The sequence below is a fragment of the Leisingera sp. ANG-M6 genome, assembly GCF_000813905.1.
Lineage (GTDB): Bacteria > Pseudomonadota > Alphaproteobacteria > Rhodobacterales > Rhodobacteraceae > Leisingera.
The window spans coordinates 1-113,112 of the sequence record NZ_JWLG01000017.1 but is presented as its reverse complement, the minus strand read 5'-3'; the positions used below and the strand labels follow the sequence as shown (position 1 = coordinate 113,112).

Genomic DNA, 113,112 nt, shown 5'->3' with positions numbered 1-113,112 from the left:
GCCACGACGATCTCCGCGCCGCGTTCAGCGTCTGCCTTGTCCAGTTCACCGGGCTGCACTTTGGTCGGCACACCCGCAGCCATCAGAAGCCCCGGCGCCACCTCATGAGCCGCGCGGACGGCAAAGCCTGCCTGTTCGAAAATCCCGATAATCGCGCGCAAGGCCCCATCGTCACCAGCCGCAAGCGCCGCTTGCAGCACCGGCACCAGCGGCATCGTGGCCGCATCAATAGAAGAGGGATCAATATGCGGGCGGCGCACAGCGCCAGCCAGGCAAATCTCGGTCACTTCCGCCGCCTTCAGCCGCTCCAGAAAACTGCCGAGCTGTTCAAAGCGGAAGGTGATTTCCGGATCGACCATGTCCGGTTTAGCCCCTGCCATTGCACAGATCAGCGGGCGGCCCGGCGCATGCGCGGCCACTTCTGCCGGCAGCGCGCCGGTGCCTGCAATCACTGCCAGCATCGCATCAGCCCCCCGGAGTCAGGAAGGAGCGGTCGCTTCCGCCGGTGATGAAGGCAACAATACGCTGCACATATTCACTGTCGGTCTCATCCCCCAGCCGCTTGGCGCGCTCTTGGAAGGTTCCTTCGCCCTGGGCCAGCATCTGAAACGCTGCGCGCAAGGCGGTGATGTCGCTGCGGGCGACGCCGCGGCGCTTCAGGCCGACCAGGTTCAAGCCGTCCAGCTCGCCGCGCTGCGCCTGCACCAGGCCATAGGGAATCACGTCGTTGGTCACCATGGTAACCGCGCCGATGATCGCGCCCTTGCCGATCCGCACCCATTGATGGATGCCGGACAACCCGCCGATGATTACATCGTCCTCCAGCACGCAGTGCCCCGCCACAGCGGCAGAGTTCACCACGATCACCCGGTCGCCGACCTGGGCGTCATGGGCGATATGGCAGCCGGCCATGAAAAGACCGTCATCGCCAATACGCGTCACGCCGCCGCCGCCCTCGGTGCCGGCATTCACCGTCACATGCTCGCGGATGCGGTTGCGCTTGCCGATCACGGTCTTGCACTTCTCGCCTTTGAACTTCAGGTCCTGCGGGATCTCCCCCAGCACCGCAAAGGGGAACACCACGGTCTCGTCACCGATTTCGGTATCGCCGGTGACAACTACATGGGATTTCAGAACAACCCTGTCCCCCAGAACCGCCTCGGGGCCAACCACGCAGAACGGGCCGATCTCGCAGTCCTTTCCAAGCTTGGCACCCTCTTCAATCACGGCACTGGGGTGGATCTTGCTCATTTCAGCTTTCCTCGGCCTGGCGGTCGACCATTGCGGTAAATTCAGCCTCTGCAGCCACTTCGCCCTCAACCGTCGCACGGCCCAGGAACTTGAAGATCTTGCCGCCCGGCTTGCCGCGCAGGGTTTCCACATGCATCTCCAGCACGTCGCCCGGCACCACCTTGCGGCGGAACTTGCACTTGTCGATGTTCATGAAATAGATCAGCAGGTCGGTGTCGACCATATCCATGCCGACCCCCAGCATCACGCCGGCGGTCTGCGCCATCGCCTCGACGATGGTCACGCCCGGCATAATCGGCGTGCCCGGAAAATGACCCTGGAAATGCGGCTCGTTCATGGTGACATTCTTGATGCCGCGCGCCGATTTATAGCTGTCGATGTCGACCACCTTGTCGACCAGCAGGAACGGATAACGGTGCGGCAGGATCCGCTGGATCAGTTGAATGTCAGCGCTTTGCAGCTCGGTGGTCATGCTTGGTTTCCCATTTACGTCAAGAATACTGCGCTGTCCCTAGCAAGCGGACAGGCTTTGGGCAAGTTCGCGCACTCAGCGGTCGCCGTCCTCATCTGCGGCGCCGTCACCCAGAACGGCATCGATCCGGGCGATTGCCAAGGCCGTGATGTCGGCCGCGTCGGCACTCAGAAACACCGAGGAATGATCAAGGATCGCCCCAGCCCCGGCTTCCCGCATGATTTGCTGCAGCACCGGCAGAGACGCCTTAATGAACTCCCGCCGGGCATCCTCGCCCATCTGGGTTATCTCGCGCAGCTTCTGGTCCTGGCGGCGGCGGGTTTCCTGGACTTTCTCATCAAAGGCATCCGCCAGAGCGCGGAAAGCTTCCGGCTCCATCTCGCTGCGCCGTTCGGTCAGGTCCAGCTCCTCCTTACGCAGTTCCGCCTCGATACGGCGGTTCTCCGCGGTCAGAACCGCGCCTTCGGCCTCGATCTCGCGTTCCACCCGCTTGCCAAAGGCGCTTTCCGAGAACAGCCGGTCCGGCTGAATCGTGAGGATGCCGCTTTGCGGCAGCCCCAGCTGAAATTCGGCCCCGCTGCTGCCCGCAGCCTCCTGTGCGCGGACGGGTGCAGTGCCGGCGCAGATCAGCGCTAGGGCAAGCCCCAGCGCTGCCCTGGCTCCGGGCTTCGGCTGCCGCACCAGATCAGAACCTCGCCTGCAAGGTCAGGTCAAAGCTCTGCTCCTCGTCAAAGTCCTCTTTCTTGAGGGCTTTGGAGAAGTTGAACCGCAGCGGGCCGAACCCGGTGGTCCAAAGAAGCGAGACACCAACAACATGGCGGAAAGACTTTTCGTGGCCGACAATGCTGTTGCTTGCAATTGTGTCAACATTCTCCAGGCCCCAGAGGCCACCGACGTCATAGAACAGGCCGCCGCGCATGCCCAGTTCTTCCGGCAGGCCAAGCGGGAATTCCGCATCGAACCGCGCAACCGCATAGTAGTTGCCGCCCAGGAAGTCGTTGTAAGGGCCATTGGGACCGCCAGAGGACCGATCCCGCGGCCCGATACCACCCGGCTCAAACCCGCGCATGACGGAAGGTGTCAGAACAAAGCGGTCGATCGTCCGGCTGTTTCCGCTACCTTCCCATTGGAAAGCACCAGCCTCCAGCGTGGCGCGGATGGTGACTTCTTCGTTCCAAATCTGTTTCTGAGCAACGAGTTTTGTGGTTGCCTTGACGTATTCGGAATCCCCGCCCAGACCTGCATAGTCAGCGCCGATTTCAACCAGGAAACCAGCAGTCGGATCGAGCCCGGTCAGGCGGCTGTCATACCGGTAGGTAAAGCCAATTGCGCTGGCATTCCGTTCACCCTGCCCAATCTCGCTGCGGATAATCGGGCCAGCCAGATTCTGGTTGGTGTCATCGTCGTCAAACTGCATCTCGTCCGCGTCCCAAGTGTAACGGACCTGCAGCGAGGTATCCTCGCCGGTATCGAACGTTAGCGCAGGCTGGAAGAAGACGCGCTTGGTCTTGTATTCGGAGAAACTGGAGTCGGTTTCATTGAGGCCCAGGTCCAGATCAAACCGCAGTTTCCGGCCCAGCAGGTAAGGTTCGGTGAAGCCCAGCACGTAGGAGTCGGATTCCGTCGCGGTTGCGATATTCAGCGACAGCCGCTGGCCGCGGCCAAGGAAGTTGTTTTCCGTCAGGCCGATGCTCAGACCAAAGCCGTCGGTGACCGAGTAGGCACCGCCGAGGTTCAGCGAGCCGGTCGGCTGTTCTTCGACATCCACATCGACAATCACCTGATCGGCGGAGCTGCCTTCGCGGGTTTCGACGTCCGCATTGGCAAAGAAACCCAGCGCGCGGATCCGCTCCGCGCTGTTGCGGATGGAGCGCGGGTTGAAGGGGTCGCCTTCAACAGAGGCAAACTGCTGGCGGACAACCCGGTCCAGGGTGGTGGTGTTGCCTTCGATGTCGATCCGTTCGACAAAAACGCGCGGGCCGCGCGTCAGCACGAATTCAATGTCCAGGGTCAGGTCACGGTCATTGCGGGTGACCCGCGGCTCAACCCGCAGGAAATCGATCTCATTGCGGACGGCCAGGCCTTCCATCCGGTCGATCGCATTTTCGACCAGGGACGGTGTGTAAGTCACGCCCGGCTTGATTTTCAGCGTGGAGGCAAATTCATCCGCGTCCGCTTCCGGCATTTCGCTGGTGACGGTGATATTGCCGAACTTGAACTGCTGGCCTTCGGTCACGTCAACAACCAGGAACACAGCGTCGCGTTCCTCGGTCACTTCTGCGTTGGCGCTGTTCACCCGGAAGTCGACATAGCCGCGCGACAGGTAGAAGTCGCGCAGCACCTGCTTGTCGAATTCCAGCCGGTCCTCGATCAGGGTGTCGGAACGGATGAAGCCGCGCAGCAGGCCGGCCTGCTTGGTTTCCAGCACCCGGCGCAGACGGCGGTCCGAATAGACCCGGTTGCCGGTGAACGACACGCGCTCCACCTCGATGGTGTCGCCTTCGGAAATCTCGAACACCAGATCAACGCGGTTGTTGCTGCGGCGGATGATCCGCGGGGTCACGCGCGAGGCCAAACGCCCCTGCACGCTGTAGGCTTCGGCAATTGCGGCGGCGTCACGCTCTGCCTGCGTAGGGTTGAACACCCGGCGCGGCGCAGATTCGATGATTTGGTCCAGCGCGTCGTCCTTGAGGCGCTTGTTGCCTTCGAAACTGATCTGATTGATGGTCGGGAACTCAGTGACCTTGATCACCAGCGTGCTGCCGCGCGGCACGATTTCCACTGTTTCAAATACGCCACTGTCAAGAATGCGCTGGTAGGCGTCGTTCAGCTCGCCTGCGCTGACCGTCTGGCCGCGCTCGATGCCGGTATAAGCGACAACGGTCGACGTCTGAATGCGTTGATTGCCCTCTACCTGCACCGAATTGAAGCGGTAGCTTTGCGCTTCTGCCGGCAGCGGTGCCAGCGCGTAACCCAGCGCAACTGCCAGAGAAATAGCAGAAACTTTGCGGTACAAGATATTGATGCCCGACTTGCGCTCGACACAGGACTTGCCTGCGATTTTCCCCCAAACCATTTTTCAGAACCCGATTTTTATAGCAGCTTTGCGACGTGCGTACCGGGTTTGAAAGCGCTTGTCAAAACCAACTAAGGCGCAACTTGAGGGCAACCGGCGCGGCGGGCTGGCGCGCCGGGTGCGGGAATCACAAAGTGGCGAGCCAGGTGCCTGCGGTCAGCGCGCCGGCAATGGCGAAACCAGTCAGTGCCCGGTCCCAGTTCAGGCGCACCAAGAGGCCAAGGCCGCGATAGGATTGCGAGAGTGTGTGCATCGGATATCCCCCAGTTCTTCACCCGCCCGCAAGCACGGCGCTCAGCGCGCGGGCTGCAGGTTGAGGAAAAGTTAACGGGGGAATGTGGCAGCACTTGGGCGGCACTATGGCCGCCCTTTGTTAGTGCTTCAGCTGTCGTTGATCAGCAAAACAGGTCGTTGCCCAAGGCAAACACCATCAGCGACAGCACCACAGCTATGCCAAAGGTCATCAGCACCCGCACCGCCCGGTCGCTGGGCGGACGCCCTGCAACGGCCTCATAGGCATAGAACACCAGGTGGCCGCCATCCAATGCGGGAATGGGAAACAGGTTCAGCAGGCCCACTGCCGTCGAAAGAACCGCAATGAAGCGGATAAAGCTTTCCGCCCCCTGGCTGGCCATCGCGCCGGAGGTTTCGGCAATGCCGATCGGGCCCGACAGGTTGCAGGTGCTGATCGCCCCGGTGATCATGTGCTTCAGGCCAGACAGCGAGGTCTCCACCACCGCCCAAACCTGATAGCTGCCTGCCGCAAGAGCTTCACCAAATCCCGCGGCTTCGGTTGCCGGCGAAAAGGCCAGCCCGCCGACGATACCGATCCGCCAGCGGGTGGCAAAGCCGCCATCCGGCTGCGGCTCATCGGTGCGCCGCGGTGCCAGCGCCATTTCGACGGTTTCGCCGCCGCGCCAGACATCCAGCACCAGCACCTTGCCGTCAGCCGCTTCAACCAGTTCCTTCAGCTGCTCAAAAGACACCAGCGGGGTGCCGTCCACTGCAACAATCACGTCATCCGGCTGCAGCCCTGCATCAGCCGCCGCGCTGCGCGGCACTACGCCGTGCACGTAAGGCGGATACAGAAAGGGCCCGTCGACCACGATCTCGTCACCGCCCCGGCGCACGGCGTACTCCAGCGGCTGCTGCTGCGGCAGCGCCTGCCGGAATGCCTCCCACGCATCGCTGTCCTGGTAGTTCGGAACAGGGACTCCCCCTGCGCTGATCAGCTCATCCCCCTGCTGCAAACCGTTCTCGAGCCCGGGCAGCGGCGCCAGGGCTCCAATGGTCAAAGGTTCGCGCATATTGCCCTGCGACAGCGCTACAGCGGTAAAGATGATGGCGGACATCACGAAGTTGAACACTGGGCCTGCCGCAACCGTCGCCGCCCGCGCCCACAAGGGCGCACCGTGCATGGTCCGGCGCAGGGCGGCGGGATCCGCGGCGGCGGCCTCCATCGCCTGCGCATCCTTGCCGGAGGCCGCATCGGAATCGCCCAGGAATTTCACGTAACCGCCAAAGGGCAGCGCCGCCACTTGCCAGCGGGTGCCGCGCTTGTCCATCCGGCTCCACAGCACCGGGCCGAACCCGATGGAGAACACCTCAGCATGAATGCCCGACCAGCGGCCGACGATATAGTGGCCGTATTCATGCACCGCCACGATCACCGACAAAGCGACGACAAAGCTGGCGATTGTATAGAGAAAACCGCCAAACTGCGGGACAAAAGAAAGTACGTCCAAAATTCTACCCTATGCGTTCTTCTGCGGCGCGCGCCGCCTGTTTCCTGGCGACATGGTCAACCCGGGTCACGTTATCAAGTGTCATTGCGGCATCTATGAGGCCGCCATCCGCCTCGATCCGCTCCAGCACTGCAGCGGTCACGGCGGCCATATCGGTGAACCGGATGCGCCCGGCAATGAACTCATCCAGCGCCTGTTCCTTGGCCGCGTTAAACGCCGCGCCCATCAGCCCGCCCCGCTCCATCACCTCATAGGCCTGGCGCAGCGCCGGATAGCGGGCCGGGTCCGGGGCGCGGAAATTCAGCTGGCCGATGCGGGCCAGGTCCAGCCGCTCCACCGGCAGGTTCTGGCGCGCGGGCCAGTGCAGCGCATAGCCGATGGCATGGCGCATATCGGCAGCACCCAGATGCGCCATCAGCGCGCCGTCATTGAAACCGACCAGCGCGTGCACCAGGGACTCGGGATGCACCAGCACCTCGATCTGTTCGGGCCGGACACCGAAGTACTCCCTGGTTTCAATGACTTCCAGCGCCTTATTGAACATGGACGCGCTGTCGATGGTGATCCGCTGCCCCATGTCCCAATTGGGATGCGAGGACGCCTGCGCCAGGCTTGCCTTCGCCAGATCCTCCAGCGGCCAATCCCGGAAGGCACCGCCCGATGCGGTGATGACAATCCGCTCAACCGCTTCAATGTCTTCCCCCACCAGCCCCTGAAACACCGCCGAATGCTCGCTGTCGACCGGCAGCAGCCGGGCGCCGTGTTGTTCCGCGGTTTCCAGCAGCAGCCTGCCTGCGCAGACCAGCGATTCCTTGTTGGCAAGCGCCAGCGTGGTGCCGTGTTTCAGCGCCTCCAGCCCCGGGGCCAGCCCCGCAGCGCCGACAATCGCCGACATGATCCAGTCTGCCGGGCGCGCCGCCGCCTCAACCAGCGCCGCCTGCCCCGCTGCCGCTTCGACATCAGAGCCCGCCAGCGCGGCCCGCAAATCCGGCAGGCGGTCTTCAAAGGCGGTAACGGCAACATCCGCACGCAAGGCTATGGCGTCTTCGGCCAGCCTGGCGATATTCGCTCCGCCGGTGAGCGCCACCACGTCATAGGCGTCAGGCGCGCGGCGGATCAGGTCGATGGTGTTCTGTCCAATCGACCCGGTGGCGCCGAAGATCGAGATTTTCCGCATGGTCTTTCCTGACTGGTTATCCCCAGAAGGCAGCGACGGCCAGGAACATGGCCGCTGCGCCCAGCATCCCGTCAAAGCGGTCAAACAGCCCGCCGTGGCCGGGAATCAGCGCGCTGGAATCCTTGACGCCCATCTTGCGCTTCAGGGCGCTTTCCGCCACATCGCCGGCCTGGCTGGCCATCGACAGAAGAACCGACAGCACGACAAGGCCAAAGCCCTGCCCCAACTGCGCGGCGAAGACAGCCCCGACAATGGCAGCCGCAATCCAGCCCGACGCGGTGCCGCTCCAGGTTTTCTTGGGGCTGACACGGGGCCAGAACTTGGGTCCGCCAAGGGCCTTGCCCGCAAAATACCCGGCCACATCTGTCGCAACCACGATGCAGATCAGCCACAGCATCCAAGCCATGCCCATCTGGCCGCGCAGCCAGATAAAACCGAACCCTGCCAGCAGCACCCACAGCGCGAATCCGGTGAAGTACTGCCGCCGTTCACGGATCTGACTGAAACCGGCGGCCACAGGTGCGGCCAGCACCGGCAGCACCCACAGGGCGGGCAGCAGCGACGCCAGCAGTACCGCAACGGCTGAGATCGCGCCAAGCTGCAGCGCCGTGCCGCTGCGTGACGGCATCAGCATCCGTACCAGCTCCCACACCATGCCGCCGCAGCACAGCGCGATCAGAGCATTGAAAATGAACCCGCCAGCCCAGACCGCAAAACCGCCTGCGGCAATCATCACGATGGCAGATACAGCCCGCGGCAGCAGGTCCGCCCAGCGGTCCTTGGCAGCACTCATGTCTTGACCGCCCCGAACCGGCGGTCGCGGCGGCCATAGCTGTTGCACAGCCGCTCCAGCTCCTCGCCCGAGAAATCAGGCCACAGCGTGTCGATGAACTCATATTCCGCATAAGCCGACTGCCACAGCAGGAAGTTCGAGATCCGCGCCTCGCCGCTGGTGCGGATCACCAGGTCCGGATCCGGCAACACATGGGTGTCCAGATAGCGCGGCAGGGTTTCCTCATCGACGTGATCAGGGTCCAGCCGGCCTTCGGCCACATCCCGCGCCAGCCGCTTGGTTGCGCGTGCGACCTCATCCCGGCCGCCATAGTTCAGCGCAATGGTCAGTTGGGTGCCGCTGTTGCCTTCGGTCTTACGCTCCAGCTTGTCCATCAGATCAATCAGCTTGGCATCCAGCCGCACCCGGTCGCCGATAAAGCGCACACGGACGTTCTGTTCAGCCAAGGCGTTCATTTCCTTGGAGATGTAGCGGCGGAACAGGCTCATCAGACCGGCAACTTCGGCCTGCGTCCGTTTCCAGTTCTCAGTCGAGAAGGCAAAGATGGTCAGGTATTCCACGCCCAGACTTGGGCAGCACTCGACAACTTCACGGACCCGGCGCGCACCTGCATGGTGGCCAAACAGCCGCGGCCTGCCCCGGGCCTGCGCCCAGCGGCCGTTGCCGTCCATGATTATGGCCACATGGCGCGGGCCGGAGCGGGCCGCCGGAACTTCTCCGGCAGCACTCGCGTGCGGGTTGGTGTCTCCTGGCATACTGCCCGTCAGACCTGCATGATCTCGGCTTGCTTGGTCTCAAGCGCCTCGTCCACATGCTTGATCATCTTGTCGGTCAGATCCTGCACCTCGGCTTCCCAGAACTTCTGATCGTCTTCCGACATGCCGTCGGCCTTGGCCTTCTTGATCTGGTCCATGCCATCGCGGCGGACGTTGCGGATCGACACCCGGGCGTGTTCGGCATACTGGCCGGCCACCTTGCCCAGTTCGCGGCGGCGCTCCTCGTTCAGCTCCGGGATCGGCAGCATGATGATGGTGCCGTTGAGCTGCGGGTTGATGCCCAGGCCGGATTCGCGGATCGCCTTCTCCACCTTGCCGACCAGGCCCTTGTCCCAGACGTTAATGGTCACCATGCGCGGCTCCGGCACGTTGACGGTGCCCACCTGGTTGATCGGCGTCGGCGAGCCGTAGGCATCCACCATCACCGGCTCCAGCATCGAGGCCGAAGCCCGGCCGGTGCGCAGCGACGCAAATTCGGTGCGCAGGTTGGCCATGGCGCCATCCATGCGGCGTTTCAGATCGTCGGTATCCAGTTCAAAATCATCAGACATGCTGCTCTCTCCCCTTATCTGAGGCGGTCTTCCATTGGCTCATAAGCCATTGGAAGGCTGATGTATAGCGATCAAGCGGAGGATTTGGTGCCGCCGGGGCGGCATCTCCGCGCTTTGGCCGCGCCCTCCGTGATGCACGATCTAGCCTGCCTGCCGCGGAATTCACGGGATCAGCCCCGCACAGGCACTCAGGTCAGATCACAAAAAACCGCGGGCGATCACGGCCCGCGGTTTCAGCCGGCTGCTCGGCAGCTCAGCCGTGAACCTTGGTATAGGTCCCCTTGCCCGCCAGAATGCCGCGGAAACCGCCCGGCTCATCCAGCGGGAACACGATCAGAGGCAGGTTGTTGTCGCGGGCAAGCGCGATGGCGGAGGCATCCATCACCTTCAGCCGCTTGGCAAATACGTCGTCATAACTGATTTCGTCATAACGGACCGCATCATCGTGCTGCGCCGGGTCCTTGTCGTAGACGCCATCAACCCCGTTCTTGCCCATGAAGATCGCCTCGCAGGCCATCTCGTTGGCGCGCAGCGTCGCAGCAGTGTCGGTGGTGAAATAGGGGTTGCCGGTGCCGGCCGCAAAGATGCAGACCCGTTTCTTTTCCAGGTGGCGCACAGCGCGGCGGCGGATGTAGGGTTCAGCGACCTCATCCATGCGGATCGCGGAGATCACCCGGGTGAACACCCCCAGGCCTTCCAGCGCCGACTGCATTGCCAGCGCGTTCATCACGGTGGCCATCATCCCCATGTAATCGGCAGTGGTGCGCTCCATCCCCTGGGCCGAACCGGACAGCCCGCGGAAGATGTTGCCGCCGCCGATCACCATGCAGATTTCCACCCCCATGTCGTGCACGGTTTTCACCTCGCGGGCGATGCGCTGCACGGTCGGCGGATGCAGGCCGAACCCCTGGTCGCCCATCAGCGCCTCGCCCGAAATTTTCAGCATGACGCGTTTATAGGCGGCGGCCGGATCCAGTTCCGGCTTTTCGTGCGGTTGAGGCATGTTGCGCTCCAGAAGATGTGAGGGTTAATTTGCGCGGCAAAATGAAGTAATTCGCTGCCGGTTTCAATCCGCGCAGCGCAGTTTCCGCGCATATTTGCGGAACTGACCTTAGAGACGGACCGCACCTGGATGAACCTGCCCGAAATCGACCCCGGCAAACCTGTGCTGATCGCAGGCCCCACTGCCTCTGGAAAGTCCGCGCTGGCACTGGAAATTGCGGCCCGTCAGGGCGGAATCATTGTCAACGCAGACGCCAGCCAGGTCTATGATTGCTGGCGGGTGATCACCGCCCGCCCCTCGGCAGAGGAAGAGGCGCAGGCGCCGCACGCGCTTTATGGCCATGTGCCTTACGACGCTGAGTATTCCGCCGGCCACTGGCTGCGCGAGGTGCTTCCGCTTCTGGACGGGCCGGAACGGTTGATCATCGTCGGCGGCACCGGTCTCTATTTCACCGCCCTGACAGAGGGCATGGCCGAAATCCCCGCCACCCCGCCCGCGGTGCGCGCCGAAGGCGACAGCCTGCCGCTGGATGCGCTGCGTGCAGAACTGGATGCGGAGACCGCGGGCCGCATCGACCTGATGAACCGCGCCCGGGTACAGCGCGCCTGGGAAGTGCTGAAAGCCACCGGACGACCCCTGGCCAGCTGGCAGGACGAAACCCCTGCCCCGGCGCTGCCGCTGCAGAACTGCACGGCAATGGTTCTGAACTCGGACAAGCAATGGCTGGAGGAACGCATCCGCAAACGCTTCGAACTGATGCTGGATCAGGGAGCGATGGCCGAGATCGACGCCATGCGCAGCCGGTATGACCCCGCGCTGCCATCTTGCAAAGCCATAGGCGTGCCGGAACTGATGGGCTACGCCGACGGCCGCCTGACGCTTGAGGAAGCGGAAGAGCGTGCCGCCGTCGCCACCCGGCAGTTCGCCAAACGGCAGCGCAGCTGGTTCCGCGCCCGGATGAAGGATTGGCACCAGATCTCGCTCGATTGAGCCCGCACCGTCTCGCGCCAGCCCCTAAAACTTTCATCATTTCAGCCTTCAGCAAGCGGAAACTTGCCAGAATCAGCGATCCGTGACCTGCTGCGGCCACCAAAACCGGTTCTGCTGCTTAAGATTGCTGATGCCCTTTGATTCAGATCTTCCCAGAGAGTTCCATGCCGCGCCGCTGGTCCGGCTGGCACCGGAGGGCGGCTGGCAGACCGCATTGGCCCACAGCCGAAACGAACACCTGCTGATCTGGATCACGCGCGGGCAAGGCCGCTTCTTCCTGAATGGGGAGCAGCGCGGCTTCGGCCTGCATAGTGTCATTTTTGTGCCGGCCGGGGCACTTTGGTCGGCCGAATTCTCCCGCCAGTGCCTGGGCCAGGTGCTATCGATGACAGGCCCCTTGCTGCCGCCCTTTCCTGAAGCCCCTGTGCACAAGCGCTTCACCAGCCTGCAGGAGCAAACCGGCCTGGGCGGGCACTTCGAGGCGATCAGCCGCGAGCAGGCTGCGCAAGGACAGCATTGGCACCGCGCCGTGCAAGCCCATAGCGAGCTTGCAGCCGTCGCTCTGCAACGTCAGCCGGACACGGCACCTCGGCAATCTGCGGCGCTGCGCCTGTGCCGGGCCTACTGCCAGCGCATTTCCGGGGTGCAGGGCTGCCAGACCACAATGGCTGCGCATGCCGAGGCCCTGAACGTGACCCCGACACATCTGACGCGGGTCTGCAAAGCTGCCGCTGGCAAGACCGCAGCGTCCCTTCTGACAGAGCGCCAGCTGCACGCCGCACGGACACTGTTGATCACTTCAGATATACCCATTCGCGACATTGCCGCCCGGCTGGGCTTTGGCAGCGCCGCCTATTTCACACGCTTCATCACGCAGCATACCGGCCAGCCCCCCAGCGGATTGCGCGATTCCGCCCGCAAAAAACTGCAATAGCCTGATCCGTCAGCAGAATCCTGCCGCATGGCCCGCCACACCGGAAATCCCTTCAAATGCTGGCCCTATTACTGGGCAGTTTTGAACAGTATGCGGATGTATGCCGCCCCGAATAATAAAACCGACGCCGGAAATGTCGTATTTTTACACGGAAACGACGAAACTGTGCATTGACGAAACGCCGTATCTCTGCCGGAATGCAGGCATGGGGAAACTTTAATCCAAAACCTGAACCAAAATCGCCTGGCACACCGCCGGGCCAATATCCGTTTCGCACAAAAATGACCGAACGGTACGACAGGGAGACTTAAATGACCAAAGACACCATCAACGGAGCCCCGATCCATTGGGCCGCCAAGATGCACGCCAAGGAAGTGCTGGACGGCAAGCTGGACCGCCGGGAATTCCTGACCCGCGCCACCTCGCTGGGCGTCACTGCAGCTGCTGCCTATGGCATGATCGGCCTGGCCGCCCCGGTTAAGGCGGCAGAAGAGAAAAAGCAGGGCGGCACACTGCGGGTGCAAACCGAAGTCCGCCCGCTGAAGGACCCGCGCACCTTTGACTGGTCGCAGATGGCCAACAAGACCCGCGGCACCATCGAATACCTGGTGGAATACAACAACGACGGCTCCTTCACCGGCATGCTGCTGGAAAGCTGGGAGATCAACGAGGACGCAACCGTCTACACCTTGAACGTCCGCCAGGGCGTAAAGTGGAACAACGGCGACGACTTCACCGCCGAAGATGTTGCCCGCAACATCGCCGGCTGGTGCGACAAGGGCCTGGAAGGCAACTCCATGGCCGGCCGTTTCGCAACCCTGATCGACACTGAAACCGGCCAGGCAGCCGAAGGCGCAATCGAAGTGGTCGACAGCCACACCGTCAAGCTGAACCTGCCGGCCTCCGACATTTCGCTGATCGCGGGCATGGCCGACTATCCGGCGGCCATCGTGCATTCCTCCTTCCAGACCAACGACTTCACTCAGAACGTCGGCACCGGCCCGTTCCTGCTGACCGAACTGGAAGTCGGCGTGCGTTCGGTTCTGGAGCGCAACGACGACCACACTTGGTGGGGCGAGGCGATCTACGGCAAGCCTGCACTGGACCGCATCGAATACGTCGATTTCGGCACCGACCCGTCCTCCTGGCTGGCGGCGCTGGAATCCGACGAAGTCGACATGCTCTATGAATCGGTGGGTGAATTCATCGACGTGATGGACGGCCTCGGCTACAAGAAGTCCGAAGTTGTGACCATGTCCTCGATCGTGGTCCGCACCAACCAGCTGGCGGAAATCGACGGCAAGAAACCCTATGCCGACAAGCGCGTCCGCAAGGCGATTCAGATGGCGGTCGACAACTCCGTCTGCCTGGAACTGGGGTATGGCGGCCGCGGCGAGACTGCGGAAAACCACCATGTCGGCCCGATCCACCCGGAATACGCCGAACTGCCGCCACAGAAGGTTGACCCCGCTGGCGCCAAGGCGCTGATGGAAGAAGCCGGCATGATGGATTTCGAGCATGAGATCCTGTCGATCGACGACGACTGGCGCCGGAACACCACCGATGCGGTGGCGGCACAGCTGCGCGATGCGGGCTTCAAGGTGAAACGGACCGTTCTGCCCGGCTCGACCTTCTGGAACGACTGGGCGAAATACCCGTTCTCCTCGACCAACTGGAACCACCGCCCGCTGGGCGTGCAGATCTGGGCGCTGGCCTATAAATCCGGCGAAGCCTGGAACGAATTCGGCTGGGAAAACCCGGAGTTCGACGCCCTGCTGGCAGAAGCCCTGTCCATTGCTGACGCTGACAAGCGCCGCGAAATCTCTGCCAAGGGCCAGGCCCTGATCCAAGAAGAGGGCGTGACCATCCAGCCCTACTGGCGCTCGCTCTACCGCCACATGCGCGAAGGTGTTGTCGGTGCCGACATGCACATCTCCTTCGAGCATCACCACTACAAGTGGGGCTGGGCAGCCTAAGCCCCGCCGGCTCCTGACTCCTGCACCGCCCCCTTTCGGGGCGGTGCTTTCCAGCTCAAAAGATAAGAGACCCGCCCTTTGAGCCGGGTCCGATCCGCCAGACTGACAGGGGACCCAAATGGGACTTTTCATTCTCCGCCGTTCGGGCGTGATGCTGCTGACGGCCCTGTGCCTGACGTTCATCGTGTTCTTCCTCACGAACCTCTACCCCAACCTCGAAAAACTCGCCAAAACTCAGGGCAACTTCCGCATGTCGGATGAGGCCGTGGCCAGCTGGCTGGACGCCAACGGTTATGGCGGCTCCATGGTTTCGAAATACGGGCAATGGCTGGGCGTTCTGCCGGGCTGGACCCGCGAGACCGAGAAAGGGTTCACCGGCCGCTGCATGACCGGCGCCGTCAGCGCTGAGGAAGCCGCCGAAGCGCCGACCTTCTGCGGCATTCTGCAAGGCGACTGGGGCTATTCGACCCGGTTCAAGGATGAAGTCTCCACCATCATCGCCGAACGTCTCGGCAACACCGGCCGCCTGATGTTCTGGGTGCTGGTGCTGATGGTTCCCTCTGCCCTGATCATCGGGGTGCTGGCGGGCATGCGCGAAGGCTCTGTCACCGACCGGAGCCTTTCAACCGCCTCGATCCTGACCACGGCAACACCTGAATATGTTTCCGGCGTGATCTTTATCGCCGTCTTCACCTCCTCCACCGTGGGCCTCAAGTGGTTCAAGGGCACCGCCACCTCGGCGATGGACAACCCGAACTTCGAGAACTTCTTCCTGCCGGTGTTGACCATCGCGCTTTACGGCATGGGCTATATCGCCCGGATGACCCGCGCCTCGATGACTGAGGTGATGACCGCGCAATACATCCGCACCGCCCGCCTAAAAGGCGTGAGCTTCCACAACATCGTTCTGAAGCACGCGCTGCGGAACGCACTGATTGCCCCCTTCACCGTCATCATGCTGCAGTTCCCTTGGCTCTTGAACGGCGTGGTGATTGTCGAGACCCTGTTCAACTACAAGGGCTTCGGCTGGATCCTGGTGGAAGCCGCGGGCAACAACGACATTGAACTGCTGCTGGCCGTTTCCGTGGTCTCAGTCTTCGTGGTGCTGATCACCCAGCTGATTTCCGACATCGGCTATGTGTATCTGAACCCGCGTATCCGGATCTCTTAAGGAAGGCAGCAGAGCATGGAACCTCTTAGCACATTCGAAATTGCTGGGCGTATCATATACCAGCTGTCCCCGGTCTGGTTTTCGCTGGTAATCCTCTACGCAGCTTCCATCGGCTTCAAACGGCGGCTTGGCCTTTATGGCAAGCTGTTTGACAGCCCCATCGGCATGATCGGCTTTGGCCTGGTGATGTTCTGGGTGTTCACCGGCATCTACGGCGCCATGGACATGATCATTACCCATGACCCGCTGGTGCAGGTCTCGGGCATGAAGAACAAGGTCCCCGGCACACCGATGAACGGCGCCACTGAAGCGGACTACCCCTATTACCTGCTTGGCGGCGACAACCTGGCGCGCGACGTGTTCAGCCGTCTGGTCAAAGGCGCCTGGGAAGTCATCAAGATCGCCCCGATGGCCGCCGTCTTTGCCTTCATGGTGGGGATCACCCTGGGCCTGCCTGCGGGCTACTACGGCGGACGCCTGGACACCACGCTGTCCTTTGCCGCCAACCTGATCCTGGCCTTCCCGGTGATCCTGCTGTTCTACCTGCTGGTCACGCCTGAAATCGTCGCCACCGGTGTTCCGAACTATATGGCGATCGTTCTGTTCATCTTCCCGATCGTCTTTGTCGGGGTGCTGCTGAACTCGCGCTATTACACCCGGCCCAAGGTGCGCAACCTGGTGCTGCCGCTGGTTCTGGGGATCATCATCTGGTTCTACCTGCAGCTGGTTTCCAACGGCGGCTACCTGATCAACACCCCGGCCTATTCGATCCCGGGCCTGCCCCGCGTGATGGATATGTTCGACATTCCCGGCGGTATCCTGGTGGTGTTCGTCTCGGTGGTCTTCGTCAACTCGCCCACGGTGTTCCGTATCGTGCGCGGCCTGACGCTGGACATCAAAACCCGCGACTATGTGGCGGCTGCCCAGACCCGCGGCGAAGGCCCCTGGTACATCATGCTGTGGGAGATCCTGCCGAACGCCCGCGGGCCGCTGATTGTCGATTTCTGCCTGCGCATCGGCTACACCACCATCCTCTTGGGTACCCTCGGCTTCTTCGGCCTTGGCCTGCCGCCGGAAAGCCCGGACTGGGGTTCCACGATCAATGATGGCCGCAAGCTGTTGTCGATCTACCTGCACCCGGCGCTGCCGCCTGCCTTTGCGCTGCTGACGCTGGTTCTGGGTCTGAACCTGCTGGCCGACGGCCTGCGCGAAGAAAGCCTCAAGGATTGATCCGGCCGGGGGACCGGCCCGTCCGGTCCCCCGGTAAATTGGAGCCAGATGAAGGGGATCCTTTCCCCGCCCGCTCCAACAGGGAGAATAGAATATGAACAAACTGGCAGACTACGACGGCCCGATCCTCGAGATTAACAAGCTGTCGATCTCCTTCTTCACCCGCCTGCGGGAAATTCCCGCGGTGATGGATTTCTCGGTCACCGTGCAGCCCGGCGAGGCCGTGGGCCTGGTCGGCGAATCCGGCTGCGGCAAATCCACCGTGGCGCTTGGCGTCATGCAGGATCTGGGCAAGAACGGCCGTGTCGTCGGCGGCACCATCAAGTTCAAGGGCCGCGACCTAGCCGAGATGAGCGCAGAAGAACTGCGCGACATCCGCGGCAATGAGATAGCAATGATCTATCAGGAGCCGATGGCCTCGCTCAATCCGGCAATGAAAATCGGCAAGCAGCTGATGGAAGTGCCGATGATCCACGAGGGCGTCAGCGAAAAAGAAGCCTATGCCCGCGCGCTGGAAGTGGTCACCGACGTGCGCCTGCCCGACCCGGAGCGGATGCTCAACTCCTTCCCGCACCAGCTGTCGGGCGGCCAGCAGCAGCGCATCGTGATTGCGATGGCGCTGATGTCGAAACCCTCGCTGCTGATCCTCGATGAACCCACCACCGCGCTGGACGTGACGGTGGAGGCCGCGGTGGTTGAGCTGGTCAAGGACCTGGGCAAGAAATACGGCACCTCGATGCTGTTTATCTCGCACAACCTCGGCCTGGTACTGGAAACCTGCGACCGGCTCTGCGTGATGTATTCCGGCGAGGCGGTGGAGCGCGGCTCGATCCACGATGTGTTCGACGAAATGCAGCACCCCTACACTCAGGCGCTGTTCCGCTCGATCCCGCTGCCCGGCGCCGACAAGAACTCCCGCCCGCTGGTGGCCATTCCCGGGAACTTCCCCCTGCCCCACGAACGCCCGCCCGGCTGCAACTTCGGCCCGCGCTGCGATTACTTCGAAGAGGGCCGCTGCGATCAGGACATGGTGATCCCGATGTCCCCTGTGCACGGCAACGACCGGCACGAAACCCGCTGCCTGAAGTTCCAGGAAATCGACTGGAACGCCCCGATCACGGTGGGCGAGCAGAAGGAAAAGACCGCACCGGGCAAGGTTGTCCTGAAGATGGACAACCTCAAGAAATACTACGAGGTGGCTGCCAACGCCCTGTTCGGCGGCGGCGACACCAAGGTGGTGAAAGCCAACGAAACCCTCAGCTTCGAGGCCCGCGAGTCCGAAACCCTCGCCATCGTCGGCGAGTCCGGCTGCGGCAAGTCAACATTCGCCAAGGTGCTGATGGGACTTGAGACCGCCACCGAGGGACAGATCCTGCTCGACAACCGCAATATCGAGCAGATTCCGATCGAGGAACGCGACACCAAAACTGTTTCCGACGTGCAGATGGTGTTCCAGAACCCCTTCGACACGCTGAACCCCTCGATGACCGTGGGCCGCCAGATCATGCGGGCGCTTGAAATCTTCGGCATTGGCAATTCCGAGGCCGAACGCCGCAAGCGGATGCTGGAGCTTCTGGACCTGGTGAAACTGCCCCGCGCCTTTGCCGACCGCATGCCGCGGCAGCTATCGGGCGGCCAGAAACAGCGTGTGGGCATCGCCCGCGCCTTTGCCGGCGGTGCACGGATTGTGGTTGCGGACGAACCTGTCTCGGCGCTCGACGTGTCGGTGCAGGCCGCGGTCACTGACCTCCTGATGGAGATCCAGAGGAACGAGAAGACCACGCTCTTGTTCATCTCCCACGACCTGTCGATCGTGCGCTATCTCAGCGACCGTGTGATGGTGATGTACCTCGGCCATGTGGTGGAACTGGGCGACACCGATCAGGTGTTTGCGCCGCCCTACCACCCCTACACCGAGGCACTGCTGAGCGCGGTGCCGATTGCCGACACCTCCGTGGAGAAAGAGCACATCGTTCTGGAAGGTGACATTCCGTCAGCCATGAGCCCGCCGCCGGGCTGCCCGTTCCAGACCCGCTGCCGCTGGAAGTCCGAGGTGCCGGGCGGATTGTGCGAGAAGGAGGTTCCGCCGGTGCGCACACTGGACGGCGGCCACCAGATCAAATGCCACCTCAGCGACGACGTGCTGGAGCGCATGAAGCCGGTGATCAAGGTCGCAGCAGAGTAAGGCGCCAGATCAAAACGTGACAACAAAGCCGGGGTTTCAGCACCCCGGCTTTTTTGCGCTGGCATCGCCGCAAAGCAAAACCCCATGCGGTGCCAGGCGGCAGCACATGGGGTTCCACATCACTCCCCCACTCCCACGGGGGAAACCTGGTTCAGCTCAGCAGCAGAACTGCAATCATCAGCAGGTTGATCGAGGCGAACTGCATCAGCCGCGGCGCCTTGCTGCCCTTGGCGGCGGCCAGCAAAGCCGCAGCCACGGACGCCGCAAGCCCAACCTGCGCAAGCCCGCCGCCAATTGTTCCGGCCAGCCCGGTTTCCGGCCCCCAGGCCGAACCCGCGATGCCCATGCCCTTCACGCCAACGCCGATCAGAATGCCTGTCACTGCGCCTGCCAGGCTCAGCACCGCACTGCGCGGCTGCAGCGGCAGGCGGCTTGCCAGAACGCTGTCGATCATCTGGCGGGTCGGCACCGCGCTTGGCTGCCAGTCAATGCGCTCAAGGCGTTCGTCGAAGCTGTTGATATACAAGGCATTCCCTCCAGAACCTGCGCACAGATTTACGAAAAATTAAGGCAAATGCTTGACGCTCAGGCGGAGTTAACGGGGCATTAAGGAAAGTTATCCACACGTTAACAGCTGCGCGGCATCAACTGCCCCAGATCTTCCGCACGTAGTTCTGGGTTTCCTTGTAAGGCGGCACCCCGCCATATTTTTGCACCGCTTCCGGACCGGCGTTATAGGCCGCTAGCGCCAGCCGCCAGGACCCGAACTTGCGGAACTGGCGCGCCAGGTAGCGGGCGCCGCCCTCCAGGTTCTGCTTCGGCACCGCCGGGTTCACCCCCAGCGCCCGCGCCGTGGCCGGCATCAGCTGCGCCAGCCCCAGCGCCCCCTTGTGCGACTTGGCATTGGGGTTCCAGTTGCTCTCCTGCTGGACCAGACGCAGGAACAGATCCTCCGGCACCCCATGCTGGCGCGCCGCATCACGCGCCAGTTCCAGGTACTGGCCCCGGTACTTGCCGCTGTAGGGCAGCGTGCCGCCGGCGGACGGAATACTGTAGGTCTTGGGCTGCAGCCGGGAGGAGTTCTTGTACTGGGACGCCGCCCGCCCATCCAGCACCCTGGTATGGGCCGCGAACAGATCACGGCGGTTCTTGGTGCTGAGGATATCGGAGGCCGCAGGCTGCCCTGCACCAACCATGGCTATAACCAAACCCGCAATGGCTTTGCGCATTTATGCTGTCCCGCACTGTCCCTTTTGCGCAAATATAGCGGATGCGGAGCAAATTTAAAGCAACACAGGCGTGAACCGCCGCTCCGCCAGCGCAAAATCGGCCGAAACCATCCACAGATGCCTGCTTTTCACAGTTGGCACAGAACTATACTGTGCCTGAAACGCGGCGCGGCCGGATTCGCCCCAGCCCGCTGCAGGATAAGAAATTCAGGACGGAAGGACGGAACTTCATGGCCGGCTCACTCAACAAAGTCATGCTCATCGGCAACCTGGGCCGCGACCCCGAGGTGCGCAGCTTCCAGAACGGCGGCAAGGTGTGCAACCTGCGCATTGCCACCTCGGAAACCTGGAAGGACCGCAACACCGGCGAGCGCCGCGAGAAGACTGAATGGCACTCCGTCGCCGTCTTCAGCGAGGGCCTGGTGCGTGTTTGCGAGCAATACCTGCGCAAGGGCTCCAAGGTCTATATCGAAGGCCAGCTGCAGACCCGCAAGTGGCAGGACCAGAGCGGCCAGGACCGGTACTCAACTGAAGTCGTGCTGCAGGGCTTCGGCTCCACCCTGACCATGCTGGACGGCCGCGGTGAAGGCGGCGGTGGCGGCGGCCAGAGCGGTGGCGGCTATGGCGGCGGCAATCAGGGCGGCGGCTACGGCGGCGGTTATGACAGCGGCTCGCAAGGCGGCGGCGGTGGCGGCAGCTATGGCGGCGGCGCGTCCCACAACATCGACGACGACGAAATCCCGTTCTAAGCCGGCCAGGGCGAATCATAATTTTACGACAGCTTTGCGCTGCAGCCCTCCGCCCCGACCAGGGTGGAGGGCTTTCCTGTTAACGCAGCATTTTCGCGGGCTTTACGAAGGTTCCGCCACCGGAGCGAAACGGCGCTACGTCAGCGCCGTTTCTGTTCTTCCTGACTGCTCAGCAGCATCTTCCGCTTACGCTGGAACATGAATTTCCGATTATATTTCAATAGATTACCCATCACATACGTAAGGGCGCCCCGTTTGGCGATGCTGCGTGCCTGCTGCAAATCCTCAACGGTCCCTTAACACAGCGCACCGCACGGCTAGGCAAAAATTAAGACATATCACGGATGATGAATGGATCGGTCGTAAAAAGGTACATCAAGGATTCGGAATATGGGTATGCGTTTTCTGCAGCATCTCTCGATCAGCACCAAGATCGGAATGCTCCTGGCGGCTCCGCTGCTTCTCAGCCTTTGGTTCATCGGGCAAACTCTGCTCGACCTGCAACGGAAAGCCCAGGTGGACACTACCGAAGCAGGCGAGGTGCTGGAACATATGAGCAGCCTGGTTCACAATCTGCAGCTGGAACGCGGGCTGAGCGCAAGCTACCTTGAAAGTGCCGCCAGCTCCCCGCCGGAGAAGCTGGTCAAGGTGCGCCAGGCGAATGATGCCAAGATGGCCGCCTATCTGGAGGAGATCAGCCGGGTCGACATGGAGCTTCTGCCACCGGAATCCATTGAGGCGATCGCGTTTGCGAAATCCGAGCTGGCCCGCAAGAAGGACATCCGCCAGAAGATCGACACCCATTCGCTGAAGCTGAAGGCACTGATTTCCTATTATACGGACCTGAACGCAGCGCTGATCCAGACTGGCCTGGCGATGGCCAAGGGCATTGATAATCCCAAGATCTCGCAGGAAGCCGTGGCACTGTCCTTCTTCATGCAGGCCATTGATGCGGCGGGACTGGAACGTGCAGCGGGCGCCGTGGGGTTCAAACACGGCTGGAAACCTCAGGACCGCGAAGAATTCTTTGCCGACCACGAATTGTTCAAGGAACGCCTGCGCGCTTTCAAGAACTTTGCAACCGCAGAGGACAGGGACGCGGTCAAGACTCTGTTCAGCGATCCTGCCATGAAGAAATTCGACGAAATGCGCGAATCCATCCTGCGTGGCAACGGCGGCGAGGGCGTCACGGCTGAGGACTGGTTTGCCGCAGCCACCAAGGCGATTGAGGTACTGCAGAAAAAGGAAATGCTGCTGATCGAGCACCTGGAACGCGACATGGCGGCCTTTGATGCGCACAACAAGCTGATGCTGATCGAGATGGCCATTTTTGCGGCCGTCATGCTGGCGGGCGTTCTGCTGCTCAGCCTGGTCATCGCCCGCAACATGACCAAGGGGCTGGCCGTCCTGAACGTGGCGCTGCAAAAGCTAGGCTCCGGCGAGACGGAGGTCGAGGTCCCCGGTGCAGACCGGCGCGACGAAATCGGCGAGGTCGCCCGCAACGTTGTGGACCTGCGCACCGTCACCCAGCGCAAGCAGGAAGAACGCGTGCAGGAAGAGAAGGAGCGCCGCGAGGAGATTCTGACCGTCACCCGCAGCATCGGCGAAGCTCTTGCCGACCTGCAGCACAAGCGGCTGGACAACCCGATCGAGGCGCATTTCCCGGTCGAATTCAAATCTATCCGGATGGATTTCAACGACTCGCTGAATGCGCTGAGCGCTGCGGTCTCCACGATTGCGGAACTCACCAGCAGCGTCGACGAAAGCACCAAGTCGATTGCCGAGGCCTCGATGGACCTGGCCCACCGCACCGAGGCGGAATCGGCCACGCTGGAAAAAACCACCCACGCCATGGGCGAGCTGACCGGCAACGTGCAGCGCTCCGCCGAAAACGCCGGCCGCGCCGAAGAACTTGCAGACAGCGCCCAGAACGGCGTCAAATCCTGCGACGCGGTGGTAAAGGACACCATTACCGCCATGGACAAGCTGCAGGAATCCTCGCAGGAGATTTCCCAGATCACCAAGGTGATCCAGGACATCGCCTTCCAGACCAACCTGCTGGCGCTGAATGCCGGGGTCGAGGCCGCCCGCGCCGGCGAAGCAGGCCGCGGCTTTGCGGTTGTCGCCTCCGAGGTCCGGATGCTGGCACAGCGCTGTGCAGATGCGGTGCAGCAGATCGATGAGCTGACTGCGCGCAGCTCCGAACAGGTCAAGAACGGTGCGGAACTGGTGGATCAGGCCGGTCAGGCGATGGCCACCGTGAACCAGCAGGTTGGCGAGATTTCCTCCCTGGTGGTGGAGATCGCCGGCAACATGAAGGAGCAGTCGGCGCAGATGGGCGACGTCAACACCGCCGTGGGCGAGCTGGAGATGATGGCGCAGCAAAACGCTGCCATGGCCGAACAGACCACTGCGGCGACGACCTCCTTGTCCGAACAGGCACAGGAACTGCGGGAGCAGGTGACTCAGTTCACTGTCGGAAACGCCACAGCCGCCCTGCCCGCGCCCGCTGCGCATCCGCCCCTCGCCATCGACTTCGATGCGGAGGACGACGGCTGGGACCAGGACATCATCGAAAGCAGCACCGCCGCCTGAGCAGGCATTTGCAGCCATCAAAAAAGGGCAGCCTCAGCGGCTGCCCTTTGACTTTTGCACTCTGTGCCCCGGTTCAGGCACCTGCGCTGCGCAGCACCTCCAGCACCGCGTCCGGCGGCACGTCGCCGGTCACAAACGCCTCGCCAATGCCGCGCGCCAGGATGAACCGCAGCTGGCCCGCAACCACCTTCTTGTCCTGCCCCATCAAATCCAGCAGCGCCTCTGCCCCGGGCAAGTCGCCCGGAATGTCGGCCAGGTCGGTCTTCATGCCCATCGCCTTCAGATGTGCCCGCACCCGGCTGGGATCCTCCTGCGAGCACAGGCCCAGCTTCGACGACAGCTCAAACGCCAGCGCGCAGCCAATCGCAACGCCCTCGCCATGCAGCAGCCGGTCCGAGTAGCCCGTCGCTGCTTCCAGCGCGTGGCAAAAGGTATGACCCAGATTGAGCAGCGCCCGGTCGCCCTGCTCGGTCTCGTCGCGCACTACGATGTCCGCCTTCATCTGAACCGAACGCGCCACCGCCTCAACCCGTGCAGCCACATCGCCTTCGGCGAGCGCCGGGCCGTTCTGTTCCAGCCAGACAAAGAATTCCGCGTCCCCCAGCAACCCGTATTTCACCACTTCGCCATAGCCGGACAGGAAATCGCGCGCGGTCAGGGTTTCCAGCACCGAGGTATCCGCCAGCACCAGCGACGGCTGATGGAAGGCACCGATCAGGTTCTTGCCCTGCGGCGCGTTGATGCCGGTCTTGCCGCCCACCGAACTGTCGACCTGCGCCAGCAGCGACGTCGGGATCTGCACGAACCGCACCCCCCGGCGCAGTACTGCCGCGGCAAAACCCGCCAGGTCGCCGATCACTCCGCCGCCGAAGGCCACAACCACGTCGCCGCGCTCCACCTTCTGTTCCAGCAGCCACTCGACCGCGCGGGTGAACTGCGGCCAGCCCTTGGTCGCCTCTCCCGGCGGCAGCGCCAGCGCGGTCATCTCCACACCCGCAGCGGCCAGCCCGGCACGCAAGGCTTCCAGGTGTTTCTCCGCCACGGTTTCATCCGTCAGCACCGCCACCTGCGGCCGCTTCAGCAGCGGCTTGATCCGCTCCCCCGCCTGCGCCAGCAGGCCGGGACCGATCACCACATCATAGGCCCGTTCGCCCAGCGGCACATGAACCGTGCGCTCCATCAGTTCCACTCCAATACATCAGGGCGTGCCTTCAAGGCGTCCAGCACGCGGTCCACCATGGTCTCGATCGAGGCCTGCCCGTCCGAGACCACCGACACATCGGCCTTGGAATACAGCGGCACCCGCTGGTGATACAGGTTGCTGAGTGTCGCACGCGGGTCGGCAGTGCGCAGCAGCGGCCGGGTATCGCGGTGGCGCACCCGGTTCCACAGGACCTCCAGGTCGGCATTCAGCCAGACCGAGACACCCTTGGAAGTGATCACCTGCCGGTTTTCCTCTGCCAGAAAGGCGCCGCCGCCGGTGGACAGCACGCCGCGCTCCTCCTCCAGCAGACGCGCGATCACCTGGCGCTCTTTCTGGCGGAAAAACGGCTCGCCGTCGCGGGCAAAAATCTCTGGGATGGTCATGTTGGCGGCAGCTTCGATCTCGTGATCGCTGTCCAGGAAAGGGGCGTTCAGCCGCGCCGCCAGCGCCCGGCCCACGGCGGTCTTGCCCGCCCCCATCATGCCCACCATAACGATGGTCTTCTTCAGTTTCCCCGGCACCGGCGCTGCTGCCTTCTGGCCGCTGATTTGCTCTTTTTCGCTCATTCTTCAGTGAATGACGTGATCTTGCCGAAAAGGGAATATATAACTTGGGCAAAAGAGCAGGAAACAGGCATTGGATGCACTATGGGGCGATTGATTAAGTATTTGGTCTACTTGCTGGTTCTGGCTGCTATCGGGCTGGTGGGCTATGCCTATGTCGGTCCTTGGTTCGGCGCCGATTTCAGCGCGCCCGCCACCGAGGTGCGCAAGCCGGTGGTGCTGAATGCGGATTAAGGCGGCTGCCGCCGGGGTGATGCTGGCAGGCAGCGCGCTTGCCAATGAGCCGCTGGCGGCAATTGACTGGCTGAACCAGCCGCAGCCCAGGGACGCCCTGCCCGGCACCGTGCTGCTGGAGCCGCCTGTTGCGGGCACTGCTGCACTGCCGCGGGTGTCCGTCACCCCGCTGGAAGCTTTGCTGCCGCCGATCGGGCTGGTGCCGGCCGCGGCCACCGGCCTGCCGGCAGACCTGTGGCGCGGCAGCGCGGCCGATGACATCACTCATCTGATCGAAACCGTGCCGGTGCGCGGCAGCCCGGCGATGCAAGCGCTGCTGTTCACCCTGCTGCTGTCCGAGACCCGCCCGCCCGCGGCCACGGGCGACCAGATCCTGCTGGCCCGGCTCGACCGGCTGCTGGCGCTGGGGGCGACGGACCCGTCGCAGGCGCTGGTGGAACACGCAGGCCCCACGGACAGCAAGGACCGTTTCGCCCGCTGGTTCGATGCAACCCTTCTGACCGGCAGCGAGGATGCCTCCTGCGCGGCCCTCACCGCCTCACCGCATCTGTCGGACAGCTATGCCGCCCGGATCTTCTGCGCGGCACGCCGCAGCGACTGGCCCACGGCGGCGCTGATGCTGGAAACCGCCCACGCGCTGGACCTGCTGCCCAAGGAGCAGATGGACCTGCTGGACCGGTACCTGAACCCGGATCTGTTTGAACTGGCACCGCCGCTGCGCCGCCCTGCTGATCCGGACCCGCTGACCTTCCGGCTGTTTGAAACCATTGGCGAGACCATGCCCACGGCACCGCTGCCGCCTGCCTTTGCCGCTGCTGATCTGCGCGACATTGCAGGCTGGAAGGCCCAGCTGGAAGCCGCAGAGCGGCTGGCCCGCGCCGGTGCGCTCAACCCGAACCAGTACCTCGGCCTGTTCAGCGCCCGAAAACCCGCCGCCTCCGGCGGCATCTGGGACCGGGTCTCAGCGGTGCAGCAGCTGGAGAACGACCTGAACGCCGGGAATACGGAAGCTATCGCAAAATCCCTGCCCCGTGCCTGGGACGCGATGCAGGAGGCCGGAACCGAAACCGTCTTTGCCGACATCTTTGCCGAGCAACTGGCACGGGCGAAACTCACAGGCCCGGCTGAGGAGCTGGCCTGGCGCATCCGCCTGCTCTCGCCCGCATATGAGCTTGCCGCCCACGACGCGAAAGCCTCCGGTGCGGCAGACCATTTCCTGGCCGCCCTGGCTCAGGGCCGTCCCGGAGATGCCGCCGCGCCGTCGCCGCTGGCAGAAGCAATCGCGCTGGGGTTTGCCGCGGGCTCATCCGCGCCGCCATCTATCCGCCAACTGCTGGACAACGGCCAGCTGGGCGAGGCGATCCTGCGCAGCATGGTGCTGTTTGCCCAGGGCGCCGACGGCAACCTTGGCGATCTGACCACTGCACTGGCCGCCTTCCGCGCCGTCGGGCTGGAGGACACCGCCCGCCGCGCCGCCCTGCAACTGATGCTGCTGGAGCGCGGCTGACATGGCCGCACCGCACGACAATTTCCAGTGGATCTCCACCTTCCTCGACGCCCAGGCGGCAGAAACCGGCGCCTCGCAGAACACGCTTTTGGCCTATGGCCGGGACCTCAAGGACCTGACCGCCTGGTTGGAGCACCGCAAGCTCTGTTTCCTAAGCGCCTGCCAGGATGACATTGAGGCCTATCTGATCAACTGCGACGCGCAAGGTTTGGCTCGCTCCACCCGCGCCCGGCGGCTGTCTGCGGTCAAACAGATCTACCGTTTCGCGTTTGAAGAAGGCTGGCGCGAGGACAACCCTGCCATCCAAATACGCGGCCCGGGGCGGGAAAAGCGCCTGCCCAAAACGCTGGAAGTGATCGAGGTCGACCGCCTGCTGGACGCCGCCCGCCAAACGGGCCGGACTGAGGCCGACCGGCTGCGCAACACCTGCCTGATGGAGCTGCTCTATGCCACCGGCATGCGGGTCACGGAACTGGTCTCGCTGCCGGTATCCGCCGCCCGCGGCGACCCGCGGATGCTGCTGATCCTGGGCAAGGGCGGCAAGGAACGCATGGTGCCGCTGTCCCCGCCTGCGCGCGAAGCACTGGCGCAATGGCTGCTGGTGCGCGACGAGACCGATGCTGAGCGTGAAACCAAGGGCCATCCGCCCTCGCGATTCCTGTTCCCCTCCCGCGGCAAATCCGGCCACCTGACCCGTCACCGTTTCTACCTGCTGATCAAGGAACTGGCGGTGACCGGCGGCATCTCCCCGGACAAGGTGACGCCGCACACTCTGCGCCACGCCTTTGCCACACACCTCTTGGCAAACGGCGCCGACCTGCGCGCGATCCAGGCGCTCTTGGGCCACGCCGACATCGCCACAACCGAGATTTACACCCATGTGCTGGACGCCCGGCTGCAGGAACTGGTGCTGGAACACCACCCGCTGGCCAAACGCAGCTGACCGCAACGCTTGAAGCGGCGGGGCTAAGACCCCATAAATACGGCAAACCTTCAACAGACTGGACATCTGAACCCCTCATGGACACTGCCTCCACCGTTCTCGACAGCGCCTTCTGGACCACTGCCGGGGCCATCGTGCTGCTCCTTGTCTTTTCAGGCTTCTTTTCAGGCTCGGAAACGGCGCTGACCGCCGCGTCGCGCGGCAAGCTGCGCGCCCAGGCCGACAAGGGCTCCCGCGGGGCTCAGCGCGCGCTGGTCATCACCGAAGACAATGAGCGCCTGATCGGTTCGGTCCTGCTGGGCAACAACGTTGTCAACATCCTCGCGGCCTCGCTCGCCACCGCGCTTTTTACCCGGATCTTCGGCGAAGGCGGTGTCGCAATGGCAACGCTGGTAATGACCCTGCTGGTGCTGGTCTTTGCCGAGGTCCTGCCCAAGACCTACGCCATTTCCAACGCCGAGAAGGCCGCCTCGGCGGTGTCGGCGCCGATCAGCCTCCTGGTCATGATCCTTTCGCCCGTCGTGGGCGCGGTGCGGCTGTTCGTGCGCGGCGTGCTGAGCGTCTTCGGCGTGCAGATCGACCCGGACAGCCACATCATGGCTGTGCGCGAGGAAATCGCGGGCGCCCTGCAGCTGGGACATTCCGAAGGCGTGGTCGAAAAGGAAGACCGCGACCGTATCCTGGGCGCGCTCGATCTTTCCGACCGCTTTGTCGAGGAGATCATGCTGCACCGTTCCAATATCGAGATGATCGACGCAGATGCTGAGCCCGAAACCATCCTGGAACAATGCCTGCACAGCCAGCACACCCGTCTGCCGGTGTTCCGCGGCGAGCAGGAGAACATTATCGGTGTGGTTCACGCAAAGGACCTGTTCCGGGCCATGTATGAGCAGGCCGGCGGCGCAGGCGGAGATTCCGACCAGCTGAAATCCTTCGACGTCGCCCAGGTCGCCAAGGCCCCGTATTTCATTCCCGAAACCACCACCCTCGACGAGCAGATGCGCCAGTTCCTGCGCATGCGCTCCCACTTCGCGCTGGTGGTGGATGAATACGGTGCCCTGCAGGGGCTGATCACGCTGGAGGACATCCTGGAGGAGATCGTCGGCGAGATCACAGACGAATTCGACCCGGCCGAGGAAAGCGTCGCCAGGAAGACCGCCGACGGCTCCTATCTGGTCGAAGGCGCCACCACCATCCGCGACCTGAACCGGGCCATCGAATGGAGCTTGCCGGATGACGAGGCCAATACCGTTGCGGGCCTGGTGATCCACGAGGCGCAGATGATCCCGGTCAAGGGCCAGGTGTTCTCCTTCCACGGCTTCCGGTTCGAAGTCACCGCGCGCGAAGGCAACCGCGTGACCGAGCTGAAGATCCGGCCGCTCTCTTGACGGGAGAACACCGATGACTCGCGCGGCAGTGCTGGCCTGGGGCTGGTTCGACAGCATCGTGCTGGAACTGTTCCGCCAGCTGCGCTGGTCCTTCCTGCCGCCGCTCTTGATCTATTTCGCCTATGGCGCACAGGGTATCAGCACCGTCGCCGCCTCGTTCTACGTCAAGGAATACCTCGACCTTTCCGCCGCCTTTCTGGCCGGGCTGGCGTTCTGGGTCGGGCTGCCCTGGGCGCTGAAAATGCCGCTCGGCCATCTGGTCGACCTGATCTGGCGCTGGAAGTACCTCTTGATCCTTGCAGGCGCTGCGCTGATGGGTGCCAGCTACGCCATTCTGGCTGCAATGGTACTGCACCCGGACATGATGGGCACACTGATGCCGCTCAATGCCTGGTACGTCACCGCCGCCCTGCTGGCCCCTTGCGGTTTCGTGCTGCAGGACGTGGTGGCAGACGCCATGTCCGTAGAGGCCGTGCCGCATGTTGACGCACAAGGCAATCCCCTGCCCGAGGCGGAGACCAAATCCCTGCACACCACCATGCAGACCTTCGGCCGCATCGCGCTGATCGGCGGCTCTAGCGCCGCTGCCGCGCTGAACGTCGCCCTGTTCGACGGTGCCGATGCCCTGCCCCAGGCCGACAAGGGCGCGCTTTACGGCTTTGTCTTCACCCTCGCCCTTTTGATCCCGGTCATTTCGCTGTCCGGCGTGGCGCTGGCGATCTGGCAGAAATGGCGCAAGGCCGCCGCTCTGCGCCGCGAAGGCCTGGCCGAAGCAGAAATCCGCAGCCGCATCGAACTCCCGCGAGAGCCGGTCAGCCCGAACCACTGGTACTTTATCGGCGGCGGCGCATTTGTCGCGCTGTCGCTCACCGTGGGCCTCGGTGATGTGCCCTACTCGCAGGAAATCGTCTTTGGTGGATCCATGGCCATCGTGCTGTTCCTGATGCGCCAGCTGGTCGCAGTTCTGCCCACCGACCACGCCCGTGCCCTGATCGGCACCGCCATCATCATCTTTGTCTACCGCGCCACGCCCTTGCGCGGCCCCGGCGCCACCTGGTTTGAGATTGACGTGCTGGGCTTTGACCAGCAGTTTCTGTCGGTCCTGTCCCTGATCACCTCGCTGCTGACACTGGCCGGCATGCTGATCTTCCGCCCGCTGATGGCCAGCCGCCCCATCGCCTGGATCGTCGCCTTTCTGGCAATCACCGAAGCCGTCCTCAGCCTGCCCAACATCGCGCTCTACTACGGCGCCCACCACTGGACCGCAGCGATGACCGGAGGCGTGGTCGACGCCCGTTTCATCGCCATTGTCGACACCGCAGTGGAATCGCCGCTGGGCCAGGTCGCGATGATCCCGATGCTCGCCTGGATCGCCCGCAACGCGCCTTCGGGGCTCAAGGCCACCTTCTTTGCGGTTATGGCCTCCTTCACCAACCTGGCGCTTTCGGCCTCCAGCCTCGGCACCAAATACCTGAACGAGATCTTTGTGGTGACCCGCGAAGTCACAGATTCGGCAGGTGCTGTCACAACCCCTGCCGACTATTCACAGCTCGGCATGCTGCTGATCACGGTTGGCATCATTCTCCTCACCGCCCCGCTGACGGCAATTTTCCTCATCCAAAACAGCCGCTTCCGCACGTCTGAATAACCCTGGGCGGCGCAGACGGTCTGGAAGCGGCATACCGTGCCGTTTTTCTTCTGGACTACTGTTCACTTCTGTACAGAATGCGGGAAACACCTACTCAGGGAGGCCCACATGAAAACCACCACCCGCGTGGCAGTGATCGGCGGCGGCGTCGTCGGCTGCTCTGTCCTCTACCACCTGACCAAGCTCGGCTGGTCCGACGTCATGCTGATCGAACGCTCGGAGCTGACCAGCGGCTCCACCTGGCACGCCGCGGGCGGTTTCCACACCCTCAACGGCGACACCAACATGGCGGCGCTGCAGGGCTACACCATCAAGCTCTACAAAGAGCTGGAAGAGATCACCGGCATGTCCTGCGGCCTCCATCACGTCGGCGGCGTCACCCTGGCTGAAACCCATGAACGTTTCGACATGCTGAAGGCGGAGCGCGCCAAGCACCGCTTCATGGGGCTGGAAACCGAAATCGTCTCCCCCGAAGAAATCAAGAAGATCGCCCCCGTCACCAACACCGACGGCATTATCGGCGGCCTCTACGACCCGCTGGACGGCCACCTCGACCCCTCAGGCACCACCCACGCCTATGCCAAGGCCGCGCGCATGGGCGGCGCCACGATCGAGACCCACTGCAAGGTGATCGAGACCAACCAGCGCCCGGACGGCACCTGGGATGTGGTCACCAACAAGGGCACCGTGCACGCCGAACACGTCGTCAACGCTGGCGGCCTCTGGGCGCGCGAGGTCGGCGCCATGGCCGGTGTCTACTTCCCGCTGCACCCGATGGAGCACCAGTATATCGTCACCGACGAGGTGCCGATGATCGCCGAGATCATCGACGGCGGCGGCGAGCATCCGCATGTGATGGACCCGGCCGGCGAAAGCTACCTGCGCCAGGAGGGGCGCGGCCTCTGCATCGGCTTCTACGAGCAGCCCTGCAAACCCTGGGCCGTCGATGGCACGCCGTGGGACTTCGGACATGAACTCTTGCCCGATGACTTCGACAAGATCGAGGACAGTATCGCCTTTGCCTACAACCGCTTCCCGGCGCTGGAGGCGGCAGGCGTCAAATCGGTGATCCACGGCCCCTTCACCTTTGCCCCCGACGGCAACCCGCTGGTCGGCCCGGTGCCCGGCATGCGCAATTACTGGTCCGCCTGCGCGGTCATGGCCGGCTTTTCCCAGGGCGGCGGCGTCGGGTTGATGCTGGCCCAGTGGATGGTCGAGGGCGAATGCGAGCGCGACACATTTGCCATGGACTGCGCCCGCTTCGGCGACTGGATCACCCCGGGCTACACCCGCCCGAAAGTCATTGAAAACTATCAGAAACGCTTCTCCATCGCCTACCCGAACGAGGAGCTTCCCGCGGCCCGCCCGTTCCGCACCACGCCGATGTACGACATCTTCGACGGCATGGGCGCCGTCTGGGGCGCGCAATACGGCATGGAGGTCCCGAACTACTTCGCGACAGGCGACGAGCCGCGGTATGAGACCCCCTCCTTCCGCCGCTCCAACGCCTTTGAGGCCACCGCGCGCGAAGTGAAAGCGGTGCGAGAAAACGTCGGTATCAACGAGGTCCACAACTTCGGCAAATACCTGGTCAAGGGCGCAGGTGCGCGCGCCTGGCTCGACCGCATCATGGCGGGCCGGGTGCCGCAGGCGGGCCGCCTGTCGCTCACGCCGATGCTGTCCCCCAAGGGCCGCCTGATCGGTGATTTCACCATCTCCTGTCTCAGCGAGGAAGAATTCCAGCTCACCGCCTCTTACGGCTCGCAGGCCTACCACATGCGCTGGTTCCTGCAGAACCTGGACGCGGGTGTCAGCCTCGAAAACATCTCCGACACCCGCAACGGTTTCCAGATCGCAGGCCCCAAAGCGCGCGAGGTGCTGCAGGCCTGCACCCGCCAGGACATCTCGGACATGCGCTTCATGGATGTCCGCCACCTGACCGTGGGCATGGCCGACTGTATCGTGCAGCGGGTCAGCTATACCGGCGATCTGGGGTATGAGATCTACTGCGACCTGCCCAGCCAGCGCTCCCTGTGGGATGCCCTGTGGTCCGCTGGCCAGCCGCACGGCATGAAACCCTTCGGCATGCGGGCAATGATGTCGCTGCGCCTGGACAAGTTCTTCGGCTCCTGGCTGCGGGAATTCTCCCCCGACTATACAGCGGCGGAAACCGGGCTGGACCGCTTCATCTCCTTCAAGAAAGAGGCGGATTTCATCGGCCGCGCCGCGGCTGAGGCCGAACGCGATGCAGGCCCCGCCCGCCAGCTCTGCGCCTTTGAGGTCGCGGCGGATGACGCCGATGTGGTCGCCTATGAGCCGATCTGGCTCGACGGCGCAGTTGTGGGCTTCTGCACTTCCGGCGGCTACTCGCACCACGCACAGAAATCCATCGCGCTGGGGTTTGTCCCCACGGGGACAGCCAGGGAAAACCTGGAAGTGGAAATCGAAATCCTCGGCAAGATGTACAAGGCCCGCCTCATCACTGAGCCGCTATTCGACGCCGACGGCGCCCGGATGCGCGGCTGAGCCCCAAAAGCATTGAATTCAGGTCAGCCCGCCTGACCTGAATCCACCCCGTTGCCACGGCAGCGCACGCTGACGCCACGAAACCCGCGCAACACATAGGTCAGCGCCGGCACCCGAATGTTTCGCGCGCGAAACATTTGGTCAACCCTGCTGACCTATGCGGCTTTCACTGGCCGCCGCCCTTCTTCTTTGCAAAAATACTCCCGCCGGAGGCATCCGCCATTGCGGCCAAGAACCAAGGACCGGGTTGCATGACTGCCATCGCCATTCTCCTGCTCGCTGCCGGCGCGTCCTCCCGGATGCAAGGCCGCGACAAATTGATGGAAGAGGTGGACGGCCAGCCCCTGCTCACCCTGATGTGCCGCCGCGCCGCACTGACTGGTCTGCCGGTTTTCGTCACCCTGCCCGGCCCGTCTCATCCGCGGGCTGCAGCAACAGGCGATGCAATCCAGGTTCCGGTGCCGGACGCGGCAGAAGGCATGTCCGCCTCGATCCGCCGCGGCACCGCCGCGCTGCTGGATGGTACGCAGGCGGTGATGATCCTGCCCGCCGACATGCCGGAGATCACAGCCCAGGACATGCTGCACCTGGCGGCGCATTTCGGCGGCCCCGACAGCCCCGTCCTGCGCGCCACTGCGGAGGACGGAACACCCGGCCACCCGGTGCTGTTTCCGCGGCGCTGTTTCGAGGTGCTGCAGTGCCTGCAGGGCGATCAGGGCGCCCGCAGCATCCTGACGGCAGAGACCGTCCGGACAGTTCCCCTGCCCGGCCGCCACGCGCTGACGGATCTCGACACACCGGAAGATTGGGCCGCCTGGCGCCAGCAGCGCTGACACTCCCACAAAAGCAGAGAAGGCAGGGCACAAGACCCTGCCTTCCTGCGCTACGCTCTTACCCGCCGCCTCCCCCAAGACGGCGGCTGCACCATTCAGTGCACAAGCAGCCGCGCCTCGTGTTTGCGCAGAGACCGGCGCGCCGAAGAATAGGCGGCACGGCCCTGTTGCGACTTCAGTTCCGGAAACAGCTCGAACAGTTCATTGCGCTGTGCCTTGTCCAGTCCGCGCAGCGACTGGTCGCCAGGCTGGAAACTCTCGGTCCAGGCGCCATCGGACAGCACAACCTCATGCTGGTCGAACATGAAGTGGATATAGGTGATCGCGGTGGTCTCCACGATGTCCACGCCCGCCAGCCCGGTCAGGTGCTTGGCTGCAATCAGCACTTCGCGGTCCTCGAAGTAGAGCGCGGTCTTGTTATTGGCGACCAGCACCCGGTGGTTGGGGCTGACCATCATGTCACGCTCCGGCAGCCCGTTGCCCAGTGCACCCTGACGGATCAGAACCGGCTGCAGATGCGCGGCCCCCTTCATGTCGGCGGCCTCCAGCGAGCGGGCGCCGATCCAGCGGATTTCCTGGATGCCGTTGTCGCGGGTGATCACCCGGTCGCCGGCCTGCAGGTCCTCGACCTTGCGCTCGCCCTGCGGGGTTGCAATCAGCGTGCCCGGCGTGAAGCAGGGAATGATCTGCTCAATCTCGCCAAAGGTCATCGTGCCGGTCACGGCGCCATCTTCATCAAGGAAGTTGACGGTGCCCGAGAGGCTGTTGCCATCCGGATCCTCGGTGACATCCGTCAGCTCAAACGGGCCGGAACCGCGCAGGTCCAGGGTGTCGAAGTCGTCCCCGTCAGAGCCGCCGTCAACAATATCGCCTGCAGTGCCGCCGATGAACGTATCGCGGTCGGCGCCGCCAATCAGAGTATCCGCGCCATGGCCGCCGGTGATCACGTCATTGCCGGAGCCGCCGCGCACGATGTCGTCGTCGATGCCTGCGTCGATGGTGTCATCGCCCGAGCCGCCGCGGATGTCATCATCGTCATCCTGGCCAAAGATCACGTCATTGCCTGACCCGCCGTTGATGGTGTCCATGCCGTTGGTGGGATCGGGGTCGGCCGGTCGGCCGTCGCTGCCGTCGTCGGTGATGTTAAGCCCGTCCGGGAAGGCCGGATCCAAGCCGCCATAGATGGTGTCATCGCCGCCGCTGCCGGTCAGGACATCGGAGCCTTCACCGCCAATCAGAAGGTCATTGTCGGCGCCGCCGTCGATGGTGTCGTCGTCGATGCCGCCGTCGATCACATCCATGCCGGTGCCGCCATCGATCAAGTCGGCGTCATCGCCGGTCGAGATGGTGTCGTTCCCGGCACCGCCGAACACGGTGTCCATGTCATCAAACGGATCTGCATCCGCCGGGATGAACGGGATATCGGGATCGGTGCCAGTGTAACCCGGAAATCCGCGGTCCGGCAGCGGCACGCCGCTGTCCTTGGAGGTGTCGATTACATCGTCGCCGTCGCCGCCATCCACGGAATCAGAGCCGTCACCGCCGTCGATGGTATCATCACCGCCGCCGCCCAGAATGGTGTCATCGCCCTCGCCGCCGGTCAGGCTGTCGTCACCCGGCACCACAGGATCCTGCGGCTCGGAGGAATAGTCGTAGTGCGCGGTGTCCAGCGTCGTGCCGGAAGTGCCGAGGTCAACGATCAGTTTCACATCGTTGAAATCCCGGTCGCCCAGATTGTGCAGATCCTCGAACCCCAGCTGCACGGAGCCGTCCGGGAACTGGTAGATCCCCTTGGTGTGATCCAGGCCATCCGGGTTCAGGTCCGCATTGTCGCCATAGCCAGAGGAGTAATAGGTCCCCTGGGGGCTGACGATGCCAACGCCGACCACAGCACCTGCAGGCGCGTCGTAGGTGTAGGTCTCGCCCACGTCTGCACCGGCATTCTGCGACAGCACCACAATGTTGCTGATCGCTCCGGTTGCCGGGTCGATGGTGTAGGCAAAGACCTCATTCTGAAAGGCCGAGCTGGTCGACGAGATCGTGATCTTCACCGGCTCATAGACACCGGAGACGCCATCGCCGAGGATCAGGTCGTCGCCGCTGCCGCCATCGACGGTATCGCTGCCCGAACCGGCATAGACGCTGTCATTGCCGCTGCCCGCGATGATGACATCATCATCCGGCCCCGCCGACGGGTCGATCGCATCCGCGTTGTCGACCATGTCGCCTTCGGGATCACCGGTATAGGCGCCGTCAATCAGGTCATTGCCTGCGGTGCCTTCTACAATTCCGTCCAGCTCCGGATTCGGATTGTTGTCACTCATTTTCTTCACCCTCTCCTCGCCGGACTGGACCCAAGCCCCATCGTTCGGACCAGCCGGGCACTCACGCGGAATGCCGTTATCAAAACACCAGCCCATGCAGGCAGAGGGCCAGACCGCGCATGCGCTCTGGATTGCGTGCCAAGCAGCACGCAGCCGGTTTTCAGAAGCTTTTCGGATCAGTGGAGTGCGCGCGTCGCGGCACAAAGACTTAAATTAAATTTTAGCAGTCCACCACAGTCCAGCAGCTTGCAGAACGTGCCCCCCCAATGGGCTAAACCATCCATACTTTAGCCTCAGCGGGCCACAAAGCCAAAAAATTGCCTAAAATTCCCCGCATTGCGCCGCTGCGCTTTGAAAATGCGGTCTGAACCGGTCCAGTTTTCCGCCGACTGTTTCCATTTTCCGGGCCAAATTGCTGCCCTTGGGGAAGAAACACGCCTGCAAGGCGCTATAACGGCTGTTTTGGAGGCCCCTGGGTTTCCGAAATCGAAACATGGAGATTTTGAGGCAAGCCATCGGCCCTGTGCCGCATTCTTCCTCATCCGCAGCGGGATTAACGCTAAGTTCACGAACAATCACGGAAATCGCACTGCTTTGTTTCGCGTTTCAGCAAAACATGCCTCCGCGGCACACGAATCAAACAGGTAAAACGGCCAGCTGCTGCAGCCTGGGGCGCAAGAAGATATTGCCGGGGAATTTATTTAAACCGGATACAGTCCGCAAAGCGCAGTGCGCGGGCGCACAGCGTGCGTCGCAGCGCATATCCGGGTGCCATTTTGGGATTATGGCGGAGAGACAGGGATTCGAACCCTGGAGACGGTTTCCCGCCTACACACTTTCCAGGCGTGCGCCTTCGACCACTCGGCCACCTCTCCGTTGAGGGGGCTTTTGAAGGATCAGCCGGGGAATTGCAAGGGCTGAAACTGCAAAAACTTCACTTACCCCCAAAACTTTTTCAGGCCTCCAGATGCAGGTACACGCGGCGGTTCTGTTTGCCCTTTTTCTCAACCTTTCCAAGGCGGATGCGGCCGATTTCGCCGGTGCGCTTCACATGGGTGCCGCCGCAGGGCTGCAGGTCGATCTGTTCGTCTTCCGTGCCGATCCGCACCAGACGCACCTGCCCTGCCCCGCGCGGCGGCGAGACCGACATGGTCTTGACCAGCTGCGGGTTGGCATCCAGTTCGGCGTCGGTGATCCAGTCCTCTGTCACTGCGAGATCGCGGTCGATCAGCGCCTGAAGCTGGTCCTGCAGCGCCTGCTTGTCCTCCGGCGCCTCCGGCATGTTGAAGTCAAGCCGCCCCTTTTCTGCGCCGATCGAGCCGCCAGTCACTTCCAGCGGAATCACCACGGACAGGAGATGCAGCGCCGTGTGGATCCGCATGTGGCCATAGCGGCGGTCCCAGTCGAGCGTCTGGGTCACGGTGGTGCCCACGGCAGGCAGCACCTCATCTTCATGCGGAACCAGAATAATCGCGCCATCCTCGCCCTTGACCGTGGTTGCGATGGAGCATTGGCCGTCCGCCCACAGGAGCTGGCCGCTGTCACCGGGCTGGCCGCCGCCGGTGGCATAGAACAAGGTCCGGTCCAAAACGATCCCGCCCTGGTCGGAATGGGCCAGCACCTCCGCCTCGGTCATCCGGGCATAGGCATCCTTGCGGAACAGCGGTTCACTTGTCGGCATCGGCATCTCCATCGGAATCAGCATCATCTCCTGCGTCCTGCTGCAGATCATCCAGATCCGGCTTGGGCGGAGCGGAAGCGGAGGCCGCCGCAGGCTGCCCCGCAGCGGACGGCTTGGACGGCGTCAGCGCCTCTGGATTGCGGATCCAGATGTCGCGCTGCATGAAGGGGATCTCGATCCCCTCCTCCTGGAACCGCTTGGAGATTTCATAGTTCATGTCGGATTTCACCGACAGCACCCAGTTCACATCGCGCAGGATCGCCCGGATTTCGAAATCAATGCTGTCAGCGCCGAAGCCCTGGAACACCACATAGGGCGCCGGATTGAGCAGCACCATCGGATGCGCCTTGGCAATCTCGGTAAGAATGGCCTCGACTTTGCGGGGGTCGGTGCCATAGGCAACGCCGACCGGCACGATCACCCGGCCCACGGTATTGCCGCGGGTGTAATTGGTGACGGTCCCGCTGATCAGGTCCGAGTTCGGCACGATCACGTCAGAGCGGTCAAAGGTCTCAATCCGGGTTGAACGCACGGAAATGTCGCGCACATAGCCCATCAGGCCGCCAACCTCGATCCAGTCGCCCTTGGAAATGGGACGCTCAATCAGCAGGATGATGCCGGAGACGAAGTTGGAGACGATGGTCTGCAAGCCGAAACCGATGCCAACCGACAGCGCACCGGCAACGATGGCGAGGGAGGACAGGTCGAGGCCGGCCATGGAAATGGCGATCACCGCCGACAGGAAGATGCCGACATAGCCGAGGCCCGAGGTGATGGCGTTCTGGCCGCCCGGGTCGATCTTGGTCTTGGGCAGCAGTGAGTTGCGCAAGGACCCCTGGATCAGCCGGGTCAGCGCGTAACCGGCGGCAAAGACCACGGCAAAGGTCAGGAAGGCGGTGGGCGATATACGGGTATCACCGATCTGGAAACCTTCAAGGAAGCGCGACCACAGTTCGGTCATATCCGCCACCCGCGCGCCCCAGATCAGCGCCAGAAGCGGCAGTGCCAGAGCGGCCAGCAGGAAACCGATCATCACCGCAAAGAGAGAATCCCGCGCCTCGGACCCCTTGCCCGACAGCCAGCCGTAGAGATCGCCCAGGAACCGCTGGAACACCAGCAGCGCGGCCAGCAGTGCCAGTGTGGAAACCGCCGGGTAGATCAGCGCCTCGGCGGCATTCACATAGCCAAGCGCAGCCAGCAGCGGTGAAATGAACCCCAGCAGATAGGAGGCGCGGCGCACCAGTGTAAGAATGCGGTTGGCCCCGGCAGCGATGGCACCATCCTCTTCGGCGTCCGAAGTTTGCTTCTGGCGCCGTTTGGCGCCGATGCGGTGCAGCCGCAGCATCACCAGCGCCGCCGCCGTGATCAGCGGGAAGCTGGCAACTGCATGGACGGAGGTGGGAATGGTTTCGATATTCTCCAGATTCACCAGCGCGTCCTGAAGCACCAGGATCACCGCCAGGATATCCACCATCAGCCGGGTTTCATTGAGCCGCCCCTCCTGCACCGGCACCAGATCATTTTCGAGCCGGCTGGAGAACAGCTGGTTGCCCAGCCAGTGGAACGACAGGATCAGCAGTGCCCAGCCCGGGACGTAATCCAGCAGCAGCGAACCGCGGCTGCCGAGGATGCCCGACAGTTCCACCGCGGCGGCCAGGCAGATGATGCCGATGAAGGGCAGGATGACTTCGAGCAGGGACACGATAAAGCCCCAGACGCCGCGGCCGCTGCTGCCGAACTGGCGCAGGTAGTCGCCCGCCGCATGGGCCCAGGGACGTCCGCGCAGCAGCAGAAATGCCGCAATTGCCAGCAGCAATAGCAGTGCCGGCAGGCTGTTGCTGACCCGCTCGGCGGTGGTGGCGCTGCCGATCCTGGAGGCGGTTTCATTCCAGATGGAGCTGACCGACCGGCTGAGCGTGCGCAGGGCGCCGGGCCAGTGTTCGGGGTTCAGCGGCGAGGGGCCGCGCTCCAGCAGCTTGCGGGTGCGGCGCTCGCGGATGATCTTGTCGATTTCGGAGATCAGGCCGTTGGCGCGGCTGTAGGCCTCCTCGGAAACGATGCGCGGCACTTCGAGGTCGCGCAGCTGTGTTTCCAGCGTGGCACGCAGCCGGGCGATATCTTCCGGCTCGCTCTCGCCCTCTTCCGGCGCCTTGCCAAGGGCGCTGAGCTGTCCCTGAAGCGTCCGGATGCGATCGGCGTTCTTGGTGCGCCCTTCCAGGAACCGCTGGCGGTAGCTGGTCAGCTCCTTGCGCAGCATCTCAAATGCGGCGCTGGAGGCGCGGCTGGCGTCAATCACCTCTTCCGCGCGGCTCGCGGTCTTGAGCCAGTCCTGGTAATAGGCGCGGGATTCAGCCGTGAACTGGGCCAGCGCAGGCAAAGCGAGGCCGGCCGCAAAGGCCAGCCCCAGCAATGCAGTCCGCAATGCGGTCAGAATGGGTGTCATACGTCCTCAAAAACACCGGGGATCGAGGCGGGTGTGTGGGTCATCCACTCCGGCACCGGCAGGTTCTTTTCACGCAGGAAGTCCGGGTTGAACAGCTTCGACTGGTAACGGGTGCCGTAGTCGCAAAGCACGGTGACAATGGTCTTGCCCGGCCCCATATCCTTGGCCATGCGCACCGCACCGGCGATGTTGATCGCGGTGGAGCCGCCCAGCACCAGGCCTTCGTCGTGCAGCAGGTCAAAGACGTAAGGCACCGCTTCGGCATCGGAAATCTGATAGCTGAAGTCCGGGGTGAAGCCTTCGAGGTTCTTGGTGATACGGCCCTGGCCGATGCCCTCGGTGATGGAGCTGCCTTCGGAGGCCAGCTCTCCCTTGGTATAATAAGAAAAGAGCGCCGCGCCCATCGGGTCGGCCAGCGCGATTTTCACGCCCTTGGGCTGCAGCGCTTCGGCCACGCCCGCGATGGTGCCGCCGGAGCCCACGGCGCTGACGAAACCATCAACCTTACCGCCGGTCTGTTCCCAGATTTCCGGGCCGGTGGTTTCCACATGGGCCTGGCGGTTGGCGACGTTGTCGAACTGATTGGCCCAGATCGCGCCATTGGGTTCGGTCTTGGCCAGTTTTTCCGCCAGACGCTGGGAATAGCGGACGTAGTTGTTGGGGTTCTTGTAGGGCGCCGCGGGCACCTGGACCAGCTGGGCGCCCGCCAGGCGCAGCATGTCCTTCTTTTCCTCGGACTGGGTTTCCGGGATCACAATCACCGTCTTGAAGCCCATCGAAGCGCCGACCAGCGCGAGGCCAATACCGGTGTTGCCGGCGGTGCCTTCGACAATGGTGCCGCCCGGCTTCAGATCACCGCGGGCGATGGCGTCGCGGATGATGTAGAGCGCGGCGCGGTCCTTGACCGACTGGCCCGGGTTCATGAATTCCGCCTTGCCCAGGATCTCGCAGCCGGTCTCTTCGCTGACGCGGTTCAGGCGGATAAGAGGTGTATGGCCGACGGCATCAGCCAGATCGCGTGCAATGCGCATGGTATCCCTTTCGATCGTTCCCCCATGGTGTATCCAAGCGGTCCGTCGATCACAAGGCGGGAAGCGGGTCAGCTATTGCCTTTGCGCAGCCGTTCACGGTGCCGTGACAGCCACAGCGCAGCCGTCATCAGCGGCATGTCCTGATAGGCCTGCGCGTCAATCCCCGCCATCAATTCATCATAACCGAGGATCCGGCTGCGGATATCCTCGCCCTCGCCCGCAACGCCGCCGCCGCCCGAGACATCAGAAAGGTCGGATATACCTATGAAAATATGGATATATTCCGCTAGCGCCCCGCTGGATGGGTAGCCCCGCGCAACGGTTTCCAGATGCTGGACTGTAACGCCCGCCTCCTCCACCGCTTCGCGCACCGCGGTTTCCTCAGCCGTTTCGCCCGGGTCGATCACCCCGGCAACCGGCTCCCACATCCAGGGGTGCGCGTCGCCCATGATGAAGGGCGGTGCGCGGAATTGTTCCACCAGCAGAACCTGGTCACGCACCGGGTCGTAGGGCAATACCACCGCTGCGTGGCCCGCCATGGAGGCGCAGCGGTTCATCACCGGGCTCATGCTGCCATCGAACCGGCGGAATTGAAGGTCCATCTCCTCCGTCGCGAAGAAGTTCAGATAGGCGCGTTTATGGTTGTGCACGATCACGTCGCGGGACAGGTCGTGCTCCCCGTCGCCGGGCCGGGCCTGCCCGGCCAGCCAGGCAGCGGCCCGGCGGCGGACGGAAGGGAAGCAGCGGGCCACCTCTTCGGCGCTCATCCTGCCGTGATAGGCCATGACTTCTTCTGCTGCGCGCAAAGACAGCGCGCCCCACTGAGCCACCCATGCAGCCAGGTCCCAAGGCTCGGCTGTCTGCCACAGGCCAGGCTCTGGAAAATACACCTCCGCCCCGGCAGATTTGCCATCTGCCAGCTGCACGGTGACAGGCTTCAGGGCATAGCCAAAGCCGCCTTCGTAAAAGTTGAGCGCGTCCAAGTCGGCAGGTGACAGCCCCTGCACCAGAACACCATCCGCGATAGCGCCATCGCGCTCCTCGATTGCGGGAAACGGCTGCCCGGCCACCTGATACACACCGTGACCGGGCAGTTTCGCGGATTGCGCATTCAGGGCGTCCCCGCTGCGGCCCAAAACCAGCTCAAGCAAAGGGATATGGCGCAGCGTGCCAAAGAAAAACAGATCAGCCACGATTAGTAACCTATTGTTAGATAAAGATTTCAGCGCCAGCGGCGGGAAGCGTTTTCAGTGGCGAGGCCAGCAAGAACGCCGCCGACCACCAGCGGAATCAGCACTGACGGCACAGCGATAACAAAGAAGTATTCCAGCGCAATCACGAAAATGGCCGACAAGGCTTCAAACGGGCCGTCATAGCGGTGCCGCATGGCAAGGCGGAACATTTCCCAGGTGCCCTGAACGAACAGGGCCCACAGCACCATCACTGCCATACCAGTTAGGCCATTGTTGATAGCGGGCACCAGGCCACCCCCTGCCCGCCGGCCCATGAATATCCAGCCGCACAGCAGGCCCAGCAGCACATTCACATGAACGAAGTATCCGAAATCCGTGCCCTCTGGCATTTGCGGCATGACCAGGAAGGAAACGAGAAACGCCAGTAAAGCCAGGGACAAAGCGGCAGTCAGGCGGGCTCCGGTGGGCATGTGTGGTCAGGTTCCGTGGCACGAGATCAGTCAGCGATGAGCAACTGTAATCTGCGTCACGTCGCAATTTCCAGTCTTAAAGGCAGCCGCGCAGGAAGTGAGGTAAAAGTTCCACATCTTGTGGAAACGCTCATCAAACCCCAGGCCTGCGATCTGCTCCCAGCGGGCATTGAAAGTCTCGTGCCAGCGTCTGAGCGTCAGATCATAGCTGTTGCCGAATTCAATTGACTTCACAACTCCAAGGCCCGCCCTTTCCACCTGACCGCGCAGCACAGCCGGGGATGGCAGCATGCCGCCGGGGAAGATGTGTTTCTGGATGAAATCAACCCCCTTGCGGTAAATCTCCCATCTGCGGTCGGCGACGGTAATAATCTGCAGGGTGGCCTTGCCGCCGGGTTTCAGCCGGTCGCGGATGGCACCGAAGTAAGCAGGCCAGTATTTCTCCCCCACCGCCTCGAACATCTCGATCGAGGCGATGCCGTCGAATTGGCCGCGGCAGTCGCGGTAGTCCTGCAGGCGCAGCTCCACTTGGCCAGACAATCCCGCATTTTCAATGCGCTGCCGGGCAAACCTTAACTGTTCCTTACTGATTGTCAGGCCGGTCACCTTCAACCCGCGTTCCCTGGCGGCGTATTCGGCAAAACCGCCCCAGCCGCAGCCGACCTCCAGCACGTGGTCGCCAGGCTGCACCCCCATCTGATCCACCAGCGAGGCGTATTTTGCGGTTTGCGCCGCCTCCAGGCTGTCCTGGCCGCTGCGGAACAGGGCGCTGGAATAGGTCATCGTGTCATCCAGCCACAGCCGGTAGAAATCATTGCCCAGGTCATAGTGATAGGAAATGTTCTTCTTCGCCTGGCGCTTGTGGTTGCGGTGCAGCCAGAAGCGGAAACGTTCGTAAGCCCGCGCCAGCCCCTGACCCGGGAACCCGTCATAGACGGTATCCGCGCCCATATGCACCAGGTCCATAAAGGCCTGCAGGTCCGTGGTGCTCCACCAGCCCTCCAGATATGCGTCGGAGAATCCCAGGTCGCCCTCACGGATCAGGCGGGCAAAACAGTCGGGATGGTGGATGATCAGGTCTGCAGCCGGACCTGGGTTCCGGCCCTTGGCGGTGAAAATGCGCCCGTCCGGCAGCTGGATATCCAGCTGCCCAACCTCCATGGCCTTCACTTTGGCAAACACTGCCGGAAAATAGCGCGGCAGGTCTTTCTGGCCCTCAACGGACGTGAGCTTCATTCGCTTCCCCCTGTACAGGATACGGGCGTGCTACAGGGAAAAAGCTAGGCCGGAGGGGGCTTTGAGGCAAGAAAACTGTGTGTTAGCGGCTGTCACGATTGTCGTGATAAGCCGTGAGCGCGCGGTCCCGGCCAGCCTGCAGGCTGATGATTGGCTCTACCCGCGCCATCTCCGGTGAGAGGTCCCAGGACCGCGGAGCGGCTGCAAAGAAATCCAGCGCCGTCTGCGGCGGGTTGCGCTGGCCTTCAGCGATCCAGCGGCTGGTGTAGGCGCCGGAGGCGTCGAATTTGTCCAGCTGGCCCGATGGGTTGAACACGCGGAAGAAAGGTGCCGCATCGGGGCCGGAGCCAGCTACCCATTGCCAGCCCATGGCGTTGGAGGCCGGGTCCCAGTCCACCAGCGTGTCCGCGAACCACTCCATGCCTATTTTCCAATGCGACATCAAATGCTTGGTCAGGAAACTTGCGACGATCATGCGGGCGCGGTTGTGCATCTTGCCTGTCACATAGAGCTCCCGCATGGCCGCATCGACAAAGCCGTATCCGGTCTGGCCACGCTGCCAGGCCTGCACTTCGGGCGTAACCTCCTGCGACCACGGGAAATCCTGCCACTCTTCGCGCCAGCTGGCTGTCAGGATATGCGGCGAATGGTACATCAGGTGATAAGCAAACTCGCGCCAGACCACCTCTTTCAGGAAGGTCTCAGCCCCCTGGCTCGCCTGTTCCATCGCTGCCCGGCCCCGGTGCCACAAACGGTGCGGGCTGATTTCCCCCCAGGCGAGGTTTTCCGACAGGCCGGAGGTTGCATCTTCGCCCGGAAAGTCGCGGCGGTCATTGTAGGCGGACACCTTGTCTTGCAGGAATTCGTCCAGGCGGTCCTGCGCTGCTGCCTCACCCACCCGGCAATAGCGGGCCACCACATCGGCACCGCGGCGCATGGCGGCACCCATGTTCCACGCAGTGAGGTTCTCACTGGCGGGCCACGTGTCCGGCGCGGGCAGCTTTCCCGGCGCAGGCAGCAGGCTGGAGACATCGCGCACCCGCACGGATTTCCAGAACGGGGTGAAGACCTTGTACATGCCGCCGGTCTTGGTTTCGACGGTCCAGGGTTCGAACAGCAGCCGCCCGCCGTGGGATTTGGCCTCGACACCCTGCTTCTTGAGCTGCGTCTTGACTTCCGTGTCGCGGGCAATCGCCTGCGGGTCATAGAGGCGGGACCAATGCACCGCCCCTGCCCCGGTTTCTTCGGCCAGCTCCCGCAGCACCGCAAGTGCAGAACCGCGGCGCAGGATCAGGCGCGATCCGGCCTTTTCCAGCGCCCTGGCAAAGCACTCCAGCCCGAGGCCAAGCCGGAACTTGGGGGCGGCGCCCAGCGCCGCCTCCTGTTCGTCGAGGATATAGACGGGCAGCACCGGGGCGCCGCTGTTCACGGCAGCCGTAAGGGCCGGATTGTCTGCCAGGCGGAGGTCCCGCCTGATCCACCAAATGACCGGGGCACGGCTGCTCATGTCTTCGTCCTTATGTGGTTCCTGTTACAGCACCCGGTCCAAGGCCTCGGTCAGTTTGGCGACCTCTGCCTCGGACGTGTAGTGGGTAAAGCTGATACGCAGCACGCCCTCGCTTGGATCCACCCCCATCGCTTCCAGCGCGCGCACGGCGTAGAAATCGCCACCGCCTGCCATGATGCCGTTTTCTGCCAGCTGGGCCGCAACCGGCTCTGCTGCACGGCTGAGGGCCAAGGCCACAGTGGGCGCGCGGTTTTCGGCGGTGGACGGTCCCAGCAGGCGCAGATCGTTGCGGTCCTTCACTGCGTCCAGCAGCGGCTGCAGCAGCTTGATTTCATGCGCGCGCATCAGGTCGTGGACAAAGGCACCGGTCTCCGCAGCGCTGCCGCTGTGGCCGTGATGCACCGCCAGCGCCTCGAAATAATCCGCCATACCGGCCGAAGCCGCCACCTGGGCGTGGTCAGGGCCGGCCGGAGTGAAGCGTTTGTAGAGGTCGCCTGCGTTGAAGTAATGCGCCTGGTTCGGCAGCAGCTCGCCCAGCGCCCGGCGGATCACCATGACGCCCTGATGCGGCCCGTAGGTCTTGTAGGAGGAGAACAGGTAGATGTCGGCGCCCAGTTCATCCACGTTCGGCAGCCCGTGCGGCGCATAGGAGACACCATCAACGCAGACAAAGGCACCCGCAGCATGGGCCATTGCGGTGATCTCTGCCACCGGGTTGATCTCCCCCACCACGTTGGAGCAATGCGGGAAACAGACCAGGCGGACGTTTTCATCCAAGAGGTTTTCCAGCTGCGCCACGTCCAGATGGCCGGTCTGCGGGTCCAGCTGCCATTCGCGAACCTCGATCCCCTCCTCGGCCAGACGCCGCCAGGGGCCGGTATTGGCCTCATGGTCCTGGTTGGTGACGATGATGGCTTCTCCGGGCTTCATCAGTTTGCGGAAGGCCTGCGCCAGCACATAGGTGTTCTGGGTGGTCGAGGGGCCAAAGCTCAGCTCATCCGTAGCGACCCCCATCAGCGCGGCCAGACGGGTGCGGGCCTCGTCCATTTCCTCGCCGCCCAGGCGGGACGCCTCATAGGGCGCGTAGGGCTGCACCTTGCGCTGCGTGTAAAACCGGTTCAGCCGGTCGATCACATGGCGGCAGGTGTAGGACCCGCCGGCATTTTCAAAGAACGCCTGCCCTTCAAGGCTGGGTTCTGCAAAGGCGGGGAACTGTGCCCGGACGAAATCAATATCCAAAACGCTCATCGCGTGTCTCCTCAATCGCTGCGGTTCAGGGGGCGACCGGCACATGCCAGGGATCACCCCGAACATGGCAGGTCTTCCAGCCGAGCCGCGCTCCCGCTCAAGGATTGAGGGATCGCAGGCAGCCCTGCAAGGCGGAAAAGCCATAGCAGGACACGAGGGTCGTAACGTAGCGGCTGAGGTCCGGTCAAGCGGCAAGGCTGATGCCGGAAACTGTCATCAGGGCATGGCAGTCTGGCGGCATCAACTCATGGAGGATACATTATGGCCTTTACTCCCAAAGATTTTCTGGTCTGGGGCGAACTGCCCGTCAGCGACCTGGACGCAGCGGTCACGTTTTACAGCAAGGTGACCGGCGCCGATCTGAGCATCGACAGCAGCGGACCCAATCCGATTGCGATGTTCAAGCCTGCTGATGAGACAACCGGTGTTGCACTGCATCTCTACCCCGGCAAACCCGCAGGCGACGGCCGCGGCCCAACTCTGCATCTGACTGCAGAAGGCGAACTGGAAGACGTGATGGAGCGGATCACGGATGCCGGCGGCAAGGTGGTCTCCGAAACCATCGAGATCCCGCCCGGGCGGTTTTTCTATGCCATTGATCCGGACGGCAACTCGCTCGGGTTCTTCAAGTACAATAGCTGACAAAGAGAACACCCCGGCAGGTTTGCCGGGGTGTTCTGTCATTCATGGCAAGCTGCCTCAGCGTGCCTCGGTCTGCAGGCCCCGGAAGATGGCCCAGCACATCAGCAGAAGCACCACTGTGAACGGCAGCCCGGTCGAGATCACCATCGCCTGCAACGCGCCAAGACCGCCGCCGAGCAGCAGCACGATGGCAACGGCACCCTCGAAGATGCACCAGAACACCCGCTGCGGCACCGGCGCGTCGACCTTGCCGCCAGCGGTGATGGTGTCGATCACCAGCGAACCGGAGTCCGACGAGGTCACGAAGAACACCACCACCAGCACGATGCCGACAAAGGAGGTGATGCCGGCCAGCGGCAGCTCACCCAGCATCTTGAACAGTTTGAGTTCAAGCGCCGCGTCCTGCGCCCCGGTGAAACCGTCAGACAGCACCTGGTGAATGGCGGTGCCGCCAAAGACGCTCATCCAAAGGACGCAGACGAGGCTGGGGATCAGCAGCACGCAGATCACGAACTCTCGCACGGTTCGGCCGCGGCTGACCCGGGCGATGAACATGCCCACAAACGGCGACCAGCTGATCCACCAGGCCCAGTAGAAGGCGGTCCAGCCCTGACTGAAGTTCACATCCTCGCGCCCGATCGGGTTGGAGAGTGCCGGCAGATATTCGACATAGGCCATCAGGCTGGCGGCAAAACCTGTCAGGATGGCCATGGTCGGGCCAACCAGCAGCACGAAGATCAGCAGCAGGAAGGCCAGCCCCATGTTGATCTCCGACAGCACCTTCACACCGCCGTCCAGCCCGCGCAGCACCGAGATCAGCGCAACAGCGGTAATAGCGGTAATCAGGATCACCTCGGTGGTGGCGCCGGTCGGCACGCCGAACAGCTCATTCAGGCCTGCGTTGGCCTGGGTCGCACCGAAGCCAAGCGAGGTCGCAAGGCCGAACAGCGTGGCAAAAACCGCCAGGATGTCGATGACGTGGCCAGTCCAGCCCCAGACACGCTCGCCGAAGATCGGGTAAAAGGCAGAGCGGATCGTGAGCGGCAGTCCCTTGTTATAGGTGAACAGAGCCAGGGCCAGCGCCACAATGGCGTATATTGCCCAGGGGTGAAGCCCCCAATGGAAGATCGTCGCGGCCATCCCCAGGCGCACCGCCTCGGCCTCATCCCCCGCTGCAGCACCCAGCGGCGCCCAGTCGGTGCGGGCGCCGCCGCCCTCTGGCACAGCAGTTCCGCCGAAAGCGGTGGAGAAATGGCTCATCGGTTCGCTGACGCCATAGAACATGAGGCCAATGCCCATGCCTGCGGCAAACAGCATCGCGAACCAGCCTAGGTAGTTGTAATCCGGTGTGGCCTCATTGCCGCCCAGGCGGACCTTGCCCCAGGGGGAGACGATCAGAAACAGGCAGAACAGGACAAACAGGTCGGCGGCGCCGAAGAAGAACCAGTCAAAACTGCTGGTGACCGCTGGGCGCAGCCAGTTAAAAAAGGCGCCGGCTTGTTCCGGCAGCGCCAGCGCGTAAAACACAAAGGCCACAATGACCAGGCCGGACACCAGGAACACCGGATTGTGGATGTCGACCCCGAACGGGCCGATCTGGGTTTCGATATTGTCCTGACCGATCTCATATTCGGTGTCGATGATATCTGCTTCGCCCTCCGGGGCGGGGATACCCTGATTGGTGGTTTCGTCAGCCATTTCGGCCTCCTTCCCTGTAAACTTGAACCGGTAAATTTCGGTTCGCACGGTTGAGGGATTTTACCCAGTCAGCTTTCGCGCACGACCAGCACTGAAACGGGCGCCTTTTCAGCTACCCGGCCGCCGTGGGCGTGGAACAGGTAGTCACGTACGCCGGGAACATGGCTTGCCATCACTATCAGCCCGGCACCAATATCATCGCAAGCCTTGAGCAGCGTTGCCTCCAGATCAACCGCGGGATCATGGCTGACCACAGCGTGGCCCAAAGCGGTGATGCTGTGTATGGCGGCCTGTTCCGTTGCAAAGCTGTCTAGTTTAGCTGCGAACTCCTTCGGATTATGCGCCACGGAGCTGGGCTGGGACGTGGTGACACCCACGAAAACAACTTCGGCCTTATAAAGATGCGCGAGATCCGATGCCATTTGCAGCGCCCTGTTCAGACGGTCGGCATGGGCCAGATCGACAGGCACCATGATTTTGGAAAACATGATCTCCTTCCTTTCGAGTAAATTTTAAAGCGCCTCCGGCACAACGGTCCAGAGCACGCCGGGCGAGGCAAGGAACGCAACCGCCAGGCGTGGCGGGATTTCTGCCCCTATGGCTGCGGCGATACCGCGCCCCAAAACGAAAAACGCGCGGACATCGCCGCGCGTCTTCCGACAGATGCAAGATATTATAAGGATTTAGGCGTTGACGTCCACCACCACCCGGCCCTTGACCTGACCCTTGAGGATGTCCGCGCCCAATTGCGGCAAATCGCTGAGGTCCGCGGGCTGGATCATCGCCTCCAGCTTGTCCATCGGCAGGTCGCTGGCGATGCGCTGCCACGCACGGACGCGGTTGTCATAGGGCTGCATGACCGAGTCGATGCCCAAGAGGTTCACGCCGCGCAGCAGGAAGGGGATCACGGTCGCAGGCAGCGCCGCGCCGCCCGCCAGGCCGACCGCAGCCACCGAGGCGCCGTATTTCATCTGCCCCAGCACGCGGGCCAGCATAGCCCCGCCCACCGCGTCTACGCAGCCTGCCCAGGATTCGCTCTCCAGCGGGCGCTTGGTGGTCTCGTTGATCTCCTCCCGCGCAACAATCTGCGTTGCCCCCAGCGATTTCAGGTAGTCTGCGGTTTCCGGACGGCCGGTGACCCCGGCGACCTCATAACCCAGGTTTGCCAGGATCGCGGTGGCGACAGAGCCGACACCGCCTGCCGCGCCTGTCACCAGCACCGGGCCATGGCCGGGTTCCAGCCCGTGATCCTCTAGTGCCATTACCGCCAGCATTGCGGTGAACCCCGCGGTGCCCACGGCCATTGCCTGGCGGCTGTCCAAACCATCGGGCAGCGGCACAAGCCAGTCGGCGCGTACGTTGGCTTTCTGGCTGTAGCCACCCCAATGGGCCTCGCCCACGCGCCAGCCGGTCAGCACAACCTTGTCGCCCGGTTTGTAGCGGTCATCTGAGGACGCTTCGACGGTGCCGGCAAAGTCGATGCCCGGCACATGCGGGTACTTGCGCACCAGCCCGCCGCCCGGCCCGATGCACAGACCGTCCTTGTAGTTCACGGTGGAGTATTCCACGGCCACGGTCACCTCGCCCTCGGGCAGCTGATCCAGGCTGATCTGCTCCACCGCGGCAGAGGTCTTGCCGCTGTCTTCGTCCTTGTTCACCACCAGTGCATTGAACATCGTGCCATCCTTTCCTGTACCGCGGACCAGATCCAATGTTCATCTGGCCCAATATATCCCGGGGGCGCCGCGGCCTGCCGCGGCGGGGGCAGCGCCCCCGGTGTTCAGCGTCAGCGCCAGAATTTCTCCTGCACTGTTGCAGGCCGCATGCCTGCCGGGGTCTCAACCTCCAGCATAGTGCCCGGCGCCCAATGAGACCGGTCCACCATGCCGATGGCCGCGTTCACTCCGAACTCAGGCGAGAAGATGGCCGAGCCAATCTCTCCGACCCGGCGTCCGTCCGCAAAAAGCGGCCAGGCGTCCAGGCAGGGCGGGATCTCCCCGCCGATCACCAGCGGCCGGATCTGGCGGGCGGGGCCGTTTGCCGCCTGTTCTGACAGTGCGGACTTGCCGATATACTCCTCCGGAGAATTGCAGAACTTGCCCAACCCGCATTCATAGGGCGTGTTTGCACGGGTCATGTCGTTGCCATAGCTCAACAGCCCGCTTTCGATCCGCTCAATGGCGTTGGGGCAGCCTGCCCGCACGTTCAGGTCTTCACCTGCCGCAAACAGTGCATCCCACAAAGGCATCCCCAGATCGGATCCTTCGACATAAACCTCGAATCCGCCCTGCTTGGACCAGCCGGAGCGCGCCACAACCAGCTCAACGCCCTGAAAAGCCAGCCGCTTGTAGCGGAAGAACCGGATATCACGCACGCCTTCGCCAAAGACGCGGGCCATAAGGTCATCCGCCTTCGGGCCCTGCACCGCCAGCGGGGAAACATCGGGCTCCGTGATCTCCACGTCAAATCCTTTGGCGATGGCGATCCCCAGCGCAAATTGCAGCAGGTCGCCGTCGGCAAGCGACAGCCAGTAATGATCCGCGGCCAGTTTCACCGCCACCGGATCGTTCAGCATGCCGCCGTTGTGGTCGACTGTCGGCACATAGTAGCACTGGTCGTCTGCCATCTTGTCCATATCGCGCGGGCTGATCAGCTTCATCAGCCGCAGCGCATCGGGACCTTTAATGCTGACCTGGCGCTCGCAGGCGACGTCCCAGACCTGGACATGCTCCTTCAGATGGGCGCAGTCGTATTCCAGGCTGTCAAACACCGTTGCCAGAAGCATGTGGTTGTAGACCGTATAGCCCTTGACGCCCGCGGCCTCGACACCGGGGGAAAAGGGCGTGCGCCGGATGCGGCGGGAGGGGAAGATGCTTGCCATGCTCAAGTCTCCGTTTGAGCGTTTCAGGAAATTGGCGGCGTGCGGCAGAGCCACTGCCGCAAAAGCCTGCGTGCAGAGGATCCAGGCATTGCCCTCCCCCGACTCAAGCCTTAGGTTTTAAATGTCAGACTTTTAAATGTCAGACAAATGATTTCTTGCCCGGACCGCATCCGGGCCGCACTTTGCAAGGACACCGGGTATGCAGATTGACCCAAGCAGTTCCGCCGATCTGTCGGTTCAGATAGCGCAGGCGATCAAGGATGCCATCATCTCCGGCGACTTGATCGTGGATGAGCGGCTGCCGTCGGAGGCGGAGTTGTCGGATCATTTTCAGGTCTCCCGCCCGACGGTGCGCGAAGCGCTGAAACGGCTGGCGGCGCAATCGCTGATCCGCACCCAGCGCGGGGCGTCCGGCGGTGCCTTTGTGAATCGTATTAGCTTTGAGGACGCTTATGCGCAGCAGGTCACCACATCGACACTGCTGCTGAGTATGAATGAGGTGAGCTTTGATACCGCCTGCGAGGCGCGCTATGCGCTGGAGCGGTCTTGCGCGCCGCTGTCGGCCGCACGCCGCAGCGCTGACCATCTGGCGACTATGCGGGCAGAGATTTTCCGCCAAGGCCAGCCAGGGCTGACGGATGTGGCCTTCTGTGCCTCCGACGTGGCCTTTCACCGGGCGCTGGTGGACGGGGCATGCAATCCGGTATTGTCCTATCAGCTGGCCGGCGCGGTGGAGGCAATGCAACCCCTGATGAACATGATCACCTTCACCGCCCGCGACCGCGCCGTGATCACCGGGCTTCACACCCGGATTGCCGATGCCATCGAGGCGGGCGATGGCGGCGCAGCAGTTGCGGGCCTGCAGGACCTGGAAGATGAAACCCGCGAACTGGCAGCCAATGTCTTTGCGGCCCGGGCAAGGAGGTAAGAGTTTGTTAACCATGAACCGGGAAACTTCCGGCATGGTCAAACCCGGTTCCGCCCTTTCCCCTGATATCTGGCTGCGCGATATCTTCGCCTGCAAGGCGGTGCAGAACGGCGGTGTGGTCCGCCGCAAGCGCCGCGACATTGAACGCTATGCCGGGATGGACGCCTTTCTGACAGAGGTGCGCGCCCGCGGGTTTCAGGCGGTGCAGAACCGCGAGCAGGTCATCATCTTCTGCAACGGCGCCCCGATCCGCAGACTGATTTAGCGCCGCCGTTTCCCGGCGCGGGAAACGGCCAAAAATCCTGCGAGGATTTTCGGGGGCTGCGGTTTCGGCTGACACCAGTTTTCCGCACCGGAAAACTGGCCGGAATCCTCGCAGGATTCCGGTTCTCCCCTTTGCATCCGCGCAGAAGCCGCTTATATGACTCCTGTTCCTTCGGGAACTATGGACATAAACGCGCTCGTAATAAGCGGATCGGACCCGGGGGCGGTACCCGGCGGCTCCACCAAAATCCTTCGTTTGAGGATCATGGGGCCGAAACAGGATCGACGGACGTCTAAAGGGGTTTTGCTTTGTCTCGGCGGGGTGCCACCGTACCGGCCCAAACAGTACAATTGCAAACGACAATCGTGCTCCGGTTGCTCTGGCTGCGTAAGCAGTTCGAGGAATCGAAATCTAAGTCCTTGCGCCTAGCCGCGTAAGGCGGGGTTCGCAGGTACCTGGCAACAGAAACCTGCACTTTACCATTCCCAGGATATTATGCTTGTTTAACGCAACCGGATGCAGCCGCGCCGTAAACCGGACCCGGTCCCCCGAAGGGTGAACATGACCAAAACCGCCAGCACACTCCACGTTTCGCCGCGCCGGGCATCCCCGGCGGACGGCCCGGCTCAGCCTTCTGCAGAGGGATACCCGAACATGGCGGCACCGTTCGACCCGGATAGCTGCACAGACATGCCGCTGACAAGTCTTCTGCATTTCTGGTTTCAGGAGGTCTGGTGCAAGGGTAACCTTGATGCAGTTGACGAGGTGATGACGGCAAAGACAGTGATCTCGGGTGCGGTCTCAGCCCTCGCCGAGCCGGAATGCGACTACGGCGAAGTGGTGGCGGCGCTGCGCAATCTCGTGGGGCCCATGAAGGTGGCCTTCACCCATGCAATGGAAACCCGGGACTGGGTATCCATCCGGCTGCTGGTTGACACCAGTGATCCCAAGGATGGAACTGCCTTTCAGATCACCGGGCAGGTCATGGCACGGGTGGCGGACGGAAAGATCGCAGAGCTGCATTCCAACATGGACTATTTCAGGATGTTCGAACAGCTTGGCCAGCTGCCGCCTGAAGCGATGGCGGTTTGCATGACCGGGGAAAGGTTGCGGTAGCCGCAGCCTGCAATTGCTTGACAAGAGGGGCACAAACGCGCTTGTAAGAATGCATGGGGAGAGACGCGAACGCCCCGTGAGGCGACAGCCCAAGGTTCGCATGTTAACCTTGCTCGCGAGGAGACATGCCCATGGCTGCCCCGAATGAAATCACCCCTGCCCAGCTCTTGCGCCTGATCGGCACGCCGAATGCGCCGGTTCTTACGGATATCTGCACTGATGAAGACTTTGCCGAAGATCCCTTTCTGATTCCCGGTTCCTTCCGGCATCCCCATACCGAAATCGAAAGCCTCAAGGCCCGCCTCGGCGGGAGGCCCTGTGTGGTGATCTGCCAGAAAGGCCTGAAACTGTCGCAAGGCGTTGCCGCCTGGCTGCGCAATGACGGGATTGAGGCTGAGTATCTGCAGGGTGGCATGTATGGCTGGCGCGGCCACAAAGGCGCGCCGCGCATTCCCGCCAGCGCCCTGCCCGCGCCGTTTGGCGGCAGCACCCTGTGGGTGACCCGCCACCGTCCCAAGATCGACCGCATCGCCTGCCCCTGGCTGATCCGCCGCTTTGTGGACGCCCAGGCCCGTTTCCTGTTTGTGGCGCCATCAGAAGTTGCTGGCGTGGCAGAACGCTTCGGCGCCACCCCTTTTGATGTTGAGGGCGTTTTCTGGTCGCACAGGAATGAGTCTTGCACCTTTGACACCATGCTGGACGAATTCGGGCTCAGAACCCCGGCGCTTGACACGCTGGCCTGCGTTGTGAGAGGCGCCGACACCAACCGGCATGATCTGGCACCGGAGGCGGCAGGGCTTTTGGCTGTCTCGGTGGGCCTGTCGCGCCAGTATAAAGACGACCACCAGCAGCTTGAGGCAGGCATGACATTGTATGACGCGCTATACCGCTGGGCCCGCGACGGGCGCGGCGAAGGTCATGACTGGCCCGCGGACCGGAAATCATGAGTCAGCCCTCCTGGACGGAGATGTTCCGTGTTTTCGGACGCATTGGCGTGCTCAGCTTTGGCGGCCCAGCGGCCCAGATTGCGGTTATGCACAAGGAACTGGTTGAAGACAGGCCCTGGCTGAGCGAGGAAAGCTTCCTGCGCGGTCTGTCCTTTTGCATGCTGCTGCCAGGGCCGGAGGCGATGCAGCTGGCCACCTATACAGGCTGGCGGATGCACGGCACCGCCGGCGGGCTGCTGGCGGGCCTTTTGTTCGTGCTGCCAGGGGCGGCCGTTATAGCAGCGCTGGTCTGGCTCTACGCACAATACGGCACCCTGCCCGCGGTTCAGTCTGCGTTTCTAGGCATAAAAGCGGCGGTGGTGGTCATCATTCTCCAGGCGCTTCGCCGCCTTGCAGGAAAGGCGTTGAAACATCCTCTGGATTGGTTTCTGGCGGGTTTCGGGTTTGCAGCGCTGTTCTTGCTGAACCTGCCGTTTCCGCTGGTTGTTCTGACCGCCGGCTGCCTGGGACTGATGCGCAAGGACGGGAACAAGGCGGCACCGTCACCGAACCCGCCTGCACGCAATGGCAGTACCGCACAAGCCATCCTGGTGTGGGGCGCATTGTGGCTGCTGCCGCTGATCGCCCTGAGCCTGGGCGGAGCAGCGTTCCTGGCCGACATCGGCTGGTTCTTCTCAAAACTGGCGGTTGTCACCTTTGGCGGGGCCTACGCAGTGCTGGCCTATATCAGCCAGACCGTGGTCAGCCAGTTCGGCTGGATCAGCGCGGGCCAGATGATCGATGCGCTGGGGCTGGCGGAAACCACCCCCGGCCCGCTGATCCTGGTCACCCAATTCGTTGCCATGCTGTCAGGCCTGCAGGCGGGCGGTTCCGGCCTGTTCCTCGCCGCTGGCGCGGTTGCGCTTTGGGCCACCTTCATGCCCTGCTTCCTGTGGATCTTTGCCGCTGCGCCCTATGTGGAGCGCATCGCATCGCACCCGCGGCTGGGGATGGCGCTGAAGGCGGTAACGGCCACGGTGGCCGGTGTCATTCTGAACCTGTCGGTGTGGTTTTTGATCCATGTCGCCTTTGCCGAAACAAGAACCTTCGACGCCGGCATCCTGCACATTCCCGCACCTGTCTGGAGCAGCATGAACACCCCGGCCGTGGTGCTGGTTCTGCTTGCCCCGCTCGCGGCCCTGGCAGTGCGCGGCAATATGCTGCTGCTGCTGGCAGTGATGGCAGCGGCAGGCCTGGCCGTTTCCGAATTCCCGTTTGCAATCAGCTGACTGCAGCGCTTCTCCAATCTTCCGCCGCGGCAAAAATATTTGAGCAGCCGACAAGGCTGCTCTTTTGTTTCCAGCAGAATCTCCTATGCTTAACGGCAAATGAACAAAGGGTGACTGCATGTCCCGTGAAATCGACTATGGCAACCTGATGCACTCTGCCATGCGCGGCCTGATCCGGACCGTGCTGCAGGACATCTCCGAGAATGGCTTGCCCGGTAACCATCACTTTTTCATCACCTTCGATACGGCCCACCCGGATGTTGAATTGGCCGACTGGCTGTCGGACCGCTACCCCGGCGAAATGACCGTGGTCATGCAGCATTGGTTCGACAATTTGAACGTGGACGAAGACGGCTTTGCGGTCACTCTGAACTTTGGCGATTCACCCGAGCCGCTCTACATTCCATATGATGCGATCCGGACTTTTGTGGATCCCTCGGTGGAGTTCGGGCTGCGGTTCGAAAGCGCCGACGAAGACGGGGAAGGCTATTCCGCAGAGCCGGACGCAGAGGAAGACCCGCTCAGCGCCGAAGATCAGCCGGAACCCAAGAAAAAGGACGCGGACGTGGTGTCCCTCGACAGTTTCCGCAAATAGACTGCACCTGCGGCCTCCCCCCGATCAAGGCAGCCTGGCAGGCTGCCTTTTTGTTTGCGGGACAAGAACAGATCTCAGTGCCGGGTGAGGAATGTCTGCAGCTGCCGCTTCGGCTCCCCGTTCAGGCGCGATATATAGACCAGATCCAGCCCGCCCTCCGCGAGTGTGCGGTCGTACTGCTGCATCTCGTAATCACCATTCGGGTGAATGAACAGCGAGAACACAGTCAGAGTGTCACCGGTGATCCGCCCCCATACAAAGGGCTCACCTTCCATCGGATCCAGCGGCACCTCGTGGCCGAATACATTCCGCTTCATTGCTGCTGAATAGACACCGTCGCGCCGGGACGTCTGGAATTCAATCTCGTAAGTTTTGGATTTCCTGCTGCCGTCGTCCCGCTCCGTCGTGGAGGTCCATTTGATGGTGAACCCTTTCTTCATCTCGCGGATCACCACGCTCATATCGCGCGGATCGGTGTCGCCGTCAGCCTTGACGATTTCGACACTGCCGGAGTACTCGCCTGCAAACTGCGCAATTCCGGCTGCAATTCCCTGCCCTGCTGCAGCCGCGAGAATTCCGCCCGCTAAAAGCAAAGCGGCAAGGGATTTCAATGACATTTCAAGAGACAAGCGGATTGGCACATTCATTTCCTTTCCGGATACGGCAAAACCCGTTTCCCGCAGTTTAAGCATAGCATGTTCGCGGGCAATGGCACGCACGGGATTGCGCCAATTCACCACTATACCTTGCGGCCCTTTTGGCTATGCTGCGCGCAACTGGCCAATTGCGCCCTCGTCCGGCACAGGCTAAACGGCATACAATCGCATACTCAACGGAGAAACAGACGGATGTCCGCAACCCGCACCGAAACCGACAGTTTTGGCCCGCTTGAAGTCCCGGCAGAGAAATACTGGGGCGCGCAGACCCAGCGCTCGATCATGAACTTCCCGATCGGCTGGGAAAAGCAGCCGGTGGCAATCGTGCGCGCGCTTGGCGTGATCAAACAGGCGTGCGCCATGGCCAACAAGGCCTCTGGCAAGCTGGACGCGACAATCGCCGATGCGGTGATCCAGGCCGCGGGCGAGGTGATTGAGGGCAAGTTCGACGACAACTTCCCGCTGGTGGTCTGGCAGACCGGCTCCGGCACCCAGTCCAACATGAACTCCAACGAAGTGATCGCCAACCGCGCAATCGAAATCCTGGGCGGCACCATCGGCTCCAAGGATCCGGTGCACCCGAACGATCACTGCAATATGGGCCAGTCCTCCAACGACACCTTCCCCACCGCCATGCATATCGCCACTGCGATGTCCGTGCGCGACGTGCTGGTGCCGGGCCTCACGAAACTGGCTGAAGGGCTGGAGGCCAAGGCGGAAGAGTTCAAGGACATTATCAAGATCGGCCGGACCCACACCCAGGACGCGACCCCGCTGACCCTGGGCCAGGAATTCGGCGGCTATGCGCACCAGATCCGCCAGGGCCTGGCACGGGTCGAGGCGGCAATGCCCGGCATCTATGAACTGGCACAGGGCGGCACCGCTGTCGGCACCGGTCTCAACACCCAGAAAGGCTGGGGAGAGACCGTGGCCGCCAACATGGCAGAAATCACCGGCCTGCCCTTTGTCACCGCCCCCAACAAGTTCGAGGCGCTGGCCGCCCATGACGCCATGGTGTTCCTGTCCGGCGCGCTCGCGACCATTGCGGGCAGCTGCTACAAGATCGCCAACGACATCCGCTTCCTCGGCTCCGGCCCGCGCTCTGGCCTGGGCGAGCTGATCCTGCCGGAAAACGAACCGGGCTCCTCAATCATGCCGGGCAAGGTGAACCCGACCCAGGCAGAGGCACTGACCCAGGTGGCAGCGCATGTGATGGGTAATGACGCGGCGATCAAGTTTGCAGGCTCGCAAGGGCACTTCGAGCTGAACGTCTACAACCCGATGATGTCCTATAATCTGCTGCAGTCGATCCAGCTCTTGGGCGACGCCGCGGACAGCTTTACCGAGCGGATGCTGAACGGCATCCAGGCCAATGAGCCACGCATCGACAAGCTGATGAAGGAGTCGCTGATGCTGGTCACCGCACTGGCGCCCACCATCGGTTATGACAACGCCACCAAGGTCGCCAAGACCGCCCACAAGAACGGCACGACGCTGAAGGAAGAGGCAATTGCGCTCGGCTTTGTCGATGAGGCAACCTTTGACGCCGTGGTTCGGCCGGAGCAGATGATCGGGCCGAAGGGCTAATGGGCAAGCCGGTCAATCTGAACCGGTACCGGAAAGAAAAGGCGCGGGCTGAGAAAAAGGCCCGCGCTGACCAAAACGCCGTGACCTTTGGGCGGACCAAGGCGGAAAAGAACCTGGACAAGGCGCGCAATGCGCAAGACGCCCGCCGCCTGGACGATCACAAGCGCGACGAATGAACGGGCGCCCCAGGAAGCATTCCCTGACGTTGCGCGGGCACCGGACCTCGGTGTCACTGGAGGATGACTTCTGGGATGCCTTCCGCGAGATCGCCGCACAGGAAGACCGCGCAATCAACGACTTGGCAGCCGAAATTGATGAAACCCGCGGTGAAGACTGCGGGCTGGCGTCGGCAATCCGACTGTTTGTGCTGCGCCGGTTAAGAGGGCGTTAACCACGAATGCGGAGACTTGCGGGATGACGATGCCCGCTCCTCTTTCAGCAGATGCTTGGCTGCGGCAGCTTTTTCAGTCCCAAGCTGCTGCAAAGGGAGGTGTGGTCCGCCGCAAGAAACGTGACATTGAACGGCTGCTTGGCTGGGACCGTTTCCGGTTCGAGTTGAAACGCCGCGGTTATCACGCCGTGGAGAATGCAGGCCAGGTTGTCATCTGCTGCAATCAGGATGCCGTGCGTATCATTCAGTGACGCAATTTTCTTCGAAGAAATTTGCCAAGAAAATTCGAATTTTCTTGGCTATCTAGGCGATAGCTGCAGCCAGATGCCGTTCTGCGACCGCACTGTCAGATGCGCCACGGGAACCGGCGTCCTGCTTGCCACCGGCTCAATCCGGAACCGGCGCAGGATCATCGACAGGATCAGCGGCCCTTCCACCATGGCGAACCCTGCCCCGGTGCAGACCCGGGAGCCTGCTGAAAACGGAATATAGGCGTCGCGCTGGCATTGCTTGCCGTTCTCCGTTCCCCAGCGGGCAGGATCAAACCCGTCCGGATTGTCCCACAGGCGCTCATGCCGGTGCAGATGCCAGGGGCTCAGCACCATCTGCGCACCCTTCGGAACCTCACGGTTCCGGAAGCGTTCCGGACAGGCGGCTTCGCGCACCATCATCGGCACCGGCGGGTAGAGCCGCAGGGTTTCCCGGAACACATCGCGGCTGATCTTCAGCTTTGACACCGCTGCAAAACTGTCATCCTCCAGCGCGGCCGCCTCTTCCGCCACTTTCTCCTGCCAGTCCGGGTACAGCGCCATCAGATACAGTGCCCAGGCCAGGGCCGAAGCGCTGGTTTCATGGCCGGCCAGAAAGAAGATCGCGACCTGGTCCACCATCTCGCCCGCATCAAAGGTGCTGCCGGTATCCGGGTCACGGGTGGTCATGATCTTGGTCGCCAGATCATCCGGCGCTGTTCCTGCCTCGATTGCCGCCATGCGGTCGGACGTCAGCTGTGCAATCAGCGCCCGGATTTCCGCCGCGTTCCGGCGGGTGCCGCCGCGGAAGAACCGCGGCATCCAGCGCGGCAGCGGCACAAAGGCCGCTAGGTTCAGCAAGGGCTGGCTGCGCTGATAGTCGCGGAAACGGGTAAAGACCTTCCCCGCCACCTCATGCTCTATCGGGATAGAAAACAGCGTGCGGAAAATCACATCCGCTGCCGCGTGCGAGGTTTCCTCTTCGATCTCCACCGGTCCCTGCCGCCCTTCCAGGCGCGTCACTGCGGCCTCCGCCGCCGCACGCATTGCTGGAAAGGTGTCCTTCAGCCTGCCGCCTTCAAAGGCCGGGTCGATGATCCGCCGCTGCCGCTTCCAGGCCTCGCCATTGGTCAGGAACACCGAATTTCCCAGCAAGGGCTTCAGCCCCTCTGCAATACGGTCCGATTTGGGGAAATCGTCAGGACGCTCTTTCAGCAGCAGCTTCACCAGCTCCGGTTGGTTGACGAGAAAAGAACGGAAGAACGGCGTTCGGAACTCCGCCATCCAGGCGCGGTAAAGCTTTGCAGGCTGGGCCGAGAGGATGTCCTGGCGGAACAGCCTAATATAGCGCCACAATGACACCCGGTCCGGCCGTGCAGGCGGTTTCGGCGGCAATGCCTGGTTCATTCCGCGGCCACCGACGTGAATTTCGAGACTGGAACGTCGATACGTGACTTCGAGGGCTTGCGGTCCCTGTAGCGTTCCGCCAGCGTCAGCGGCCCGGCGGTGATGCGGAAATAATCATAGTCGCCGGGCCGGTCGAAGGCGCAGAGATACTGGAAATGCAGACGGAAGAAGCGCCAGCGCAACTCCTTCCAGCGCGCCGGGCTGAGGGTTTGGGTGAACGCGGCAGAGAATACCAGCGGCCAGCGCTTGCCCTCCGGGGCCACACCGCTGACCGCCACCGGATCGCAGAGCGCAAAGGCACAGCCGTCACCGGGCGCGGTGACATCCACCCAGGCCAGCTCCGCGCGCTGGCACAGGTATTTCAGATCGGTCCGCAGCCGCCGTGCCCGTGGCAGGAAAGAGACCATCGGCACCACCTGCCCCAATGTCAGAAACCCCAGGGCCGGCCGTTCCGGCGGCAGCCCTTCCCGGACCAGGTCCGCCAGCACTGAAACGCCAAGATGCGCGCCGGAGGAATGGCCGACAACCAGCACTTCATCCAGTTCCCGGTCGTCCAGCGCCTCGCGGATCAAGGTGCGGAATTTGTCCATCCGCGCTTCCATTTCGGGCGGGATGGCGCCCCGCGATGCAGCCGAATGGGCATAGTCATGCATCAGGTAATAGGCAAAGAACTGGCCATCGCGTTTCTTGAACCAGCGCAGCAGCGCATAGCCAGCGCCAAGGCCCAGGGCCCATCCAATGAGTGCGGCCAACGGGCTGCCAAGGCTGGCCAACCCCGCAAGAATGCCAATTGCATGGGCCACGCCCCAGGCCAGCAGCAGCGCCAGAAGCGCCTGCAACAGCAGCATCCCGACCGGGTAGAGCGCCGCGATCACTGGCCCCTTGCGCAACCGCATCAGCCGCCGCAGCGCGCCGGTTGAGGTATAGATCCAGGCAGTCCGCACCAATTGCCAGTAGGTGCCCGGAATCGACGACTCCATGCTGCCGCGCACGATGTCGGACCAGACCAGCACCTCAACGTCCGCCTCGGTCCGCTGCCCGTCCATCTCCGCGGCGACATGCCATCCATAGGGGCCTATGGTCTGTTTCGGAGAGAGCGTCAGGCTGTAGCCGGAAATCCCCGCCTGCGCGGCGCCTTCCTTGCGGTACAGTTCCCGGTAGCGGCGCGGATGAATCGGGTCATAGCCGGGGATGTAGAACACCCGCCGCCTGCGCACCTGCTGGGGATTGGAACCGCTTTGATCCACGCTGACCTGCTCTGCCATTCTGCGGGCAGACTAGCAGCGCAATCCGGCAAGAGTAAGGCCCGGAAGGTTCAAGAAAAAGGGGCCCGAAGGCCCCTCGCATCGTTTGGTCTCAGCCCAGTGCTGCCAGCGCCGGGAACGTTTCCAGCAGCCACCAGGAGAAGGTGGTGAACAAGCCGGTGACCAGCATGATGCCGACAAACAGCAGCAGTCCGCCCATCACTTTTTCGATCAGCCCCATGTGGCGCTTCATTTTGTTCATCAGTGTCATCGACCGGTTGAGGAACATCGCCGCCAGCAGGAAGGGCACCCCCAGCCCCGCGGCATAAACGCCCAGCAGGATGGTGCCGCGGCTGACCGAGGCTTCCGATGCCGCCAGCGACAGGATCGCCCCCAATTGGGGCCCGATGCAGGGCGTCCAGCCAAAGGCAAAGGCCAGACCCAGAACATAGGCGCCGAGCGCCGAACCACCCGACTCGCCCGCTTCCATCCGCGCCTCGCGGTCCAGCAGGGGGATGCGGAATACCGACAGGAAATGCAGGCCGAACACAATCACAACGACGCCTGAGACCTGCGCGAAAAGCTCCTGATTTTTCAGCACAAACGCGCCAAAAGCTGAGGCGGTGAAACCGAGCAGCAGAAACACCGTGGACAGCCCGAGAACAAAGAACAGCGCGGCGATGATTGCCTTGCGGCGCGCGGCGACAGTGCCCTGCATTTCGCCGATGGTGACACCGCTCATATAGGCCAGGTAAGGCGGCACAATCGGCAGCACGCAGGGCGACAGGAAACTGATCACGCCGCCCAGCAGCGCCACCAGCATGGCAGGGAGCAGCCCTGCGTCGATGATCTCGATTCCAAACATGTTCCAACACTTATGCCAGCCGCGGACCAACGTCACGGGGACGGCTGGTCACATCCTTGTGGACAGCATGAAACATCCCGCTTATCTGCACACCATGACCGAGATCAAAGAGACCGTTGACGCAATCGGGCTGCTTTGCCCCCTGCCCGTCCTGAAGGCCCGCAAGCGGCTGAAATCGCTGCAGCCCGGCCAGATTCTGGAACTGCTGGCGGATGACCCTGCAGCCGTGATTGACGTACCGCATTTCTGCAATGAGGCGGGTCATGAATTTCTTGGCCACAGCACCGGCACCGGCCACCAGATCTATTTGATCCGCAAGGGCGGCTAACCCCGGAGAGAGTTGAGACTTTCCACCGAAGGAACCGGAATTCGGCGCGAATTCCGGCTCGGAAAACGCGTGTTTTCCGGGTCGTTTTCCGCGCCGGAAAACGGCTGCCGCAATCAATAGAGCGCACAAAAAGAAAGGCAGGCCAAACGGCCTGCCTTCCCCAGAATCATATGCCGGCTTCAGCTGCCCATCGACCACCAGCCGCGGCGTTTGGGCTTGGGCGGTGATGCCGGTTCCGGCGCCGCCTCAGCACCGGCCATGGCAGGCTCAGGCTGTTTTTCTTCGACCGCTGGCGCAGGCTCGGCAGCTTCGGTTTCCTCCGTTACTGCCTCTTCCGCAGCGGGTTCTTCCGCAACAGGTTCTTCTGCCGCAGGCTCAGCCTCAGCTTCTTCAGAAACGGCTTCCTCTGGTGTGTCGCCAACAGTCTCTGCAGCAGCCTCTTCCGCCTCAGCAGCGGCTTCTTCGGCAGGGGCGGCTTCAGCTTCCGCCGGAGCCTCTTCAGCGGTTTCCGCCACCGGAGCTTCTGCTTCCTGCGCGGCTGCTTCACCAGCGCCGGCAGTTTCAACAGCCGCAACAGCATCCTCTGCAGCTTCCGTCGGGGCCTCTGCAGCGTCAGCAGCGGATTCCTCACCTGCCGTGGTTTCCGCCTCTGCGGGTTTGGCCTTCGGCTTGCGCGAACGGGTGCGGGTGCGGGAGCGTTTCTTCTCCTTCACCTCTTCCGCCGGGGCTTCCTCGCCTTCAGCAGCAGCCTCAGATGCCTCTGCGGCCTCTTCCTTGGGCTGCTCCTGATCCTCGGATGCCTCTTCACCGGTCTCGCCATTCTGAGACTGCTCGCCATTGCCGCCCTTCCGGCGGCGGCGGCGGCGGCGCTTGCGCTTGGGCTTGTCATCCTGAGATGTGTCTTCAGGCGCTTCCGCTTCGGACACAGCAGCACTCTCTTCCTCGTCCTGCTTGGTCTCTTCCGCGTCCACCTGATCCATGATCGAAGTATCCACAGAAACCACAGGTGCAGTTGCCGCCGGAACGGTACGCGACGCGGTCTTGAACTTCTCCAGCACAAAGTCCGGGCTGACCAGATGCGCGTCGCCTTCGATGCGCACGGACAGGCCATACCGCGCCTCGATCTGGGCGATGTGCTCGCGCTTCTGGTTCATCAGGAAGTTGGCGATGGAGACCGGGCAGCGCACCAGAACTTCGCGCGAACGGCGGCGGGTGCCCTCTTCCTCAATCTGGCGCAGGATCGACAGCGCCATCGAATCGTCGGAGCGGATCAGGCCGGTGCCATGGCAATGCGGGCACGGCGCGGTGGTTGCCTCGATCATGCCGGGACGCAGCCGCTGGCGCGACATTTCCATCAGCCCGAAGCCCGAGATCCGGCCCACCTGAATGCGGGCACGGTCGGTTTTCAGCTTGTCCTTCATGCGCTTTTCGACGGCGGCGTTGTTCTTGCGCTCGTCCATGTCGATGAAGTCGATGACGATCAGTCCGGCAAGGTCACGCAGACGCAGCTGGCGCGCCACCTCCTCGGCGGCCTCCAGGTTGGTCTTCAGCGCGGTTTCCTCGATCGAGCCTTCCTTGGTGGCGCGGCCGGAGTTCACGTCGATCGCCACCAGCGCCTCAGTGACGCCGATCACGATGTAGCCGCCGGATTTCAGCTGAACTGTCGGGTTGAACATGCCCGCCAGGTAGCTTTCCACCTGGAAGCGCGCAAACAGCGGCAGCCCGTCCTGGTAGTGCTTCACGTTCTTGGCGTGGGACGGCATGATCATCTTCATGAAGTCCTTGGCGATGCGGTAGCCGCGATCGCCTTCCACCAGAACCTCATCGATCTCACGGCTGTAGAGGTCGCGGATCGAGCGTTTGATCAGGTCGCCTTCTTCATAGATCTTGGCCGGAGCGATGGATTTCAGCGTCAGCTCGCGGATCTGCTCCCACAGGCGCTGCAGGTATTCGTAGTCGCGCTTGATCTCGGACTTGGTGCGCTTGGCACCGGCGGTGCGCACGATCAGGCCCGCGCCGGTCGGCACGTCCAGTTCGGTGGCGATGTCTTTCAGTTTCTTGCGGTCGGCTGCATTGGTGATCTTGCGGGAGATGCCGCCGCCACGGGCGGTATTGGGCATCAGCACGCAGTAACGGCCGGCCAGCGACAGGTAGGTGGTCAGCGCCGCACCCTTATTGCCGCGCTCTTCCTTGACGACCTGCACCAGCAGCACCTGGCGGACCTTGATCACTTCCTGGATCTTGTAGCGGCGCGGACGCGGTTTGCGCGGCGGACGGATGTCCTCGCTGTCGTCCTCGTCGGCAACCGACTCGATGCTTTCGTCCTTCGAGGTGGCATCAGAGCGGCTGGTTTCGCCGTCGTCGTCGCCATCCTCGTCGCTGTCAGCAGCGCCCTTGGCTGCCTCGGCAGAAGTTTCAGCATCCGCAGAGGCGGTTTCGGCCACTGTTTCGGAGCCGCTTTCATCGCTTGCCTCAGCTGTGGCGTCTTCAGCCGGAACGTCTTCAGCTGTTTCAGCCGCTGCGGCAGCAGGCTCTTCCGCTTCCGCTGCAGGCGCGGCTTCAGCAGCCTCACCTTCTTCCGGTTCTTCAACCGGGGTCTCGGCAACACGCTCCATCGGCGAGGAACCTTCCGGCACCTCGGCCAGCTCTGCCGGGACGTCCGCAGCCTCAGTGCTGTCGGTCAGGTCAATGGTTTCCATGCCGGCGATTTCGCCAACCGCCGGTTCAGTGGCCTCGACCTCTTTGGTTTCCACGGCATCCTTGGACGATGCCTTGGCTGCCTTGGCAGAGGATTTGGAACGGCGCGAGCGCTTGGGCTTGGCCGGTTTCTCTTCCTCGTCCTCATCACGGGCGCGCATCGCCTCGGCATAGGCGCGCTCTTCCTCCATCAGGGCCTCACGGTCCGCGACGGGGATCTGGTAGTAATCCGGATGGATCTCGGAAAACGCCAGGAAACCATGGCGGTTTCCGCCATAGTCCACAAAGGCCGCCTGCAGGGACGGTTCGACGCGGGTTACTTTTGCGAGGTAGATGTTGCCAGCAAGCTGGCGTTTGTTTTCGGATTCAAAGTCAAATTCCTCAACCTTGTTTCCATCGACCACCACAACGCGGGTCTCTTCCGCGTGGGTGGCGTCAATAAGCATCTTCTTAGCCATGGGTCCTTGGTGCACCTGCCCTGTGCGCCCGCAAGCCTCCTGCTTCCAGGCGGCCGCGCGCGTTTCGGGTGGTGTCTTGTCAGGGCGATAATGGACGGCGCGGTGCAGCAGGTGGTCCCGGGGGCTGTGCCCGGCCTTCCTGCCTCAGTGCTCTTCGCTCTCGCGCGCGTCATCGCGGTTCTTCTCCGGCAGACGGGGTGTGCCCGTGCCTGCCTTGTTATCCCTGCACCGGCTTGATTTCCGGCTTGGGCGCTAAACTGCCCCCTTGGGTCAAGGGGGCCAATCGGTCTGGCTGCAGCTTTCTCGGATCTTGCCGGACAAAAGCTGAAGCCAGCGAAACTCATCAGAACGGGCGGAACCAAATGCCAGTTTCCAGCCCGTTGCGCCAGCATAAGGCCTGTGGATAGGTAATGACAATGGACATTCGTCACCACGGGGCCTGAAAATGCAAACGGCCTGCCCCTATCAGGCAAGCCGTTAATTTCAGGTTAGTTTTCCCGCGGAGCCGCTGAATTCGACACGAATTCCAGCTCGGAAAGCACGTGTTTTCCGGGACGTTTCCCGCCCCGGGAAACGGCTGCTGCCAGTTCAGGCCAGATAATCCGAGCGCTGCAGGCCGTATTTCGCCATTTTCTCGTTCAGGGTCCGGCGCGGCAGGCACAGCTCATCCATCACGCTGGCGATCGAGCCCTTGTGGCGGCGCATGGTGTTGTCGATCAGCATCCGCTCAAACGCTTCCACATATTCCTTCAGCGGCTTGCCCTCGGTGGTCATCACCGGCTGCATCTCCTCGTGATCGGACATCAGGAGCGATGCGATGGTGCCGGAGCCGCGGCGCGACTGCAGCACCGCACGTTCGGCGATGTTGATCAGCTGGCGCACGTTGCCCGGCCAGGGCGCCTGCAGCAGCTGCGCGGCCTCCTGGGCGCTCACCTGCGGCGCATCGCAGCCGTACTCCTCGGAAAACTGCTCGCTGAGTCGGGTGAACAGGGTCAGGATATCCTCACCCCGCTGGCGCAGCGGCGGCACGGTGATGCGCAACGCCGCCAGCCGGTAGAACAGATCCGGGCGCAGCGCATCTTCGCAGGTCTTGCCCGCTTCCTGCAGGTTGGAGATCGCGACAATCCGGGTTTCAGCCGGGGTGCCCTGTTCGTTGATCACACTCAGCAGCTTGGCCTGCAGGGTTTCCGACAGCGCGTCGATATCTTCCAGCACCAGCGTGCCGCCGCGGGCTTCCTCGACAGCGGGCAGCATGCTGTCTTCCGGCAGCATCGGGCCGAACAGGCGCTTGGCCAGCGCCTCTTCCTCCAGTGCGGCACAGGAAATCAGCACGAACTTCTTGCCTGCCCGGCTGCCAACCGCGTGCAGCGCGTGGGCCACCAGCGTCTTGCCGGTGCCGGTCTCGCCGTCGATCAGCACATGGCCGTCAGCCTGCCCCAGATCCAGAATATCTTCGCGCAGGCGCTCCATCACCGGGCTTTGGCCGATCAGCTTTTTCATGATCTGGCCGCCGTCGGACAATTCGCGGCGCAGCGCACGGTTGTCGAGCGTCAGGCGGCGGGCGCCGGTTGCGCGCTTGGCCAGCTCCGACATGCGGTCAGGGTTGAAGGGCTTTTCCAGGAAATCAAAAGCGCCGACGCGCATCGCCTCCACCGCCATCGGCACGTCACCGTGGCCGGTGATCATGATCACCGGCAAAGCGCTGTCGCTGCCCATCAGCTTCTTCAGGAACTGCATCCCGTCCATGCCCGGCATCTTGATGTCAGAGATCACGATGCCCGGGTAATCCGGCCCCAGGACCTTGAGCGCCTCTTCCGCGCTGGAGAAGGTCTCCGTGTCATAGCCTGACAGTGCCAGCCACTGGCTGATCGACTGCCGCATATCCTGTTCGTCGTCCACGATCGCGATTTTCATAGCCTGGGCCATGCGCGTTCACTCCTAATCACTCCGCGCCGCCTATTCGGCAGCTTCGATACCGTCCACCAGGACCGGCAATTGCATTTCAAAGACCGCACCGCCGTTCTGCCCGTTGCGTGCGGTCAGCCGTCCCCCAAGGTCGTTGACGATCCCCGAGGAGATGGCAAGCCCCAATCCAACCCCGTCGCCGGGCTGCTTGGTGGTGTAAAAAGGTTCAAACAGGTTGTCGAAGTCCTTGATACCCATCCCATTGTCACGCACCGACAAGGTTGCCGTCTCACCCGCCGCCAGCAGGATCTCCACCTCTGGGTCGGCCACTGATTTGGTGGCGTCCAGCGCATTGCGCAAGAGGTTGACCATCACCTGCTCCAGCCGCATCCGGTCGCCCATCACCATAACAGGTTCTTCCGGCAGGATGCGGGTTATTTTCACATGCCTCTGGCGCAGCTGCGGCTCCATCATCGACAGGCTGGAAGCCAGCGCATCACCCAAGTTTACAGGGCTGAACGCATCGCCGCCCTTGCGCGCATACGACTTGAGCTGGCGCGTGATCGCGCCCATCCGCTCGATCAGATCATCAATGCGCCCGAAGGAGGCCAGCGCCTCGTCCGGGCGGTTCCGGTTCAGCAGCAGCCGGGCGCCGGCCAGATAGGTTTTCATTGCCGCCAGCGGCTGGTTCAGCTCGTGGCTGACAGCCGCGGACATCTCGCCCAAGGCGGCCAGTTTGGAGCTTTGCGCCAGGCTCTGCTCGGCCACGGCGAGGGTCTTTTGCATGCGTTCCCGCTCGGCAATTTCCCGCTGCAGGCGAGCGTTCAATACGCGAAGCTCTGCCGACTCGCGCTGGAACAGCGCCATCCGCAGCGCGGTCTTACGGCTGAGAAAGTAGAACGCCAGCGCCAGAAGGATGGCGAATCCCATGATCTCCAGCGCCAGCACCGCATTCACCCGCTCGCGGACAGAGGAATAGGTGGTGAAGGTCGCCATGCGCCAGCCCTGAAACGGCACCCGCGTTTCCAGCCGCATCACCGCCTCGCCCTGCAGGTAGGCATCGGGCGGCAGAGCGGTCCAGTCGGTTGTGGCACGGATTGCCCGCTGAATGGCCCCCTCCGGCGTCTGCAGGGTCAGCGCGTCGGTTTCTTTCAGGCCGCGCCAGCGTGCCTCGGTTGCGAGGATGATGTTGCCGGTGCTGTCGGTGACCAGCACCGCGTCTGAAATCCCCGCCCAGGCGCGTTCGAATTTCTGCAGGTCGACCTCGACCACAATTGCGCCCAGCACGCCGGTCGCGTCGATTATCCGCCGCGAATACGTAAAGCGGTAGCCGCCCACCTCGCGCGGGATCACCGAGAACACCGTCGACTTGGCGCGCACCGCATCGACAAAATAGGCCGCGTTGCGGTGGCTCTCTCCCAGCCGGTTGCGGTCGGTGGCCGCCACTGTGCGCCCGTCCTGCGCCAGCAGCATGATCGAGGCGGCCCCGATTTCATCAACAAAGGAAATCAGCCGCTGGGTGGACAGGGAGAAGTCGCTGGATTGCAGCGCCGAGATCAGCGTCTGGTCGCGCGCCAGCAGCTGCGGCACGATGGCATGCTGGCGCAGCTCGCTCAGCAGGTTGCCGGAATAAAGCGCCAGCCGCAGCTCTGCCCGGTTGCGGGTGCTTTCGGTGAACCGGTGGGTCAGCGCCCGGTTGGTGGTCCAGACCGTGACAGCCGCCACCGCCATGAACAGCACAAGCGCCAGCCGCGCCCGCCAGGAAATCGTGCGGGAACGCGTTCTGGGTTCGGGTTTGCTCAAATCATTTCGCGGCGCGGTCATAGACTTACCCTATGACCGCCGCCGCTTATCCTCAAGTCACGCAGCGGTGACCATTCCCGCCAATGCGCGGAAGACTGCCGCGCCGTCGGTGCCGCCATGGCCCTCGTCCGCCGCCCGTTCCGGGTGCGGCATCATGCCGAGAACACGGCGGTTTTCCGACAGAATGCCCGCGATATCCGCAACAGACCCGTTGGGGTTGTCCTCATAGGTAAAGGCCACCCGGTCCTGGTCCTGCAGTGCCTTCACCGTGTCCGCATCGGCAAAGTAGTTGCCGTCGTGGTGGGCAATCGGCACGCCGATCACATCACCGGCGTTGTAACCTTGGGTAAAGACGCTCTCGGACGTTGTCACCTTCAGGTTCACGGTGCGGCAGATGTACTTCAGCCCCGCATTGCGCAGCAGTGCGCCCGGCAGAACGCCGGTTTCGGTCAGGATCTGAAAGCCGTTGCAAACGCCAATGGCATAGCCGCCGCGGTCCGCATGCTCGATCACCGCCTTGCAGATCGGCGATTGCGCCGCGATGGCGCCGCAGCGCAGGTAATCGCCATAGGAAAACCCGCCCGGCACGCCGACGATGTCCACGCCCTCGGGCAGCGCGCTGTCCTTGTGCCAGACCATCGACACGTCGAAACCGGCCTGTTCAAACGCCACCGCCAGATCGCGGTCGCAGTTCGAACCCGGGAAGACTACTACCGCCGCCTTCATCAGGCCATCTCGATGCTGTAGGATTCGATCACGGTGTTGGCCAGCAGCTTCTCGCACATGGCGGTCACATCGGCCTCGGTGGCGCCTTCGGCCAGATCCAGGTCAATCACCTTGCCCTGACGCACGCCTTCGACCTTGTCAAAGCCCAGAGCGCCAAGCGCGTGGCGCACAGCCTCGCCCTGCGGATCCAGAACCCCGTTCTTCAGCATCACATGCACCCGTGCCTTCATCGCATCATCCCTCAGGTTTTCGATGGCGAAGCCCTGCCGGGCTTCATCTTTCCAAATATACTCAAAGACCCGCGGCGCGGCAGGCGCTGCGGGTCCCTATCTCAGTTCACCAGCGTCGGTTTGCCCGGCGCAGGCGGATTGTTCGGCATCACGCCCAAACGGCGTGCCACTTCGCTGTAGGCGTCGGTCAGGCTGCCCAGATCGCGGCGGAACACATCCTTGTCCAGCTTCTGGCCGGTGTTGATGTCCCACAGGCGGCAGCTGTCCGGGCTGATCTCATCGGCGATCACCAGGCGCTGGAAGTCGCCCTCGTAAATCCGGCCGATCTCGATCTTGAAGTCGACCAAACGGATGCCCACAGCCAGGAATACACCGGACAGGAAGTCATTCACGCGCAGCGCCAGGCTCAGGATGTCGTCCATGTCCTGCTGGCTGGCCCAGCCAAAGGCGGCGATGTGCTCTTCGGTGACCAGCGGGTCACCCAGGGCGTCGTCCTTGTAGCAGTATTCCACAACCGGACGCGGCAGCTGGGTGCCTTCGTCAATGCCCAGGCGCTTGGAGATCGAACCGGCCGCATAGTTGCGCACGATCACTTCCAGCGGAATGATTTCGCAGCTGCGCACCAGCTGCTCGCGCATGTTGAGGCGCTTCAGGAAATGGGTCGGCACGCCGATCTGCGCCAGCCCCAGCATGAAGAACTCGCTCAGGATGTTGTTCAGGACACCCTTGCCCTCGATCACGTCGTGTTTTTCAGCGTTGAAGGCGGTGGCGTCATCCTTGAAGTACTGCACGATGGTGCCGGGCTCGGGGCCCTCATACAAAGTCTTGGCCTTGCCTTCGTAAATCTTCTTGCGACGCGCCATTGGGAACCTTTCGGGTCAATGCCGGGAATCCGGCCCTGCGATGTGCCGCTCTCATAGTGCAAGGGGGCCTCAGCCGCAAGCGTGCTGCACGGCTGAGGTGAACGCCGCCCCTGCCCGCAGAAAGACGTTCCCTTCCCCCGGGGACGCAGCGCAGCCCCCGGAACCTTGCCCACCGCAGCACAAGGGCCTTGCAAGGAACAGTTTTTTCTTGCCCTGCACCGGGATCATGCTCCTATCATACAGAGGGGTGCAACAGGTTAAACGAGGACGCGATATGACGACATTTGACGAGCGTGAGCAGGCCTTTGAAGCGAAGTTCGCGCATGATGAGGAGATGCAGTTCAATGCGCAGGCGCGCTGCAACAAGCTGCTGGGCCTGTGGGCCGCAGAGCTGTTGGGGCTGAGCGGCAAGGATGCAGAGTCCTTTGCGGGAACGGTTGTTGCAGCCGATCTGGAAGAAGCCGGCCACGAAGACGTGGTGCGCAAATTGGAAGGCGAGCTGGAAGGAAAAGCCTCTGCCGATGAAATCCGGGCGAAACGCGCGGAACTGCTGCCGCAGGCCAAGGACCAGATCCTGAGCGAGGCAGACTGAAGCCTGCCAACGGCTGTTTCCGCCATTTTCTTTACTGCCCCTGCGGAACTTTCCGCGCGGTGTGTTGCGTAATTCGTGGCGCCACGCCGCATTCGCCCCTGTGCCTGCGGCTTTGCGGCAGCCGGGCAGCACTCTCATAATGAAGATGAAGAAAATGAAATTGCCCTTGCCCGCCCGGCGTGAGAGAGGGGAAGCAGACCAATTTGCCGCCCGGTCCGCCGGGGCGGCCCGCTGACACGGGACTCAACCGATGACAAACACTTTCAAACAGCTTCTGGAAACAAAAGACGTGCTGCTGGCGGATGGCGCGACCGGCACCAACCTGTTCGCCATGGGCCTGCAGTCCGGCGACGCGCCAGAGCTGTGGAACGTCGATGAACCCAAGAAAATCCTGGCGCTTTACCAGGGGTCGGTGGATGCCGGCAGCGATCTGTTCCTGACCAACAGCTTTGGCGGCACCGCCGCGCGCCTGAAACTGCATGACGCGCAGGGCCGGGTGCGCGAGCTGAACCGCATCGCTGCCGAACTGGGCCGTGAGGTTTCCGACAAGGCGGAACGCAAGATCGCCGTCGCCGGCTCCGTCGGCCCAACCGGCGAAATCTTCGAACCGGTCGGCGAGATGTCCCACGCCCTGGCGGTTGAGATGTTCCACGAGCAGGCCGATGCCCTCAAGGAAGGCGGCGCCGATGTGCTGTGGCTGGAAACCATTTCCGCCCCGGAAGAATTCCGCGCCGCAGCAGAGGCTTTCAAGCTGGCGGACATGCCCTGGTGCGGCACCATGAGCTTTGACACCGCGGGCCGCACCATGATGGGGGTGACCTCCTCAGACCTGGCGCAGCTGGTGGAAGAGTTCGAAAACGCTCCCTTGGCCTTTGGCGCCAACTGCGGCACCGGCGCTTCCGACATCCTGCGCACCGTGCTCGGCTTCGCCGCACAAGGCACTGATCGCCCGATTATTTCCAAGGGCAACGCCGGCATTCCGAAATATGTCGACGGCCACATCCATTACGATGGCACCCCGGAACTGATGGGTGAGTATGCGGTGATGGCGCGCGATTCCGGTGCCAAGATCATCGGCGGCTGCTGCGGCACCATGCCGGCGCATCTGCGCTCCATGCGCGACGCACTGGACAGCCGCCCCCGCGGCGACGCTCCGGCCCTGGAGAAAATCGTCGAGGTGCTTGGCCCCTTCACCTCTGAAAGCGATGGCACCGGCGAGGATGCGAACGCTGGCGGCGAGCGCCGCGGACGCCGCGGACGCCGCCGCGCCTGACCCTGCAGCAGTCATCGGAATGACGTATGGCGCCGCGTTTTTAAAACGCGGCGCCAAATTTTTCCCGCGGGCCTGGCCTATCCGGTGATACTAAACCCGCTGATCCCCGGGTCCGGATCGGTCCGTTCCGTCAGAACATCCTTGACCGAAGCAGCACCGGGGCCGCGGCCCATGTGGCGCACCATATCCGCGACGCTGTCCGACGGCCCCATCAGCAAGGCCCGGACCGATCCATCAGGTTCATTGCGGACCCAGCCCGTCAGCCCGTGGCGCAGCGCCTCCGCCCGCGCCCAGGTGCGGAAGGCCACGCCTTGCACGCGTCCCGTGACACGCGCTTTCATAGCAACAGTGGTCATTGGGAACCTTCCTTTCCGTCATGAAGGGCCCAAGCATACCACAAAAACGCAGCGCCTGCTGATCAAGAGCCGGTCAGAACAGCGCCAGCTGGTCGCCTGGCTGCGGCGGCCGGGCAAACAGATCGCTGCGCAGCGGTCCAGTCCGCTCCTGCAGGCCCAGCCGCTTGCAGGCGGCCTTGAACCGCTGCGCGATCATCTCGGCATAACGCCCCTCGCCCCGCATCCGGTGGCCCCAGCGCGGGTCATAATCGCGCCCGCCGTGCATTTCCCTCAGCCGCGCCATCACCTTGGCCGCCCGGCCCGGCTCATGCTCGGCCAGCCATTCCTGCCACAGTTCCGACACCTCCCGCGGCAGCCGCAGCATGATCCAGCTGGCAGCATCCGCGCCCGCCTCTGCCCCGGCGGCCAGCAGCGCCTCCAGCTCATGATCCGTCAGCCCCGGCACCACAGGCGAAGTCATCACCCGCACTGGCACCCCGGCCTCCGTCAGACGCCGGATCGCCGCCAGCCGGCGGGCGGGCAGCGGCGCCCGCGGCTCCATCCGGCGGGACAGATCCGGGTCCAGCGTGGTGACGGAAATCCCCACTCTTACCAGCCCCTTGGCCGCCATCGGCGCCAGGATGTCCAGGTCCCGCTCCACCATGGCGCCCTTGGTCACAATGGCCACCGGGTGGTTGAAGTCGCGCAGCACCTCCAGGCACGCGCGCGAAATGCGCAGATCCCGCTCGCACGGCTGATAGGGATCCGTATTGGTGCCAAGCGCAATCGCGGCCACCCTGTAGCGCGGCGCCGACAGTTCCTTGCGCAGAACCGCTGCAGCATTTGGGCGTGCGATCAGCCGGGTCTCAAAATCCATCCCAGGCGACAGCCCCAGATAAGCATGTGTCGGCCGCGCAAAACAGTAGATGCAGCCATGCTCGCAGCCGCGGTAGGGATTGATGGACCGGTCAAACGGCAGATCGGGTGAACGGTTGTAGGTGATCAGCGAGCGCGCCGTCTCGAGACGCACTTCAGTGGGAATCACCGCGTCCGGCACGTCCTGAAACCAACCGTCATCCACATCCTCCCGCGCCATATCGAACCGGCCTGCCGCATTGCTGAGGCTGGCGCGTGTTTTGCGGCGCAAGGTGTGTGGCGTAATTTCCGGCGGCATGGACGCAAAATAACCGCCCCAAGAGAACAAATAAAGAACAAATGGGCAAAATCGAAGATTTCCATGTGGAATCTTCATTATTCTTGCGCCGGATTTGTCTCTATACGTCGGTTAGAAACGCGGCAGTGTCGCAAATAATGCAGTTCGCAAACAGCATTCTGTCACAAAAGCCTCAGAAATAGGCCAACACCGGGGATTCCCCCGTCAGCAAGGATTAGGCGCATGTCGGACGAAGAAGACATCATCCTCTCGGAACTCGATGACGAGGAACTTGTTCAGCAGATGTTTGACGACCTCTATGATGGTCTCAAAGAGGAAATCGAAGAAGGCGTGAACATCCTTCTCGAGCGCAAATGGACGCCCTACGACATCCTGACCAAGGCACTGGTTGGCGGCATGACCATCGTCGGCGCAGACTTCCGCGACGGCATCCTGTTCGTTCCCGAAGTGCTGCTGGCGGCAAACGCGATGAAGGGCGGCATGGCCATCCTGAAGCCGCTGCTGGCCGAAACCGGCGCCCCGCGCGTTGGCTCCATGGTCATCGGCACCGTCAAGGGCGACATCCACGACATCGGCAAGAACCTGGTGTCCATGATGATGGAAGGCGCGGGCTTCGAAGTTGTCGACATCGGCATCAACAACCCGGTCGAGAACTACCTGGAATCGCTGGAAGAGCACAAGCCGGACATCCTCGGCATGTCGGCTCTGCTGACCACCACCATGCCCTACATGAAGGTGGTGATTGACACCATGGTCGAGCAAGGGCTGCGCGACGACTACATCGTGCTGGTTGGCGGCGCGCCGCTGAACGAAGAGTTCGGCAAGGCAATCGGCGCCGACGGCTACTGCCGTGACGCAGCCGTGGCCGTGGAAATGGCCAAGGACTTCGTTGCGCGCAAGCACAACTCGATGAGCGCCTGATTTGGCACGCAAAGGACGTGCAGCCCGCTTGACAGAGCGGGCTGCCTTCCGCCCCCCCACCGGGCGGACGCTTGAGGAAAGCTCCCTCACCGAACAGGGCTTGGCCGCGCCCGAAAAGAAGACTGGCCGCATCCTGCTGATCGCCTGCGGCGCGCTGGCGCGCGAGATCCTTGCCATCAAGGACGCAAACGGCATGGATCACATCGACCTCACCTGCCTGCCTGCCAAACTGCACCTCTACCCGGAACAGATCGTTGACGCCGTTGACGGCGCCGTGGCCAAGCATTCAGCGGTCTATGACAAGATCTTCGTGGTTTATGCCGACTGCGGCACCGGCGGCGCGCTGGAGCGAAAATGCGCGGAGCTGGGCGTTGAGATGGTCGCAGGCCCGCATTGCTATTCCTTCTTTGAGGGTAATGAGACTTTTGCCCGCCACTCGGAAGAAGGAGAAATCACAGCCTTTTACCTCACCGATTTTCTGGTCAAGCAGTTCGACGCCTTTGTCTGGCGCCCGATGGGCCTGGACAAGAACCCGGAGCTGCGGGACATGGTGTTCGGCAATTACACCAAGCTGGTCTATCAGTCGCAGATAAGCGATCCAAAACTGGTGGAAAAGGCCCGCGAATGCGCAGACCGGATGGGCCTGGCGTTTGAACACCGCCACACCGGATATGGCGACCTCGAAACCGCCATGACGAACTGGGCCAGGTAGCCCCTTTCATCTTTCCAGAAATACTCCGGGGAGCGCGAGGGGCCGGCCCCTCGCCCCGCTTCAGGCCTGCGCCATCGCTGTTTCGCGGACCCGCTCGATCATCGCCCGCAGACCGTTGGACCGTTGCGAGGACAGGTGTTCATTCAGCCCCAGCCGCCCCAGCTCTGCCTTGGCATCCACTGCCGCGACTTCGGCCACCGGCAGCCCGTTGTAGAGGCAGCGCAGCACCGCAATCAGGCCGCGCACGATCATCGCGTCACTGTCGCCGTCGAACCGGAACTCACCGCCTTCGATGGTGGCATGCAGCCACACCTGGCTGGCGCAGCCGTCGACCTTGGTCGCAGGCACCTTCAGCGCATCGTCCAGCGGTTCCATCGCCTTGCCGAGGTCGATCACATGGCGGTAGCGGTCCTCCCAGTCCTCCATGAACTCGAAGTCTTCCACGATCTCTTCAAAGGCGGCAGTGGCCATCGTCCGTCTATCCTCAAAACCCGCATCCGGTGCAGATCAGCACCTAAGCCCCTGCCCGCCCCTTTTCAACCGCTTTTCAAGCTGCAGCCAATCGGGTAATCCGTTGCAAAGACATTTTGAATGGGCGGGGACAGATGCATAAACCATTGGCTCTTACTTTGGCCTGCGCGCTGGTGCTTTCAGCGTGCGGCTGGCGGGATTCACGGCTGAACCCCTCCAACTGGTTTGGCAGCTCGGAACCGGCAGAGGTGGAAGTGGCGGAGAACGTCAATCCGCTGCTGCCGCAAGACAGCAATGCGCGCGGCATTTTTGCCAAGAAACCGCCCGAGGACAAAAGCGTCCTGATCAGCCGGATCGACAGCCTGGAGATTGAGCGGACCAGCACGGGCGCTATCATCCACGCTACCGGTGTCGCTGCGCGCCAGGGCGCATTTGACGTTGAACTGCGGCGGGTTGACGGCACCGAGGAAGGTGTCCTGACCTACGACTTCCGGATCGTCTATCCGGAAGCGCCGACAATCACCGGCAGCGAGTTCAGCCGCACCCTGCACGCCGCCCGCACCCTGTCGAACCAGGACCTGCAGGAGATCCGCCTGGTGCGGGTGAACGGCGAGACAAACGCGCGGGAAAGCCACCGACGCTAAGCCCTCCCCCAAAGAAGAAAACGCCCGCAGATGCGGGCGTTTTTTTGGGTTGTTACACTGGCCGGGCAGTCAGAGTTCAACCACCCTCACGTCCTGCCCCTTGGCAGCCAGGCCGATCTTGCCCTCGCACAGCCGCAGCGCATCGGCGCCGAAAACCTCGCGCCGCCAGCCGCTGAGCGCCGGCACATCGCGCAGACCCGCGGCAATCGCATCCAGATCCGCGCTCGGCGCGATCAGCTTGGCAGCAACGCCTTCGGCTTCTGTCTTGGCCTTAAGCAGCACCCGCAGCAGATCCGCCAGCGCCGGGTTCACCTGCAGCTTCTCCTTGCTGCGGTCCATCTTCGGGTGCTTCTCTGCCGGGCAGGCAACGCCCTTGGCCACGGCCTCCAGAATACCCTCGGCAATCGCGCCCTTGCGCGCCTCGCGCAGCAGCAGCCGGGAGCCGCCAAGATCCCCCGGATTGCGCGGCTTGGTTGAGGCCAGCTCGACCAGCGCATCATCCTTGAACACCCGGTTGCGCGGCACGTTGTTGGACTGCGCATAGGTCTCGCGGAAGGCTGCCAGCTCACGCACAACGGCCAGGAATTTACCGGAATTGGTGCGGGTTTTCACCCGTTTCCAGGCGTCCTGGGGCTGAATGTCATAAGTCGCAGGATCGGTCAGCACCTGCAGTTCCTCAGTCACCCAATGGGCGCGGCCGCTTTTGTCCAGTTCCGCGGCAAGGAACTCGTAAATCTTGCGCAGATGGGTCACATCCGCCAGCGCATAGGTTTTCTGCGCCTCGCTTAAGGGACGGCGCGACCAGTCGGTAAAGCGCGAGGTCTTGTCCAGCCCCTGCTTGACGATCTTGCGCACCAGCGTCTCATATCCGGCCTGCTCGCCAAAGCCGCAGACCATCGCCGCAACCTGGGTGTCGAACAGCGGCTTCGGAAAGACCTGCGCGTCGACCCAGAAGATCTCCAGATCCTGGCGCGCGGCGTGGAACACTTTGACCACATTCTCGTTGCGGAACAGCTCATACAGCGGCTCCAGCGAGATGCCATCGGCCAGCGGATCAACCAGAACCGCGTCGTTCTCCCCATCCCCGGCATAGGCCAGCTGGATCAGGCAGAGCTTGGAGTAATAGGTCCGTTCGCGCAGAAACTCGGTATCCACCGTGACATAGGCGTGCTGCGCTGCAGCTTCGCAGAAGGCCTGCAGTTCTTCGGTAGAGGTCAGAGTTTTCATCAATTACGGCTTTTTCATTATCAGTAAGACCGGGCCGTGATACGCGCTTGTCCCGGCCAATGCAAACAGGTGCGAGGCCGGGCAAAGATTTCTGCCAGCGGTGCTGTGGCCGCCGGCACACGGGCACCACATGAGTTCACATCTTGTGATGCGACCCCTTTCAAACATTCATTTTCATTATGAATGCCGTGCTCCTAGATTGGGGATACACCCGTCACAGGAGGACTAACGATGACCATACTTGATCTTTCCCCCGCCAAAACCGGTGGTTTCACGCTGTCCCGAGGATTGATTCCGGTGCTTGCGGCAGCATTGCTGCTGGTGCTGATCGGCCTGCCCGCACTGATGGCGCCGGAACAGCAAGCCGAACAGCTGGACTGGCGCGGAAACAGCGCGGCCGTGCAGGAAACCCGTTAAGGCAGCAGAACCGGCGTCTTGTCGCCCGCGGCAAAGCGGCGCAGCACCGCCGGATAGAGCTTGTGCTCCTGCTCCAGCACCCGCGCGGCCAGCGCGTCCGGCGTATCACCTGCCAGCACCGGCACCCGCGCCTGACCCAGAATGGGGCCGTCATCCAGCAGCGGTGTTACCTCATGAACGGTGCAGCCATGCTCTGCGTCGCCCGCTTCCAGCGCGCGCGCATGGGTGTGCAGCCCTTTGTATTTCGGCAGCAAGGAGGGGTGGATGTTCAGCATCCGCCCCTCGAATTGCGAGACGAACCCTGCAGTCAGCACCCGCATGAAACCGGCCAGGCAGACGATGTCCGCACCGGCCTCAAAAATCGGTTTCACGAGCTCGGTCTCAAACGCCTCGCGGTCGCCCTTGAACGGGCGGTGATCCACCACTGCAGTTGCAACACCAGCCGCAGCGGCCTTGGCCAGCCCGCCGGCATCGGCGTTGTTGGACAGAACCAGGCAGGGCCGCGCCGGGTGATCGCCGGTCATGCTCTCCAGCAGCGACACCATGTTGGAGCCGCCGCCGGATATCAGGATCGCGACCTTCTTATGGCTCACAGCAGCTTGCCCGAATAGCGCATGCCGGCACCTGCAGTGACGGTGCCCAGGCGGGCGACGGTCTCGCCTTCCGATTCCAGAACTTTAACCAGCTCGTCAGCGCGGTCCGCGGAAACGGACAGGATCATGCCGATGCCGCAGTTGAAGGTTTTCAGCATCTCCGCTTCGGCAATGCCGCCGGTTTCGGCCATCCACTTGAACACGGGCGGCAGGTCCCAGGCGTTCAGGTCGATATCGGCGCCCAGCTCCTCGGGCAGCACCCGCGGCAGGTTCTCAGTCAACCCGCCGCCGGTGATATGAGCCAGCGCATGCACGCCTCCGGCCCGCACCGCGGCCAGGCACTGTTTGACGTACAGGCGGGTCGGGGTCAGCAGTGCCGCGCCCAGGGTGCCTTCTCCGAACGGGCAGTCCGCGTCCCAGCCGAGGCCGGAAACCTCAACCAGCTTGCGTACCAGCGAATAGCCGTTGGAGTGCACGCCGTCAGACGCCAGACCCAGCAGCACGTCGCCTTCAGTCACGCCCTCGGGCAGTGCGGTGCCGCGTTCCATCGCGCCCACGGCAAAGCCTGCGAGGTCAAAGTCGCCTTCCGGGTACATGCCCGGCATTTCCGCGGTCTCGCCGCCGATCAGCGCGCAGCCGGAGCGCACGCAGCCCTCGGCGATGCCCTCGATGATGCGGGCAGCAACGTCGGTTTCCAGCTTGCCGGTGGCAAAATAGTCGAGGAAGAACAGCGGCTCGGCGCCCTGGCAGACCAGGTCATTGACGCACATCGCCACCAGGTCGATGCCAACACCGTCCACCACACCGGTGTCGATGGCGATCCGCAGTTTGGTGCCGACACCATCGGTGGCGCCAACCAGGATCGGATCGTTGTAGCCTGCAGCCTTCAGATCAAACAGCGCGCCGAACCCGCCCAGCCCGCTGGCCACGCCGGGGCGGTTGGTGCGCTTGGCGGCCGGCTTGATCCGGTCAACCAGGGCGTTGCCCGCATCAATGTCCACACCTGCATCTGCATAGGTCAGGCCGTTCTTGCCGCTGGTCATCATTTGGCTCCTTCAAATCGGTTGCGCAGCCTTTAGCGCAAGGCGCATCAGAAGGGAACTAGGGAATCTGCTGCGCCATCCCCGACAGCGCAGCAGAGCGGTTTTCACCACAGGAATGCCGGTCTCAAATCCCGAATTGCCAGGGCGCTGCCTGATACGCAAAGGCCTCTCCCTGCCGCAGCACCCGGCCCAGCGCCGGAAAGTCCAGATGCGCGCCGGTAACCAGCAGGTTGTCAGCCGCCGCCCGGTCCATCATCTTGCGCCGGGTCTGGGCGGTCTGGGCCGGATCGGTATCAAAGGCGATGGTCCAGTCCGGCAGCGCAAACTGCAGCGCGGCGCTGTGGATCAGATCGCCCCAGAACAGCAGCCCCTCGCTGCCCGCATCCAGCATGAAGCCGGTGTGGCCCGGCGTATGACCCGGCAGTTCCAGCGCAGTGAAGCCGGGTGCGGCCTCGCCCTCCCCCTGCAGCAGTTGCAGGCGGTCGGCATATGGCGCGACGGATCGGCGGGCCATCTCAAAGAAGCCGCGGCTCCCCTCGGGCACCCCGGCCATGATGGCATCGTCATGCCAGAAATCCCATTCCCGCTGCGCCACGACCAGTTCGGCATTGGCAAAGGCCGCGGCACCGTCCGGCGTGATCAGCCCGCCGGAATGATCCGGGTGGATATGGGTCAAAAGTACAGTATCAATACTTTCCGGCGCAACGCCTGCCGCTGCTAGTCCGGCGCCCAGCGCCCCCAGGCCCGGCCCCATCAATTGCGCCGTGCCGGTGTCGATCAGCAGCTTCTTCCCGCCGCGCTCCACCAGGTAGCCATTGACCGGGATCTGAAGGGCATCGTTCTGCAGCCGGTGCAGCCCCTGTGCCAGCACCGCTTCTGCCATGGCAGCATCGTAGTCATTGAACAACTGGGTTCCCAGCGGCAGATGGCCATCCAGCAGCACCGTAATCCTGGCATCCCCAAGGCTGAACGGGTGGATGACAGGGCCAGCCGCCGCTGAACCCTCAGCCGCCCAAGCCCAATTGCTGCCAGCGAGCCCGCTTGCCAGTGCCGCCACCGGAGCCGCTGCCAGCCCGCTCAGAAATGCCCTGCGATTGATTGTCATAAGAAACTCCAATATCTGTTTCAGGAAATATTCCCGTGCACCGGACTTAAGGCCGCATTTTCGCAGCTTACAGCCCGGCAGAACCGATAACGGCTATTAGCAACCCTTATAGGCATGCCATGGACAAGCTGACCCTGCTGGAGACATTCACTATCGCCCTCGATGAAGGCAGCCTGAACCGCACTGCCCAGCGCCGCGGTATTACCCAGTCTGCAGTCAGCCAGCAGATCAAGCAACTGGAGGCGCTGATGGGCCAGCAGTTGCTGCACCGCACCGCCAAGGGCATTCACGCCACCCGCGCGGGCGACCTGGTTTTCAGCCATGCGCAGACCCTGCTGTCCGGCTACAACCGCATGACAGCCGAAGTGGACGCGCTGGAAGGCAGCGTCTCCGGCACCTTCCGGATCAGCGTGAACTCCTTTCTCGGGCGCAGCGTGATCGGGCCGATGCTGCTGGACCTGAACCGAGAGCACCCGGACCTGAACATCGTGATGCGGCTGGAGGACCGGCTGGTCGATGTCGTGCGCGAGGGGTTCGACCTGGCGATCCGCACCGGGCGGCTGGGCGACACCGACGGTTTCGGGCGCAAAATCTCAACCCTGGAAACGGTGCTGTTTGCCACCCCCGACTATCTGGACCGCGAGGGCCGGCCGCAATCCCCTGAGGAGCTGAAACGGCTCAAGTTCATTCAGCACCACGAGGATCAGACCCGCGGGTTCTTTCCATTGCGCCGCGGCGGTCAGGAGTATCCTGCGCCGGTGCAGGTCGGCTTCACCGCCGACGATCCGGACCTTATCATGCATGCCGTCAGCAGCGGATCGGGGTATACCCGTGCACCCCGCTTCATGGTCGAAGAACAACTGGCCAGCGGTGAATATGAGCAGGTTCTGCCCGGATATGAGGCGCCGTTAAAGGACGTGTTTGCTGTCTATCCCTCGCGCCGCACGCCGGACCGGCGCCGGGATTTGACTATTGAGCACACAGTTGCCCGGCTGGAATCCCTGCTCGGGGCCCAGAGCACGGAAACGCCCTTGGCCTCTGCAATCACCGCTTGACCTTCTCCGCTTCATTTCCTAACCACATTTTCATGGCGGGCCTGTAGCTCAACGGTTAGAGCAGAGCGCTCATAACGCTTTGGTTGCAGGTTCGAATCCTGCCGGGCCTACCACGTCATCCGCCTGCAGCCTCTCTGTACCCGGTACAGTTTTCACCCCTAATCCGCGGCAGGCGGCAGCCTCGCTGGCCGGCATCGGCAGCACATCCCGAAACGCCTACCCAATGCCCCAACCCTCTTTCAAATAGCGGACATTGCGGCCGGCCGCTTCTGCATCCATTGTTTCCGAATAAGCCAGCACCTCGCACACGGGCCCGCGCCACGCCCGGTTGATCCCATTATTGCGCCCACCAATAGCTGCCAGCGCAAAAGGGGTTGCGGATTTGATATGCACGACCGACAGCGGCAACGGCAGCAATGTGGCGGTTGCCGCTCCGCCGTTCAGATGGATTGTCATCCCGGGCGGCAGAGAGGGTGTGAAAACGCCAGGGTTGCCCTCATGGCCCATAACGCGGTTGGCGCTGCTGGCATCAAGACCTGCGAGATCGGTGATCAACGTGTTATATGTGTCAAACGCCCCGCGCGTGCCATCGGCGTAGGCCATGACTGCAAACACTTCCTTGACGAGCGCGTCCGTTGCAAGCGCCAATCCGCTGGCATTTGCCGCATCCGGCCAGACCAGCGCCGGGCGCCCGCCGGCCAAAGGTTCTGAAGCCGCGTACACCGGTCCCCCGCCGGACAGCTTGCCGAGGCTGGCGCCGCCGGGAACAAGGTTGCCGACGGCAGTGACCTCCTCCCCTGCCCCGCGTGTGATGGTTCCTGCCGCCTTGGCACTGTACCACCCGATCAGGCCCGCACTGGCAGGGCGGGTTGTGCCCCCCTGCAGTGCAGTGCCGGTAACGGATAACCCCAGCCCAAGCATCAGTACCACCCCGCGACAGATGCCGTTGTGCCGGTTGCTTCGATGCCAACCGCCGAGAACCCGATGGTTTCTCCGGCCGTGACCGCATAGGTCATCACTGTTCCAGCCTCATCGCGCATGGCAAGATCGCCGGAGGCCAGCACCCGCAGGACCCTGGGTCTGACAGGCAGATCCACTCCGTCCTGCGGGGTAATGGACAGATGGTGGGTGGCCGGGCTTTCCAGGCCGCGGCAGAAACTGGTGAATGGATCAATCTGAGGCATGTGGTAACTCCCAGGCAGGTTGCGCTCATGGACTGCTTCCCCTGAGCCAGAGAGATACACAGAAAAAACGAAGATACGGAAAACCGGGCGTGCGCTGATTGGTGGTCCGGCGCAACACCCTGCGTCCAGTCTGCGGAGCGCAGCCTGATGCATCGGGCCAGGCGGCGCCAAGCCATAGAAACTTGCAGGATCACGCCATTCTCAGGCCGCCTTCACCCGGCTGTAAGCTTTTTGCTTTCATAATCCCCGCCGTCCGGTAGGGTGGCGTCAGAGCAGGGCAAATTACTTGTTCCGTAGCGATTTCGATACTGTTTTCAGGCGCCGCCCCCGCCGCAAGATTATTTAAGAGGCATCAGGAATATGGCGACAGAAAAGCTCACCATCATCAAAGCTGACGTGAAAAATGAGGTCACCAAGAAGGTGAAGCCCAAATTTGTTCAGCTCGGCAACATGAACTTCACCGCCACCGTCGAGGTCGACAAGAGCGTTGCCAAGGAACTCGACACCGACGCCCGCTTTGTCGCCAAGCTGTATGATGATGCCACCAAAGAATACAAAAAGCTGCTGAACGAATGCTGCCTTCGGGTGGATGCAGCGAACAACCTGGGCTCGGTGATGCCGCTGAGCGACAAGGAATGCAAAGAGCTGGACGCCGATATCAAGAAGATCTTTGCCAAATATGAAAAGTCGATTGAGCAGGTCGCGACCAAGCATTTCGACAAGTGGAAACAGGCCAACAAGGACCGGAAGAAATACCGCATCAAAGTGGTCAGTGCGATTGTGCTCGGCAGCGCCTGTGCGATCGGCTCCACTGCCTCGCTGGCGGCGGGTGCGGTGACCGGCGGTGTTTCCATTGCCGCCAGCATCTATGGCATTGCGCAAAGCATCGTTTCAGTGGCGCGCGCGGTGCAGAAAGTGACCTCCGACATCGTCAAGATCCACGGTGAGCTGGAGAAGGCGCTGAAACAGCTGGTTTCGGCCTATGAAAAACAGTCCAAGGCCAAGGTGAAGGCCAAGGAGATCGGCAAGGAGTTTCTGGCTGATTTTCTGATGATCGAAACCGCAGGTTTCAACCGGGTCGACAAGCATCTGGAAACCTACAAGGCCAAGCTCAAGAACATCGACCTGGAAATCGCCGCACTGGGCAAGGAACTGAACAAGCTTCTCGACAAGCAGAGCAAGCTCGACAAGGAGATCGAGAAGAAACTGGGCAAGATGGCCAAGGACCGGGGCTACAAGAGCAAAAAGCTAAACGGGCTGTTTGCTGCAATGGAAGCCACCCGCAAGGAAACCGCCAAGCTGATCAAGAGCATCGAAGCCTATCACGTCAGCATCAAGCCAGCCGAGAAGTTCCGTGACAACTCGCAAAAGGCCGTCGACGCCCTGCGCCACAAGGACCCGGTGTGGGCCAAATGGGTGATCTGGGTCGGCAGCCTGGGCCTCAGCACCGCGGTGACCAGCATTGCCTCCGGCGGCGAGAACCTGGTCAAGGCTGCTTCGGCGATTGAGACTGGCTTTAATACCCTATCCAAGGAGTTGGCCTGACCTCCAGCTGCGCGGCTGATGCCAGGAGCACCGGCCTGAAAAAGCCAAGAGATAACGATGCTGGCGGTCCCGTTTGCGGCCGCCAGATCTGTTTCTGCACGGGCCGTTTCAGCGGGCGATGACGATATCCGCCTTGAGCCCGCCCAGATCGGCACTTTCGCCCAGCCGCAGGGTGCCGCCGTGGGCGCGTGCGGTATCCGCCACGATCGCCAGCCCCAGCCCGACTCCAGAGCCCCGGTTCTGATTGCGCGCCGGATCCAGCCGGGTGAAAGGCCGCACCGCGTCGCCGCGCTGTTCTGCCGGGATGCCTGGCCCGTCGTCCTCAACCCTGATCCGCATGGATTTGTCGGTCACCGCAACGGAAACCCTTGCGCAGGAGCCATAGCGAACCGCATTGGAAATCAGGTTGGATACCGCCCGCTGCATCGGCTGGCGGCGCAGCATCACCTCCCCCTCGCCGGTCATCTCGCCCAATGTCACCTGCTGCTCCTGGCGCTGCCAATCGCTGATGATCCCGCGCACCAGCTCTTGCGGGTCCACCGGCTCTGGCTCGCTGACCGCCGCGCCGCGGGAGAAATCCAGGAACGCGTCCAGCAGCGCCTGCATTTCGTCGACGTCGCGCAGCATCGGGGCTGCATCCTCCTCGTCCAGCATCGCCAGTTCCAGCTTCATCCGGGTCAGCGGCGTGCGCAGATCATGGCTCACCCCGGACAGCATCAGGGTGCGCTGCTCAATCTGGCGTTCAATGCGGGCACGCATGTCCAGAAAGGCGCTGCCCGCGGCCCGCACCTCTGTCGCGCCGGAGGGTGAGTACGGCATTGCCCGGCCGCGCCCGAATGCCTCTGCCGCGTTGGCCAGCCGTTTGATCGGACGCAGCTGGTTGCGCATGTAGAGGAAGGAGATCATCATCATGAAAAAGCCGAACAGCAGCATTGTGACAATCAACTGGTGCGGCGCTGCGGCAGTCAGCCTGCGGCGGTCAAAGCTCAACTCCATCAGCCCGTGTGAAGTGCCGAAATAGATCTGCACCATCCGGTCCGGCAGGAACCGCGCCGCCAGAAACCCGGGAAAGGTCTTTTGCATCTCCTCGCGCACCACCCGGCCGGAAAACTCGATCAGGCTGAATTCATCCTCCGGCAGCGGCGCACCGGGCGGCAGAAACCGTGCCTGCATCTGCAAGGGCTGCAGCGCAGGTGCGATCTGGGCCAATGCCGTTTCCTGATCCGGTGCTGCGTCCGCGATCTGGCGCAGCAGCTCCATCTCGCGCTGGATGGTTGCGGTCATCTGCACCGTCACGTCCTCCAGGTCGCGCTTGATGAACACAACAGAGATCACGATCTGCAGCGCCACGATCGGCACCACCAGGATCAGGGCCGCCCGGGCATAAAGGCTGCGCGGCATATATCGTTTGAGCCATTGGAAGAACATGGGCTAAGCCTATAGGGCGCCGGGGAAAGAGGGAAGATTGCCCGGGCCGGGAAATCATCAATGAGGCAGCACCATGCAGGCACCGGACGACTTCAACCCGCAACCCGGACTGGCCGAGGAGCTGGAGCCGGGTCTGCGCCGCATCCTGGCGCCGAATCCGTCGCCGATGACCTACCGCGGCACCAACACCTATCTCTTGGGCACCGGCGGTCTGGCGGTGATCGACCCGGGGCCGGAGTCTGACGCGCACCTTGCCGCTATCCTTGCGGCAGTGCAGCCCGGCCAGCAGATCACCCATATCATTGTCACCCACAGCCATTTGGACCATTCGCCGCTGGCCCGCGGCCTGAGTCAGGCCACCGGCGCGCCGGTCTATGCCTTTGGCGGGCCGCAGGCAGGCCGCAGCGCCGTCATGTCTCGTTTGGCAAAGGAAGGGCTGGCAGGCGGCGGCGAGGGCATCGACAGGCAATTCGCCCCCGATATCACGGTGGGTGATGCAGAGGTCATCAGCGGCGACGGCTGGGATTTGGAAGTGATCCACACCCCCGGCCACCTGGGCAACCACATAGCCCTGGCCTGGAACGACGCCTGCTTTACCGCTGATCATGTCATGGGCTGGGCCAGTTCGCTGGTGTCGCCGCCGGATGGCGACCTGACCGATTTCATGGCGTCCAGCCGCCGCCTGCGGCAGCGCAGCTGGCGGGTCTTTCATGCGGGCCACGGAGCGCCCATTCATAATCCGCAAGAACGGCTCGACTGGCTGATTGCCCACAGGGAATCGCGCGAAACCGCCATTCTGGCTGCTTTGGCCCAAGCGCCGGCCACCGCCCGCAGCCTGGCGGAGCAAATATACACCGGCACCCCGCCTGCCTTGCTGAAGGCCGCGGAGCGCAACGTCTTTGCCCATCTGGTGGACCTCACAGGCCGTGGCATGGCAGAGCCTCAAGGCGCCCTGTCAGCATCGTCAGTCTTTGAGATTTCGAAGGGCTGAATTTTTTCAAAAAAGTGCCCGCTGCCCTCTGGACGCCCATTTACGGGAACGCTATACGGCACGGACCGTTCCGGCGTAGCTCAGCGGTAGAGCAGTTGACTGTTAATCAATTGGTCGTAGGTTCGATCCCTACCGCCGGAGCCATAATAAGCCCTCAAGCCTCAACCGCTTGAGGGCTTTTTTGCATTTACAGACTCCAGCTGCTGCCCTTCGGCGGTTGCACGCTTTCCAAGCTCATTATGTCTATATATATAAGCAATAAGAAAATTTATTGGAGGCAGCATGGCCGCACCCCGTGCAAACATGAGCTACCGCGATATCAAGCAGGTCGTGCTGGACCGGATTCACAACAAGATCTGGGCGCCGGACAGCCTGCTGCCCAGCGAAACCGACCTCGCCGAAGAATTTTCAAGCACCCGCACAACCGTCAACAGGGCGCTGCGGGAGCTGGCGGAAGAGGGCTACCTGGAGCGCAAGCGCAAAGCCGGCACCAGAGTCCTGAATTCACCGGTCAGAAAAGCACAGTTTGCGATTCCGCTGGTCCGCGATGAGATCTCGGAAACAGGGGCAGAATACCGGTATGCTCTTGTCGAGCGCGCGGTCATGCCTGCGCCGGGCTGGCTGTCGGCCAGGATGAACATCCCGCAAGGCCGCGAAGTGCTGCACCTCAGATGCATGCATTATGCCGACAACACGCCGTTTCAGTATGAAGTCCGCTGGATCGTGCCCGACAGCATTCCAGAGGTTCTGGAGGCGGATTTCTCCCGCTCCGGCCCCAATGACTGGCTTGTGCAAAAGGTGCCATTCACCAATCTGGAGCTGAGTTTTCTGGCCACCAAGGCCGACCAGTCCGTTGCCGAATTTCTCGACACCCAGGCCGGCGATCCGATCTTTACTGCCGAACGCATTACATGGCTGCGCGGCGAGCCGGTGACGCTGGCCAAGCTGTTCTTTGCACCGGGGTACAGGATGACAACCCACCTTTGAAATGGAAACAAATGGGGGACCGGCATCGCCCTCGCGGCGTCCGCCGGAGCGACGCCAGGCGCAGCGAAAAAAATTGCTGCCGGATGAGAATTTCCTCTGGACGCCGCAGGCCGGAAATCCTATACGACGCCACATGTTCCGGCGTAGCTCAGCGGTAGAGCAGTTGACTGTTAATCAATTGGTCGTAGGTTCGATCCCTACCGCCGGAGCCAAAGAATTCAAGGGCTTAGCGATCACTCGCTAGGCCCTTTTCTTTTGCGCTTCAAACAGGCCGGGCAGCCGCCGCACTGGCTGGAGCCCCGGGAACAATGCTTTTTGGCGCCGCCAGGCTGCCCCTGCCACTGGCGGCGCGCATCGAAGAATTAGCTGTTGGGACGCACCCGGGCAGCGGTCTTGTTGGCAAAGGCCTCCAGCCGTTCCCGCGCTGCGGGCTGGGTGTTCACCACGCCCGCCACCACTGCCTCGGCATAAGCCGCATCCATGCCGGACATATTGTTCAGATGGCTGATTGCCGAACAGATCGCATAGTTGGTCAGCGGCAGGTTTTCAGCAATCTTGTCCGCAAGCTCCAGCGCTTTGTCGAAGCTGGAACCTTCGGTGATGTATTGCGCCAGGCCTAGATCGACGGCCTCCTGCCCCTGATAGACGCGGCCGGTCAGAATCATGTCGATCATCCGGTATTTCCCGATCATATCAGAGACCCGGATGGTGGCGCCGCCGCCAGTGAAGATACCGCGCTGGCCCTCGGGAAGCGCGAAATAGGTGCTCTGGTCAATTACCCGGATATGGGCGGCGCTGGCCAGTTCCAGCCCGCCGCCGACAACCGCGCCCTGCAGCGCGGCGATAACCGGAACGCCGCCGTATTCCATCTTGTTGAAGGCTTCATGCCAGCGCAGGCACACATGCATGAAATCGTCGGGGCTGCGGTCAGCCTTCCAATGCTCGACCAGATCGAGCCCTGCGCAGAAGTGGTCGCCCTTGCCTGCCAGCACCACGGCCTTCACGCCATTGCGGTGGGCATTGCTGAAGAAGGTGACCAGCTCCTCGATTGTGGCGGTATCCAGCGCGTTGCGCTTGGTGGGGCGGTTCAGCCGGACGATGCTGACGCCATTGTCTTGCTGTTCGATTTCAAGGTTTTCATAAGATTGCGTATTTGCCGCTTGGGTCATGGAGTTGGCCCTTTCTTAGTTTTCCAGCACAGAGCCGTGCCGCTAGTGTTAAGTATTCAAAAGTTGACTGCGGCATCGCCCAGGCTGGTACTGCCTTCGGTGATACGCAAGTGTTCGGCGCCGCATTCCACCAGGATGTGCTGCGCATAGAAGACTGCCGTAGCGATCTTCTGCGTCATGAAGGCAGTTTCCTCGTTCTGCTCCAGCTTGGTGCTGGCCGCCAGGACGGACCGGCCCAGTTGCCAGGCGGCGGCGAGGTTGCCGGTCAGCATCAGGAACGGCACGCTGCCGCCATAGGCCGCGTTAGGGTCCTTGCCGGCAGTTTCCAGCAGCCAGGCCAAACTGGCCTCAAACATCTGGCGCGCCTCACTCAGCCGTTTTGCCACGGCTTGAGCCTGGGAATCGCCGCCCTGCAACGCCTGCTCAGTCTCCTGCACCAGCCCTGCAAAGCGGCGGGCAGTTGCGCCGCCGTCGCGCAGCACCTTGCGGCCCAGAAGGTCGTTGGCCTGGATAGCCGTTGTGCCCTCATAGATCGGCAGGATCCGCGCGTCGCGGTAGAACTGGGCAACACCGGTCTCCTCGATGAAGCCCATGCCGCCGTGCACCTGCACCCCTAGCGAGGTGACTTCCAGAGACCGCTCGGTGCAGAAGGCCTTGACCAGCGGCACCAGAAACTCGGCCATTTCCTCAGCGTCGGAGCTGCCCTGCTTGGCCATATCCAGCCAGCCCGCAGTGGCAATCGCCAGCGCCCGCCCGCCTTCGGTCAGCGCCCGCATCCGCAGCAGCATCCGCTGCACGTCCGGGTGGCGGATGATCGGCGCGGCATCCTTGGTGCTGCCATCCACCGGGCGGCTTTGCACGCGGTCCTGTGCGTATTGCAGCGCATGCTGACAGGCCCGCTCCGACACGGCAACCCCCTGAACACCCACGGCAAAGCGGGCGGCGCGCATCATCACGAACATATACTCCAGCCCGCGGTTCTCCTCGCCGACCAGGAAACCGGTCGCGCCATCGTATTCCAGCACGGCGGTCGGGCTGGCCCGGACGCCCAGCTTGTGTTCCAGGCTGACACAGGTGACTGCGTTGCGGCGGCCCAGCGTGCCGTCTTCCTCCACCAGGAACTTAGGCACAATGAACAGGCTGAGCCCCTTGGGGCCAGCCGGCGCATTCGGGGTTCGGGCCAGCACCAGGTGAATGATGTTCTCCGTCAGCCCGTGCTCACCATAGGTGATGAAGATCTTGGTGCCGGACACCGCAAAAGTGCCGCCCGCCGCCGGTTCCGCCTTGCAGCGCACCCGCCCCAGATCGCTGCCTGCTTGCGGCTCGGTCAGGTTCATGGTGCCGGACCATTGTCCGGAGATCATCCGCTCCAGGTATTTCTGTTTCTGCGCATCCGATCCGGTCAGCAGCAGCGCCTCCACCGCGCCATCGGTCAGCAGCGGGCACAGGCCAAAGCTGAGGTCCGAAGCATTCAAAATCTCGGTCGCAGCCGCTGCAGCCGCCCGCGGCAGGCCCATGCCGCCGAACTCTTCCGGGTGCGGCAGGCTTTGCCAGCCCATCTCTGCAAATTGCGCATAGGCCTGGGAGTAGGGCTCAGGCAGCACAGCCTCTGCCCCCTTCAGCCGCGCTCCGGCCTCATCCCCGACCCGCGACAGCGGTGCAATGACGTCTGAGCAGAAGCGCCCAAGCCCGTCCAGCGCTGCCTCCATGTCCGCGAGGTCGATGCCGCCGGTTGAGGCCCCTTCCGGCTCGGGTGGCAGGTGTTCAATGTTGAACATGATGTCGCGAATGGGCGCCTGGTAGGTCATTTCCGTGGCTCCGGATTATTGTTCCTTCATGCCAGATACGCGTTGCAATGGTGCTATTCCACGTTCATTACAGACAAAATCCTTTCAAAAAGTGACAAGAAACGCATTCACGATGCAGATCCCTCCGCCAGATTCCTCTAGCCTTGCAACAGTGTCACCGCAGTTTGCCGGAGACTGGCTGCACGCGCTGCGCAAATGCAGCGAGGAAGGACAACTGGCGACTTTCCTGCAACGGGCCGGGCTGCATCTGGCGGAGGGGCAACTGACCCATCGGGTCACGCTGGATCAGATCGTACGGCTTTATCAGATTGCCGCAGTTGAAACCGGGGACGAGATGACGGGCCTCTGGAGCCGGCCGGTAAGGCCCAGGGCCTTGCAGCATCTGCTGACAACCGTGCGCGAAGCCAGCACGCTGCCCGCCGCCTTGCACCGGTTTTCCACGTTCTGGAACCTGCTGCTGGACGACTACCGGGTCGACCTGACAGAAGATACCACCAGCACCGGCCTGCAACTGGTGCCCCAAGGCAGCCAGCCTGCGCAGCGGTTCGGGCACATGCTGATCCTGAAACTGGCGCACGGGCTGCTGTCGTGGCTTGCTGGATATGAAGTGCCGGTCCGCGCTGTGCAGTTCGCCTTTGAACGCCCCGCGTTTGCCCAGGACTATGCGGTCATCTTCCCTGCCCCTGTCAGCTTTGGTGCGCAGTGGTCCGCGATCGACTTCGACACCGGCTCCGCTGGATTGCCCGGCCACCGCAGCAATGCAGAACTGAACGACTTTCTGGCCCGGGCGCCTCGCGACTGGATTTTCACCGGGTTCCGCGAACACACCCAGTCGCTGAAAGTACGGGAATTCCTGTACCGGAGCAGCTGGGAGAATTGTCATCTTGCGGACGCAGCAAAAGCGCTAAGCGTCACCCCGCGCACCCTGATGCGGCGGCTGGAGACAGAGGACACCTCCTTTCAGGCCATCAAGGACGGGCTGCGGCGCGATCTGGCAATACGCGACCTGCAATCCGGCCTGAAAAGCATCGAGGAAATCTCGCAGGACACCGGGTTTTCCTCCGCCGCCAACTTTCACCGCGCCTTCCGCCGCTGGACCGGCGCACCGCCAAGCGCCTACAGGTCAGCGGCAATCTGAGTGCAGCCGTCCCCTCACCCCAGCGCCGCGGGCAAGCGCGCATAGCCGCGAAACCGGATCCGTCCGCCCGGCACTCTACCGGGCAATATGCGGTAGTCCGGAAACCGGCGCAGCAGTCGCTCGATTGCAATCTTGCCCTCCAGCCGCGCCAGCGTCAGCCCGACACAGACATGCGGACCGCCAGCAAAGGCCAGGTGCCGGTTCGGTGTACGGGCAATGTCAAATTCCGCAGGGTTTTCAAACGCGCCCGGATCGCGGTTCGCCGCCCCGATCACCAGATGCAGGTTGGTCCCAGCAGGCACCCGGATACTGCCGATCTCCGCCTCTGCGGTAGTTTCCCTATTGCCCAGCTGGTTCGGAGAGCGGAACCGCAGTACCTCCTCCACCGCGGGCTTTATCAGCTCCGGTTCTTCCAGCAAGCGCCGCCGTTGCTCTGGATGGTCGTTCAGCAGCGCCAGCCCGTTGCCGATCAGGTTCGTGGTGGTCTCATGACCTGCATTCAGGATGAAAATGCAATTCTGGATCAGCTCGATCTCACTAAGGGTCCCGTCTGCCCCCTCGCCCCGGATCAGCCGGGTCAGCACATCGGTCTCAATGTCGCCCGGTCTGGCCCGCCGCCGTGCGATCAGGTCTTGCAGGTAGTCCTTGAATTCCTCCACTGCGCGGTGCCCCGCCGCCAGTTGGGCCTCGCTCAGCGCAGGCTCCAGCGCGCCGAGGATCGCCAGCGACCAATCCCGCAAGGGCGCCCGTTCCCCCAGTGGAACATCCAGCAGATTGCCGATGATCTGGATCGGAATGGAGGCAGCGAAATCCCCTATCAGATCCACCTCGCCGCTTCCCGCCATAGAGTTCAGCAAATGGTCGACGGTTTCAATCAGCCCCGGCTCCATCCTGGAAATCGCCCGCGGTGTCAGCGCCGACGTCATGATCTTGCGCACCCGCGTGTGCAAGGGCGGGTCGGAGAACACAAGCGAGGTGGTGTGATGCTCAAACAGCGGCGAACCCGCGCCGTATTTGGGTGCAAAGACGCGTTTTTTGTCCGAGGAAAACAAAGTGGTATCACGGTAAATCCGGTCCAGATCCGCATGGCGGCAGACCAGCAAGGACCCGTCCGGCTGCGGCAGCACCGGGGCATCGTGCAACAAGGCATCGTAGTAGGGGAAGGGGTCCGTAATAAACCCCTCTGGCGGGTTCGCCAGGTCAAACCCCTCAACGCTCACAGGCCTGTACGCTGCATTGCTCATCCTTCGCCCTCCTGCCGGTTGCTGCGGTAGCGTTTCCGCAGCAAATGAGACTGTCAATCACCCATTCCGGCGCGGGACCCAGCGTCAAAGTGCCGGAGCGCGCTTACTACGATGCAAGATTTCCGCGTGACAACAGAAGATCGCGCAGATAGAAACAAACCATGAACACAGCCATCTCCTCCATCCGCAACCTTGGCCCCGCCTACGAGGAAGCCTGCCACCGCGCAGGTATAACCTCCGCCGAAGAGCTGCGCGCGATTGGTGCCGATGCAGCCTATGCCAAGCTGTTGCAAACCGGCACGCGGCCGCATTTCATCGGCTACTACGTGCTGGTGATGGCCTTGCAGGGGCGGCCCTGGAATGACTGCAAGGGAAAAGAAAAAGAAGAGCTGCGCAAACGCTTTGATGCGATCAAGTCAGAAACGCGCCCGCAGCACAGCTCCAAACTGCTGGCGGAACTGGACGCCATCGGCGTGCGTGCAACGCCTGCGGATTTGAAGACGCTCTAACCCCCCGGGCGGGGCCAGGGTCAGGTGATTGCAAGGCCGCGAAAAACCAGCCAGCTGGCAAGACTGCAACCTTTTCCAGTGCTGCAGCGTTGTGTCTCCAAGGACAGTCGCAACCAAGGGAGATCCGGCATGGACCTGATCCGCATCATTTTCGCAGTCATTTTGCCGCCGCTGGGCGTGTTCCTGCAGGTGGGCCTGGGCAAGCATTTCTGGCTGAACATTCTGCTCACGCTTCTTGGCTACATCCCCGGCATCGTTCACGCGGTCTGGATTATTGCAAGGACGCCGCGCCATGCCTGAACTGCCGGAATATCAGCAAAAGCGGTTGCTGAAACTTGAGCGCCTTGCCCATCGTATGGACCGCGCCTTCCGCGTTCCGGTTATTGGGGTGAGGATAGGCTGGGACAGCATCGCAGGCCTGGTGCCAGGCATCGGCGACGCGTTTGCCCTGCTGCCTGCCGGCTACATCCTCTACTCCGGATACCGCATGGGCGCCTCCGCCCCGGTGCTGGCCCGGATGGCCGCCAACTCAGGCATCGACGCGCTGATCGGCGCGGTGCCGCTGCTGGGTGACCTGTTTGATGCGGCCTGGAAGTCCAACACCCGTAATGCAGCGCTGCTCCGCCAGCACCTCGAGGACCGGGCAGGCAGGCGTGAACCATTGCCGAAACGCCTGGGACGGAGAAAGTTTTCCAGCCTGAGCGCTCCGCGGGAGCTGCGGGCGTCCCCGGCCTACGCCGCCAGACCGGCCCGGCAACAAAATCAGCCGGGGATCCGCCAGCACCCGCTGGGCAGGCCGTTTTCACAATAAAAGAAGGGCTGCAACCCGGAGGTTGCAGCCCTTCTAGATCCGGATAAGCCTGTGGCTTAGCCGACCAGCTCGAGGCCGGAGAAGAAGTAGGCGATTTCAACCGCTGCGGTTTCCGGTGCGTCGGAACCGTGAACGGAGTTTTCACCAACCGATTCAGCGAACTCAGCGCGGATGGTGCCGGCCGCGGCGTCTGCCGGGTTGGTGGCGCCCATGACTTCGCGGTTCTTCGCGATGGCGTTCTCGCCTTCCAGAACCTGTGCAACGATCGGCGCGGAAGCCATGAATTCGCACAGTTCGTCGTAGAACGGACGCTCGGCGTGCACCTTGTAGAACTCGCCCGCTTGCGCTTTGGTCAGGTGGATGCGCTTCTGCGCCACGACGCGCAGGCCAGCTTCTTCAAACTTGGCGTTGATTGCGCCGGTCAGGTTACGGCGGGTTGCATCGGGCTTGATGATCGAGAAAGTGCGTTCCAGTGCCATGGGGCAGACTCCTGTGCTGAAAAGCCGGACGTCATGCCCGGCCCGTTACGAATTGCCGCCCCGATAGCATGGCTCTGTGACAGGATAAAGAGGGGATTGCGCAGCTTTGACGCAGCTGCTGCTTCGGGGTTGCAATTATCTGATTGTTTTTGTCAGATACCACAGCGCGAACAGGGTTGAAACTTGAAACAAGGTTGAATGATGAAACCTGCATTTGCTCTGATCGCCTGCCTCGCAGCCGCCCCGGCAGTTGCCGCTGAAACTGCCATGTCAATGACATACGGCCTTTTCGAAACTGCTATCGCCCACACGGATCTGGACAGCTGTCCGGCGCAGCTCGCCAAGCCGGACACCTTCTGCCGCGCCACCCTGCGCCATGACGAGATCCACGTCTTTGCTTTCAGCCGTGATGGTGAGAGCCCGCTGGTTGGATTTGCATCCTACTCCTTCGATGAACTGGCCCGGCATCTGAAATAGCAGCTCATGATGGGGCTGCCAGCCGCCGCCAGCTCCCCTCCACCATTGACAACACCGCAGCACTGCCGCAGTGCTCGGTTCATGTTACGTATCAGCGATATTTCCTATGCGGTCGAAGGCCGCCTCCTGTTCGATGGCGCCAGCGCCACGATCCCCACCGGACACAAAGTCGGATTGGTCGGCCGCAATGGCACCGGCAAGACAACGCTGTTCCGGCTGATCCGCAATGAGCTGTCGCTGGAATCCGGCAGCATTTCCCTGCCCAGCCGGGCGCGGATCGGCGGGGTGGCACAGGAAGCCCCCGCCTCGGACGTGTCGCTGATCGACACGGTGCTGGCGGCCGATACCGAACGTGCCGAGCTGATGGCGGAGGCGGAAACCGCACAGGATCCGGGGCGGATCGCGGAAATCCAAACCCGCCTTGCGGACATTGACGCCTGGTCGGCCGAGGCCCGTGCTGCCTCCATCCTCAAAGGGCTCGGGTTTGACTACGAGGCCCAGCAGCGCCCCTGCTCCGACTTCTCAGGCGGCTGGCGGATGCGCGTCGCACTGGCGTCGGTGTTGTTCTCCCAGCCCGATCTGCTGCTGCTGGACGAACCGACCAACTATCTGGACCTCGAAGGCGCACTGTGGCTTGAGGCCTATCTGGTGAAATACCCGCACACGGTGATCATCATCAGCCACGACCGCGAGCTGCTGAACCGCTCAGTGAACGGCATTCTGCACCTCGAAGACCTTGGCCTGACATTCTATTCCGGCAACTATGACCAGTTCGCCCGCCAGCGCGCCGCCAATCGCGCCAATCAGGCCGCCCTGGCCAAGAAACAGGACGCCCGCCGCGCCCACCTGCAGGCCTTTGTGGACCGGTTCAAGGCCAAGGCCAGCAAGGCAAAACAGGCGCAAAGCCGGGTGAAGATGCTGGAGAAGATGGAAACCATCCGCGCGCCCGAAGACGCCGCACGCACCGTGTTCACCTTCCCCGAACCGGAGGAGCTGTCGCCGCCGATCATCGCCACCGAGGGGGCATCGGTCGGCTATGACGGCACCACGATCCTCAGCCGGCTGGATCTGCGCATCGACCAGGACGACCGCATCGCGCTGCTGGGTAAAAACGGCGAGGGCAAATCCACCCTCTCCAAGATGCTTTCGGGGCGCCTGGACGTGATGACGGGACGGATGACCCAGTCCAGCAAACTGCGGATCGGCTTTTTCGCCCAGCACCAGGTGGATGAGCTGCACATCGACGAAACACCGCTGCAGCATCTGCAGCGCGAACGCCCCGACGAGGGCCAGGCCCGGCTGCGCGCCCGGCTGGCCGGTTTTGGCCTTGGCGCGGATCAGGCTGATACCGCGGTGGGCCGTCTCTCCGGCGGCCAGAAAGCACGCCTGTCGCTGCTGCTGGCCACCCTGCCCGCGCCGCATCTGCTGATCCTTGACGAACCGACCAACCACCTGGACATCGAAAGCCGCGAGGCTTTGGTTGAGGCTCTCACAGCCTACTCCGGCGCAGTCATTCTGGTCAGCCACGACATGCACCTTCTCAGCCTGGTGGCGGACCGCCTGTGGCTGGTGTCCGGCGGCACTGTAAAGCCGTTTGAGGGCGACCTGCCCGCCTACCGCGACCTGCTGCTGACACGCGACAAACCAGCGGGCAAACCCAAGGCAGACAAGCCCAAGCGCCCTTCCCGCGACGCTATCCTGGCCCTGCGCGCCGAGGTCCGCAAAGGTGAGGCACGGCTCGAAAAAGTCAGCGAGATGCGGGACAAGCTGGCCCAGAAGCTGGCAGACCCCGCGCTGTACGAAGAAGGCCGCAAGGATGAGGCTGTTGTCTGGCAGCGCAAATATGCCGAAGTGATGGAAGCGCAGGACCGCGCCGAGGATCTTTGGATGAAGGCAGTTGAGAAACTGGAAAAAGCCGAGGCACAATGATCGACACCGCATTTCTGATCACCTCTTTTGTTACCTTGTTCGTCATCGTCGACCCGATCGGCCTGACACCGGTTTTCATTGCCCTGACCCAGGGCATGTCCTCCTCCCGCCGCCGCTCCATAGCACTGCGGGCAACAATTACGGCTGCGGTCCTGCTGGCGATCTTTGCTGGATTTGGCGAAGCAGTGCTGGGTTTCATCGGCATTTCAATGCCCGCTTTCCGGGTGGCTGGCGGCGTCCTGCTGTTCCTGACCGCCCTCGACATGCTGTTCGAACGCCGCAACAAGCGGCGCGAGGACCGCAGCGAGGAAGATGACTTCGACGATCCTTCCGTCTTTCCTCTGGCAATCCCGTTGATGGCTGGCCCCGGCTCCATCGCCACGGTGATCCTGCTGACCGGCCAGCAGCCCGGTTTCGCGGGCTTCGCCATGGTCATGGGCGTGGTGATCGCGGTTCTGGCGATCCTCTTGGTGATGTGCCTGTTCTCCGGCCTGTTCGAACGGATGCTGGGCAAGACCGGGATCACTGTTGTCACCCGGCTTCTGGGCATGCTGCTGGCGGCACTTTCGGTGCAGTTCGTTCTGGACGGCCTGCGCGACTTCGGTTTCGCCGGCTAGTATAACGTCCCGCAGCACCTACATTATATCCAGGAGGTGAGCGCATGGGCGAATATGAAATCGGACGGTTTATCTATCTGATCATCCTTCTGGTTGCGGTCGGGTCCTGGGTCTTTGTCCAGAACCGTCAAAGCCTCGGCAAGACGATGCAGATGTTTGCCGTCTGGGGCTTTATTTTCCTTGGCGTGATCGCCTCATACGGGCTGTGGGAGGACATCCGGCAGACCGTCCGGCCGCAGCAAAGCGTGGCGATGGATGCCGGCCGGGTCGAGGTGCCGCGCTCTCCTGACGGCCATTACTACCTGACGCTTGAAGTGAACGGCGCGCCAGTCGAGTTTCTGGTCGATACCGGCGCCAGCCAGGTGGTGCTGAATGAGCGCGACGCGCAAAGCGCAGGCATTGATACCGGCAACCTCGCCTATCTCGGCCGTGCCAGCACCGCCAATGGCGAAGTGCGCACCGCCTCTGTCTGGGTGGATGAGATTTCGCTGGGCGGCATCACCGACACGGATCTGCGCGTTTGGGTCAATCAGGGCGAACTGGATCAATCTTTGCTGGGCATGGGCTACCTGCAGCGCTGGTCCAGCATCGAGATCCGCAATGGTGCGCTGGTACTGACACGCTAACCGCCGCGTGCCACGCATCCCTGTCGTGTGCAATGTATTGAGGCGGATCAAGGAACTGCGTCTGCATGACCCTTAGATTGGAATCCAGAAAACCAATCAGAGAGGAGCAAGCCGCCGTGACAGATGACGAGCTCAAGCAACTGCAGCAAAGCTACACCAAGCTGAAGGAAGAAACCGGCAGATCGCCAGCCTATTTCTATGACGCGCTGTTCCGGCATGCGCCTGAGTTGCGCAAGCTGTTCCGCGAAGACCTGGAAGGCCAGGGCATGAAATTCATGACTACACTGGGCGTGATTTTTGCCAGGCTGAATGATGAGAGCGCCGTAGCCCCGCAATTTCAGCAGCTCGGCAAAACACATGCGTCTCTTGGCGTCCTCACTGACCATTTCGCCCCAATGGAAGAAGCGCTGATCGACACCCTGCGCCATGCGCTCGGCAAGGAAATGACCCTTGAGCTGGAGACGCTGTGGCGTACGGCCTTCAAGGAAATTTCCCTCAAGATGATCGAACGCGGCGGCATTCAAGGCCACTGAAACGGTCTCTTGGCAGCAGCGTTAGCTGTTGCCGGGCTCAGCCGTAATGAATCCTTTGACAGGATAAACCCGGCCTAACGCGCCCGGGTTGCTTTCCAGCCGGACCGCGGACCAGTCGTTCTTTTCCGACACATCAACCACCGCCATGCCGAGCGAGATCCTATTGCGGTGCCAGTTGGCGTGATTGACCCGGATCCTGCGCGCATCCTCGACTTTTGAAACCACAGCAACATGCCCCAGCGGGTTGGAGCGGGTGGCGCTGAACGCCATCACGGCACCTGGTTCCGGCTGCTTGCTGCGATTGTATTGCCCCGTTGCCTGTGCCCACCAGGTTTTTGCGTTACCGAAGATTTCAATCCCGCTGGCATTGCGGGCAAAGGGCACACACCAGACACGGCGGCCCTTGGACTGGAGGTACTGAACTTCCTGAACCGCATACTCCAGCCGCGCGGCCTCAGCCTCTGCCCGGCTTACTGATCCATTCTGAACATCGCCGCAATTGGCCAGAAAAAGAAGGCCTGCGCCGGCAATAGGAAGCAGCCGCAGCCGCTTGACCACCTGTCGAAAAATCATCTGTCCCCCAGTGTCCTGGTCGTATTCCCGGTTGACCGGAATTTTGTGATGGAAGGGATAATGGGCGCGTGACGAAAAATCGAGAAATTGTTGCCCTTGCGAAACATTTCACACAAGCTATCGGCAAAATTCCGCCAACACCGGGGTGCGACAAACGGATATCCGCCTATTTCTCGGCCTTTTTTTCCCAGCGGCCGCTTTCCTCGGACCAGTACTGGGCGGAACAGCCGGCATCCGTCAGGGCCTTCCACTGGGTGCGCGCGTGCTGAACGGCCTCGGGGTCGGTGCCGTCAAACAGGATGCAGACCCGGCTCAGCGCCTGCACCTCCTCGGCACTGACGGCAGCGCCGTCCACCGCCATCACGCACTCAGGTCCGTTGGCAGCATCCGGCCCTGCCGTCAGCAGGATCGGCTGCAGCGCATCATGGGGGCCGCCTGCCAGGCCATGGGCCAGAAAGCTCTCTTCTGGCCCAACCCACAGGCGGTCATCCAGCCAGGCCATGCGCTCCGGGTCGCGCCCGCGCACCGCAATGCGCCAGCCCGCCCCGCGCGCCTTGTCCAGAAGGACCGGAAGGGTCTCCTCCAGCGGCCTTTGCGTCAGATGATAGAAATAGGCGGCTCCCATAACGGCTTATTCCGCCTCGAACTTATCCGCGACCAGCCGGTTCAGCGCCATCACCCCCCAGCCGGTGGCCCCCTTGGGCGCATAGTCCGTGTCCTTGCTGACCGATGCCACGCCGGCGATATCCAGATGGATCCAGGGCATATCGTCTTTGATGAACCGCTGTAGGAACTGCGCCGCAGTAATGGAGCCCGCCGGGCGGCCGCCCACGTTCTTCATGTCGGCGATGCGGGATTTCAGCTGCTCGTCATAGGCCTTGCCCAGCGGCATCCGCCAAGCGCCCTCGTCCTCAGACTTGGCAGCCTTCAGGAAGGCATTGCACAGGTCATCATCATTGGAGAAGACACCGGCGTTTTCATGCCCCAGCCCGATGATGATCGCGCCGGTCAGCGTCGCCAGGTCGATCACACCCGCGGGTTTGAACCGCTCCTGCGCGTACCAAAGCACATCGCACAGAACCAAACGCCCCTCGGCGTCGGTATTGATGATCTCGACGGTGTCGCCCTTCATGGATTTCACCACATCACCCGGGCGGGTGGCGTTCCCGGAAGGCATGTTCTCCACCAGCCCGACCAAACCAACGACGTTTGCCTTGGCCTTGCGCAGCGCCAGCGCCCGCATGGTGCCGGCCACCACACCGGCGCCGCCCATGTCCATGGTCATCTCTTCCATGCCCGCCGCGGGCTTCAGGGAAATGCCGCCGGTGTCGAACACCACGCCCTTACCGACCAGAGCCAGCGGTGCGGCATCCTTGGCGCCGCCCTTCCATTGCATCACTGCCACCTTGGATGGGCTGTCGGAGCCTTGCCCGACGCTCAGCAGCGTGCGCATGCCCAGCTTTTCGAGGTCAGCCTCTTCCAGGATCTCGACCTCCAGGCCAATGTCCTTCATGTCTTCGATGCGGCGGGCAAATTCCGTCGTGGTCAGCACATTTGCGGGCTCATTGACCAGATCACGGGTCATATGAACGCCTTCAGCTACCGCCAGTAACGGCGCGCAGGCGGCTTCCAGATCCGCCGGAGCCTTGGAGGCGACCACCACTTGGCCTTCGGCCTTATCGTCCTTCGGCGACTTGTGATTGTCGAAGGCATAGTCCCGCAGGGCCATACCCATTGTCAGATCCGCGGCTTTGTTCATGCTGCCAGCCATGACGGTCAACCGCTTGCCAGTAGCCCCCTTGACCAGCTTGGCGCCCGCCTGCCGCGCCTCCACCGGCGTCAGCTTGCGCGGCAGCACCAGCACGTCCAGCGCCTCGGCCTTCATGCCTGCGGGCCAGTTCAGTGAAATGACATCACCTGCCTTGGCCTTTTTGAACCCTTCGGAATCGATCAGCCGGGCAATGGCGCCCTTGGCCATCCGGTTGGCGCTGCGCGCGGCCTGATCCATGCTGCCTTCAGGGGTCACCAAGACCGCTACCCGGCCGGTCATCTCAGCCATTGCCTTGGGGTCGTATTCGGCAAAACGGATCGGGGTAAGGCTGCTCATTCTTGCGCGCTCCTGCTGAAAATCGTTTGGTTCTTGGCTCCAGAGGTATCCTGCAGAGCGGCGGTTGGAAAGACCCGGTTGCGCTGGCCGGCACCTGCGGTCCACCGCCGATTGCCGGACGGGGCGAGAATGCAGTTTTCCCCGCCAATCAAATCCACTAAGGTCCGGCAAAATAACAATGGCAAGGTCTGGGGGGATCGGGTGTCACGCTACGACAGATATGTGCTGTCACAGTATCTGCTCTTCTTTGGCTTCTTTGCCTTGATTCTGGTGGCCGTATTCTGGGTCAACCGGGCTGTTGTCCTGTTCGACACGCTAATCGGCAACGGCCAGTCGGCGCTGGTGTTCCTGGAGTTCACTGCGCTCACCCTGCCGAACCTGATCCGCATGGTGCTGCCGATTGCCGCCTTTGGCGCTGCGGTCTGGGTCACCAACCGGCTGAACAGCGAAAGCGAACTCACCGTGCTGCGCGCCACCGGCACCAGCCCCTGGCAAATGGCGCGCCCGGCGCTGGCGTTCGGCGTCATCACCGCGCTGATGATGTCGGCACTGACCCACTACCTGCTGCCCGCCTCGATCAGCCAGCTTGAGGTGCGCGAAAGCGAGGTATCCCGCAACATCACCGCCAAGCTGCTGAGCGAGGGCGACTTTCTTCACCCTGCCGATGGCGTGACCTTCTACATCCGCCAGATCGACCCCGATGGCACCTTGAACGATGTATTCCTGTCGGACCGCCGCGATCCGGAGATGACGGTAACCTATACCGGCGCCCGTGCCTTTTTGGTGCGAGACGGCGCCAGCGCGCATCTGATCATGGTGGAGGGGATGGCGCAGCGGCTGGACCACAAAACACAGCGGCTTTCGACCACTTTCTTCTCAGATTTTTCCTACGATATCAGCTCACTCGCCCGCAAAGCTGAGAACCCGGCCCGCAATATCCGCGCCATTCCGAGCCTCGAGCTGATGACCAGCACCGCAGCGGTTACCAAAAGCGACGGCTATTCCGCCGGTGCTCAGGCCGAAGAGCTTCACCTGCGCTTTGCCCGCGCCCTGGTCTGCATCGCGGTGACGCTGATCGGCTTCTCCGCACTGATGCTGGGCACTTTCTCGCGCTTCGGGGTCTGGCGCCAAGCCTTCCTTGCCTTCGTCGTGCTGATCTTCATTGAAGGCCTGCGCGGCGTGGTCTCCGAACCGGTGCTGCAAGACCCCAGTTTGTGGCCGCTGATCTACCTGCCCACTCTGTTGGGGTTTGCAGTGGCACTGGTCTTTCTGATCCTGTCGGCCCGCCCGAAACGCATTCGTGGCCGGGCACCGGAGGCCGCGGCATGAAGCTGGACATTTACTACGCGCGCCGTTTTCTGCAGTGGTTCATGGTGATCGTTGCTGTCCTGATGACTTTGGTGGTGCTGATCGACCTGAACGAGCAGGTCCGCCGGTTCGAAGCGGTTGACCTCAGCCTTGCCCAGCTGGTTGGCCTGACGCTGCTGAACATTCCGGCAGCACTTAGCGAGTTTCTTCCGCTGATCATGATCCTCAGTACTATCGTGCTGTTTGTCGGCCTTGCCCGCAGCAGCGAGCTGGTGGTCACCCGTGCCATTGGCCGCTCCGGCATCCGGGCGCTTGCGGCGCCAGTGCTGATGGCCGCCGTAATCGGCGGCCTTGCGGTCACCATGCTGAACCCGATCGCAGCCGCCACTGCCAACCGCTATCAGGATCTGGCTGAGACGTACCACAACGGCGGCCCCTCGGCGCTGTCTCTCAGCGGTGAAGGTTTGTGGCTGCGCCAGGGCGGGTTGCGCGGCCAATCGGTTATTCATGCCAAGGGGTACAGCGGCGATGCCGCCGACATAACCCTGTTTGACGTGTCGATCCACGCCTACTCCAACGCCGGTGGTCCGGTCCGCCGCATCGTTGCCGACAGTGCGCGGCTGGACGGCACCAAATGGGTTCTGACCAATGCCAAGGCCTGGCCGCTGACGGCTGGCATCAACCCCGAAACCGGCGCCGCGCAGCATGACGAACTGCAACTGCCGACAACGCTGACAACCGACCGCATCCGGGACACACTGGGCACAGCCAGCGGCATCTCGATCTACGATCTGCCCTCCACCATTCGCGAGCTGTCCGCAGCAGGCTTCACCACCAAACGCTATGAAGTCCGCCTTCAGGCTGAATTGGCCCGGCCGCTGTTCCTGATCGCCATGGTGCTGGTCGGCGCGTCCTTCACCATGCGGCATGCCCGGTTTGGCGGCACCGGCCTTGCGGTGCTGATGGCCGTGCTGTTGGGATTCGGGCTTTATTTCATCCGCAATTTCGCGCAAATCCTTGGCGAGAACGGGCAAATACCGGTGGCCCTTGCCGCCTGGGCTCCCCCTGCCGCTGCGATACTATTGACCTTAGGACTGCTTCTCCATGCCGAAGACGGGTAATTTGCGCCGCGCCCTGCTGCTTTCTGCCGTGCTGCCCTGGCTGGTGCTGTCCCCCCCTGCCCTGCAGGCCCAGACTGCCGTGCCGCCGGATCCGGCCCAGCCCGCGATGCTGGTTGCAGACCAGGTTTTCATCACCCCGGACCGCACCCTCGTGGCCGAAGGCAATGTCGAAGCATTTCAGGGCAACATCCGGCTCCGCGCCAAGAAGATCACCTTTGACCAGACCACAGGCACGCTGCAGATCGAAGGTCCGATCCGCATCGACCAGGACGGTGACATTACGATCCTGGCCAATGCCGCCGAGCTGGACCAGGATTTGCGCAATGGCCTCCTGACTGGGGCCCGCATGGTGTTCCAGCAGCAGCTGCAGCTGGCCTCGCTGCAGATGACACGGGTCAGCGGCCGCTATACGCAGCTTTACAAGACGGCTGTCACCTCCTGCCATGTCTGCGACGACGGCCGCCCGCCGCTTTGGCAGATCCGGGCAGAACGGGTGACCCACGACCAGCAGGAACGGCAGCTGTATTTCGAAAGTGCCCAGCTGCGGGTGCTGGATGTGCCAGTATTTTACTTCCCGGCAATCCGCCTGCCGGATCCTTCGCTGGAAAGGGCCAGCGGTTTTCTGGTTCCTTCGGTGCGCTCCACTTCGAACCTCGGAACCGGGCTGAAAATTCCCTACTTTTTCACCCTCGGTCCGCACAAGGATCTGACCGTGGCGCCTTATATCTCGTCCAGAACGCGAACACTGGACTTGCGCTACCGCCAAGCCTTCCGTCGCGGCCGGATTGAGTTCAATGGCGCCTACACCCGGGACGATCTGTATCCGGATCAGGACCGCGGCTATATCTTCGGCGAAGGCCAGTTCGACTTGCCGCGCGACTACCGCTTCACCTTCGACGTCAAAGCGGTCTCAGATGATGCCTATCTCGAAGACTACGGCCTGCCGGACCTTGACCGCCTGCGCTCGCGGGCAGAGCTTGCCCGGATCCGCCGCGACAGCCTGTTCCGCACGTCGCTGACCCACTACAAGACCCTGCGTGACAGCGAAGTCCAAAGCGATATCCCTTCCGGCATCGCAGAGGCCTTTTACCAGAAGCGGTATTTCCCTGCCCTGACCGGCGGTGAAATGCGCCTTACACTTCAAGGCCACGGCCATCACCGCAGCTCCAGCATTGAGGCCACCGCGACCGACGCCAACGGCCGCGACCTTGCCCGGCTTTCGGCTGACCTGAGCTGGCACCGGACCTGGAAATTCGGCTACGGCATTCTGGCAGAGGCGGAGCTTGGCGCCGCGGCGGATGCTTTCCGGGCCTATGATGACGCCTTTTTCGCAGAGGATGTCACCCGTCTGACCCCCCGCGGAGCGATGACCTTCCGTTTGCCGATGACCCGGCGTGAAGCCAGCGGCGCGACCCAGTACCTGGAACCGATCCTGCAGCTGGGCTGGCGCGATGAAGGCGGCGGTGATGTCGTCAGTGAAGAAAGCCGGTTCGTCGAATTCGATCAGGGCAACCTGCTGTCACTGTCCCGTTTTCCGTCGACCGATGCGCGTGAGGACGGGTTCACCCTGGTCTATGGCACCAACTGGGCGCGCTATTCCCCGAACGGCTGGCAGGCTTATGCCACGATCGGCCAGGTGCTGCGCAGTGAGGACGACACCCGTTTCACCAAAAGCTCGGGCCTCAGCGGAACTTCTTCCGACCTTCTGCTGGCCGGGCAGATCAAATTCGGCGACGGGCTGGCCCTCTCCAGCCGCGGGCTGCTGAACGGCTCGCTGAACTTCTCCAAGGCCGAAGTCCGCGGCGAGTGGCACACACACCGCTCCAGCCTGTCCGGCACCTACTTGTGGCTGGGCACCGATCCGGACGAGGACCGGGTAGAGGAAAGTTCGGAAATCTGGGTCGACGGGCGCTATGATATCAACCCCAGCTGGTCCGCCAGCGCCCGGCTGCGCTATGACATTGCCGGCGCCCGCGCCACTCGCGCAGGCCTCGGCGTGGCCTATCAGAATGAATGCGTAACGGTCGACCTTTCGGTCAACCGGCGCTATACCTCAACAACAAGTGTTGAGCCGACAACGGATTTCGGCTTTACCATCTCCCTCAGCGGTTTCTCCGTGAAGAGCGGCAACAAACAGTACAGGCGGTCATGCAGCAAGACGTGAATACCCGGTTCCCGGCTCCCTTCTTTTCCCGTGCTCTCAAATCCGCAGCCGCGCTGGCGCTGGCCGCGGGTCTTTCGCTGACCGGCCTGCCGGCAGCGGCGCAGAACCTCTTTGCCCCCGCAATTACAGTGAATGACGAGGTCATCACCCGCTACGAGCTGGAGCAGCGCGCCCGCTTTCAGTCGGCACTGCGGGTGCCGGGCGACCCGCTGGAAACGGCCCGCGAGGAGTTGATCAATGACCGGCTCAAGCTGGATGTGCTGAAGCAGGCAGGGATTGAACTGTCCGATGAGGATGTCACCGCCGGCATGGAAGAACTGGCGGGCCGCGCCAACCTGTCGCTGAATGAGTTCCTGACAGCCTTGCAGCAGCAGGGTGTTGCGCCGCAGACGCTGCGCGACTTCACTGAGGTCGGACTGGGCTGGCGTGAATACACCCGCGCCCGCTTCCTGTCCCAGGCCCGCCCCACGCCGGAAGAGATCGACCGCGCTATGGGCAGCGCAGGCACCGGCAGCGTCCAGGTGCTGCTGAGCGAGTTCATTGTCCCGATCAACGAGCAGAACGCCGCCCAGGTCGAGGAGTTGATCGAACAGGTGGCGAGGCTCAAGAGCTATGACAGCTTTTCTGCAGCTGCCACTCAATACTCTGCCGCGGCCAGCCGCAACGAAGGCGGCCGCCTGCCCTGGATGCCGCTGACCAAACTGCCGCCGCAACTGCAGGAAGTCGTGCTGGCCCTGAAACCGGGCGAAATTTCAGAACCTCTGCCGCTGCAGAACGCCGTGGCGCTGTTCCAGATGCGCGGCGTCCGCGAGGTCGAAGGCGCCGCACCGCGCTACACCGCAATTGAATACGCCGCCTACTACCTGCCAGGCGGGCGCACACCCGAAGGGCTGGCAGCCGCGCAGAAGGTTGTGAACAATGTCGACACCTGCGAGGACTTCTATGGCCTCGCTCAGGGCCAGGACCCCTCTGTGCTGGAGATCCAAAGCCTGCCGCCTGCCGACATTCCCCGCGACATCGCGCTGGAATTGGCCAAGCTTGATCCCAGCGAGACCTCGACTGCGCTGACCCGCAACAACGGCCAGACCCTGTTGGTGCTGATGCTGTGCGGCCGCACTGCCGACCTTGGCGAAGGCGCCAACCGCGAAACCGTGGCTAACGCGCTTACCGCACAGCGGATGACTTCGCTGACCGACAGCTTCCTGGAACAACTGCGGTCGGATGCGCGGATTGATATCAAATGAGCCTGTCCGGGCCTATTGCCCTCAGCTGCGGAGAGCCCGCAGGCATCGGCCCGGAAATCGCCGTCAAGGCTTGGCAGGCGCTGCGGGACAGCTGTCCGTTCTTCTGGATCGGTGATCCCCGCCACCTGCCCTCCGGCACACCCGTCCGGGAAATCTCTTCCCCGGCAGAGGCCGCTGCAGCCAGTGCCGGCAGCTTTCCGGTTCTGCCCATGGCCTTCGGCGGCAGCGCTGCCAAGGGCACCGCGGACCCGGCCAATGCTGCGGGCGTCATCCAATCCATTGAGACCGCGGTGAAACTGGTCCAGGGTGGAGAAGCCGCCGCCGTTTGCACAGCCCCCATTCACAAGAAGGCACTGATCGACGGCGCAGGCTTTGCCTATCCCGGGCACACCGAATTCCTCGCCGCTCTGGCGGGCCGCAGCCGGGTGGTGATGATGCTCGCCAGCGAGCAGTTGCGGGTGGTGCCGGCAACCATCCACATCGCCTTGTCGGACGTGCCCGCCACGCTGACCCCGGAAACGTTGCGTGAAACGATCGAGATCACAGCTGCCGGCCTGCAAAGCCAGTTCGGTATTGCCTCCCCGCGCATCGCTGTCGCGGGCCTCAACCCGCACGCAGGCGAAGGCGGCGCCATGGGCCGCGAGGAACTGGACTGGATCAACGGTCTGATCACGCAGTTGCAAAGTGAGGACCTGAACGTCACCGGCCCCCATCCGGCCGACACCATGTTCCACGCCGCCGCCCGCTCCCGCTATGACGCGGCGGTCTGCATGTATCACGATCAGGCATTGATCCCGATCAAGACGCTGGATTTCGACCGCGGCGTCAATGTGACTCTGGGGCTGCCCTTTATCCGCACTTCACCAGATCACGGCACCGCATTCGACATCGCGGGCACCGGACAGGCCAACCCCTCCAGTCTGATTGAGGCGCTGAAGCTGGCGCAGGCCATGGCCGCCAGCACTTGATTCTTCCCGTTACCGGAAATATCCCCGCCGGAGGCATGAAAATTTTGGCGCGCCCCGTGCGCCCAGTCCCAAGGTCCAGATGATATGAGCGCTATCGACAGCCTGCCCCCCTTGCGCGAAGTGATCGCCACGCATCAGCTGTCGGCCCGCAAGTCGCTGGGCCAGAACTTTTTGCTGGATCTGAACCTCACCGCCAAGATCGCGCGGCAGGCCGGCGATCTGACCGGCTGCGACGTGCTGGAAATCGGCCCCGGCCCCGGTGGCCTGACCCGCGGATTACTGGCCGAAGGAGCCCGCCGCGTGCTGGCGGTCGAGAAGGACCAGCGCTGCCTGCCCGCCCTGCAGGAGATCGCAGAGGCGTATCCAGGCCGCTTTGACGTGATCAACGGCGACGCGCTGGAGATCGACCCGCTTGAGCACCTCACCCCGCCGATCCGCATCGCCGCAAACCTGCCCTACAACGTCGGCACCGAACTGCTGGTGCGCTGGCTGACGCCCAAGGACTGGCCGCCGTTCTGGCAGAGCCTCACCTTGATGTTCCAGCGCGAGGTTGCCGAGCGCATCGTGGCGCAGCCCGGCTCCAAGGCCTATGGCCGTCTGGCGATCCTGGCGCAGTGGCGGGCGGGTGCGCGGATCGTGCTATCGCTCCCCCCCGGCGCCCTCACCCCCCCCCCCCAGGGCTCCACCGCCCCCGTGCCTCTGGACGCCCCCCCCCCGCCCCGCCTCCCCGCCGGTGCCGCCCTCCCGTCGCGGGGCGGGGGGGGCGCCCTCCCCCCCCCCCCGGCCAGGGCGGGGGGGGGGGGGGCCCTCGGCATGTTCTCCCCCCCCCTGGGGCTGCTGCGCGCCGTGTCGGAGGCCGCAGGAGTCGTTCGGGCCGGGGGGGGAAAAGCGGGCCCCCGCGGGGGGCGGGACTATGCCCAAATGGTCACCAGCGGCCGCGGCGCCGGCTGCAGCAAGTCC

Annotated in this window: 108 protein-coding genes, 4 tRNA genes and 1 other RNA gene (1 of these 113 only partly in view); 56 read left to right on the top strand and 57 right to left on the bottom strand. The window is 62.7% G+C overall.

Annotated features, from left to right (window positions below; translation table 11 throughout):
- From RA24_RS15610 to pyrH, 12 genes are all read right to left on the bottom strand, one after another.
- Positions 1–461, bottom strand: partial view of an LpxI family protein gene (locus tag RA24_RS15610; RefSeq protein ID WP_039192762.1) — the 5' portion only. The gene continues 328 nt to the left of window position 1, outside the view; 461 of the gene's 789 nt are visible here — the first part of the coding sequence; it begins with the start codon at positions 459–461; its stop codon lies beyond the left edge, outside the window.
- Between the two features lie 4 nt (positions 462–465).
- The gene (lpxA, locus tag RA24_RS15605; RefSeq protein ID WP_039145743.1) at positions 466–1,251 is read right to left on the bottom strand and encodes an acyl-ACP--UDP-N-acetylglucosamine O-acyltransferase; all 786 of its coding nucleotides are present in this window, start codon (positions 1,249–1,251) and stop codon (positions 466–468) included.
- Position 1,252: 1 nt separating this feature from the next.
- The gene (gene fabZ, locus RA24_RS15600) at positions 1,253–1,723 is read right to left on the bottom strand and encodes a 3-hydroxyacyl-ACP dehydratase FabZ (protein WP_019296164.1); all 471 of its coding nucleotides are present in this window, start codon (positions 1,721–1,723) and stop codon (positions 1,253–1,255) included.
- A gap of 75 nt (positions 1,724–1,798) precedes the next feature.
- Complete coding sequence (locus RA24_RS15595) at positions 1,799–2,404, bottom strand: OmpH family outer membrane protein (RefSeq protein WP_039192760.1); 606 nt, start codon at positions 2,402–2,404, stop codon at positions 1,799–1,801.
- A 4-nt stretch (positions 2,405–2,408) separates the two neighbouring features.
- Positions 2,409–4,799, bottom strand: a complete 2,391-nt coding sequence (gene bamA, locus RA24_RS15590) for an outer membrane protein assembly factor BamA (protein ID WP_039192757.1) — start codon at positions 4,797–4,799, stop codon at positions 2,409–2,411.
- A gap of 127 nt (positions 4,800–4,926) precedes the next feature.
- The gene (locus RA24_RS22920) at positions 4,927–5,052 is read right to left on the bottom strand and encodes a hypothetical protein (protein WP_275041215.1); all 126 of its coding nucleotides are present in this window, start codon (positions 5,050–5,052) and stop codon (positions 4,927–4,929) included.
- Positions 5,053–5,194: 142 nt separating this feature from the next.
- Positions 5,195–6,544 carry an RIP metalloprotease RseP gene (gene rseP, locus RA24_RS15585; RefSeq protein ID WP_019296160.1) on the bottom strand — a complete coding sequence of 450 codons (1,350 nt, stop codon included), beginning with the start codon at positions 6,542–6,544 and terminating at the stop codon, positions 5,195–5,197.
- 4 nt (positions 6,545–6,548) lie between these two features.
- Positions 6,549–7,721: a 1-deoxy-D-xylulose-5-phosphate reductoisomerase gene (gene dxr, locus RA24_RS15580; protein WP_039192755.1), complete on the bottom strand. Its 1,173-nt coding sequence runs from the start codon at positions 7,719–7,721 to the stop codon at positions 6,549–6,551.
- 16 nt (positions 7,722–7,737) lie between these two features.
- On the bottom strand, positions 7,738–8,514 hold the full coding sequence (locus RA24_RS15575) for a phosphatidate cytidylyltransferase (RefSeq protein ID WP_019296158.1): 777 nt from the start codon (positions 8,512–8,514) through the stop codon (positions 7,738–7,740).
- Entirely contained in the window at positions 8,511–9,269 is a 759-nt protein-coding gene (locus RA24_RS15570; RefSeq protein WP_039192752.1) for an isoprenyl transferase, read from the bottom strand. Before RA24_RS15570 ends, RA24_RS15575 begins: the two co-directional genes overlap by 4 nt.
- 8 nt (positions 9,270–9,277) lie before the next feature.
- Positions 9,278–9,841: a ribosome recycling factor gene (frr, locus tag RA24_RS15565; protein ID WP_039192749.1), complete on the bottom strand. Its 564-nt coding sequence runs from the start codon at positions 9,839–9,841 to the stop codon at positions 9,278–9,280.
- Between the two features lie 253 nt (positions 9,842–10,094).
- Positions 10,095–10,844: a UMP kinase gene (pyrH, locus tag RA24_RS15560; RefSeq protein WP_039192747.1), complete on the bottom strand. Its 750-nt coding sequence runs from the start codon at positions 10,842–10,844 to the stop codon at positions 10,095–10,097.
- 129 nt (positions 10,845–10,973) lie between these two features.
- On the opposite strand from pyrH, the gene miaA reads away from it, so the two are divergent.
- The 6 genes from miaA to RA24_RS15530 all read left to right on the top strand — a co-directional run bounded on the left by miaA (position 10,974) and on the right by RA24_RS15530 (position 19,330).
- Entirely contained in the window at positions 10,974–11,834 is an 861-nt protein-coding gene (gene miaA, locus RA24_RS15555) for a tRNA (adenosine(37)-N6)-dimethylallyltransferase MiaA (protein WP_039192745.1), read from the top strand.
- 130 nt (positions 11,835–11,964) lie between these two features.
- A complete protein-coding gene (locus RA24_RS15550; RefSeq protein WP_039193053.1) occupies positions 11,965–12,768 on the top strand; it encodes a helix-turn-helix transcriptional regulator in 804 nt (267 codons plus the stop codon).
- A gap of 311 nt (positions 12,769–13,079) precedes the next feature.
- Complete coding sequence (locus RA24_RS15545) at positions 13,080–14,744, top strand: ABC transporter substrate-binding protein (RefSeq protein ID WP_039192742.1); 1,665 nt, start codon at positions 13,080–13,082, stop codon at positions 14,742–14,744.
- A gap of 118 nt (positions 14,745–14,862) precedes the next feature.
- The gene (locus RA24_RS15540) at positions 14,863–15,915 is read left to right on the top strand and encodes an ABC transporter permease (RefSeq protein WP_019296151.1); all 1,053 of its coding nucleotides are present in this window, start codon (positions 14,863–14,865) and stop codon (positions 15,913–15,915) included.
- Positions 15,916–15,930: 15 nt separating this feature from the next.
- Positions 15,931–17,145, top strand: a complete 1,215-nt coding sequence (locus RA24_RS15535) for an ABC transporter permease (protein WP_019296150.1) — start codon at positions 15,931–15,933, stop codon at positions 17,143–17,145.
- A 94-nt stretch (positions 17,146–17,239) separates the two neighbouring features.
- Positions 17,240–19,330, top strand: coding sequence for a dipeptide ABC transporter ATP-binding protein (locus RA24_RS15530; protein ID WP_019296149.1), 2,091 nt, complete (start codon positions 17,240–17,242; stop codon positions 19,328–19,330).
- Positions 19,331–19,481: 151 nt separating this feature from the next.
- Here the strand turns inward: RA24_RS15530 and RA24_RS15525 are convergent, their stop codons facing one another.
- Complete coding sequence (locus RA24_RS15525; RefSeq protein ID WP_019296148.1) at positions 19,482–19,856, bottom strand: hypothetical protein; 375 nt, start codon at positions 19,854–19,856, stop codon at positions 19,482–19,484.
- Positions 19,857–19,974: 118 nt separating this feature from the next.
- A complete protein-coding gene (locus RA24_RS15520; protein WP_019296147.1) occupies positions 19,975–20,559 on the bottom strand; it encodes a lytic transglycosylase domain-containing protein in 585 nt (194 codons plus the stop codon).
- Between the two features lie 230 nt (positions 20,560–20,789).
- On the opposite strand from RA24_RS15520, the gene ssb reads away from it, so the two are divergent.
- Both ssb and RA24_RS15510 read left to right on the top strand, forming a co-directional pair.
- Complete coding sequence (gene ssb, locus RA24_RS15515; RefSeq protein ID WP_039170912.1) at positions 20,790–21,308, top strand: single-stranded DNA-binding protein; 519 nt, start codon at positions 20,790–20,792, stop codon at positions 21,306–21,308.
- A 390-nt stretch (positions 21,309–21,698) separates the two neighbouring features.
- Positions 21,699–23,903, top strand: coding sequence for a methyl-accepting chemotaxis protein (locus RA24_RS15510; protein ID WP_052269609.1), 2,205 nt, complete (start codon positions 21,699–21,701; stop codon positions 23,901–23,903).
- A 73-nt stretch (positions 23,904–23,976) separates the two neighbouring features.
- Here RA24_RS15510 and aroB read toward each other — a convergent pair whose 3' ends face one another.
- Together aroB and RA24_RS15500 are read right to left on the bottom strand one after the other, a co-directional pair.
- Complete coding sequence (aroB, locus tag RA24_RS15505; protein WP_039192739.1) at positions 23,977–25,083, bottom strand: 3-dehydroquinate synthase; 1,107 nt, start codon at positions 25,081–25,083, stop codon at positions 23,977–23,979.
- Positions 25,083–25,673 carry a shikimate kinase gene (locus RA24_RS15500; RefSeq protein WP_039145726.1) on the bottom strand — a complete coding sequence of 197 codons (591 nt, stop codon included), beginning with the start codon at positions 25,671–25,673 and terminating at the stop codon, positions 25,083–25,085. The genes aroB and RA24_RS15500 overlap by 1 nt, the downstream gene beginning before the upstream one ends.
- Before the next feature lie 81 nt (positions 25,674–25,754).
- Between RA24_RS15500 and RA24_RS22545 the strand changes: the two genes are divergently transcribed.
- The 7 genes from RA24_RS22545 (at position 25,755) to RA24_RS15470 (ending at position 34,749) form a co-directional block, all read left to right on the top strand.
- A complete protein-coding gene (locus RA24_RS22545) occupies positions 25,755–25,904 on the top strand; it encodes a hypothetical protein (protein WP_019297500.1) in 150 nt (49 codons plus the stop codon).
- On the top strand, positions 25,894–27,411 hold the full coding sequence (locus tag RA24_RS15495) for a hypothetical protein (protein WP_019297499.1): 1,518 nt from the start codon (positions 25,894–25,896) through the stop codon (positions 27,409–27,411). The genes RA24_RS22545 and RA24_RS15495 overlap by 11 nt, the downstream gene beginning before the upstream one ends.
- A gap of 1 nt (position 27,412) precedes the next feature.
- Complete coding sequence (locus RA24_RS15490) at positions 27,413–28,354, top strand: site-specific tyrosine recombinase XerD (protein WP_039192736.1); 942 nt, start codon at positions 27,413–27,415, stop codon at positions 28,352–28,354.
- Positions 28,355–28,431: 77 nt separating this feature from the next.
- A complete protein-coding gene (locus RA24_RS15485) occupies positions 28,432–29,742 on the top strand; it encodes an HlyC/CorC family transporter (protein WP_039192733.1) in 1,311 nt (436 codons plus the stop codon).
- 13 nt (positions 29,743–29,755) lie between these two features.
- Complete coding sequence (locus RA24_RS15480) at positions 29,756–31,390, top strand: membrane protein (RefSeq protein WP_039192729.1); 1,635 nt, start codon at positions 29,756–29,758, stop codon at positions 31,388–31,390.
- Positions 31,391–31,498: 108 nt separating this feature from the next.
- Positions 31,499–33,916, top strand: a complete 2,418-nt coding sequence (locus RA24_RS15475; protein ID WP_039192726.1) for a GcvT family protein — start codon at positions 31,499–31,501, stop codon at positions 33,914–33,916.
- Positions 33,917–34,167: 251 nt separating this feature from the next.
- Entirely contained in the window at positions 34,168–34,749 is a 582-nt protein-coding gene (locus RA24_RS15470; protein ID WP_039192723.1) for a nucleotidyltransferase family protein, read from the top strand.
- A gap of 95 nt (positions 34,750–34,844) precedes the next feature.
- Here the strand turns inward: RA24_RS15470 and RA24_RS15465 are convergent, their stop codons facing one another.
- From RA24_RS15465 to RA24_RS15420, 10 genes are all read right to left on the bottom strand, one after another.
- The gene (locus RA24_RS15465; protein WP_039192721.1) at positions 34,845–37,073 is read right to left on the bottom strand and encodes a Hint domain-containing protein; all 2,229 of its coding nucleotides are present in this window, start codon (positions 37,071–37,073) and stop codon (positions 34,845–34,847) included.
- Positions 37,074–37,858: 785 nt separating this feature from the next.
- A tRNA-Ser gene (locus RA24_RS15460) sits at positions 37,859–37,948 on the bottom strand.
- 80 nt (positions 37,949–38,028) lie between these two features.
- Positions 38,029–38,781, bottom strand: coding sequence for an alanyl-tRNA editing protein (locus RA24_RS15455; RefSeq protein WP_193747139.1), 753 nt, complete (start codon positions 38,779–38,781; stop codon positions 38,029–38,031).
- On the bottom strand, positions 38,741–41,197 hold the full coding sequence (locus tag RA24_RS15450; protein WP_019297491.1) for a DUF3772 domain-containing protein: 2,457 nt from the start codon (positions 41,195–41,197) through the stop codon (positions 38,741–38,743). The genes RA24_RS15455 and RA24_RS15450 overlap by 41 nt, the downstream gene beginning before the upstream one ends.
- Positions 41,194–42,228: a cysteine synthase A gene (locus RA24_RS15445; protein ID WP_019297490.1), complete on the bottom strand. Its 1,035-nt coding sequence runs from the start codon at positions 42,226–42,228 to the stop codon at positions 41,194–41,196. Before RA24_RS15445 ends, RA24_RS15450 begins: the two co-directional genes overlap by 4 nt.
- A 68-nt stretch (positions 42,229–42,296) precedes the next feature.
- Positions 42,297–43,421, bottom strand: a complete 1,125-nt coding sequence (locus RA24_RS15440) for an NUDIX domain-containing protein (RefSeq protein ID WP_039145715.1) — start codon at positions 43,419–43,421, stop codon at positions 42,297–42,299.
- 29 nt (positions 43,422–43,450) lie between these two features.
- Complete coding sequence (locus RA24_RS15435) at positions 43,451–43,891, bottom strand: TrgA family protein (RefSeq protein ID WP_019297488.1); 441 nt, start codon at positions 43,889–43,891, stop codon at positions 43,451–43,453.
- 30 nt (positions 43,892–43,921) lie between these two features.
- A complete protein-coding gene (locus tag RA24_RS15430; RefSeq protein ID WP_039192718.1) occupies positions 43,922–45,127 on the bottom strand; it encodes an SAM-dependent methyltransferase in 1,206 nt (401 codons plus the stop codon).
- Between the two features lie 82 nt (positions 45,128–45,209).
- The gene (locus RA24_RS15425) at positions 45,210–46,634 is read right to left on the bottom strand and encodes a cryptochrome/photolyase family protein (RefSeq protein WP_039192715.1); all 1,425 of its coding nucleotides are present in this window, start codon (positions 46,632–46,634) and stop codon (positions 45,210–45,212) included.
- A gap of 24 nt (positions 46,635–46,658) precedes the next feature.
- Positions 46,659–47,882 (bottom strand): aminotransferase class V-fold PLP-dependent enzyme, encoded by a 1,224-nt coding sequence (locus tag RA24_RS15420; RefSeq protein WP_039192712.1) that lies wholly within the window; start codon positions 47,880–47,882, stop codon positions 46,659–46,661.
- A 261-nt stretch (positions 47,883–48,143) separates the two neighbouring features.
- Here RA24_RS15420 and RA24_RS15415 point away from each other — a divergent pair, with 261 nt between their 5' ends.
- Complete coding sequence (locus RA24_RS15415) at positions 48,144–48,524, top strand: VOC family protein (RefSeq protein ID WP_039170883.1); 381 nt, start codon at positions 48,144–48,146, stop codon at positions 48,522–48,524.
- 57 nt (positions 48,525–48,581) lie between these two features.
- Here RA24_RS15415 and RA24_RS15410 read toward each other — a convergent pair whose 3' ends face one another.
- The 4 genes from RA24_RS15410 to RA24_RS15395 all read right to left on the bottom strand — a co-directional run bounded on the left by RA24_RS15410 (position 48,582) and on the right by RA24_RS15395 (position 53,103).
- On the bottom strand, positions 48,582–50,222 hold the full coding sequence (locus tag RA24_RS15410) for a BCCT family transporter (RefSeq protein WP_039145705.1): 1,641 nt from the start codon (positions 50,220–50,222) through the stop codon (positions 48,582–48,584).
- 68 nt (positions 50,223–50,290) lie between these two features.
- Positions 50,291–50,710 (bottom strand): universal stress protein, encoded by a 420-nt coding sequence (locus tag RA24_RS15405; RefSeq protein WP_039192710.1) that lies wholly within the window; start codon positions 50,708–50,710, stop codon positions 50,291–50,293.
- Positions 50,711–50,905: 195 nt separating this feature from the next.
- Positions 50,906–51,898, bottom strand: a complete 993-nt coding sequence (acuI, locus tag RA24_RS15400; protein WP_039170876.1) for an acryloyl-CoA reductase — start codon at positions 51,896–51,898, stop codon at positions 50,906–50,908.
- Positions 51,899–52,008: 110 nt separating this feature from the next.
- On the bottom strand, positions 52,009–53,103 hold the full coding sequence (locus RA24_RS15395) for a dimethylsulfoniopropionate demethylase (RefSeq protein WP_039192706.1): 1,095 nt from the start codon (positions 53,101–53,103) through the stop codon (positions 52,009–52,011).
- Positions 53,104–53,302: 199 nt separating this feature from the next.
- Between RA24_RS15395 and RA24_RS15390 the strand changes: the two genes are divergently transcribed.
- The 7 genes from RA24_RS15390 to RA24_RS15365 all read left to right on the top strand — a co-directional run bounded on the left by RA24_RS15390 (position 53,303) and on the right by RA24_RS15365 (position 58,222).
- Complete coding sequence (locus RA24_RS15390) at positions 53,303–54,031, top strand: FadR/GntR family transcriptional regulator (RefSeq protein ID WP_039145701.1); 729 nt, start codon at positions 53,303–53,305, stop codon at positions 54,029–54,031.
- 13 nt (positions 54,032–54,044) lie between these two features.
- A complete protein-coding gene (locus RA24_RS15385) occupies positions 54,045–54,296 on the top strand; it encodes a hypothetical protein (protein ID WP_019297478.1) in 252 nt (83 codons plus the stop codon).
- A 126-nt stretch (positions 54,297–54,422) separates the two neighbouring features.
- Positions 54,423–54,772, top strand: a transfer-messenger RNA (tmRNA) gene (gene ssrA / locus RA24_RS22035).
- A 214-nt stretch (positions 54,773–54,986) separates the two neighbouring features.
- Entirely contained in the window at positions 54,987–55,412 is a 426-nt protein-coding gene (locus RA24_RS15380) for a nuclear transport factor 2 family protein (RefSeq protein WP_039146462.1), read from the top strand.
- Between the two features lie 131 nt (positions 55,413–55,543).
- Positions 55,544–56,359: a chromate resistance protein ChrB domain-containing protein gene (locus tag RA24_RS15375; RefSeq protein WP_039192704.1), complete on the top strand. Its 816-nt coding sequence runs from the start codon at positions 55,544–55,546 to the stop codon at positions 56,357–56,359.
- Complete coding sequence (gene chrA, locus RA24_RS15370; RefSeq protein ID WP_039192701.1) at positions 56,356–57,627, top strand: chromate efflux transporter; 1,272 nt, start codon at positions 56,356–56,358, stop codon at positions 57,625–57,627. The genes RA24_RS15375 and chrA overlap by 4 nt, the downstream gene beginning before the upstream one ends.
- A 118-nt stretch (positions 57,628–57,745) precedes the next feature.
- Positions 57,746–58,222, top strand: coding sequence for an SspB family protein (locus RA24_RS15365; RefSeq protein WP_039192698.1), 477 nt, complete (start codon positions 57,746–57,748; stop codon positions 58,220–58,222).
- Between the two features lie 74 nt (positions 58,223–58,296).
- On the opposite strand, the gene RA24_RS15360 is transcribed toward RA24_RS15365, so the two are convergent.
- Complete coding sequence (locus tag RA24_RS15360) at positions 58,297–58,869, bottom strand: hypothetical protein (protein ID WP_019297473.1); 573 nt, start codon at positions 58,867–58,869, stop codon at positions 58,297–58,299.
- 201 nt (positions 58,870–59,070) lie between these two features.
- On the opposite strand from RA24_RS15360, the gene fumC reads away from it, so the two are divergent.
- From fumC to RA24_RS15340, 4 genes are read left to right on the top strand one after another with little or no spacing between them, the layout of a single operon-like run.
- Positions 59,071–60,465 carry a class II fumarate hydratase gene (fumC, locus tag RA24_RS15355; RefSeq protein ID WP_039192695.1) on the top strand — a complete coding sequence of 465 codons (1,395 nt, stop codon included), beginning with the start codon at positions 59,071–59,073 and terminating at the stop codon, positions 60,463–60,465.
- Positions 60,465–60,641, top strand: a complete 177-nt coding sequence (locus RA24_RS15350) for a DUF4169 family protein (RefSeq protein WP_039192693.1) — start codon at positions 60,465–60,467, stop codon at positions 60,639–60,641. Before fumC ends, RA24_RS15350 begins: the two co-directional genes overlap by 1 nt.
- Positions 60,638–60,856 carry a ribbon-helix-helix domain-containing protein gene (locus tag RA24_RS15345; protein WP_039192690.1) on the top strand — a complete coding sequence of 73 codons (219 nt, stop codon included), beginning with the start codon at positions 60,638–60,640 and terminating at the stop codon, positions 60,854–60,856. The genes RA24_RS15350 and RA24_RS15345 overlap by 4 nt, the downstream gene beginning before the upstream one ends.
- Before the next feature lie 23 nt (positions 60,857–60,879).
- On the top strand, positions 60,880–61,107 hold the full coding sequence (locus RA24_RS15340) for a hypothetical protein (RefSeq protein WP_039192688.1): 228 nt from the start codon (positions 60,880–60,882) through the stop codon (positions 61,105–61,107).
- A gap of 48 nt (positions 61,108–61,155) precedes the next feature.
- Here the strand turns inward: RA24_RS15340 and RA24_RS15335 are convergent, their stop codons facing one another.
- The 3 genes from RA24_RS15335 to RA24_RS15325 all read right to left on the bottom strand — a co-directional run bounded on the left by RA24_RS15335 (position 61,156) and on the right by RA24_RS15325 (position 64,620).
- Positions 61,156–62,511 (bottom strand): cytochrome P450, encoded by a 1,356-nt coding sequence (locus RA24_RS15335; protein WP_039192686.1) that lies wholly within the window; start codon positions 62,509–62,511, stop codon positions 61,156–61,158.
- Positions 62,508–63,776 carry a hypothetical protein gene (locus RA24_RS15330; protein ID WP_039192683.1) on the bottom strand — a complete coding sequence of 423 codons (1,269 nt, stop codon included), beginning with the start codon at positions 63,774–63,776 and terminating at the stop codon, positions 62,508–62,510. Before RA24_RS15330 ends, RA24_RS15335 begins: the two co-directional genes overlap by 4 nt.
- 91 nt (positions 63,777–63,867) lie before the next feature.
- Positions 63,868–64,620, bottom strand: coding sequence for a cytochrome c biogenesis CcdA family protein (locus RA24_RS15325; RefSeq protein WP_019297466.1), 753 nt, complete (start codon positions 64,618–64,620; stop codon positions 63,868–63,870).
- Between the two features lie 94 nt (positions 64,621–64,714).
- Between RA24_RS15325 and RA24_RS15320 the strand changes: the two genes are divergently transcribed.
- Positions 64,715–64,948 (top strand): sulfurtransferase TusA family protein, encoded by a 234-nt coding sequence (locus RA24_RS15320; RefSeq protein WP_029204941.1) that lies wholly within the window; start codon positions 64,715–64,717, stop codon positions 64,946–64,948.
- Positions 64,949–65,127: 179 nt separating this feature from the next.
- Here RA24_RS15320 and RA24_RS15315 read toward each other — a convergent pair whose 3' ends face one another.
- The 6 genes from RA24_RS15315 to purC form a co-directional block, all read right to left on the bottom strand.
- Positions 65,128–68,103, bottom strand: a complete 2,976-nt coding sequence (locus RA24_RS15315; protein ID WP_039192680.1) for an Rne/Rng family ribonuclease — start codon at positions 68,101–68,103, stop codon at positions 65,128–65,130.
- A gap of 588 nt (positions 68,104–68,691) precedes the next feature.
- A complete protein-coding gene (locus tag RA24_RS15310) occupies positions 68,692–70,029 on the bottom strand; it encodes a sigma-54-dependent transcriptional regulator (protein WP_019297463.1) in 1,338 nt (445 codons plus the stop codon).
- A gap of 30 nt (positions 70,030–70,059) precedes the next feature.
- On the bottom strand, positions 70,060–71,832 hold the full coding sequence (locus RA24_RS15305; protein WP_019297462.1) for an ATP-binding protein: 1,773 nt from the start codon (positions 71,830–71,832) through the stop codon (positions 70,060–70,062).
- A gap of 36 nt (positions 71,833–71,868) precedes the next feature.
- Complete coding sequence (gene purQ, locus RA24_RS15300) at positions 71,869–72,537, bottom strand: phosphoribosylformylglycinamidine synthase subunit PurQ (protein WP_039192676.1); 669 nt, start codon at positions 72,535–72,537, stop codon at positions 71,869–71,871.
- Positions 72,537–72,767: a phosphoribosylformylglycinamidine synthase subunit PurS gene (purS, locus tag RA24_RS15295; RefSeq protein ID WP_019297460.1), complete on the bottom strand. Its 231-nt coding sequence runs from the start codon at positions 72,765–72,767 to the stop codon at positions 72,537–72,539. Before purS ends, purQ begins: the two co-directional genes overlap by 1 nt.
- Before the next feature lie 101 nt (positions 72,768–72,868).
- Positions 72,869–73,630, bottom strand: coding sequence for a phosphoribosylaminoimidazolesuccinocarboxamide synthase (gene purC, locus RA24_RS15290; RefSeq protein ID WP_039145684.1), 762 nt, complete (start codon positions 73,628–73,630; stop codon positions 72,869–72,871).
- A gap of 274 nt (positions 73,631–73,904) precedes the next feature.
- On the opposite strand from purC, the gene RA24_RS15285 reads away from it, so the two are divergent.
- Both RA24_RS15285 and bmt read left to right on the top strand, forming a co-directional pair.
- A complete protein-coding gene (locus RA24_RS15285; protein ID WP_019297458.1) occupies positions 73,905–74,222 on the top strand; it encodes a DUF1476 domain-containing protein in 318 nt (105 codons plus the stop codon).
- 250 nt (positions 74,223–74,472) lie between these two features.
- Positions 74,473–75,495: a betaine--homocysteine S-methyltransferase gene (gene bmt / locus RA24_RS15280; RefSeq protein WP_039192674.1), complete on the top strand. Its 1,023-nt coding sequence runs from the start codon at positions 74,473–74,475 to the stop codon at positions 75,493–75,495.
- A gap of 77 nt (positions 75,496–75,572) precedes the next feature.
- On the opposite strand, the gene RA24_RS15275 is transcribed toward bmt, so the two are convergent.
- Both RA24_RS15275 and RA24_RS15270 read right to left on the bottom strand, forming a co-directional pair.
- Positions 75,573–75,851: an acylphosphatase gene (locus RA24_RS15275; RefSeq protein WP_019297456.1), complete on the bottom strand. Its 279-nt coding sequence runs from the start codon at positions 75,849–75,851 to the stop codon at positions 75,573–75,575.
- Positions 75,852–75,924: 73 nt separating this feature from the next.
- Positions 75,925–77,004 (bottom strand): PA0069 family radical SAM protein, encoded by a 1,080-nt coding sequence (locus RA24_RS15270; RefSeq protein ID WP_039193045.1) that lies wholly within the window; start codon positions 77,002–77,004, stop codon positions 75,925–75,927.
- Positions 77,005–77,226: 222 nt separating this feature from the next.
- On the opposite strand from RA24_RS15270, the gene RA24_RS15265 reads away from it, so the two are divergent.
- Entirely contained in the window at positions 77,227–77,925 is a 699-nt protein-coding gene (locus RA24_RS15265) for a corrinoid protein (protein WP_019297454.1), read from the top strand.
- 1 nt (position 77,926) lies between these two features.
- On the top strand, positions 77,927–78,637 hold the full coding sequence (locus tag RA24_RS15260; RefSeq protein ID WP_039145679.1) for a DUF1638 domain-containing protein: 711 nt from the start codon (positions 77,927–77,929) through the stop codon (positions 78,635–78,637).
- Between the two features lie 60 nt (positions 78,638–78,697).
- On the opposite strand, the gene RA24_RS15255 is transcribed toward RA24_RS15260, so the two are convergent.
- Positions 78,698–79,108, bottom strand: a complete 411-nt coding sequence (locus RA24_RS15255; protein ID WP_019297452.1) for a SufE family protein — start codon at positions 79,106–79,108, stop codon at positions 78,698–78,700.
- A 134-nt stretch (positions 79,109–79,242) separates the two neighbouring features.
- On the opposite strand from RA24_RS15255, the gene RA24_RS15250 reads away from it, so the two are divergent.
- Positions 79,243–79,752, top strand: coding sequence for a hypothetical protein (locus RA24_RS15250; protein ID WP_039192672.1), 510 nt, complete (start codon positions 79,243–79,245; stop codon positions 79,750–79,752).
- Between the two features lie 69 nt (positions 79,753–79,821).
- On the opposite strand, the gene rnd is transcribed toward RA24_RS15250, so the two are convergent.
- Complete coding sequence (gene rnd / locus RA24_RS15245) at positions 79,822–80,979, bottom strand: ribonuclease D (RefSeq protein ID WP_039192669.1); 1,158 nt, start codon at positions 80,977–80,979, stop codon at positions 79,822–79,824.
- 231 nt (positions 80,980–81,210) lie between these two features.
- On the opposite strand from rnd, the gene RA24_RS15240 reads away from it, so the two are divergent.
- Complete coding sequence (locus tag RA24_RS15240; RefSeq protein WP_039192667.1) at positions 81,211–81,396, top strand: hypothetical protein; 186 nt, start codon at positions 81,211–81,213, stop codon at positions 81,394–81,396.
- On the opposite strand, the gene purN is transcribed toward RA24_RS15240, so the two are convergent.
- From purN to RA24_RS15225, 3 genes are all read right to left on the bottom strand, one after another.
- Entirely contained in the window at positions 81,393–81,989 is a 597-nt protein-coding gene (gene purN / locus RA24_RS15235; protein WP_039170749.1) for a phosphoribosylglycinamide formyltransferase, read from the bottom strand. The two genes, RA24_RS15240 and purN, sit on opposite strands and share 4 nt — an antisense overlap.
- Positions 81,986–83,032: a phosphoribosylformylglycinamidine cyclo-ligase gene (purM, locus tag RA24_RS15230; RefSeq protein ID WP_039193042.1), complete on the bottom strand. Its 1,047-nt coding sequence runs from the start codon at positions 83,030–83,032 to the stop codon at positions 81,986–81,988. Before purM ends, purN begins: the two co-directional genes overlap by 4 nt.
- A gap of 124 nt (positions 83,033–83,156) precedes the next feature.
- On the bottom strand, positions 83,157–84,137 hold the full coding sequence (locus RA24_RS15225; RefSeq protein ID WP_039192663.1) for an MBL fold metallo-hydrolase: 981 nt from the start codon (positions 84,135–84,137) through the stop codon (positions 83,157–83,159).
- Between the two features lie 119 nt (positions 84,138–84,256).
- On the opposite strand from RA24_RS15225, the gene RA24_RS15220 reads away from it, so the two are divergent.
- Both RA24_RS15220 and RA24_RS15215 read left to right on the top strand, forming a co-directional pair.
- The gene (locus tag RA24_RS15220; protein WP_052269608.1) at positions 84,257–85,192 is read left to right on the top strand and encodes a LysR family transcriptional regulator; all 936 of its coding nucleotides are present in this window, start codon (positions 84,257–84,259) and stop codon (positions 85,190–85,192) included.
- A gap of 37 nt (positions 85,193–85,229) precedes the next feature.
- Positions 85,230–85,305 (top strand) — tRNA-Ile (locus RA24_RS15215).
- 103 nt (positions 85,306–85,408) lie between these two features.
- Here the strand turns inward: RA24_RS15215 and RA24_RS22810 are convergent.
- Together RA24_RS22810 and RA24_RS15205 are read right to left on the bottom strand one after the other, a co-directional pair.
- Complete coding sequence (locus RA24_RS22810) at positions 85,409–85,840, bottom strand: hypothetical protein (protein WP_241480952.1); 432 nt, start codon at positions 85,838–85,840, stop codon at positions 85,409–85,411.
- 272 nt (positions 85,841–86,112) lie between these two features.
- Positions 86,113–86,376, bottom strand: a complete 264-nt coding sequence (locus RA24_RS15205; RefSeq protein WP_039192656.1) for a spike base protein, RCAP_Rcc01079 family — start codon at positions 86,374–86,376, stop codon at positions 86,113–86,115.
- A gap of 360 nt (positions 86,377–86,736) precedes the next feature.
- On the opposite strand from RA24_RS15205, the gene RA24_RS15200 reads away from it, so the two are divergent.
- The gene (locus RA24_RS15200; RefSeq protein ID WP_039192653.1) at positions 86,737–87,921 is read left to right on the top strand and encodes a hypothetical protein; all 1,185 of its coding nucleotides are present in this window, start codon (positions 86,737–86,739) and stop codon (positions 87,919–87,921) included.
- A 108-nt stretch (positions 87,922–88,029) separates the two neighbouring features.
- Here the strand turns inward: RA24_RS15200 and RA24_RS15195 are convergent, their stop codons facing one another.
- Positions 88,030–89,349 carry an ATP-binding protein gene (locus RA24_RS15195; RefSeq protein ID WP_019297441.1) on the bottom strand — a complete coding sequence of 440 codons (1,320 nt, stop codon included), beginning with the start codon at positions 89,347–89,349 and terminating at the stop codon, positions 88,030–88,032.
- Between the two features lie 73 nt (positions 89,350–89,422).
- On the opposite strand from RA24_RS15195, the gene RA24_RS15190 reads away from it, so the two are divergent.
- From RA24_RS15190 to RA24_RS15175, 4 genes are all read left to right on the top strand, one after another.
- Entirely contained in the window at positions 89,423–90,340 is a 918-nt protein-coding gene (locus tag RA24_RS15190) for an MBL fold metallo-hydrolase (protein ID WP_019297440.1), read from the top strand.
- 69 nt (positions 90,341–90,409) lie between these two features.
- Positions 90,410–90,484 (top strand) — tRNA-Asn (locus RA24_RS15185).
- A gap of 138 nt (positions 90,485–90,622) precedes the next feature.
- Positions 90,623–91,327 (top strand): GntR family transcriptional regulator, encoded by a 705-nt coding sequence (locus RA24_RS15180; RefSeq protein WP_029205094.1) that lies wholly within the window; start codon positions 90,623–90,625, stop codon positions 91,325–91,327.
- A gap of 137 nt (positions 91,328–91,464) precedes the next feature.
- Positions 91,465–91,539: transfer RNA gene (locus RA24_RS15175), tRNA-Asn, on the top strand.
- A 150-nt stretch (positions 91,540–91,689) separates the two neighbouring features.
- On the opposite strand, the gene dmdD is transcribed toward RA24_RS15175, so the two are convergent.
- Entirely contained in the window at positions 91,690–92,496 is an 807-nt protein-coding gene (dmdD, locus tag RA24_RS15170) for a methylthioacryloyl-CoA hydratase (protein WP_019298514.1), read from the bottom strand.
- A gap of 56 nt (positions 92,497–92,552) precedes the next feature.
- Positions 92,553–94,304, bottom strand: coding sequence for an acyl-CoA dehydrogenase (locus tag RA24_RS15165; RefSeq protein WP_039192650.1), 1,752 nt, complete (start codon positions 94,302–94,304; stop codon positions 92,553–92,555).
- A gap of 112 nt (positions 94,305–94,416) precedes the next feature.
- Here RA24_RS15165 and RA24_RS15160 point away from each other — a divergent pair, with 112 nt between their 5' ends.
- Positions 94,417–95,442 (top strand): AraC family transcriptional regulator, encoded by a 1,026-nt coding sequence (locus RA24_RS15160; RefSeq protein ID WP_039192647.1) that lies wholly within the window; start codon positions 94,417–94,419, stop codon positions 95,440–95,442.
- A gap of 14 nt (positions 95,443–95,456) precedes the next feature.
- On the opposite strand, the gene RA24_RS15155 is transcribed toward RA24_RS15160, so the two are convergent.
- Positions 95,457–96,686, bottom strand: coding sequence for a cytochrome P450 (locus RA24_RS15155; protein ID WP_039192644.1), 1,230 nt, complete (start codon positions 96,684–96,686; stop codon positions 95,457–95,459).
- Positions 96,687–96,847: 161 nt separating this feature from the next.
- On the opposite strand from RA24_RS15155, the gene RA24_RS15150 reads away from it, so the two are divergent.
- From RA24_RS15150 to RA24_RS15140, 3 genes are all read left to right on the top strand, one after another.
- Positions 96,848–97,195 carry a TfoX/Sxy family protein gene (locus RA24_RS15150; protein ID WP_039192641.1) on the top strand — a complete coding sequence of 116 codons (348 nt, stop codon included), beginning with the start codon at positions 96,848–96,850 and terminating at the stop codon, positions 97,193–97,195.
- Positions 97,196–97,324: 129 nt separating this feature from the next.
- The gene (locus tag RA24_RS22030; RefSeq protein WP_019298519.1) at positions 97,325–97,495 is read left to right on the top strand and encodes a YqaE/Pmp3 family membrane protein; all 171 of its coding nucleotides are present in this window, start codon (positions 97,325–97,327) and stop codon (positions 97,493–97,495) included.
- Positions 97,488–98,006: a DUF4112 domain-containing protein gene (locus RA24_RS15140; RefSeq protein WP_039192639.1), complete on the top strand. Its 519-nt coding sequence runs from the start codon at positions 97,488–97,490 to the stop codon at positions 98,004–98,006. Before RA24_RS22030 ends, RA24_RS15140 begins: the two co-directional genes overlap by 8 nt.
- A gap of 56 nt (positions 98,007–98,062) precedes the next feature.
- Here RA24_RS15140 and ndk read toward each other — a convergent pair whose 3' ends face one another.
- On the bottom strand, positions 98,063–98,485 hold the full coding sequence (gene ndk / locus RA24_RS15135) for a nucleoside-diphosphate kinase (protein ID WP_019298521.1): 423 nt from the start codon (positions 98,483–98,485) through the stop codon (positions 98,063–98,065).
- A 198-nt stretch (positions 98,486–98,683) separates the two neighbouring features.
- Here ndk and RA24_RS15130 point away from each other — a divergent pair, with 198 nt between their 5' ends.
- The 5 genes from RA24_RS15130 (at position 98,684) to RA24_RS15110 (ending at position 102,667) form a co-directional block, all read left to right on the top strand.
- The gene (locus RA24_RS15130; RefSeq protein ID WP_019298522.1) at positions 98,684–98,962 is read left to right on the top strand and encodes a hypothetical protein; all 279 of its coding nucleotides are present in this window, start codon (positions 98,684–98,686) and stop codon (positions 98,960–98,962) included.
- Positions 98,963–99,043: 81 nt separating this feature from the next.
- Positions 99,044–100,891: an ABC-F family ATP-binding cassette domain-containing protein gene (locus RA24_RS15125; protein ID WP_019298523.1), complete on the top strand. Its 1,848-nt coding sequence runs from the start codon at positions 99,044–99,046 to the stop codon at positions 100,889–100,891.
- The gene (locus tag RA24_RS15120) at positions 100,888–101,508 is read left to right on the top strand and encodes a MarC family protein (RefSeq protein WP_019298524.1); all 621 of its coding nucleotides are present in this window, start codon (positions 100,888–100,890) and stop codon (positions 101,506–101,508) included. The genes RA24_RS15125 and RA24_RS15120 overlap by 4 nt, the downstream gene beginning before the upstream one ends.
- Positions 101,509–101,552: 44 nt before the next feature.
- Positions 101,553–102,134: a retropepsin-like aspartic protease family protein gene (locus RA24_RS15115; RefSeq protein ID WP_039170720.1), complete on the top strand. Its 582-nt coding sequence runs from the start codon at positions 101,553–101,555 to the stop codon at positions 102,132–102,134.
- 116 nt (positions 102,135–102,250) lie between these two features.
- A complete protein-coding gene (locus RA24_RS15110) occupies positions 102,251–102,667 on the top strand; it encodes a globin domain-containing protein (protein WP_039192636.1) in 417 nt (138 codons plus the stop codon).
- 21 nt (positions 102,668–102,688) lie between these two features.
- Here RA24_RS15110 and RA24_RS15105 read toward each other — a convergent pair whose 3' ends face one another.
- The 3 genes from RA24_RS15105 to RA24_RS15095 all read right to left on the bottom strand — a co-directional run bounded on the left by RA24_RS15105 (position 102,689) and on the right by RA24_RS15095 (position 105,347).
- On the bottom strand, positions 102,689–103,240 hold the full coding sequence (locus RA24_RS15105; RefSeq protein ID WP_039192633.1) for a CHAP domain-containing protein: 552 nt from the start codon (positions 103,238–103,240) through the stop codon (positions 102,689–102,691).
- Between the two features lie 166 nt (positions 103,241–103,406).
- Entirely contained in the window at positions 103,407–103,865 is a 459-nt protein-coding gene (locus tag RA24_RS15100; protein ID WP_039192630.1) for a DNA polymerase III subunit chi, read from the bottom strand.
- A 6-nt stretch (positions 103,866–103,871) separates the two neighbouring features.
- On the bottom strand, positions 103,872–105,347 hold the full coding sequence (locus RA24_RS15095) for a leucyl aminopeptidase (RefSeq protein WP_039192627.1): 1,476 nt from the start codon (positions 105,345–105,347) through the stop codon (positions 103,872–103,874).
- Positions 105,348–105,548: 201 nt separating this feature from the next.
- Here RA24_RS15095 and lptF point away from each other — a divergent pair, with 201 nt between their 5' ends.
- From lptF to RA24_RS15065, 6 genes are all read left to right on the top strand, one after another.
- The gene (gene lptF / locus RA24_RS15090) at positions 105,549–106,676 is read left to right on the top strand and encodes an LPS export ABC transporter permease LptF (RefSeq protein WP_019298531.1); all 1,128 of its coding nucleotides are present in this window, start codon (positions 105,549–105,551) and stop codon (positions 106,674–106,676) included.
- Positions 106,673–107,776 (top strand): LPS export ABC transporter permease LptG, encoded by a 1,104-nt coding sequence (gene lptG / locus RA24_RS15085; protein WP_039145651.1) that lies wholly within the window; start codon positions 106,673–106,675, stop codon positions 107,774–107,776. The genes lptF and lptG overlap by 4 nt, the downstream gene beginning before the upstream one ends.
- Positions 107,760–109,940 (top strand): LPS-assembly protein LptD, encoded by a 2,181-nt coding sequence (locus RA24_RS15080; RefSeq protein ID WP_193747138.1) that lies wholly within the window; start codon positions 107,760–107,762, stop codon positions 109,938–109,940. Before lptG ends, RA24_RS15080 begins: the two co-directional genes overlap by 17 nt.
- On the top strand, positions 109,925–111,184 hold the full coding sequence (locus RA24_RS15075; protein WP_039192621.1) for a peptidylprolyl isomerase: 1,260 nt from the start codon (positions 109,925–109,927) through the stop codon (positions 111,182–111,184). Before RA24_RS15080 ends, RA24_RS15075 begins: the two co-directional genes overlap by 16 nt.
- A complete protein-coding gene (gene pdxA / locus RA24_RS15070) occupies positions 111,181–112,152 on the top strand; it encodes a 4-hydroxythreonine-4-phosphate dehydrogenase PdxA (protein WP_039192618.1) in 972 nt (323 codons plus the stop codon). The genes RA24_RS15075 and pdxA overlap by 4 nt, the downstream gene beginning before the upstream one ends.
- An 84-nt stretch (positions 112,153–112,236) precedes the next feature.
- Positions 112,237–113,112 (top strand): ribosomal RNA small subunit methyltransferase A (locus RA24_RS15065; protein ID WP_241480951.1); only part of this gene is annotated, 876 nt, incomplete at its 3' end.

Excerpts from the sequence above, each read along its gene's own strand:
- lpxA (WP_039145743.1), bottom strand. The coding sequence starts at position 1,251 with ATGAGCAAGATCCACCCCAGTGCCGTGATTGAAGAGGGTGCCAAGCTT.
- fabZ (WP_019296164.1), bottom strand. The coding sequence starts at position 1,723 with ATGACCACCGAGCTGCAAAGCGCTGACATTCAACTGATCCAGCGGATC.
- bamA (WP_039192757.1), bottom strand. The coding sequence starts at position 4,799 with ATGGTTTGGGGGAAAATCGCAGGCAAGTCCTGTGTCGAGCGCAAGTCG.
- RA24_RS22920 (WP_275041215.1), bottom strand. The coding sequence starts at position 5,052 with ATGCACACACTCTCGCAATCCTATCGCGGCCTTGGCCTCTTGGTGCGC.
- dxr (WP_039192755.1), bottom strand. The coding sequence starts at position 7,721 with ATGCGGAAAATCTCGATCTTCGGCGCCACCGGGTCGATTGGACAGAAC.
- RA24_RS15575 (WP_019296158.1), bottom strand. The coding sequence starts at position 8,514 with ATGAGTGCTGCCAAGGACCGCTGGGCGGACCTGCTGCCGCGGGCTGTA.
- RA24_RS15570 (WP_039192752.1), bottom strand. The coding sequence starts at position 9,269 with ATGCCAGGAGACACCAACCCGCACGCGAGTGCTGCCGGAGAAGTTCCG.
- frr (WP_039192749.1), bottom strand. The coding sequence starts at position 9,841 with ATGTCTGATGATTTTGAACTGGATACCGACGATCTGAAACGCCGCATG.
- pyrH (WP_039192747.1), bottom strand. The coding sequence starts at position 10,844 with ATGCCTCAACCGCACGAAAAGCCGGAACTGGATCCGGCCGCCGCCTAT.
- miaA (WP_039192745.1), top strand. The coding sequence starts at position 10,974 with ATGAACCTGCCCGAAATCGACCCCGGCAAACCTGTGCTGATCGCAGGC.
- RA24_RS15550 (WP_039193053.1), top strand. The coding sequence starts at position 11,965 with ATGCCCTTTGATTCAGATCTTCCCAGAGAGTTCCATGCCGCGCCGCTG.
- RA24_RS15545 (WP_039192742.1), top strand. The coding sequence starts at position 13,080 with ATGACCAAAGACACCATCAACGGAGCCCCGATCCATTGGGCCGCCAAG.
- RA24_RS15540 (WP_019296151.1), top strand. The coding sequence starts at position 14,863 with ATGGGACTTTTCATTCTCCGCCGTTCGGGCGTGATGCTGCTGACGGCC.
- RA24_RS15535 (WP_019296150.1), top strand. The coding sequence starts at position 15,931 with ATGGAACCTCTTAGCACATTCGAAATTGCTGGGCGTATCATATACCAG.
- RA24_RS15530 (WP_019296149.1), top strand. The coding sequence starts at position 17,240 with ATGAACAAACTGGCAGACTACGACGGCCCGATCCTCGAGATTAACAAG.
- RA24_RS15520 (WP_019296147.1), bottom strand. The coding sequence starts at position 20,559 with ATGCGCAAAGCCATTGCGGGTTTGGTTATAGCCATGGTTGGTGCAGGG.
- ssb (WP_039170912.1), top strand. The coding sequence starts at position 20,790 with ATGGCCGGCTCACTCAACAAAGTCATGCTCATCGGCAACCTGGGCCGC.
- RA24_RS15510 (WP_052269609.1), top strand. The coding sequence starts at position 21,699 with ATGGGTATGCGTTTTCTGCAGCATCTCTCGATCAGCACCAAGATCGGA.
- aroB (WP_039192739.1), bottom strand. The coding sequence starts at position 25,083 with ATGGAGCGCACGGTTCATGTGCCGCTGGGCGAACGGGCCTATGATGTG.
- RA24_RS15500 (WP_039145726.1), bottom strand. The coding sequence starts at position 25,673 with ATGAGCGAAAAAGAGCAAATCAGCGGCCAGAAGGCAGCAGCGCCGGTG.
- RA24_RS22545 (WP_019297500.1), top strand. The coding sequence starts at position 25,755 with ATGGGGCGATTGATTAAGTATTTGGTCTACTTGCTGGTTCTGGCTGCT.
- RA24_RS15495 (WP_019297499.1), top strand. The coding sequence starts at position 25,894 with ATGCGGATTAAGGCGGCTGCCGCCGGGGTGATGCTGGCAGGCAGCGCG.
- RA24_RS15490 (WP_039192736.1), top strand. The coding sequence starts at position 27,413 with ATGGCCGCACCGCACGACAATTTCCAGTGGATCTCCACCTTCCTCGAC.
- RA24_RS15485 (WP_039192733.1), top strand. The coding sequence starts at position 28,432 with ATGGACACTGCCTCCACCGTTCTCGACAGCGCCTTCTGGACCACTGCC.
- RA24_RS15480 (WP_039192729.1), top strand. The coding sequence starts at position 29,756 with ATGACTCGCGCGGCAGTGCTGGCCTGGGGCTGGTTCGACAGCATCGTG.
- RA24_RS15475 (WP_039192726.1), top strand. The coding sequence starts at position 31,499 with ATGAAAACCACCACCCGCGTGGCAGTGATCGGCGGCGGCGTCGTCGGC.
- RA24_RS15470 (WP_039192723.1), top strand. The coding sequence starts at position 34,168 with ATGACTGCCATCGCCATTCTCCTGCTCGCTGCCGGCGCGTCCTCCCGG.
- RA24_RS15465 (WP_039192721.1), bottom strand. The coding sequence starts at position 37,073 with ATGAGTGACAACAATCCGAATCCGGAGCTGGACGGAATTGTAGAAGGC.
- RA24_RS15455 (WP_193747139.1), bottom strand. The coding sequence starts at position 38,781 with ATGATGCTGATTCCGATGGAGATGCCGATGCCGACAAGTGAACCGCTG.
- RA24_RS15450 (WP_019297491.1), bottom strand. The coding sequence starts at position 41,197 with ATGACACCCATTCTGACCGCATTGCGGACTGCATTGCTGGGGCTGGCC.
- RA24_RS15445 (WP_019297490.1), bottom strand. The coding sequence starts at position 42,228 with ATGCGCATTGCACGCGATCTGGCTGATGCCGTCGGCCATACACCTCTT.
- RA24_RS15435 (WP_019297488.1), bottom strand. The coding sequence starts at position 43,891 with ATGCCCACCGGAGCCCGCCTGACTGCCGCTTTGTCCCTGGCTTTACTG.
- RA24_RS15430 (WP_039192718.1), bottom strand. The coding sequence starts at position 45,127 with ATGAAGCTCACGTCCGTTGAGGGCCAGAAAGACCTGCCGCGCTATTTT.
- RA24_RS15425 (WP_039192715.1), bottom strand. The coding sequence starts at position 46,634 with ATGAGCAGCCGTGCCCCGGTCATTTGGTGGATCAGGCGGGACCTCCGC.
- RA24_RS15420 (WP_039192712.1), bottom strand. The coding sequence starts at position 47,882 with ATGAGCGTTTTGGATATTGATTTCGTCCGGGCACAGTTCCCCGCCTTT.
- RA24_RS15415 (WP_039170883.1), top strand. The coding sequence starts at position 48,144 with ATGGCCTTTACTCCCAAAGATTTTCTGGTCTGGGGCGAACTGCCCGTC.
- RA24_RS15410 (WP_039145705.1), bottom strand. The coding sequence starts at position 50,222 with ATGGCTGACGAAACCACCAATCAGGGTATCCCCGCCCCGGAGGGCGAA.
- RA24_RS15405 (WP_039192710.1), bottom strand. The coding sequence starts at position 50,710 with ATGTTTTCCAAAATCATGGTGCCTGTCGATCTGGCCCATGCCGACCGT.
- acuI (WP_039170876.1), bottom strand. The coding sequence starts at position 51,898 with ATGTTCAATGCACTGGTGGTGAACAAGGACGAAGACAGCGGCAAGACC.
- RA24_RS15395 (WP_039192706.1), bottom strand. The coding sequence starts at position 53,103 with ATGGCAAGCATCTTCCCCTCCCGCCGCATCCGGCGCACGCCCTTTTCC.
- RA24_RS15390 (WP_039145701.1), top strand. The coding sequence starts at position 53,303 with ATGCAGATTGACCCAAGCAGTTCCGCCGATCTGTCGGTTCAGATAGCG.
- RA24_RS15385 (WP_019297478.1), top strand. The coding sequence starts at position 54,045 with ATGAACCGGGAAACTTCCGGCATGGTCAAACCCGGTTCCGCCCTTTCC.
- RA24_RS15380 (WP_039146462.1), top strand. The coding sequence starts at position 54,987 with ATGCCGCTGACAAGTCTTCTGCATTTCTGGTTTCAGGAGGTCTGGTGC.
- RA24_RS15375 (WP_039192704.1), top strand. The coding sequence starts at position 55,544 with ATGGCTGCCCCGAATGAAATCACCCCTGCCCAGCTCTTGCGCCTGATC.
- chrA (WP_039192701.1), top strand. The coding sequence starts at position 56,356 with ATGAGTCAGCCCTCCTGGACGGAGATGTTCCGTGTTTTCGGACGCATT.
- RA24_RS15365 (WP_039192698.1), top strand. The coding sequence starts at position 57,746 with ATGTCCCGTGAAATCGACTATGGCAACCTGATGCACTCTGCCATGCGC.
- RA24_RS15360 (WP_019297473.1), bottom strand. The coding sequence starts at position 58,869 with ATGAATGTGCCAATCCGCTTGTCTCTTGAAATGTCATTGAAATCCCTT.
- fumC (WP_039192695.1), top strand. The coding sequence starts at position 59,071 with ATGTCCGCAACCCGCACCGAAACCGACAGTTTTGGCCCGCTTGAAGTC.
- RA24_RS15350 (WP_039192693.1), top strand. The coding sequence starts at position 60,465 with ATGGGCAAGCCGGTCAATCTGAACCGGTACCGGAAAGAAAAGGCGCGG.
- RA24_RS15345 (WP_039192690.1), top strand. The coding sequence starts at position 60,638 with ATGAACGGGCGCCCCAGGAAGCATTCCCTGACGTTGCGCGGGCACCGG.
- RA24_RS15340 (WP_039192688.1), top strand. The coding sequence starts at position 60,880 with ATGACGATGCCCGCTCCTCTTTCAGCAGATGCTTGGCTGCGGCAGCTT.
- RA24_RS15335 (WP_039192686.1), bottom strand. The coding sequence starts at position 62,511 with ATGAACCAGGCATTGCCGCCGAAACCGCCTGCACGGCCGGACCGGGTG.
- RA24_RS15330 (WP_039192683.1), bottom strand. The coding sequence starts at position 63,776 with ATGGCAGAGCAGGTCAGCGTGGATCAAAGCGGTTCCAATCCCCAGCAG.
- RA24_RS15325 (WP_019297466.1), bottom strand. The coding sequence starts at position 64,620 with ATGTTTGGAATCGAGATCATCGACGCAGGGCTGCTCCCTGCCATGCTG.
- RA24_RS15320 (WP_029204941.1), top strand. The coding sequence starts at position 64,715 with ATGACCGAGATCAAAGAGACCGTTGACGCAATCGGGCTGCTTTGCCCC.
- RA24_RS15315 (WP_039192680.1), bottom strand. The coding sequence starts at position 68,103 with ATGGCTAAGAAGATGCTTATTGACGCCACCCACGCGGAAGAGACCCGC.
- RA24_RS15310 (WP_019297463.1), bottom strand. The coding sequence starts at position 70,029 with ATGGCCCAGGCTATGAAAATCGCGATCGTGGACGACGAACAGGATATG.
- RA24_RS15305 (WP_019297462.1), bottom strand. The coding sequence starts at position 71,832 with ATGACCGCGCCGCGAAATGATTTGAGCAAACCCGAACCCAGAACGCGT.
- purQ (WP_039192676.1), bottom strand. The coding sequence starts at position 72,537 with ATGAAGGCGGCGGTAGTAGTCTTCCCGGGTTCGAACTGCGACCGCGAT.
- purS (WP_019297460.1), bottom strand. The coding sequence starts at position 72,767 with ATGAAGGCACGGGTGCATGTGATGCTGAAGAACGGGGTTCTGGATCCG.
- purC (WP_039145684.1), bottom strand. The coding sequence starts at position 73,630 with ATGGCGCGTCGCAAGAAGATTTACGAAGGCAAGGCCAAGACTTTGTAT.
- RA24_RS15285 (WP_019297458.1), top strand. The coding sequence starts at position 73,905 with ATGACGACATTTGACGAGCGTGAGCAGGCCTTTGAAGCGAAGTTCGCG.
- bmt (WP_039192674.1), top strand. The coding sequence starts at position 74,473 with ATGACAAACACTTTCAAACAGCTTCTGGAAACAAAAGACGTGCTGCTG.
- RA24_RS15275 (WP_019297456.1), bottom strand. The coding sequence starts at position 75,851 with ATGACCACTGTTGCTATGAAAGCGCGTGTCACGGGACGCGTGCAAGGC.
- RA24_RS15270 (WP_039193045.1), bottom strand. The coding sequence starts at position 77,004 with ATGCCGCCGGAAATTACGCCACACACCTTGCGCCGCAAAACACGCGCC.
- RA24_RS15265 (WP_019297454.1), top strand. The coding sequence starts at position 77,227 with ATGTCGGACGAAGAAGACATCATCCTCTCGGAACTCGATGACGAGGAA.
- RA24_RS15255 (WP_019297452.1), bottom strand. The coding sequence starts at position 79,108 with ATGGCCACTGCCGCCTTTGAAGAGATCGTGGAAGACTTCGAGTTCATG.
- RA24_RS15250 (WP_039192672.1), top strand. The coding sequence starts at position 79,243 with ATGCATAAACCATTGGCTCTTACTTTGGCCTGCGCGCTGGTGCTTTCA.
- rnd (WP_039192669.1), bottom strand. The coding sequence starts at position 80,979 with ATGAAAACTCTGACCTCTACCGAAGAACTGCAGGCCTTCTGCGAAGCT.
- RA24_RS15240 (WP_039192667.1), top strand. The coding sequence starts at position 81,211 with ATGACCATACTTGATCTTTCCCCCGCCAAAACCGGTGGTTTCACGCTG.
- purM (WP_039193042.1), bottom strand. The coding sequence starts at position 83,032 with ATGACCAGCGGCAAGAACGGCCTGACCTATGCAGATGCAGGTGTGGAC.
- RA24_RS15225 (WP_039192663.1), bottom strand. The coding sequence starts at position 84,137 with ATGACAATCAATCGCAGGGCATTTCTGAGCGGGCTGGCAGCGGCTCCG.
- RA24_RS15220 (WP_052269608.1), top strand. The coding sequence starts at position 84,257 with ATGGACAAGCTGACCCTGCTGGAGACATTCACTATCGCCCTCGATGAA.
- RA24_RS15205 (WP_039192656.1), bottom strand. The coding sequence starts at position 86,376 with ATGCCTCAGATTGATCCATTCACCAGTTTCTGCCGCGGCCTGGAAAGC.
- RA24_RS15200 (WP_039192653.1), top strand. The coding sequence starts at position 86,737 with ATGGCGACAGAAAAGCTCACCATCATCAAAGCTGACGTGAAAAATGAG.
- RA24_RS15195 (WP_019297441.1), bottom strand. The coding sequence starts at position 89,349 with ATGTTCTTCCAATGGCTCAAACGATATATGCCGCGCAGCCTTTATGCC.
- RA24_RS15190 (WP_019297440.1), top strand. The coding sequence starts at position 89,423 with ATGCAGGCACCGGACGACTTCAACCCGCAACCCGGACTGGCCGAGGAG.
- RA24_RS15180 (WP_029205094.1), top strand. The coding sequence starts at position 90,623 with ATGGCCGCACCCCGTGCAAACATGAGCTACCGCGATATCAAGCAGGTC.
- dmdD (WP_019298514.1), bottom strand. The coding sequence starts at position 92,496 with ATGACCCAAGCGGCAAATACGCAATCTTATGAAAACCTTGAAATCGAA.
- RA24_RS15165 (WP_039192650.1), bottom strand. The coding sequence starts at position 94,304 with ATGACCTACCAGGCGCCCATTCGCGACATCATGTTCAACATTGAACAC.
- RA24_RS15160 (WP_039192647.1), top strand. The coding sequence starts at position 94,417 with ATGCAGATCCCTCCGCCAGATTCCTCTAGCCTTGCAACAGTGTCACCG.
- RA24_RS15155 (WP_039192644.1), bottom strand. The coding sequence starts at position 96,686 with ATGAGCAATGCAGCGTACAGGCCTGTGAGCGTTGAGGGGTTTGACCTG.
- RA24_RS15150 (WP_039192641.1), top strand. The coding sequence starts at position 96,848 with ATGAACACAGCCATCTCCTCCATCCGCAACCTTGGCCCCGCCTACGAG.
- RA24_RS22030 (WP_019298519.1), top strand. The coding sequence starts at position 97,325 with ATGGACCTGATCCGCATCATTTTCGCAGTCATTTTGCCGCCGCTGGGC.
- RA24_RS15140 (WP_039192639.1), top strand. The coding sequence starts at position 97,488 with ATGCCTGAACTGCCGGAATATCAGCAAAAGCGGTTGCTGAAACTTGAG.
- ndk (WP_019298521.1), bottom strand. The coding sequence starts at position 98,485 with ATGGCACTGGAACGCACTTTCTCGATCATCAAGCCCGATGCAACCCGC.
- RA24_RS15130 (WP_019298522.1), top strand. The coding sequence starts at position 98,684 with ATGATGAAACCTGCATTTGCTCTGATCGCCTGCCTCGCAGCCGCCCCG.
- RA24_RS15125 (WP_019298523.1), top strand. The coding sequence starts at position 99,044 with ATGTTACGTATCAGCGATATTTCCTATGCGGTCGAAGGCCGCCTCCTG.
- RA24_RS15120 (WP_019298524.1), top strand. The coding sequence starts at position 100,888 with ATGATCGACACCGCATTTCTGATCACCTCTTTTGTTACCTTGTTCGTC.
- RA24_RS15115 (WP_039170720.1), top strand. The coding sequence starts at position 101,553 with ATGGGCGAATATGAAATCGGACGGTTTATCTATCTGATCATCCTTCTG.
- RA24_RS15105 (WP_039192633.1), bottom strand. The coding sequence starts at position 103,240 with ATGATTTTTCGACAGGTGGTCAAGCGGCTGCGGCTGCTTCCTATTGCC.
- RA24_RS15100 (WP_039192630.1), bottom strand. The coding sequence starts at position 103,865 with ATGGGAGCCGCCTATTTCTATCATCTGACGCAAAGGCCGCTGGAGGAG.
- RA24_RS15095 (WP_039192627.1), bottom strand. The coding sequence starts at position 105,347 with ATGAGCAGCCTTACCCCGATCCGTTTTGCCGAATACGACCCCAAGGCA.
- lptG (WP_039145651.1), top strand. The coding sequence starts at position 106,673 with ATGAAGCTGGACATTTACTACGCGCGCCGTTTTCTGCAGTGGTTCATG.
- RA24_RS15080 (WP_193747138.1), top strand. The coding sequence starts at position 107,760 with ATGCCGAAGACGGGTAATTTGCGCCGCGCCCTGCTGCTTTCTGCCGTG.
- RA24_RS15075 (WP_039192621.1), top strand. The coding sequence starts at position 109,925 with ATGCAGCAAGACGTGAATACCCGGTTCCCGGCTCCCTTCTTTTCCCGT.
- pdxA (WP_039192618.1), top strand. The coding sequence starts at position 111,181 with ATGAGCCTGTCCGGGCCTATTGCCCTCAGCTGCGGAGAGCCCGCAGGC.